Raw genomic sequence first — 115,343 nt, 5'->3', positions numbered from 1 at the left:
CCTGTTTCCCTGGAAGAATTGTCCTTCCATGTCAATGTGATCAGCGTATCGTTCACCATTCTCGCAGACAGGCTCGAGGGAGTAAAATGATACGCGATAATATGCCGCTGATCCGCGCTGATAAACGATCCGTCCTTAAAATATGCCTTTGCGTCTAATTCATGAATGCTCGCCTCCGGAAGTGTATCGGTTTGCCATACAAATTGGTAGGGGGGTGCAGTGAATATCTTGACGGTAGATCCGTCGATCGTCAATACAACGTTGTTAAGGGGTTGGTTCGATGTCACCTGAATCTGGATCGTTATGCTCTCGAGAGCCGCTGCACTGTCTTTGGGCTCGACGAAAGAGATCGTTCCTTTGGATTCCGGAGGGGCGGTCGGCGTTTCCTTGCGGCATGACAAATTCGCTAACAGTGCGAACGAAAGAACTGCTATTATAGAGGATTTCATTTTTTCGTGACTTAATATTGCCACCGTCTAACGTACCGCGGTTTAGCTGTCTACGACTCTGCGAGTCATAGACTCATCGAGCGGCGACGGGCAGCCAGTTCGGTTATTTCAAAAGCAAAAGTTTCTTTGCCTCGATATATGTTCCAGCCTGCAAACGATAAAAGTAAACCCCGCTTGCCAGGTTCGCCGCATTCCATCGCCGCGTGTAACTTCCTGCCGGCATTTCTTCGGAGACAATCGTTGAAACCTCTCTGCCTAAGAGGTCAAATACCCTGAGTGAGACCAATCCTTTCGAAGGCAAATCAAATGAAAAGGATGTCGAAGGGTTAAAAGGGTTTGGATAATTCTGCTCTAAGCTAAATGCGATTGGAATCCGACTCTTTTCGCTAACTTCTGTCAGCGGAATGGCATTCCCCGAAACTTTAATTGTATCAGGCGAATTTATCGCGTTACTTTGGACGATAATCAATGACGAATCTGCCCCAACCGCTGTCGGCGCATAGCGTAAGGTATCCAATATTGATTGTCCTGGAGCTATATTTAGTGAAGTGCTTATGACAGTAAATGAAACACGCGAAGAAACGATACTGATTACGCTGAGCGTATCATTACCCGTATTGGTGATCGTTATAGTTGTATCCTCATGTTGTCCTGTTTTTACGCTGCCAAAATTTATGCTCTGTATGTTGAACTCCAATTGGATGGGAGCAAGTATCTTTGAGAATTGTTCTTTCCATATCTCAAAACTGCCTCCGCCAAAAACGTAAATGCTGTCAGAGGCAAGCGAGCGAATATCGATGCTTGTATTCCCCTTACTAACGTCGGTCCACGCTCTTTTTCTTCTGTTAAACAGATAGATACCATCTCCGCCGGCAATAACGTTTGTATCCTTTACCTCAAAAGCAAAGATAAATGAATTCGATAAGCCATCGTTGATTGAAGTCCAATTTCTATTGTTGTTTGAACACATGAAAACTCCGGCTCCGGGAGCGCTAGCAAACAAAATGGTGTCACTGGCACAGAGAGCGGCAGCTTCAATATTAGGTGGGCCTGAGTTAATGGCCATCCAGCTCTTTCCTTTATCATTGGTCGTGAACACGCCCGCGTTCGTTGCAGCAAAAAGACTACTATCTTTGACAGCGAGAGCGGTAACAGCCGTATCCATGAGGGTGGAGTCGATGACGTTCCAGTTTGCTCCGTTGTCGGTCGATATAAAGATTCCGCCATCCAAAGACGCTGCATAAATATCAGTTTGATTAATGGCGATAGATGTTATATCACTCTTCATCAACCCATTATTCATGGCGTTCCAGTTTGTTCCGTTGTCAGTGGATAGGAAGATGCCTCCGCCCGAAGTTCCTGCGAAGAAATTTGATCCTTTGAAAGCAAGAGCTGAAACGTTGGTGTTCGTTAATCCTTTATTGGCCTCAGTCCAGCTTGTTCCGCTGTCCGTAGAGTGGAATATGCCGCCGATAGTTGCAACGAAGAGGTTGCCATTGCTTGCTGCGAGAGCTTGAAGAGCCGTATTCGTAAGATTTGTGTTTATAGCTTTCCAACTTGCCCCATTATTGACGGATAAAAAGATACCTCCAAAAGTGCCTGCGAAAAGGTTCGTGTCGACTACTGCGAGAGAGAATGTAGCTGCACCCGTCATACCATTGTTTACTTCCGTCCAAGACGTGCCTTCGTTTGTAGAAAGATAGACGCCCTCAGGCGTTCCCACAAAGAGGTTTGACCCCTTAATTGCTAGCGAAATGAATTTGGTATTTGCCGTCAAACTGTTCACTGCGGACCAGCTTTCCCCTTTATTAACAGAGAGAAAAGTCCTTTCATCATCCGTTCCAGCAAACAGAATCGTGTCGTTACCCGCAAGATAAATGATTTCTGTGGAGGGCAATCCATTACTGACGGAATTCCAGCTTGATCCGTTGTCCGACGAACGATAGACACCGCCTGAAAAACTTCCAACGAATAGGTTCGAATTGCCCACAACAAGAGAGGAGACCGTACCCAAGCCACCACCAATTTCAGTCCAGCTTGTACCTGTATCAGAGGAAATAGAAAGACCGCTGTTAACCGCATAGAGATTTGTCTCTCTCCCGCCAAGTAGGATCCAGGCAGCATTACCATTGGTTGAACCATTCTTGACCAGCGTCCAGCTTGTTCCATTGTCAGTAGAGCGGTAAATGTCACCGCTTGTGTTAGCAGAAAAGAGATTTGTACCAATCGTTGCAAGCGACCGTACTTGAAGTTTTGTCAAGCCAGTATTCACAGCGGACCAGGTAGTACCGTCATCGGTTGAACGAAAGACTCCGAGACCCATGCTCCCTGCAAACACATTCCCGTTTGTATTAGCGAAAGATCGAACGTATCCACTTTGTGGGAAATTCGTTTGTATCCATTGTGCGTGTGATGTGATGGTGTAAGTCGCGACCACTGTCGCAAAAAGGAAGGTTTTCTTTATACACATCATAACTCTTATCTCAGGAAAGATGCCGAGCAATGTTAATTGATATGTGTTTGTCAAGTATAGCTGAATCACGCGTTCCAACGTACCACGGCCAAAGCCGTTACTTCAACAACATCAGTTTCTTTGTCTGAACAAAGATTCCGGCACTAAGTCTATAAAAATACACCCCGCTCGATAAATTGCTTGCATTGAAAATAACCGAGTGTGTGCCAGCAGTCTGATTATCACTGACTAATGTTCCTACCTGCCGTCCAAGTTCATCATACACTCTCAATGTCACAAGACTATTTACAGGCGATTGATAAGTGATCACTGTCGATGGATTGAAGGGGTTTGGGTAGTTCTGATTTAATACGTAGCTGGCTGGTCTTTGATCTTTCGATTCTTGAACAGCAGTGACCATGTGAGATAGCGGATATTGGAATAATGAGCCATGATCGGTTCCGGCATAATAGCTCGACTCATCCTTTACCGTGAGGTTTTTCTCCATTTGTGAAGTGACCGATGTACCGACCGTTGCCGCCGTAATATTGTTGTCTAAGCTGTCCGGAAGCCTATCCCATGCTCCTTCTTCGTTAAGCCGAAAAACCCAGTTCCCTCTGGTAATGAAAATTTTCGCATCGATAATCGACAATGAAGAAATATTCCCCAGCCCGTCTGAAGGTGTTGTATCACTTGCGATGAAATTCCAGGTGCGGCCTTCGTCAGTAGATTTTAGAATGTCTGCCACGGGATAACCATTGCTTGAGAGCAGATATAAAGCCGTATCTGTGCCCGTGACCTGACCCACCGCGGCATTGAAGCTGCTGTCGAATGTCCAGGTATTGCCATGGTCCCTTGATATCCCCAATAAATCGACGGTGTTTTCATTTCCCAGTGCAAAAATGCATGAGTCATCGGCAAACAAATACTCAATAACGTGTAAATCAGAATGGCGGTTCGAAAAAACCTGCCAACTTTTTCCCGTATCAACGCTTGTATAGATTATAGCGCTGTTGAAATCTCCGGCGTACAGAGTAGAATCGTGTACGCATAAGGTGAGATAAAGGGCATTAGGCGCAATTCCGATATTTGATGGTGTCCAAGTGAATCCGCTGTCCGCAGAAAGGTAAATGCCGCTGCCGTCAACGCTAGCGAACAGTGCATTGTCGTAGTAAACAAGCGATACTATTTTTGAGCCCATGGATGGCAAGGGGGAAGGCAGGTGCGTCCATTGTGCATTTGCTGGTACTAAGATTAAAAGATAGACAGCTGCCAAAAAACATGCCTTCATGATGAATTCCTTTCAACGACAAAGGAGCTAATTGCGTTCTATTGCAGGGGCCGAACTCAAAAAACAATCCATCTGTTCTAACGTACCGTGGTTAATCTGAGGCAACGTGCAGCCAGTTCCATGTAGAATGTTGCGCGGCAGAGACGGACATTCGTTTGATTTTGCTTTCCTTCCCACGGCGCATTCGCCAACCGCTGGTTCCGTCAGCTTGAAAACCACCACATTGTCTAGCCGTTTCCAACAGGAACGGCCGGACGGATCTGGCGTTATGAATGTATTAGATTCTGACCTTACTATTGCACAGACAACTTTGAGCAATTTGTTTGTGACGTTGCTCTGCACGGGTCGCTTTGGCTTTTCCTCAGCTTCAGGGCGTGAGTAGAATCGTCGAAAAGCGGATCATGGGTGCTAATTAAAAGATACTGGGCTTTCCCACTGATTTTCGAGTTGATATTCCGATAATCCAGATGGCCCAGCAAGTATGAAGCGTCCATTGGGCAAACACAAAATCGAACTATAATCACTCTTAAGAATAGTAGAACTGACAACAATCCAGCCATCAACCTTTATTACAATTGGTACATATTCACCTAGAACAACTAAAAATTTGTTGTCAGGTGTTAAGTCTAACGAACTGATGAAATATGGAAAAGAGATTTCAGTGTTTGAGCCCCCCTCCACAAAAATATTAGCTGTCCCCCCGCACACAATCCGGATTCCGTCATTGAAAAACCTAAGCTGATAAGTTACCGCCGGCCAAAGATCTCCTCTAAGAGAGCCATTCAACGGATTCCACTCAAAAAACCCTACTCCTCCAGTTGCAATAGCTGCATGGTTTGATGAGAACGCGATCACATTATTCCCATATACTGTGCTGATAACGGAATCCTTTTTGATATCTGTTATACTTACAGATCCAGGAAGGTCAGGAATTGGTGGAACATGAACGGTTGCCCCCGAATATCCATCTGCCGCAATAAGCGAGCCGTCCGGACTAAACCGGACCGCATCGACGGGGTTAGATCTCTCCCATTCTCTATACAAAGATCCGTCGTTAAATCGGAAGATTTTTATGGAGCCTGTGTTCTGAGTAAGATCCATAAATCCTGCAGCCACGTATTGGTTTGACGTGCTGATATCAACGGACATCGCTGTTAGATTCGCATTGTGAAACTGCTTAAGGGTCTGCAAATCCGCATAATTAATGATAGTGATGTCTCCACCATTGTAATCAGTGAGGGCTATAAGCGAGTAATCCGTGGAAACAGCCATCTTACCGTAGTTGCCCGCAATTCCACGAACATAAATGGGCGTCGGCCAGAATCCAAGGTCAACTGAATTTGATGGATCGCTTATCTTAGTCCCTGCAAACAACCTTACGCGATAAACATATTCCTTCGTCGTGTCAGGCGAAATGTCCGTATATGAATGCAAAGTCGATGGCATCCGACCGATCTCGATGAATGAGCCATTTTTCTCGGCTCGTTCGATGATGAATCCATCGCCGAAGGCCACGTTATTAGTTAACGACAGAGATACAGATGTGCTGTTGACTGCAGGAGCGCTCGCTAACGAAGGTGCGACGATCGGAACGTAGACCGAAGCGCTGTCATAAGCGCTGTATACTCCATTTTCGAAAACAGCACGTATTCTATAATAGACCGTATCACCTTCGTATGTTATGGTTGTATCAATAAACGATACACTATGAGCTGGAGATGTTGCGATCAAAGCGAAGCTGTCAACTGCGCTTATCTTTCTTTCAATCGCAAAATATGATTCAGATTTTGAGTTGTCGCTCCATTGAAGTCGGCAGGAGGTCCGATTGACAAGCGCGGCTGTTAATTGGGATGGAGTGGGAGAAGAGATCCTTGTTCCAACAAAGGCAGATGGATCGCTAGAGTTCGATCCGGAGATCGTCCGAACGCACAAATATGCAGCACCGGTACCCGGGATGAGCTCGAATATTCTGGAAATTGTCGCTGATGAGGCCAACCCCTTAACTGTGTCAATCGGATAAATTGGTTGGACAGAACCATAAATGTCAACGTAATATCCTTCGCGATTGTATGAGATAACAGTCTGCATGTAAGGGATTTGGTTTTGCCCTGACACCGAGAAGTTATTCCTCCAACTTAATGAAATAAACGTATCGTTTACAGAATCTATTTTCAATTCGCTTGGAGGCGGAATCGTTACCCCGTGTTCGAATGGATTACGATATTCCACCGGTATGTCACATGACAAAGGGAATGCGGCACATATAAACAGGGTCATCAATTGCAGAGTTATCGATCGATGACTGAAGTTCATGTGATATTTTACGTATTTCGTAATCATTGTAATATCATTGTGCTAAGTTAAGTCCGAATAACCCAAACACCACAGAACACAACGCGACAGCACTTTTTGTGATCTTAAATTTATCCCCAAAAAGGCATTAATAAGAAAGTTCGAATGACCAGGAAACCGCAAAGCAGCCCAACGCTGCGAATGTACTGCCGGATGATATTTTATAGTATCGGCGATTTCTATCTGTTTGGTCATGCTTATCATGTGCCACATCCGAAGAAATTGCTTCATTATATTCATCCTCGTATTTCTTAACTCTAGTATAGAAATAATAAGAAGTAATGCCTGCAACAATGGAAATTCCTGCACTTATCCACATATATGATCTCCATTGCTCGCGTTTGTACCGTAGATACGCTAATGAAATCATCCCGATAGAAATACTATCATCATTTTTAATAAACCTGACTTTGTCAGCCAAATCTTTAAATCCTTCTTTGTGCAAAATCAGAACATAATCACCAAAAGACATTTGCATTGAAAGAGGAGCTTTCCAAATCCCCAGCGTATCAAGTTCAATCGGCCGAGTATCAAAGACCTCAAATGGATAAACTTTCGTCCTGCTCTTCTGAATGAGCATAATAGAAGCATCACTTGCTTCTGCTGGTCTGACTATGATATTAATCCTTCCTGAATCCATGCTAACAATGCCAGAGGATTGATTGCTATTCTTGATCATGCCTTTCGCACTTATAGAAAGCGAATCGTAAGCTTTGGTTGTATCCGCTTGAATTGCGTTTTGCGTAACGGCTTTTTGATTTGTGGGATTCATTGACGATGAGGTCTCGGCGAGGAGACATAAAAATAGCAGGTATATTTTCATTTTTCTTTTCCGGTTGAATAATGTTTCCGCCGCCTGTCGATCCAGAGCGCCCGCGAATCACGAAGTTTGAAACGATCCCTTCGGGAAATGCCTTTGGCAGGAGCGGAGGCAACTGAGCTGCTCACGACTGTGCGAGCCATGGACTCGCGGAGCGGCATCATGCAGCCAGTTCCATCTAGAATGTTGCGCGGAAGTGACGTTCATTTGTTTAAATTTGCCATCCTTACCACGGCGCATTCGCCAACGGCTGATTCCGTTAGTCCCGAAGGGATCCCGTCGGGAATTGAGCCGCCGGTGTCAATTCAATGGGTTGATTTTTATCCGCTCTTCGATCCCTTAACGCCAAGTGTCAAAAAGACAAATCGGGTGAAGGTACGATGTTGGGCCTTGACCGTGAAGCCGGCCTCACGAAAGAGTTGACTTGTCGCTGCAGGGCTCTTCACCGTGGAGTGTCGGAAAAGTGCGGCGAGCCAAGCCGGCATGGATATGTCTGCCAGGCAGAAGCAGCCTCCTGTGCGAAGGACGCGATGTACCTCTCGGAGAGCTGCAGGTTTGTCACTCCAATGATGAAATGAGATGCTGCTGAGAACGACGTCTACGGAAGAATCTGCCAGCGGCAGCGACTCTGCCGCGGCCAAATGAATCGTGGCAGATGGCAGCCGGCCCCGTGCGAGTTCGACCATACCTTCTGCCGGGTCAACGCCTAACAGCTGCGCTGACGGCCAAAGCGCGCTCGCCTTGTGCAGCAACTTCCCCGTTCCGCATCCCACGTCAAGAACGGCATTCGGTGCAGCGATTTCGTTGGCAACGGCCCCGAGCATTTCTGGGTGGAATCGGTCTGTGTATCGCTGAACCCATGAGGTATCGTAAGTTCGAGACCAGCGGTTGAAATGTTCAATATCCTTTGCATTGTCGTTTGTAGTCATTAATGAAGCCCTTCACTATTTAGTGGGCAGATGAAGATCAACGTCTCGGCCGCCTGACGTTCCGCGGCTAAGCTCTCTACGACCCTGCGAGTCATAGACTCGTAGAGCGGCAACGTGCAGCCAGTTCCGTGTAGAATGTTGCGCGGACGAGACGGTGTTCATTTTAATTTCTTTTATCTTTGCGCGGCCCATTCGCCGACAGCTGTTCTCGTTAGTCACGAAGGGATGCCGTTGTGACGTGAGCCTCTTCTTAAGCGGGCACACTTAAAAGTAAGCGTTGAGGCCGAACGCCACCCCTTGACCGCTGAACGTCCACCCGGTGGTAGAGCCCGCATTACTTGACCGAGTATTGATAGCGTTGGGGTAGGTGGCGCTGCTGCTCTGGCCGCTGGAGTTCGAGCCCCAATGGTATTGGATCCCTTCGGTATAGTCAGCATGGAGTGAGAGCCAAGAAAGAGCGGGCCATTCAACGCCGGCGGCTATCGCCACACCCGCTCCCCATTGAGTGGAACTGGAATTGTAGCTCGTTGTTGACCAATAGCCTATTGTGCTCCCGGTGTCGTAGTAACTGTAGAGGTTGTTGTATAGTTGCGACGATCGTGAATATGAGTAGGAGAGGTACGGACCCGTGCCACCGTAAAACACAAGAGGCCCTCCCGGGCGCCCGTACCAGAGATACTGGATGACAAAAGAAATATTTACAGACTTTGAGGAACTGTTTCCGGGCATGTTCGAGGCACTGGTGTCGTGCACGGCTCCGGCGTATAGACTTGTGCCGTCGCTTGTGCTGCCGCTCAGAGTGATTCCGCCGCGGACGGCATTTGCCTCTGAGATGCGATACAGGAGGCCGACCGTTGATCCCTGAAATGAAGTCAGAGTGAAGTTGCTCCCGATCCCGAGCTGGAAGGCCCAAGACCTGCTATGCGAGTTTGTCGAATCAGCAGATTGAGCATCGACGGTTTTGGGAATAGTCATAGATATGAGGAAGAAAGCGAGAATGCAACGCCTGGATATTTTCATTGTGAATCTCCGTAGTATGATCATTATGCCGGCCTCATGTGCCGCGGCGATTTCCCTCGGCCTGAGCTGCCCACTGGTCGGAACGCGCTCTTGGAATCAACAGATGGAGTTACGCTTTATTGAGAAAGACGAGCATTGCGATCATACCAAGTATATTGAGCGAACAATGCGTGACAATGCCGATGACAATATTGCGCTTCCACCATACGACATACACAAGAGGCAGAAGAGCTAATATTCTCGTTGCATTTTGCCAAGGAGAAAATAAGTGGTAAAGGGAAAAAAGGACAACGTTCAATAGTGGAGCCCACCGGCCCGTTTGTCCTAATCTGGGCAATAAGTAACCCCTAAAATACAATTCTTCAACAATCGGACCGACAAGTCCATTAAATACAAAGCCCAAGATTATAGTGAGTATGAGAACGGTTTTTGAGTATTGGCCCGCATTCTGTGTAAAACCATTAGCGAAGAACCACTTTGGAAGCCATGTAAAAAAATTATCGATAAAGAAATGGTCTATCTTCGGCGAAATTACAGCAAAACAAAAAATAGTCCAGAGAAGGAGAAGCGGAATAAACACAAAGAACTGCCAGAGAGGGATCTTCTCGTGAAACAGGATGATTCCTTTTAATGAGAACCGGCCGTTGAGTTTCTTGCCTAAGAGGAGGAGATATCCAAGCTCGAAGGGGACAAGGACGAGAGCGATCGCGGCAAAGAGGACAAGAGTCGACGAAAGACCAAATTGATTCGCAAGCGGAGCGAACAGTATAAGAAATAATAGTATGAGAATACCTGGAATGAGCGAAAGAACGATAGTGCGGAGGAGGGAATGATGGTCCACAGGGCCTACGGTTTCCATATGAAATTCCTTTTGTCGAAGCCTGATTTTCATGTTTCGATTGCGAGTGTGTATTTCTGGACCCGGGGGATTTGGTGGTATCAAGGATTGTCCGGCAGGGCCCCCTCGCGGAATATTCGGTGCAAAACTACTGCTAATCGGTTGCAAATGCAAACTGGGTCTTTACTTCAATAGTATCAGCTTTTTCGTCTGAACAAAACTTCCGGCGCTAAGTCTGTAGAAATATGCTCCGCTCGCTAACGTGCCTGCATCAAAAATAACTGAATGAGAACCTGCAGTCTGACGTTCGTTGACTAATGTTCGGACGACCCGGCCCAGTTCGTCGTACACTTTCAATGTCACAAGAGTATTCACAGGTAATTGGTAACTGATCACGGTCGAAGGATTGAAGGGGTTCGGATAGTTCTGTCCGAGGTAAAACTCTTTTGGAACAACATCTTTTCCATTTTGGACAAAAACGCCTTCTGCGAGAGGACGGGCCCACAGCCCCCCTTTTGTTGCCGCGATGAGAAATAGATCGTTGCCGAGCACTGTAAGAGATTGAATATTCAAAGCGTCGCCGCTTAAGCCATAGCTGGCGGATGACCAACTTGCCCCCAGGTTTGTCGACGAAAATATGCCGCTTGTTGTTCCGGCAAGCAGTTCACTATTGTTTGTTATCAAGCTTATTGCATTTCCACCGCTATCGATCGGCAAACCATTATTGACGGATGACCAACTGCTGCCATGATTACTTGACCAGTAAATCCCGTTCAATGTGCAAGCGAACAGGTTGTTTCGAACTGTATTGAAGCCGTAGACTTCTAACGATGAGGGTAAGCCCGAATCAATCGCAGCCCAACTCAAACCCGAATTTGTCGATCGGAAAGCCCCATGCAGACCTCCTGCAAAAAGATCATTGCCAATTTTCGCCAGAGCGAAAACCGCGGTGTCTTTATTCCAGATTCCTTTCCATGAGGCTCCGTTATTTGCCGAGAGAGCAATTCCTCCAAATTCGCCAACTGAAAAGCGATTGTCTCCCCAGCCGACAAATAATGTGTCGTCATCTTTTATGAGAGTATTCGGGGATATTAGATTTGAATCAGGTTCACTCCAATTAGTGCCGTCGTTTGAGGAGAAAAACAGGCTGTTTCCCAGCGCATAGACAGAGTCGCCATACGATTCTAAAGAAAAGATATTTCCAGAACTCAAAACGGAGTCCAGAACCCAGGAGCTTCCTGTATTGTATGATCGATAAATATTATAAATCGTTCCGTTGTAATAGTTGCTTGCTGCACCGATAAAGAGATTATTTCCATTCGAAGCTACTAACCCTACGTTGACTGTCCCAGGAAATTCGGTGAAAAGAGGTACCCATGCTATCGGATCCTCAGATGAAGAATAATATATGCCCGAAGAAAAAACAGCCGCGAATAAGATGCCCCCAGTACTTCTGATCGAAGTAACATAAGCTTCAGCCGGCATACCTGCGTTGACATGAGTCCAAGGACCCCCGTTACCTGGCATGCGATAGATGCCGTCGTTTTCAGTCCCAGCATAAATATAAGTTCCGACCTTCGCGAGCGAACAGATAGGGAAAAAATTTCCATTGTTCATTTTATTCAAACCTGCTGTATCAGGCAGCCACGTGCTTCCATTATCTGAGGATTGATAGACACCCAAACCGGCGATTCCGGCATAGATATTTTCTCCGTCAACAAGTAATTTGTTGACCTGAAGAACGTAACCGGTCGGATTTGCGGGCATCCCATTATTGATCGCGCTCCAACTATTCCCATGGTCTGTTGAAAGATAGACACCTTTGCCTGAAGTCCCCGCAAACAACAAACCATTCGAAACTGCTAAAGAATAAACAGGCCAATATGCAGAGTCGCCGGTCGACGGATACCACTGATCGCCGCCGTTCGAGGACCGGTAGACGCCAAAATCCGTCGCGGCGAAGAGAAAATTGCCAGACTGAACCATCGAATAGACATTCATCCAGGATGCAATAGGCAGTCCATTATTTTTTACTGCCCAAGATACTCCCATATCCGTCGAACGGAAAATGCCCTCCTCGGCCATTGCGAAAATAGTATCTCCGGCGGTCAGAAAATCATAGGTGCAATAGAGATACGAAATTCCAGAATCACTTCTTGCCCAATTCACGCCGTTATTTGTTGAACGATAGATCGTGCCGCGGTACATTCCAGCCCACAGGGTATCTCCTATTGCTAAAAGTGCATTCGGTGAGAGCGGGATTTGTATCTGAGGAGGAACTAATTGTGTCCATTGTGCTGACACCGATTCTACGAGGCACAGAGCCAATATAACTATGACGAAAACTCTCGCTTTCATTGTACCCTCCGCGCTTGGCAACAAAATACAAAAACCCTCATCATCGCCGTCGCGAATCCGAGGGTTTAGGTCTGATATTATTTTCTGCCCCGTTTTCCCCCGGGTAAGCTTAATGCGCAAAAGTACACTTATTCAGTGGGACAATCAAGGTAAAAAAAAGAGACGTCGCCGGCTCGTTCATGTTCTAATAGATCCCAACCGACCGAATTACGTTTTCGTGATGAAGAGACTCAACTCGATCGCTCTGGCCTCTTCGGCACCGAATCCGACGGAGGGACATAATGGCGCGGCGCGTCAGACGATGCTTCTACTCTGGTAAAACCGGTGAGACAGGAAAAAACCAAGGATCGGTCTCACCACGGAACAACGCGGCCGAGATAATCAAGGTATTGCAGCCCAGGCTTGCCGTGCTGGGCGTTAATTGTTGCCACCAAATTCGGTATGCTCTCGCCGATGCTCAATCGGGCCTCGGGCCCGCCCATATCCGTTCGTACCCAACCTGGCGCCATCGCAAGCAGAGCGCGGCGGTCGTTGGCATGACGCGCGGCAAAACTCCGCATGAACATGTTCAAGGCCGCTTTGCTCCCTCGATAGACTTCGTAGTTTCCGTTGGTGTTGTTCGTGACGCTTCCTTGTCCCGAAGACATGACGCCGATAGTCCCTGTCGGACTTACCAAGACGTGCAGAGTTTCGATCGTCCGCATCGGGCTCAAAGCGTTGGTCACCATCACCCGGATGAATTCGTCGGTCGAAACATCGGCGATCGTCTCGGCGTCGTTGTTCTTGACCCCCGCGTTGACGAACAAAAGGTCGAACATTCTCTCCGCTAAACGATCTCGCAGCGCGATGACCTGAGAGGGGACGTTGATGTCGACGGTTTCAATTTCCAGACGGTCTCCTGCCGATTCAGCCAGCCTATGCAACGGCGTACCGGATCGCGTCCGGGTCGTCGCGACGACGCTCCAGCCCAGCTTTATGTATTCCTCAGCCATCGCGCAGCCAAGGCCTCTAGATGCGCCGATGAGGAGCAAGCTCTTTTCTTCAAGGGAAGGTTTCAAAGCAGTCACCTTTTCTCATGTCGATCTGTGTAGGGATTCTTTGTCGCTGCATTCTCAAAATTCTGTTCGATTATTTCTATTTTTCATACTCTGATTGTCCGGGATGACCATCAAGCAGGAGAAGTCAGATGATCTTTCACGAAATGGGCGCATTTTATCGTTCCCATATCTCTCTCATTAAGTATAAATAGAAACTATTCTTGAGTATGGTATGAATCAACCGGCGCTCGCGATGAAAGAAGGTTATCGATGCCGCCTGTGGAATACCTTCACCTGCGAGAAGTCCGCCCGGTTGAACCGCTGAACGCACAGCAAAAAGAAGAGCATTCCTATCAGAACGACCAATGTCAGTGCGATATGCGGCGTCACGATGAAGCCGCCGATATCGAATGCAATGCCGTTATGCAGCATCGCTGCTTCTGTCATTCCGTCCGTTTCCAGCGCGATAGAACGGAATGCCGACGTGGTGTAGGTGAGCGGATTAAGATAGATGAGGGGAAGGAGAAAGCTCGGCAGCACCGTGGTTGGTATGTACGCTCCGGAGAGAAATGTCAACGGCATGGCGATGACCGAGATCATTACCTGAAACGTTGAGGAATTCTTCGACAACGTCGCCAGGTACAATCCGATCGATGCAAAGGTGACGCCGACAACCGCCATCACGGCTCCCATCTGGACAAAATGGAATAGGTCGAGCTTCAGTCCTATAAAAAGGCCGATGATAACGATGAGCATTCCCTGCAGGACGGAAATCACCGTTGCAGACGCGATCTGTCCCAAAGAGATCTGCCATCGCGCAATAGGCGCGACCATAATTTCCTTCATAAAACCGCTGGCAACATCTTCAATAATATTCATGGAATTATTCAGGGCCGACTGAAAGACCGTCATGATAATGATGCCCGAGATGAGATAATTCATCGGAGCGGCGATACCGGTTGCCGCCGCTTTCATGACAAACGAAAAAATGAAGAGGAAGAATCCGGACATAAAGAGCGTAAAGAAGAACCGCATTTTGTCCCGGCTGAATGCCGTCAGATTTCGGAGGAGGATCGCTTTAATGGCGCGCATTATTTCCGGATCTCCTTTCCGGTGATGGCGATGAAGACGTCATTCAATGTTCCTTTGTGGACTTCAAAATCAATGATGGAATCCTTCCGCTGTGAAAGCATCTCCAGCGTCATGGCGATACTCCCGGACCGCACCATGAAAAGATTCTCCTTCTCGCTGTACGGGATCTCATTTTTTCCGAGATATTCCCGCAGCCCGACAGCGTCCGACGTTTTGATTTTCACGACGTCCGATGTATGCATGTGCTTTAACTGCGACGGCGTGTTGAAGGCGACGATTTTTCCATGGTCAATGATGGCAACTTTGTCGCAGATCTCCGCCTCGTCCATATAGTGCGTCGTCATGAAGATGGTCATGTTCTTCTGCTTCTGCACCGTGCAGATGTAGTCCCATATATTTGCGCGCGTCTGCGGGTCAAGTCCGGTTGTCGGTTCATCCAGAAAAAGCACTTTGGGGAAATGCACCAACCCCCGCGCAATTTCCACCCGCCGCTTCATGCCGCCGGAAAGGCTCTTCACCATCGCCTTTTGCCAATCCAGAAGACCGACCAGGTCAAGAGCAAAACCGATGCGCTCCCGGATCTCCGCTTCGGGGACCATGTAGAATTCACAGTGCAGAGCCAGGTTTTCTTGCACCGTCAGGTTATTATCGAGGATCGATTCCTGAAAGACAATGCCGATGTCCCTGCGGACCTTTGCCTGATCGGCATTGACATCGTGTCCGGCAATTTTCAGCACACCGCTTGTTTTCTCCAGAATGGTGCACAGCGTGCTGATGGTCGTCGTTTTTCCCGCCCCGTTCGGTCCCAGAAAAGCAAAGACGGATCCTTCGTCCACATCGAAGGAGATATTGTCGACCGCCACTTGATCGCCGTAGGTTTTTGTGAAATTGTGGACTTCAATGATTTTTGACACGATGCCCGTTTCTCCGATTTTTATTTGCGGGGGTGTAGATCATTTGATGCGAACACTGCGTCGAAGGATGCCGCGGTCTTGACAGGATAAAAGAACGCTTTTGAACCGGTGTGAATTGAAGACACTTTTTCCGCTCTAGTGATTTGCGGTCCGCCGGAATGTCATGCCCGTAGACGTTTTTACCCTCGGAATATTGTAATGATAACGAGAATCAATACAGGAAAGGCGCTGCGACCAATTGCGGGAAAGCGGGGGCAATAGGATTTTCATGGCTTTGTCCGTTGGTGAATGCTGGTCGGGCGCAACTGCTTCATTTAATCATCATCAGTTTCCTTGTTTGAACCATCCCGCCGGCAGCGAGCCTGCAGAAATACACTCCACAGGACAGCTTTGATGCGTCAAATGTCACCTGATATGTTCCGGCTTGTTTCTGTCCATTTGCCAGGGTTGCTACTTCTTTGCCAAGAATATCATAGACCCTTAAGTTCACGAGCCCGCTTCGCGCAACCTGGTAGCTGATCGTCGTGGACGGATTGAACGGGTTCGGATAATTTTGATAAAGCGCAAACTGCGCAGGGATGTGGGAAGAATGCTCATTCACAGAAGTAGCAATAGTGGAAACGGGAATCCGCCATACGCCTCCTTGTGTACCGGCAAAGAGATATTTTTTGTTTGCAGCTATGGCGCTTATGCCGGTATTTCCCAAGCCAGTGCCGTCAACCAGAGTCCAGAGCTGCCCGAAATCGGAGGTCACGTAAACTGTTCCATCAATGGCGCCGGCATGAAGAAAGAGTAGCTTGTCTGTCGACGCAAAAAAAATCCATTCCAGATTAGCCCCCCATACCGGAAGTCCGTTGCTACGCGCCAGCCATGTTGTGTCTTTTCCGCTGTACATAAAGATACCGTCCGATCCCCCCGCGAAGACTGAGGTATCAAATAGAGTCAAGGCGCTCGCAACGAGGAAATGGGTCTCAAGCCCGATATATTTCCATGTTGAATCTCCGAAGCGCATCGCGTACGCTCCCCCAAGATAGTCCTGTGTAGAAAAAAGACCGGAAGGCGCGGACACTATTCCAATGACAGGTGCTACCACGTCCGAGATGGTGCTGAGCCCATTGTTGTCTGAAATCCATGTGGCGCCGAAATCCGTGCTCCGATAAACTCCTGATTGGTTGGCCGCATACAGAACGGTGTCAACGGTTGCAAACTGATTGATAGCTCCTCCGCCCCACGCAAAACCGTTATTTGCAGTCACCCAGGTGCTCCCGCTGTCTGAGGAGCGGCAAATGCCGTCGTTCGTGCCGGCAAAAATATATTTCCCGGCAGAGGTGAGCGAGAGGATTGTATCGGCCGGAATTTGGCCGGCGGTGTTGACCCATGTCTCACCGCCATCGGTTGAGCGATACAGGGAATGAAAGTAGCCCCCCACAAACAGCGTGCTGTCCGACATCACAAGAAACGATGAAACCTGAATGTTTTGCATCTGTGGAATCGCATACCATTGTGCAGCAGTACTGTTCGTGGTCATAACAAATGCAGGTATCAAGAATACTCCGAAAATAAATAATGTTCTCATTTCATCCTCCAAAAGTCATTCTTCGCCATACTTTGGATCATGCCGTCGCCCGAGGGGCCGGTTGTTTGGACCCATTGTGCGTACAAATTGCTTGCGAGAGCCAATTGACAGATCGAAATGATCGAGAATCGGAAAAAGTTTTTCATCTAACACACCTCGGCAGGGAAGGAGTTACTGAATAGAGTATCTGCAGGGATCGATCATCTGTTGAAGATCACAGCCGGAGTCTCGCGTGAAATGCTGCCATTTCTGAAGGTGTCGACCGGTAAAGCTCCCTCGCGGAATCTCCGATGCAGAACTACTGTCCCTCAGTTGGGAAGCCCTATTTCAAAAGAACCATCTGTTTCGTCTGTGTGTACCCTTCATAGAGGAGGCGGTAGAAATACATCCCCGAAGCTTTCGCGCGCGAATTCCAAACAGCAACATGATCCCCGGCAAGCGCATAGCCGTCGACTAAAACATCGACGACCGATCCTCGGACGTCGAAGATCTCTATCTTCACATTACCGGCCTTCGGAATGTAATACTGAATCGAGGTGGAAGGGTTGAAGGGGTTTGGAAAATTCTGGGAGATATGAAAGACATCGGGTCTGTCGGGTTTCTTAGAGGCGACAACGGTCGCACCGGAGTAGTCGTACGGTTCATTGACCATATGATACTGAGCTTCGCCGGCTTTCTGCAGATACAGCGTCCTGATCGGTGTGCGCGGAAAATCGTTCAACGGCGTCAAGGTCGCCGAACCGTCCAGCTTCCATTCGTACAAAGGAATGGCGCTTGGATCGAGATATTTTGACAGCCCGCGCTCGACGGCGATGTGGAAGAACCCGAAATTGCCCGGCTCATGACCTGCAAGATATGTCCCGATGGCGTCGACGTGCCGCGCGTTCTTTCCAAAGATCACAACGTTCGTCATGATGTCGCGGCCATAACCGTTGTTATCGGCAGGTCCCGAGACAAAGGGACCCTCTCTTCCGTACACCCCTTCGATAATGTTGATGAGCGGCTGCAACACCGAGTTATTGTCCAGGCACCGCGCCGTATGCGTCTCCATCCAGAGTCCGCCGCTCGCGGTACCTGGGAGATCCCAGCGGGGAATACCCGCCGCTACGTGCCGGTCATAATTGGATTTGATGGCTGTGAACGCATCGGGGACAACGTGAATCGGGTCCACTCCCGCCATCGCGGTTCCCCATGCAGTACAATGAGCGACATACGGACGAGCGTTCGTGCCTTGGATATTTTTCGAGCAAAGCGTCATCCCCATGGAATGAGATTTGAACTTCGCGATATTCACCAGGCAGGAACCAAGAGTATTGACCGGGGAGAGATAGGGGATCTTATTGTACCATACTCCGTTCGGAACATCGACCCACTGAAGGTCTGCGGGGGGGAGGTTCTGCACTGTATCGAAAACTTTCAGGTCGATTCCGGTTCGTACGGCAAGGTCGCTGTACCACTTTCCGTCGACACGTGAACTGTCATAATTGGCTTCGCGGATGAATAAATTTTTACCGGTAGCGCCAAGATGCGTAAGACTGTTGATCATTCCCTCGACGAAGTAAGGGTCCGTTTGTATCCCCATTGTTTGTTCGATGGGCGGAATATCCCACGCCCATGCTGTGATATTCGGCTTAATAAGGATGTCTGTCGTAATGGGGAATGCATCGGAAGGGTCGGGCGTGCTCACAAAAAGCGTTGAACCCAGTTTCTGGCCGACATCGAAGAGGGCGGACGTATCGGTTTTCTCGTCGACGTTCGTCTTCAGGATGAAAACTGCATCAGGATGGGTTTGGACAAAATCATTGAGGGCAAAAAATTCCGAGGTCGAAGGATGCCCCCAGCTTTTGTGGATATTAAGGAATACAGCGCCCCCGGCCAAAGCAGATGTCCTGATAAAATCGCGCCGCGATATCATGCAGTCTCCTCCTCCAGCAGACCGGTAGGACGGCGTGTCGAATTCCCATTGAACCATTCGGAATAATGTGACTGAGCGAGATATGCCGAAGAGGTCTGCCGACAGGCTAGGTACGGAGTTTTTGAGACAATTTCAACCATGAGGAAATGATTGCATTGCTTCATAAAAAGAATAGGATTGCTATCTGATGAAATTGTCCTCCCGAGCTGTGGGTTGTACGGGATGCTGAAAATGGTCCGTGGACGACCACAGGATTTGAATTCGACGCACCCTCGACCCTCAGCGGAACTATCTGCGAAAAAGAATACGTCAATCCAATCCCCCCGATCTTCCCTGTGAGGCCTCCGCTGAGGATCATCCCGTCAATTTCACGGTAGGGGAAAGCCATTGTCTGCAGGTCTTTTTCTCCGATCGAGAGGAACATTGTCTGCCATGTCTCCATGTGCAGATTTGGAGTAAGCTCAACAACGTTCACGCCAATTCCCATACGGAGATTCTCCAGGACGGAAAAAGTCGCGCCTGCATGTTCCTGCAGCATCCGGATATTTCCGCTGCCGTCAAATCGTCCTTGCGATAACGACGATTGCGTAATGCTGACGAACGGCCAACTCTCGGCGAAACCTGTTGCCGCTCCGCTGATCACCGACCACTTGATATCCGAAAGCAGTTCGATTGAACCCGCTGCATATCGCACGCCCGTCTGGAAAAAATCATCCTCGAACAAGAAAGAATTCAGCGCCCCGTACGACGATGCCTGGCTGTAAAAATTTCCGCTCGCTTCAACTGCTTCCATTCCGTACGAGCAAAGCGCGCTCATGTGTTGTGAAAGATCGAGGAGGACTGAGACGGCCAAACCCCGGGTATTTCCGTCGGGCGTAAAGTGAGAATCGCTGCTCCGCGTGAATTCAGAAAGGGGGGAGAGGTAGTCATAGTGGCCGTTGATGAGAAACGACATATTTCCGACCGGCGCACTAAAATCAACCTCGCCCCCTTTTTGCACGTAGTCGAGAGGAAGAATTCCGCCGATTCCCGCAATGTTGAGAGCAAGGAACTGCAGCCGGGGGAGATCCTTCACCGTCACTGTTACAAGACCGTCGGAATTCTGATACGAGAATCCCAGCTCGTAACCGGGAGCAACACTGTTCTCTTGCGTATTCTTTTGCACGCCGACGTCGCAATCGACTGCGTCGCTGAGCGGAATGACCGCACCAACTGCAGCATAGTCATTCTTTCCGTCATACGAAGCCTGATCCTTTGGATCGACGTCGAACGACCCCGACATTTTTGCGGATTGGTAATCCACATGGAGGATCGGGGACTTCGTTTCCCCCGACAACGGGACCTGCACTCTCACGCGCTCGACATTGCGCTGCAGATTTTGGTCATTGCCATCTGCACGCGTTTCGCGGTAAATGTTGTCGATCCAGGAATCGATCTGAGCAGCGGGGGCCGCCTCACCGCTGACGCGGCGGGATGATGCAACGTCATTCGATTTCAATGGAGCAAACGGATCTCCCCCGCTAATGCTCGACGCGGCAGTTCTGTCGAAAAAAAGGCCAAGAAGATCCTGCGCGTTTACTTCGGACCGAATGATAAGGAAGATCGCCGCCGCACAGGCGCGTATTTGCGAGCGCATCTGATCTTACCCGGAAATGACGATGCTCGGCATCCAGGTCGCGGCGTTGATCCCGAAAAGTTGCTTCAGCTCCGCATCGGTCATGCCGGGAAGGAAGCCGTTGAGCGTCGGGTCCGGAAAAATCCAGTTGTCGAACGACGACGCCTGCCACGTTAGCACGGCATCATACGTCCCGGAAGAGTTTGGCCTGGATGACGCCGTATACGGAGGGATCTTCGTTTTCAGGTCGGTCATTGGATTATCGAACAGGTTGACGAGGTTGAACGTCACTCCCCCTTCAGCGCGCGGACCCGAAAAGAGTGCGGTCAGGGTGTCCATCGATTGTATCGCCGATAGAAATTCACTCTGGTCCTGCGGATTGTAAACGATCAGATCCGTTTGGGTGTGGGATGGTTCGTTCATCAGGAATGTCAGACCGCTCGTTATGCTTGAAGCCATTCCCAGATAATATGCGCGGGTGTCTTTCATCCGTTGGGCGCCGTTGGACCGGAGGGCGAGAAACGGCGACGAGGGCTGCCATGCCTGAGTGACCGACGCAGCGGAGGCGGCATTGTAGTCTATATTATATGCGACGAAGAGGGAGGCATCAGCGTCAAAAAACTGAAATAGCGCGAGCAGGAGATATATTTCCGTAAGATCGATGCGGTACGTCGGTCCGTTATCGACTCCCATCATCTGGGGAGTAATAAGAAATTGGTAGCTGGAATTTTGAGTTACTTGCTTGAGCTGGAGGATCGCGTCTGCAAGGACCGGCAGGATTTTCGTTTCCGCGACGTTCTGGTAATAACTCGGGAGTTGACCCGCCTGCGATTTTGCGAGGAGAGCATGTGCGGTGAGAGACGGCTTCATCACCGATCGTATCCTGTTCAATACACTTGAAGAAATCGGGCTCGTGAATTCTTGAACTCCGCCGCTCTTCATGATCGTGAGCATGGGTTTTGCTGAAAAGCTGACCTCGCCCGATTTTTGAAGGCTTGCTATCGTCGGATCGGAAAACAGCGTCAAGACCTCGGTCAACGCCGCGCCGAAATGCGCGTCGAGATTATCCGGGTCGTCTGTCAGCGCCTCATTGTAGAGACTATTTGCCGACGACAGATCAAATGCCGCGGTGTCCAAAGGATACGTTCCGATCAAGGCGATATGAGGAATGAGTATCTGATTTGCATCGTTGACGAGCGCCGCTGCTTTCGCCGGGTCTTTTGGAGCGCTGCTCGTTACGCTGTTGGATTTGCATCCTGATAATAATGTAAAGACACATACGGCCGCCGTTATTATTGCAAAGCTGTACATTTTCATTTCAACCTCCTTTGACAAGAAAAAACTACCAGAATCCATGTCAATGCAGTTATGAATTTCCTCGCTGGTGCAGTGTCATGGATCCTTCCAACGGAATGCCCAGGACATTTGTCTGCACATTCTGCGTGGGAACTATTTTTGAGATAGCTTGTTGCCAACGCAAATGTGGCCACCAGATGAACCGGTGTTTCGCTCCCCGTCGGGGAGGTCGTTCCTCCTCCATAAAACTCAAAAACCCCCGTCTTCGCGAACGCGAATCCGAGGGTTATCCTCATTCAGTATATTCTCCCAGTTCCCCCGGGTAGGCTTCAAGCGAAAAGGTACCGCTAATCGAAGGGAGAGTCAAGAATAAAAAAAAGCGTTGCGGATCTGGAAGCGCCTGTTCTTTTGTTTCTTCACCGGCCGTGAGTTCATCTCGCGTTAACACCAGTTCGGCTCGAAATTATAATACCGCAGATGTGCTGACCGGAATGAGTTTGTCGATTAAGCTTTTCCCTCGACCAATGCGCCGATCCCCTTCTCTCTGACGCCGGCATTTATTAAGTCAATGACATCTCCCAATCTGAGGTCGAAGTGCGGATGTGATGTCGCCAGCATAGTGATCACCAGATCGTCGCCGACAGCGGCTTTCTTGAAAAAAATGACGTCATCCTTGCTTATCTTTGAAGAAGCATCGGCGATACCGGCGCTCCCCGCGGCTGATTGCGCCTGCAGGCGGGCAGAATATCCTGCGGCTGCCAAGAGGACCGCGAGGATGATTTTGTCAATCCCATCCGGGTTGCCGACGAATGTGAGAGCAGGGGAGCCATACGGGCAATGATCAAGCGTAAGAACTCTTAGGGGAGCGAAGGACTTGTCCGTTCAACGAATGATCGAGAACCCGGAAATTTATGAAAGTGGATTTTCATTGTAACCTTGCGGTTTTTTTGCCGTATGGATGGTGAAAACACGGATAGTGTGAATCTCCCTAAAACCATTATATTTTCCGCGATACTCCTCAGGTTCTCGGGCTACTTTGCCGCCGAAGCCGCCGAACTCTCAGTGAACCAAAAGAAGTTCGCGGTTGCCGCTGTCAAGATTCAGAACGACATTGACCTGACCGGCAGACTTTCGGACCCGCATTGGTCGTTGGCGCCGACCGTCGAATGCCCGTACGAAGTTCAGCCGGGGGAGAACACTCCCGCAACGCAGCGTACCTATGTGAAGATCCTCTACAACCCCCGGTTCATTTATTTCGCATTCATCTGTTCCGACAGCGCGCCGTCCGCCATCCGCGCCCACATTTCTGACAGGGATAATGTCTGGGCGGACGATTTTGTCTTCGTCGCGATCGACACGTACGAGGACAACCAGCGGGCGTACGAGTTCGTCGCAAACCCCTTCGGCATCCAGGGGGACCTGATGAGGACGGGAAACAACGAAGATGCGAGCTGGGACGCTGTCTGGTACTCGAAGGGGACCGTCAACGATACTGGATACGTCGTTGAAATTGCCGTTCCTTTCAAGAGCATTCACTTCCCGTCGGCACAGCGGCAGGACTGGACGATCGCACTCATCAGAAACTTTCCGCGAGCCAGCCGACAGCAGTTTTCCTGGACGCCGTTCGACAGGAACGACCCCTGCTCCATTTGCCAGGGGGGATCGCTTCTTGGATTGCAGGACCTTGAATCGACCGGCACGCTGGAGCTGCTTCCGTATGCCATGGGGTTCGAGGCTGGGAATTTGAACAACACCGACGACCCGACTTCGCAGTTCTCGAACGGGAAAGTGAGCGGTAGGGTCGGCGGCGGGATCAAATTCTCCCCCAACCCGAGTTTGTTTGCAGAAGCCGTCATCAACCCGGATTTCAGCCAGGTGGAATCCGATGCCACGCAGATCAGCGTGAACTCGTCGTACGCCATCTACTATCCGGAGAAGCGCCCGTTCTTCCTGGACGGCGCCGATATCTTCAATACGCAGCTGACGGATTTCTATTCGAGGATGATCAACAATCCGCTCGGCGCCGCAAAGCTCATCGAAAAATCGGACGGGCTGACGATCGCGTACCTTTCGGCGCTGGACCGGAATTCACCGTTCACGATCGCCGGGGAAGAGGGGAGCTCGTCTGTGGAAACTTCGCTGCAGTCGTACTCGAACATCCTGCGGGCGAAGTACGATTTCGGAAAGCAGTCGTTCATCGGCGCTTTAGGCACTGCGAGGAATTTTTCGGACGCGCACGGCTACACCGGCGGTGTGGACTGGAATTTGTATTTCGACCCAAACTATTCCATCCGCGGACAGATCCTCGCATCGAACACGAAAGAGGTGAACGACTCCACGATCTTCACCGACGACAGTTATTTCGGCAGCACGAAGTACACGCCGACCTTCGATGGGCAGACCTACAGCGGCACGGCATTATATACGCAATTCCGCCGTGACGCGCGCGACTACAACGTGTACCTAACGTATCAGGACATCTCGCCGACGTTTCAGGCGGAGAACGGTTTTATCACCGGCAACGACCTGCGCACACTCGACCTTCAGAACATGTATAATTTTTATCCCCTTCATTCCATCATCGATCAGGGACAGCTCTGGATGGAGAACAACCTGCAGTTCGATTACGACAACGCGCGGAAGCAGCGCTGGACAGTGGCCGGGATTTATCTCCAGTTCAAGAGCCAGACGAACATCAATCTTCTCTACGTACCCTACAACGAGGAATTGTATCACAGCGTCCGGTTCAATAAGATCAACCGGGGGGAGATCCAGATCAACTCTAACCCTTCAACGTACCTTTCTCTTTCCACCGACATCGCGCTCGGCAAGTTCATCGACCGCGATTCGGCAATGACCGGCCACGGCCACAATATATCGGTTTCCGCTACCGTTAAGCCGACGTCGCAGCTCGAACTTGATCTGTCGTATTCCCGCTCGCGCTTGTCTGACGTCGTGACGCAAGAGCTTTTCTACGACGGGTACATTGCGCGGTTCACGGGAATCTACCAATTCAGCTCCGACGTCTTCTTCCGCCTGATCGGACAATACGACGAGTTCAGCAAAGCGGTGGAGATCGACCCGCTCCTGAGCTACAAGCTGAATCCGTTCACCATTTGTTATGCCGGCTCCACGCACGACCTGAGCGATTTTGGAAGTCCGTACGGCTTCGAGCAGACTCAGCGCCAGTTTTTCATCAAGGTGCAATACCTCTGGAGGGAATGACGATCCAGAGATCGGCCGGATGAGGCTTTTTTCGATCGAATCCCCAACAAAAAAGCCCGGCGTCAACGCTCGATGCCGGGCTTTTTGCGTTCTTGTCGGAGCTACTTGATCAGTAACAGCTTCTTTGATGCCACAAAGTTTCCAGCTTGTATTCGATACAGGTATGTCCCGGATGCTAGCTTCGATGCGTCAAAAACAACTTCGTATGAGCCCGCTTCTTTGTCGCCGTTCACCAATTCCGCGACCATTTGGCCTACTATGCTGAAGACCTCGAGAACGACGTGCGAACGAGCTGCGACTGAATAACGGATCGTCGTCGCCGGGTTGAAGGGGTTCGGATAATTCTGGTCCAGCGAATACGCTGAAGGCATTTCCGGATTCTTTGGTGTGAGGGAGATAGGGTCTACGCCGTTGTACTTCAAAATTGTGCCGGCCAGGCCGACTGCCCATGCTGTCGTAGAATCGAAGGCAGCTGCGGAATTCAGCGTTGTTGAAGCACCGGAACTTTGGAAGCTCCAGTTCACTCCGCCGTTGGACGTATAAAGAATGGTTCCGTATGCCCCCACTGCCCACCCATGATTGCTGTCGCTGAACGTTACGGCGTTCAGGTCCCCATACGATATGCCGGATTGCGTCTGCCACGTGTGCCCTCCGTCTGTCGTGTTAAGCATGAGACCCGAAGCTCCGACAATCCACCCGCTGTTCGGCGAAGTGAAGAAGACAGAATTCAGAGCAAGGTTCGTTGTCCTCACCGGTCCGTACCAATGGACTCCGCCGTCCGTTGTGTGCAGGATCGTCCCCTCGTTTCCGACAGCCCATCCGTTAAGCGTATCGACGAAGTTCACGCTGACGAGCCATGAGGTAGTGCCGCTTGACTGCGAATTCCAATGTTCTCCGCCGTCGGTTGATTTGAGAATCGTCCCCTCGTTGCCTGCGCACCAGCCGACCTGAGCGTTGACAAAATCGATTGCGCCGATCCAATTATTTGTTCCGCTCGAACAGGGATGCCAGTGCGTTCCGCCGTCCGTCGTTTTGACGATGGTGCCGTTGTTCCCGCATGCCCACGCGTTTCCGTTATCCCTATAAAGGACACCCCAAAGGTCTGCCGTCGTTCCGGTTTCAACCGGATTCCAGCTCGTACCTCCGTCAGTCGTTGATAGAATTGTACCCCCGGCTCCGGCAGCTAAACCATTATGAGCGTCGGCAAAGCTCACAGAAGAAAAATTTATTACGCCTGGTAATGCCGATTGGGGGTTCCATGTGCTCCCGCCGTCAGTCGTTTTCATGAGATGCCCGCCGGGATCCGACACCCATCCGGTGGTCATGTCGATGAATGATGACAGACTGAGCCAATACGGAATTGGAATCTCCATCGATGTCCACGTACTCCCGCCGTTAGTGGTTTTCAAAACCGTCCCTCCCCTCCCAGCTGTCCAGCCTGAATTGTTCGGGAAGAGTTGCAGAATGAACAGTGCCGGAAGACTCATTTGCCCGGCAGTCCATGTGGCTCCGCCATCCGTTGTCGTGAAAGAACTGCCGAAGCTGTAGCTGGGGTCGCTTGCAACGACACAGCCGTGCATCGAATCTCCAAAAGCCATCCACCAAAGAATTAGTGTCGAGTCGACGATCTTCGTACTCCAGGTGGTTCCCCCGTTCGTTGTCCGGAGTAAAACTCCGTTGTAGCCGGAAGCCCAACCGTTTTGGATCGAAGTGAAAGAAACCGAATTGAGAGTGGAAGTGATTTGAGTCGCTTGTCTTGACCACGACGCACCTCCATTTGTCGTTCCGAGCACGACCCCGCTGTCGCAGACGATCCAACCGTAGAGAGAATCGATGAACTGCATTGCACGGCAAAGACGCTGCGTGCCGGATTGCTGCTTCAGCCAAGAAGCCCCGCCGTTCGTCGTGTTGAGAATGACTCCGCCGCGGCCGCAACTCCAGCCGCGCGATGTGTCAACGAAGAAGACGCCGGTCAATTCGTCTGCAACTCCCGAGGACTGATCGAACCAATGGACGCCTCCGTCGGTTGTCTTACGGATCAACCCATTTTGTCCGACAATCCATCCGGTCGAAGGATTAACAAATTGCATCCAGTCGAATGGGTTCGCACCAACGGAAGGTCCGGCCGGGGACCATTGGGAGTAAGCATCAAAATGAATAAGGAAAAGTAACAGGGGGAAGAATGAAAGAGTCGATTTCATGGTCATCTCCTTGGGAAAGAGAGAGGCTTCTCAACTGTGGAAGGGGATGCAGCCCCGCGAACCGGCCGAAATCTCGGGTGATGAGATGAGTGTCGTTGGGCGGGACGGTGTTGATGCTAAGGTTTCACTAACGAAACCAACCCCCTTTTTGCGTCTTGAAGAAACTCGGTTCCGAACCGTTGTTGCTGAAGGTCTTTCGCCGTAAAGATACTACGGAAAGGGTTGAATCGCAAGCGGGGGTCTGCGCATTTTCGATATTGAATGCTCTTTTTTGCCCCATGGAGTTTCTTTCAAACAACTATCCTTTTGCGCAGGCGCGGATGTTCGGAAGGATCGGTCGCGGGTCTTTTGTTCTAAATGGCATGCGATGAAAATGTTCCCCCCTGATCCCGCCAAAAAGCGGCGGGACGCCACGTTCACCGTTTGCTCCAGCGAGGTTTTTTGCGGATAGGATGAGCCGCCGCGGCGGAGTCGAAGGGCTACAGCGTGTTTGTCTTCTCAATCCCTCCATCTATTCAAAAGCCCCCGTTACAGAAGCTCCTTTTCGTTGTGCAATTTCAAAAAATCTTTGTATATTTGGGCACGAAAGAACCTGATCAGATGGAAACATCACTCAAAAAAAAGATCATCCTCGTCGGCGATAAAGTGCTGATCGCTCCGGAAAAAGACCAGGAAAAAACCTCGCATGGATTGTATCTTCCCCCGGGCGTGAAAGAGAAAGAAAAAGTCCAGAGCGGCTACATCGTCAAGGTCGGCCCAGGGTATCCCGTCGTCAACCCGAACTTTATCGATCAGGAGCCGTGGTCGACAACTCCGAAGGATCCGGTAAAATACATCCCGCTCCAGGCGGAAGAAGGGGACTATGCGATCTTTCTCCGGGACTCGGCGATCGAGATCGAGTATGAAGGAGAGCAGTACCTCATCGTTCAGCAGTCGTCGTTGTTGATGATCATCCGGCGGAGTTCGTTCTCCGAGATCGGACCATGAGCGCCGAGGACGATCCTTGCATTTTCAGTGAAGCAAACATTCATAGACAATTGCAGACAGCTCCGTTCACTCAGGGATTTTACACGCTTCGGTTCTACACCGAAAACGGGAAACCAGCCTCACATACCACCCAGACAATTTCCGAGTTCTATCTTTGTCCGTCCGGCGGAACGCTGCGCGACAGTACGTTCAACCTCGTCTTTTACGATTCACAGTTCGACACCTACAGGGGATTCAAGCCGCCGCACCTCAATGACAAAGGAAAAATTAAAAAGTAAAATGGAAAAATGAAGGGCAAAAGATTTTCCGTCCACCATGTATGATCATTTTTTATCTGCAGTGTTGATTTTTCCAATGTGACAGTTGATATTCTCAAACGAGACCTACACCATCAAGTGACAATATGGAGCCTCAGGAAATATTAGAAAGCATCAGTGGAGGGTTTTTCGCCCTCGATACGAATTTCACCTTCACGTACTGGAATCGCGCCGCCGAAGAGGGGACGGGATATTCCCGCGATGAAGTGCTGGGCAAGCATGTCTTCGAAATTTTTCCGAACGCGGAGGCGGCCGAGCTCGGCGACCGCTACCGCACCGCGATGGAGACCAAGACGTTTCAGTCGTTCGAGACGAGCTACCGGGACGATCATTTTGAAGCGTGGTACAATATCCGTATCTATCCGAATGAGAACGGTCTCTCGGTCTTTTTCCAGGATATCACCCAGCAGAAGCAGCAGGAACGCCAGCGCGAAACACAGCTGGAGATCTCGCACGTTATCAACACGAGCAACCAGCTGGACGACCTCTGCGCACAGGTGGTACATATCATCGCCGCCCGCTACGACCTCCCTTTCCACCACGTGCTGATGTATGTGTTCCGGGCCCAGGATGAGAAGCTTCTGCTTGTCGCCCCCGAGCTCCCTTCCCTTGAGTGGGAAAAGGCGCTGATGGCCCGTTCTGTGAGCGAACACTCTCCGGTCGCCAGCGTTGATGCGGTGATCACGGGGGATCCGATCATCACTTCCGACGTCTCACGCAGTTCATACTATGCCGTCGCCCCCGAGATCGTTATTGATTCCGGGCCGAAAACGGTTCTCGGCATACCGCTGAAAGTAGAGGGGGAGATCGTGGGCGTGATCGAAATGCTGATGAACTCGGAGCGTGCCGCAGTGGAGCGGGAAGAGTCGTTTCTCGTGCTTATTGCGAACGAGCTTGCCGTCGGCATCAGCCGCCGCGGCCTGATCGACGAATTGCGCGTGAAGAACGTCGACCTCGAGATTCAGCGCGCACAAACGCTCGATGCCCACGAGACATTGAAAAAGTTTCTCGCCTTCTTCAGCCACGAGCTTCGCTCGCCGTTGAATTCCATCATCGGCTTTTCAGAATTGATCCAGATCGATCTGCCGAAGCTGGATACCGCAACGGTGTCGTCGTACATCGGTTCGATCAATCAGAGCGGAAAGCATCTTCTGCAATTGATCAACGACATCCTCGACCTTTCCAAGCTCGAAGCGGGAAGGCTCGAGCTTCATTATATGAGCATCCCCATCCGCCAGTTCATCGAAGCGCTGACAAAATCCGTCCAGCCGCAGATGGAGGCAAAAAGACTCTCGTTCGATATTCAGATCTCCGACGAGCTCGACGACATCGTTGCCGATGATGTCCGGCTCAAGCAGATTCTGCTGAACCTGATCACGAACGCGATAAAGTTCAGCCACGTGGAAAGCAAAATCACGGTAAAGGTCGTGCGCGTCGACAACTCGGTCGAGTTCGGCGTGACGGATGAAGGGATCGGGATTCGCCCCGATGAACTGCCGCGGCTCTTCATGCCGTTCCAGCAGACATCGGCCGGAAAGAGAAAACAGGAAGGGACCGGCCTCGGACTTTCGATCACCAAAAAACTCGTCGAGCTTCACGGCGGAACGGTCACGGCGGTCAGCGAATGGGGAAAAGGGAGTACGTTCATCGTCCGCATGCCGATGATGATCAATTCGAAGGGAGAAGAGGGGGAAATAGCGGGGAGCATCGCCGGAATCTTGACTCCGTCGGCCGAACCGCAGCGTGTGCTGATCGTCGAGGACAAACCCCATGCGCGCCAGATCCTTCAGTCCTATCTCTCCGAAGCCGGCTACGTCATCGAAACGGCGGCGAATGGCGTCGAAGCACTCGAGAAGGCAAAGCTGTGGAAGCCGGACGTCATCACGCTCGACATTCTTCTTCCCATCAAGGATGGCTGGCAGGTGCTCCGCGAATTGAAACAGCATCCGCTCTGCAAGAACATTCCGGTGATCATCGTTTCGATGCTCGACGAACGGAATGTCGGCTTCGGCCTCGGTGCGGTCGATTATTTTGTAAAGCCGGTCCAGAAGGACGCCCTTCTCGAATCGCTCCGTAAGGTGACCTCGAGTCTGCGCCAAAAACAATCGGCGAAGATTTTGGTGATCGACGATGACCGTTCCGTGATCGACCTCGTGCAGGTAATTCTGGAAGCCGAAGGCTGCACCGTGATCAAGGCGCTCGATGGAAGAGAAGGACTCCGCCTGGCACAAGAGGAACATCCCGACCTGATCATTCTCGACCTCGTGATGCCAGAAATATCCGGATTCAACGTCGCGTACCAGCTGAAGCACAATCCGATGACGCAGACGATCCCGGTCATCGTCATGACGAGCATGGAGATCGACGATGAAACGCGAGAGCAGCTGCGCGGGTTTGTCGTCAGTTTGATGAAAAAATCGGGGTTCACCAAAAAGGATTTGCTGCAGGAGATCTCAGCGATAGAAACCAAGCGGCAGTAGGACACACATTTCCCATTTGCTACATCTCGATCCCAACGGGACGCCGGGAACGAGATGATGAGAAAAACAGCGTATTGTTTTCCCCGCCTCTATTCCGTATATTTCCATCGTGGAACCGGTCGTAGATTAATTCGTTCAGAGGTGTAGCTCCCTCCAAAAAACGGAGGGCAAGCAGTCCGCCAAAAAGACGGGGACTTCGCTATTACCAGTACCAAGAATTCATACCGGGGTGTAGCTCAGCCTGGCTAGAGCGCTTGCTTTGGGAGCAAGAAGTCGTAGGTTCGAATCCTATCACCCCGACAATCTCACTGATGTCGTCCCCCTTTGGGGGATCACCCCGACAAACTAACTACTGTCGTCCCCCTTTGGGGGATCACCCCGACAATCTCACTGATGTCGTCCCCTTCGGGGGATCACCCGGAAAACTAATCTGCGTAATCTGGAATCTGCGTCCAATCTGCGAAATCTGAGTAATCAAAATAGTTCTTGACATCATGAAACATTTATCGTAATTTTACGATAGATAACTATGGGCCTCTCAAAGACTGACGAGTTTTCGACGAAACAGAACCGGATTGCAGTCATTGCAAAAGCGCTGGCACATCCTGCGCGGGTTGCCATCGTCGAATATCTCGCCAAATCGAATCAGTGTATGTGCGGCGATATCGTCGACGTCCTCCCTCTGTCGCAGTCGACTGTTTCCCAGCATCTGCGTGAACTCAAGGACGCCCGACTCATCAAGGGAGAAGTTGAAGGGACGAGCGTTTGTTATTGTATCAATGAAGAGGGGTGGACCGAGGCCAAAGAGATGTTCAATTTATTTCTTACCAATGTCCAGAAGTGCTGCTAGCCTATTTTTTTGCCCATATTAATCGTAATTTTACGATAAAAGAAGGAGTTTATTATGCCAACTGACCAGGACCTCAAAGAGATGGTAAAGGAGAGATACGGAGTTATAGCGAATCAGTCCAAACAACGGAACCAATCATCGTGCTGCGGCAGCACCTGCGGATGTTCGGACGCCGAATATTCGGACATGGCCGAGGACTATTCCAAGCTGCCCGGATACGTTCGCGAAGCGGATTTGGGTTTAGGGTGCGGCTTGCCGACAGAATTTGCACAGATGAAACCCGGAGATGTCGTCGTTGACCTTGGCTCCGGTGCCGGCAACGACTGTTTTGTTGCCAGGTCGATCGTCGGCGAGAAGGGGAGAGTTATCGGCATTGACATGACAGAGGCCATGATCGAAAAGGCCACGGACACCGCGAAGAAACTCGGTTTTACCAACGTCGAATTCCGCCTCGGCGACATTGAAAACCTCCCGGTTGCCGACGGCACGGCGGACGTCGTGGTCAGCAATTGCGTTATGAACCTCGTCCCCGACAAAAACAAGGCGTTCGGCGAGACCTTCCGGATTCTTAGATCGGGCGGCCATTTCAGCATCGCGGATATCGTCCTTGATGGAGAACTTCCGGATAATCTAAGAAGAGAAGCAGCCCTTTACGCCGGGTGTGTCTCCGGCGCCGTCAAACGAAGCGAGTATTTGGATGTCATCAGGAACGCGGGCTTCAGGAACATCACGGTCCAGAAAGAAAGGAAGACCGAGATTCCTGATGAGATCCTGACTCAAGCGATGACGGAGCCCCAGCTGCAGGAATTCAAGCAGAATCAGATCGGCATATTCAGTATCACCGTATACGCCGATAAACCCTAACCACCACGATGGAGGCTTCATGGCGAAGGAAAAAGTCCTTTTTGTATGCATTCATAACAGCGCGCGAAGTCAGATGGCTGAGGCAATTTTGAATCACCTTGCCGGAGACCGGTTCGAGGCAGAGAGCGCCGGTCTTGAACCCGGAACGTTGAACCCTTTCGCCGTGGAGGCAATGAAAGAAATAGGAATCGACATCTCGCACAAGTCGACTCAAAGCGCATTTGACCTCTACAGGAAGGGGAAGATGTTCAAGTACGTGATCACTGTCTGCGATGAGGCGAGCGCGGAGCGTTGTCCGATTTTTCCCAGCATTGAAAAAACGATGCATTGGTCTTTTCCGGATCCTTCCCAACTGCAAGGAACGCATGACGCGAAACTCCGTGAAACGATTAAAATTCGGGATCAGATCAAGGCGCGCATCAAAAGCTGGCTGGGTGAGTTGGCGGTGGCGAGCAAGAGCTGAACCATGATGACCCAAATGGAACGGCTTTCTGTCTTTGAGCGATATCTGTCGCTGTGGGTGGTCCTGTGTATGGCTATTGGGATACTCTTCGGCGGTTTCCTTCCGCGGATCACCGAGTCGCTGCGCGCCATTGAGTTCGGAAGCGGCAGCCACATCAACGTCCCGATCGCCGTTTTGATCTGGCTGATGATCTACCCGATGATGTTGAAAGTCGATTTTACAAGCATCCGAAATGTCGGAAAGCGGCCGAAAGGCCTGATCGTTACCTTGATAGTGAATTGGTTGATAAAACCGTTTTCAATGGCGTTCCTGGGATGGCTGTTCTTCAAGATCTTCTTCCTTAATTGGATAGGCCCCGAACTGGCGGATCAGTATGTCGCCGGTGTTATCATCTTGGCCGCAGCGCCGTGCACCGCAATGGTCTTTGTTTGGTCCTATCTAACCAACGGAGATCCGGCGTACACTCTCGTGCAGGTATCGGTAAATGATCTGATCATGCTCGTGCTCTTTGCTCCGATCGTCACGTTTCTTGTCAGCGGAGCCAGCGGCTTGACTGTTCCGTTTATGGTCCTTCTCTATAGTGTGGTCATTTTTATCGTGATTCCCCTCGGCTTGGGGGCACTCAGCCGCTATGCACTCATTCGGAAGATGGGCTCTGAGTGGTTCGAAAAGAATTTCATATCGTTCTTCCATCCGGTCACGATTTTAGCGCTCCTTGTGACCCTGGTCATGATCTTTGCCTTTCAGTCTGATAACATCACCGAACGCTACTTCCATGTCGTTCTCATTGCGATACCAATTCTTATTCAGGTATACTTCAATTCATCGTTGGCTTATGGGTTGATGAAACTCTTCAACGTCCCGCACTCGATCGCGGCTCCCGGCGCTTTGATCGGGGCGAGCAATTTCTTCGAGCTTGCGGTCGCAACGGCCATCGCGCTTTACGGCCCCGGTTCGGGCGCTGCCTTGGCTACTGTCGTGGGAGTGCTTGTCGAAGTTCCTGTGATGCTCTCTGTTTGTTCTTTCTGCAATCGCACGAGGGGCTGGTTTCCGTAGTGCGTCAGCCATCGTCGATTGAAGTGTCCGTGTGCGGTCTCGTCTTGAATTCCTGGATGATGATGTTTATCTTGGATGGAAGTTCGTGAGTTGAGATCCGGCAAGATTCCGAAATCCGTGCGGTCTTGGATTTTTATCAGATCATCCGCCGCAATTCACGGCAGCCCGATTACAACTTCATACATTTCATGGTCGATATTGTTGAAGCGGCTTCGGCAGAGCAGCTCGCAATCGTTGGGGACCTTCTGGTAGAGTACGCCCGCTCCCTGAACGTGAGCCTCTGCTTTGAGAATCTTGATAAGGAAGTGGCGGGACTCCCGGGTCCGTACGCTCGCCCTTCCGGCCGACTATTGCTGGCGGCTGAAGCGGGACGCATTGCCGGTTGCGGCGCGTTGAAGCGGGTTGACGACAATGTTTGTGAGATGAAGCGGCTTTTCCTTCGTCCCGAATTTCGCGGGAAGGGAGCAGGCAAAGCGATGACGCTTCGCTTGCTTGACGAAGCACGGAGTATCGGCTACAAGGAGTTGCGATTGGATACACTTCCTTCAATGAAAGAAGCGATCGCTCTTTACCGCTCGCTCGGCTTTAAGGAAATTTCCCCCTTCCGAGACCTCCCGGCCCCCGGAACATTGTTTATGACCATATCCCTTTAAGAAATCTGTTCCATTTTACTAATTTCATCTGCGTAAACTTCTACTCTGGACAATCTTCTCGTCATCGCGATCTTCTAATTTGCGTAATCTTCTAATCTGTCCAGTCCTCCAATCTGTCCGGTCCTCCAATCTGTGCAGTCCTCCAATCTGTGCAGTCCTCTAATCTGTGCAGTCCTCTAACCTGTGCAGTCCTCTAATCTGCGCAATCTGTAATCTGCGTGCAATCTGCGCAATCAGAGTAATCAAAAGTCTGCCCCTTTTAAGCTCCCAAACCTCTTTGAGCCGGAATCGGTGAAATCCGCTCATCCCCCTTTTAAGCGCTTTTCAGCCCAAACCGCGCTCGCCGGGCTCCGCTTTCCTTGATTATCTTGCCTATTTTCACTATAATTTTTACGGTGATACAACACTCAATTCCGGCTTAGCACGTTCTCAGGCTCACCGTCAATTCAATCCCGTATCCATGAAGCAATCGGCAGTGAAGTCCAAAACCTCGTCGCGTAAAAAGGATCATGTGCTGCTTACCGTGAGCCGCGACGTTGCGTTCCGCGGCAAAACGACGGGGTTTGAGAATTGGGAATTCGTGCACAACGCCCTTCCGGAGATCGATTTCTCGGAGATCTCTACTGACACGATTTTTCTTTCGAAGCGGCTCTCCTTTCCGTTCATGATCTCCAGCATGACCGGCGGGTATGCCGATGCGAAGCGCATCAACAAAAACCTCGCCGAGGTGTGCGAGGAACATTCTGTGGCGATGGGAGTGGGTAGCCAGCGGCAGGCGCTCGAAGATTCGACCTATCATTCATCCTTCAGCATTGCCCGCGAGGCGGCGCCGACGATTCCCATCGTCGGCAATATCGGGGGGGCGGAAGTGGCAAAACTCGCCGACCCCTCGCCCGTGCAGCGTCTTGCGGATTTGATCCGCGCGGACGCGTTCGCCGTCCATCTCAATCCGCTTCAGGAATTCCTTCAGCCGGAAGGGAATCCGAGTTTCCGCGGCGTTCTGAGGGGGATCGAAAAATTGGTCCGCGGTCTTTCTATACCTGTGATCGTCAAAGAGATCGGCGCCGGTATTTCAAAGGATGTCGCCCAGCGACTCGTGAACGCCGGCGTCACGATCATCGACGTGGCAGGAGCGGGTGGGACGAGCTGGGCGGGAGTGGAAATTCTTCGCCGGAAGAACGGAGAAGCGGATGATCTTTTTTGGGATTGGGGGATCCCGACGTCGGAGGCCCTTCGGCAGGTGGCCGCCCTTAAGGGAACACCTTCGCGTTTCACCGTGATCGCGTCGGGGGGAATCACGAACGGCCTCGAAGCGGCGAAAGCGGTCGCTCTCGGCGCCGACCTTGTCGCTTCCGCACGGCCGATGCTGAAGGTCTTGATGGCGTCCGGCAAAAAAGGATTATCACGATCCCTGGAAAAATGGATCAAAGATTTTAAGGGGACAATGTTTCTCACAGGGGCGCCGACGCTGCAGCAGCTTCGCAGCGCCCCTCTCGTTCATGCATAACGTTATTCTTTCTTTCGGCTCATCATCGAAATGAGATCATTTAGTTCGCAGTATCAGCGTTACAAGGCGTCCGTCGACCGTCAGCTCCGATCGTGCATCAAGAAAAGCGAACCCCGTTCTCTCTACGAGCCGGTTCGCTATATCCTTTCGGGAGGGGGAAAGCGAATTCGCCCGCTTCTCGTTCTCCTCGCGAGCGAGGCTGTCGGAGGCACGGCGCGGCAGGCAGAGCACGCAGCCGTTGCGATAGAGATCCTTCATAATTTTACGCTCGTCCATGACGATATCATGGACAATGCTTCATCCCGGCGCGGCCGCGCAACGGTGCATACAAAATGGGACACGAATATTGCGATCCTGGTCGGCGACGAGCTGGTGGCATTGGCATACCGAGAGCTGCTGAAGACCCGTTCGCCGCGCATCGCGCGCATCGCGGATATTTTCACCGAAGGCGTTGTCGAGGTCTGCGAAGGGCAGGCCTACGACAAGGAGTATGAGACGCGGAAACATGTTTCCGTGGACGAATATCTTCTGATGATCGGCAAAAAGACGGGGAAGATGGTCTCCGTCGCATCCGAAATTGGGGCGGTGATCGGCGGCGGATCGGCGGATGAAATTCGCGCGCTGAGATCGTACGGCGCTTCGATCGGCAGAGCGTTCCAGATCCAGGACGATCTTCTGGATATCATGGCCGATGAAAAGGAATTCGGCAAGCCGATCGGCGGCGATATCGTGGAAGGGAAAAAAACGTTCCTCCTGATCGAGGCGTTCGCCCGTTCGCGCGGAGCCGACAAACGGCTGCTGCGGAGCGTCATCAACCGCGGGGGAACGTCGCGCAAAAATATCCCCGCCGTCCGGGAGATCTATGAGCGCTGCGGCGTGATCCAGATGGCAAAGCAGACCATCGCCAAAAATATCGACGGAGCGAATAAACAGCTCTCGCTCCTGGCGAAAAGCAACGCCCGCGACATGCTCTATTGGTTCTCGCACATGCTGTTGAACAGAAACTTTTGAGGTGCCCATTTTTCTCTTGAGTCATTCCGGCCGCCATATCATGCGCTTCCCCTTATGATTGAGAGGGACATCGTGATCAAGAATAGGGCGGGTTTGCATACGCGCCCGGCGGCCTCGCTTGTGAAGCTTGCAGCGAAGTTCAAGGCGGAATTTTTTATCATCAAAGACGGCTCCGAAATAAACGGGAAAAGCATCATCGGAGTCATGACGCTGGCCGCGGAGCAGGGGTCGACGCTGACCCTGAGATTTGACGGCGAAGACGAAGCGGAGGCGTGCGCGGCGATTGTTGGATTGTTTGAACGAGGATTCGACGAGCCATAACGATGGCGACAACGAACGAAATTACGCTTCACGGCATAGCGGCGGCGCCCGGCATCGTCATGGGAAAAGTGTTCGTCTACACGAAGCACGTTCCCCATATCGACGAGAAAACGATCCCCCTTGAGGATGCTGAAAAGGAAGTTGAACGTCTGCGCGGCGCGGTAGCCCGCTCGGAGAAAGAGCTTCAGAAGATCCTCTCGTTTGCCGAACAGAAGATCGGGAACAGCAAGGCGAAGATCTTCGAAGCACAGATCATGATCCTGAGCGACACTATCCTCTTCGATTCGATCTACAAGCGCATCCGAAAAGAGCGGAAGAATGCGGAATTCATCGTCCACGGAGAAATCAACAAATACCAGCAGCTGATGCTGAAATCCTCGGACGAGTACATGCGCGAGCGCGCGCACGACGTTGAGGACGTGAAGAACCGCATCATCCGCAATATCCAGGAGCAGAAGCTGATCTCCCGGTTCGAAGGGGGATCGATCGTCGTCTCGCAGTCGCTCACGCCCGCCGACACGATTTTATTCAGCCGCAACGAAATTCTCGGATACGCCACCGACATGGGAGGAGTCACGTCCCATGCCGCGCTCCTTTCGCGCTCGTTGAAGATCCCCGCCGTGGTCGGTCTGAAGGAGGTCACATCGAGCGTGCAGACCGATGCCTCGATGATCCTCGACGGTTACAGCGGTGTCGTGATCATCAATCCCTCCGAACAGACGATCGCGCAGTACAAACGACGAAGCAGGGAAATGTCGAAATTCGAGCACGGGTTGAACGACCTGCGCGATCTTCCCGCTCAGACGACGGACGGCAAGCAGGTGGAACTCGTCTCGAACATCGAATTTGCCGAGGAGATACGCTTTTCTAAGTCCCAGGGTTCCCGCGGCGTCGGGCTCTACCGCACCGAAGGACTGTTGATGGGAAAGGATACCTTCCCGTCCGAGGAAGAACAGTACCGCGAGTACAAATCGATCGCCGACAAGGTTTTTCCGAATAAGGTCATCATGCGGACCTTCGACATCGGGGGAGATAAGGTCATCGCCCAATCGCACGAGGAAGAGAATCCGTTCCTCGGCTGGCGGGGCATCCGCGTGGCGCTCGACCGGCCGGAAACGTTCATCGTCCAGATCCGCGCGATGCTCCGCGCAAGCACGAAGAAGAATGTTTGGGTGATGTTCCCGATGGTCTCGAGCTTGAAGGAAATTCGCCGGGCGAAAGCCCTGGTCGCACAGGCGAAGGAATCTCTACGCGCGGAAAAAGCATCGTTTGACGACGCGATGAAGATCGGCGTGATGATCGAAGTTCCTTCGGCGGCAGTGGTCGCAGGGGACATTGCGCGCGAGGTGGACTTCCTCAGCATCGGCACGAACGACCTGATTCAGTACCTGCTTGCGGTCGACCGGGGGAACGATACCGTGTCGCAATTGTACCAGGAATTCGAGCCTGCGGTGATCCTCACGATCCGGCATATCATCAAAGAGGCGCACAAAAATAAAATTCCGGTCAGCATGTGCGGAGAAATGGCCGGCGATCCGGTCGCAACGCTCCTGCTCCTCGGCCTCGGGCTTGACGAATTCAGCGTGATACCGTACGTCCTTCCGGAAATCAAAAAGATCATCCGCTCCGTGCCGCTCAGAGAGGCCCAAAAGATCGCCGTCAAAGCGATGAAGTTCTCCACGGTCGAAGAGGTGAAAGAATTTCTAGTCGGACATGTCAGGCGCATCGCCCCCGACATTCCATTGCCCGAATAATTATCCCCCAAGAAAGAGAGACTATGACTCCCGAAAGAATTGCACAGTACGACCCGTCCGGCATGCGCTCGCTCATCCTCGGATTTCCGCGTCAGGTAGAAGAAGCGGTCGCCATCGGCAATGCCGCAACCGTTAACGTTCCGATATCGAAGATCAATAATATTGTCGTCAGCGGCCTCGGCGGCTCTGCGATCGGCGGCGACCTGCTCCGTTCGTACCTTGCCGGCGAGATCGGCGTACCGATCGCGGTCAGCCGGAATTACTCCCTCCCCGCATACGTCGGTGAACGCTCTCTCGTCATCATCTCGAGCTATTCCGGGAACACCGAAGAGACCATCGCCTCGCATCACGACGCGGTGAAGCGAAAGGCAAAAGTGCTCTGCATTACCTCCGGCGGAGCGGTCAAACAATTCGCGGCAAAGAAGAAACATCCGGTGATCGAGATTCCGGGCGGTCTTCCCCCGCGGGCGGCTCTCGGATACTCATTTTTTCCGACGCTCATCGTTCTTTCCAAGCTCGGCTTTTTCAGATCAAAGAAGAAGGAGATCGATGAGACGATCGCATTACTGAAGGAAAAAGCGAGATCGTACGGCGACATCGGATCGCAGAACAATCTGGCATTGCAGATCGCCGAGAGGGTCTACGGAAAGCTCCCGGTGGTCTATTCTTCGGTGGACAGGTTCGACACGGTGAACGTGCGGTGGCGCGGGCAGTTCTCGGAAAACGCCAAGACGCTCGCGTACGGACACGTCTTTCCGGAATTGAATCATAACGAGATCGTCGGGTGGGAAGTGTTGAAGGATTCCATGAAAAAGATCCACGTGGTGATCCTGCGCGATCGCGAAGACAATCCGCGCGTCCAGCTTCGGATGGATATTACCAAAGGGATCATCCGTGACTTTGCCGACGGCATCACCGAGGTGCACAGCGAGGGGAAGAGCCTGCTGGCAAGAGTATTCTCGCTTCTCTGCCTCGGGGATTGGGTCAGCTTTTATCTTGCGATCCTGAACGGCGTTGACCCGACCCCGGTGAAGAAGATCGACCTTCTGAAAAATGAGCTTGCGAAAGTACCCGCAGGCAAGTAAGGATACTTTTTACAGCGGCATCGCACCGTCAAAGGGCGAAAAAACCGTTTTTTGGCCGGCTTGACTTTCATCACAACACCATGTATATTCTCGGCATATTAACAACCTCTGACTCCCTTCTATTCAGCACACCAGTCGGGATGAACTAATGCTTGAAGAAGTTAATTTCCTTCGCAATGTACCGATCTTTAATGAGCTGAGCGATCAGGAACTTGAAAAAATTGCCGCTCTCGGCGTCCGGAAGAAGTATAAAAAAGGCAGCATCATTCTTTTGGAAGAGGAGACCGGCGCCGCGCTCTTCGTCATTATCTCGGGCAAGGTCAAGATCGTGCGGATGGACGACGACGGCCGCGAGGTCATCCTGTCCATCCTCGGCGGAAGCGATTTTTTCGGGGAGATGGCGATCCTCGACGGCTTGACCCGCTCTGCAAGCGTGGTTGCGACGTCAAAGTCCGAGCTCTTCATGATTCATCGGAGAGACTTTTTGAAATTGATGACCGACTTTCCGATGGTTGCCATTGCGCTGCTGCGCGAGTTGACGGGGCGGCTCCGCAAAGCGGACGCTCAGATCAAAAGTCTATCGCTGAAAGACGCAGCGGGCAGAGTGGCGAATGTCGTCCTTCAACTTGCGGATGAGATCGGCATGTTCCGCAAGGGACGTGTCGAGATCGACGAACTTCCGCTCCAGCAGGACCTGGCGAATATGGCCGGAACGTCGCGCGAAACGATCTCCCGCATGATCCATAAGTTCATCAAGAAGGGCTACCTGCAGCTCCAGGGGAATAGGCTCATCATCAACGATTACGAAAGCTTCAAGAATCTTCATGTCTAACGCTGCGCACACCATCATCCATCTTCAATAAGGACCGGGCACCCCTGAATTGTGGACGGCTTCGGTTTCTGGAGCCTCGCGAAGCAAGGTAGAGTACGAGATTATGGGCGCTAAAGCCGACCTCCATACGCACACAATTTGTTCCGATGGTGCACTTTCCCCGTATGAGCTTGTCAAAAAAGCAAAGGCCGGAGGGCTGTCCGCGATCAGCATCACAGACCACGACAGCGTTGCCGCCATCCCCGATGCGCTCGAGTTCGGGAAGGAATTCGGCGTTGAGATAATTTCCGGCGTGGAACTGAGCGCGACCTTCGAGGACAAGGAAGTTCACATCCTCGGATATTTTGTCGACTACAAGAGCCAGCGGCTGCTCGACTATCTTACCTTCTTCCGGCACGAGAGGATCAAACGCGCCGAGCGGATCGTCGCGAAGTTGAACAATCTGCAGGTCCCCCTGAGTATCGAATCCGTGATGGAACATGCCGGCACCGGCTCGGTGGGACGGCCTCATATCGCGGCCGCGCTGGTGGACGAAGGGATCACAAAATCGTATCAGGAATCGTTCGACCGCTACATCGGCAACGGCGGCCCGGCGTACGAAAGGAAATTTCAATTCTCTCCGGCGGAAGCGGTGCAGCTCGTCGCGTCGTCGGGAGGCCTGTCGTTCCTCGCTCATCCCGGCCGGTATACGACCGACGGCATGCTGCAGCATTTGATCAAGGCCGGAATCGACGGCATCGAGGTCATTCACCCGTCCCACACGCAGGAGCATATGCTCCATTATCGCGGTGTGGTCAGCGAGTATTACCTGCTTGAAAGCGGCGGTTCGGATTTTCACGGCGGGAAGAAGAACGATGAGGCGGTATTCGGAAATTATTTTGTCGATGGCAACAAAGTCGATGCCATGAAGCGCCGCCTGTTCTTGCAGCGGTCGGCGTGAGGTCTTCTTTTTACAGCAGGTGACAAGTATGCCGAGTGTTTTTGAAGGCGACGTTTCAGGAGAAGGAAGGAAATTTGCTATCGTCGTCAGCCGGTTCAATCGTACAATTACCGACCGGTTGCTCGAAGGCGCGGTCGAGTGTTTCCGGAAGCACGGCTCGGATGTAGAACGGGATGTGGAGGTTTTTTACTGTCCCGGCGCTTTCGAAATTCCGGCGGTCGCGGCAAAGATCACGCTCACGGGGAAGTACGATGCGGTGGTCTGCCTTGGAGCCGTCGTCCGGGGGGAGACGCCTCACTTCGAGTACATCGCGCGTGAATGCGCACGCGGCGTGAGCTTCCTCGCGCGGGAACGGAATATTCCGCTCCTCTTCGGCGTACTGACGACCGATACGTTCGAGCAGGCGATGGAGCGCGCCGGAGGATCGGCGGGGAATAAGGGATGGGATGCTGCACTGGGGGCGATCAGCATGGCAAGTTTATACGCACAACTCGACAATAAATCGGCGAGGAGTAAGCAGGCATAGATTGCTACAGAAGGCACCAATGCTTATGAACGTCCCGTCGGCAATAAGATAACGGAGTTGTGTATGAAAAAGATCATTTCTTCCCCGCTGTTGATCGTGTGGGTTGGAACGATAGGCTTCTCGACAATGATGAAAGCAGGAATCGGCGACTGGAAAAATTACACCGACATGACGAACGTCGTCGGTCTCGCCGCTGCCCGCAGCGCAGTGTGGATCGGAACGAGCGGGGGGATCCTTCGGTACACTCAGGCCGATTCCTCATTTCAGAAGTTCACGAATTCCGAGGGACTGACGGGGAACGATGTCTCCGCTGTCGGAATCGATTCATACGGATCCGTCTGGGTCGGCGAAACCTCCGGTGAGATCGACGTCTATTCCCCCTCTTCCAACACGTGGAAGAATATCAGCGACATCGCCCTTTCACTGCAAACCCAAAAAGCCGTCAATGCTTTTGCCGCCTCCGGCGACACAATGTATCTTTGCACCGCGTTTGGGGTCAGCGTCTTTTCAGTGTCGAAGTTTGAATTCGGCGACACGTACGGAAATTTCGGCGTTTTGTCTCATCCGAACGTGACATGCCTGACGGCCGTTGGGGGGACGATCTACGTCGGGACATCAAACGGGATCGCTGTTTCAAAGCCCGGCGCCCGGAATCTTGCCGATCCGCAATCGTGGACTTCGTATACTTCATTGTCGGGAATCACTGCGATCGCCTCATTTCACGGGAACGTGTATGCGGCGTCCGGCGCCGGCGTTTATGAATTTGAAAACGGCGGATGGCAGTCTGTTCCCGGGACGCCGCAGCCCGCCGAGGCGTTAGTGACAATCGATTCGTCGTTGTACGCTGCCGGTTCCGGCAATGTGGTGGTGTTATCTCCTTCGAATGCCGTAACGGCTGTTGTCAACGCCGCTCCGGCAGCGATCACTTGCGCTATCGCCGATTCGGCAAAACGTTTCATCGCCGGATTTCAGGAGGCCGGCATCGGCATTCTGAGCATCGGAACTGCTCAATGGGCCCAGCTGATCGTCAACAGTCCCGCCTCCAATCTCTTCAATTCCATTGCCGTGGACGACAACGGAACTGTGTGGGGCGCGTCGGCGGGACCCGGAGGTACGAACGGAAAAGGCTTTTTCTCCTTCGACGGGACTCGTTGGAGAAACTATAATCTTGGAACGATGCCGCAGTTGGAGACCAACCAATTTTTTTCGGTTTCCATCGGTCCTCATAACTCAAAATGGTTGGGTTCCTGGGGGGGAAGTCTCGCGGTGATGGACGATGCCGGCAACCTTGTCCGTGTTTTTGATAATCGGAACCCGGGTTTTGTCGGAGTTGATCCCCAACATCCCGGCTATATCGTCATGGGGAGCGCGGGATATGATAATGCGGGTTCTATGTGGTTGCCCGATTATTTGACATTGGACGGCAACGTTCTCTGGGAGATGAAAACCGATTCTTCATGGGTATCCGTTCGGGCCCCGCAGAGCACGTCATTCAACCACGCTTTAGGGGTGTTCATCGACAGGAACGGAACAAAATGGGTCAAGAACAGCCTTCTCGGGTTTGAGCCGCTTCCTTCCCACTGTATCTACTACAATGAATCGGGGGGAATTGCAGGTTTGGCGAGCGATGGATGGGGGGAAGTCAGCGTGTCCGACGGTTTAGCGAGTGCGGAAGTGACCTGCGTCGTCGAGGACAAGGAAGGAAGCTTGTGGCTCGGCTCGAATCTCGGCATCAGCGTCATCGGAGACCCTGCGTATCCGACATCGCAGATCAGCATTCTCTATTTGGGCGCTGTCGAAGGGCAATTCATCAATACCATTGCAGTAGATGCGCTGAACAATAAATGGGTCGCGATGCAATCCGGTGTTGCGGTTCTTTCTCCGGACGGCTCGTCGCTCATTACGCAGTACAGTGTTGCAAACACCAACGGAAAGCTTGTCGACAACAACGTTCTGTCGATTGCCTTCGACGATAAACGGGGCATAGTCTATTTTGGAACGAACAAAGGGTTGTCGAGCCTTGAAATTCCGTCGATCGGGACCGTGGAAAAAATGTCCTCGCTCCAGGTTGGACCCAATCCTTTTATCCTGCCGGACCATCCCACGGTGACCATTAAGGGGCTTGCCGATAACACGACGATAAAAATTCTCAATGTCACAGGGGCGCTAGTCAAGGAATTTCCTGCGCAGGGAGGGGGAAGAGCGTTCTGGGACGGCACGGATTCCCGGGGGAACAATGTTGGAAGCGGAGTCTACATCATTGTCGCATACGCCGACAACGGCAACCAGGTGTCCACCGCCAAGGTCGCTCTTCTAAGGAAATAGAAAAACAGCATGGTTAATTTGTTCATCTAATCGTACCCGGAAGTCAACTGTGAATTAGAAAAACCATCATTTCCACGCAAAAGGAGGTTCTTGAATTGGAAAATTCAACCTATAAGGATGAGATCTTCACGAAACGCGTGCGGGCAGGAAAACGTACGTATTTTTTCGACGTCAAGGCAACGAAATCGGAGAAGGATTTTTATATCACGATCACGGAAAGCAAAAGGGTTGGAGAAGAGGAATACGAGAAGCACAAGATCTTCTTGTACAAAGAGGATTTTGACAAGTTTGCAGACGCCCTGATGGAGACGGTCGACTACGTTCAGGATGAACTTCTGGTCGCGCCTCCGGCGCCAGCCCAGCCCGCAGTGGAAGAAAAAGTCTGAGGGTTCCTCTCAGAACCTTCGGGTTCTTTGGAGATCTTCGCGTTACCGCAGGGCCTCTTCCATCGCGGTATGCGCGTCGGTCCGTGAATCCCGGTATTTGACGATCAACGGTGTGTAGAGGCTGAGACCGTGAGCCCGTCCAAAATCCGTCGTCATCGCACGCGAACCTGCGACCACGACGGCGTTCTCAGGAATGATGAGCGATCCCGAGTCTGATTTCCTGATCGTAACTTTGTTGACGCAGTCGTAGACCGGCGTCGATCCGGTGAGCAGGACCCCGGCGCCGATCACGGCCCTCTCTTTGACGATCGTCCCTTCGTAAATTCCGCAATTGCCCCCTACCATGACCTCGTCCTCGATAATGACCGGCATGGCATTCACCGGTTCGAGCACTCCTCCGATCTGTGCCGCGGCACTGATGTGATTCCGTTCCCCGATCTGCGCGCACGAGCCCACGAGGGCGTGTGAATCGATCATCGTCCCTTTTCCGACGTACGCACCGACGTTGACGTAGGACGGAGGCATCATGATCACTCCCGGCGCAAGGTACGCGCCGCGCCGGACCGTCGTGCCGCCGGGAACGATGCGCACATTGCTTTCTGCCGACAATGTCTTGGTCGGATAGGTGTGTTTATCGAAGAACGAAAAAGGGTTCGGCGACGGAATTTTCTGGAGAGCGCCGATCTTGAACCCGAGCAAAATCCCTTTCTTGACCCATGCATGCACGACCCATTTTCCGCCGGCCTTTTCTGCCGCGCGGATCGTTCCGGCGTCGAGAAGCGCAATGAAAGCCTCGAAGACCTTCTCTTCGGCCTTACGGTCTTTGCCGTTCTCGGCGGATGAAAGCTCTTCGATGATCGACGGAAGGGTTTCGGCCGTGAGGTTCATCGGTGCGTTTCCATGAGGTGAAGTTCTTCGAGCGCCCGGCGGACCGCAAACCTGTGGTCGGTGGTCATCGGCGTGAGCGGAAGACGGTACGCTTCTTCGATCAATCCCATGATGGCCAACGCGCCTTTCACGGGGATCGGATTCGATTCAATAAAATTAAGGTTCATCAATTGAAGCAGCTCTTCATGAATGGCCCTGGCTTCGGAGAAATTTCCCTCGAGGCAATGCTTCACCATTGAAGAGAAGAGTCTCGGCGTTTCGTTCGCCACGACGGAGATCGCTCCATCCGCTCCCAGCGCCATCATCGGCAACGTCAGCGCATCGTCTCCCGACAGGACGGTGAAATTTGAACGTCGGTGGCGAAGGATTTCCATCACCTGTCCCATATTCCCCGAAGCCTCTTTAATGCCGGCGATGCCCGGCAGTTCAGAGATGCGCAGCGTTGTTTCCGCGTTGATGTTGCTCCCCGTCCTTCCGGGGACATTATAGACAAAGATCGGAATATCGACCGCTTCGGAGATCGCTTTGTAGTGCTGGTAGAATCCTTCCTGCGTCGGTTTGTTGTAATACGGAGCGATGGAAAGTACCGCGTTCGCCCCGATCGCCCGTGCGTGCTGCGTCAGCGAAATTGCTTCGTGCGTTGAATTGCTGCCGGCGCCGACGATGACGGGAACCCGGCCCGCCGTTTGGTCGACGACGACATCCATGACGTGATGGTGCTCGGCATGATTGAGCGTTGCGCTTTCGCCGGTAGTTCCGCAGGGAACCAGTCCGTTCACGCCGTTGGTGATCTGAAAGTCGACCAGCGCACGAAGCGCCCGTTCGTCGACCGCACCGTCAGCGAGTTGCATTGGCGTGACGAGAGCAGTGGCGACCCCTCTAAAGGAAAATTGTGATGACATGAGATCCTTTCTTGAAAAATGAATATTACGTTTTGAATAAGAAGTCTTCCATCGTAAAAATGCCGCTGCGCCCCTGCAGCCATTCAGCCGCCCAGACCGCCCCAAGGGCGAAACCGCGGCGATTGTGCGCAGTATGCGTCAGTTGTATCGCGTCGGCCGGGGATTCGAAGGTCACACTATGCGTTCCCGCAACGTCGCCGATACGGCTGCTCGAGACGAGAAGTTCGTTCGGCCGGATCTGCCGGTTGTTCAGGGCCGTGATAATTTCCGTCTTGCGCTGCACGTGCTGAAGGATCGTTTTGGCCAGCGTCAACGCTGTCCCGCTCGGCGCATCTTTTTTCATCTTGTGGTGGATCTCGTGGATGGCAATGTCATAATCGGAGAAACGGTTGATAAGCTTTGCCGTTTCGGCGGCCGCGTGGGAAAAAATGTTCGCGCCGACAGAAAAATTCGATGCGTAGAGGATCGTCCCTTTGCACTGACGGATAAATTCGAGAAGTGCCGGCAGCCGGTCGTTCCAGCCGGTGGTTCCGACGACGAGAGGAATATGAAGCGGCCCGAGCGAGCGGATATGATGCTCGGTCGCGTCCGGTGCGCTGAAGTCGATGGCGCATTCGGCGCCTTGCAGTGCAGGGGGAAGAGAACTGATGGCCGGAAGCGGGGCGTTAATGTCGTACCGCGCAACGATGCTGTGCCCTCGTTCCAGCGCTGCCTGTTCGACGTCCCGTCCCATCCGTCCGTATCCAAGCAAGATGATCTTCATTCGTTTAGCCTTCGTTTAAAAAAGAAAAAAGTAGATGAGCGCTGGACTCTCTACTTTTCTGATCGAACGAATGAGATTTTCTTCCTCCTGCCGGAGCAGTTCGCCGAACGTCTATGCAGATCGTCGTTAGCGCTCCATCCCGCCTATCGGACGGGATGACAGTTTGCAGGTTCTTCACGCTGCAACCCAAGTTGTTTGCAGAAACAATACGCACAACTTTCGGCGGCACGGTGTACTTACCCTTTCGATGAAGGTCGTCGAGCTGTTTCGCTCTCGCTTCAGCTACTCATGCGTACCGCTCCTCTAAGACAGCTGTAATTAACGCAATTATGCCGTCGTTGTCAAGACCTGATGAGAGAAACGCCGCCTCTTCGCTTACGATGCTGCCCGGAACCGGATACTGTGGAAATATTTTATATTGCTGCCGCAAAGCATGACCGGTCAGTCGCCGGCACGGAATGACAAATTATTATAGGTCCGGGGAGAGGCACGTTGACTCTCCAACGCTGACGATCTCCTCTATTCTTGACTCTCTCGTCGTTTTTGGGTATATTTAGCAGGTTTTTTTTGAGCGGCGGCTCGTTTTTTGACAATTGCGGTCGATTTTGACGGGAAATGCGGTGCGAGGTCGGATCAGGATGTTGCAATAGCAGGAGGAAAAGGTGAAGATCAACATTTCGAACCTTTCGCAGGGAACACATGAATACAAGCTGTCAAAAAGCGCTGCTGAGCTCGAGTTGCACGAGCATTTTCTCGGCGAGGTCACGTCGCATGTGACGCTCGAAAAATCATCCAGGCAGATTCTTCTGCGGGCCGGTGTACGGTCGAGCGCCTCGTTTCAGTGCGACCGGTGCCTGGACGAATTTACGAAAGAGATTTCTCCTTCCTTTCAGATCGTCTACGTGTGGGATGGCGAAGAGCGCTCGGCTGATCGGGAAGAGGACATCCGGATATTGCGGGCGGACACCAATATCATCGATATCTCCGACGCCGTCCGCGACACGCTGCTTGTTGCGGTACCGCTGAAGCTGTTATGCAAGGAAAACTGCGCCGGGCTTTGCCCGAGGTGCGGAAAGAATTTGAATCACGCTGCCGGCGGCAGCTGTGATTGTGCTCCCGACAAAAGCGATTCCCGGTGGAACAAGCTCGCGGAGCTCGTTGAAGTTTCAATGTCAAAGAAGAAGAACTAAATTTACTATAAGGAATTACCGCAATGCCAAACCCGAAACGCCGCCACTCAAAAACTCGCGGCCGGAAGCGTCGCACGCATTACAAGGCAACGACGCCGTCGTTAGCGGAATGCCCGAACTGCCGGGAGCCGAAACTCCTGCATCGTGCCTGTCCGAACTGCGGCTACTACAACGGCCGTTCGATTATCATCCCGAAAGAAGCGTAGCATCGCGCAAGCGGATGCCCGTAAACAACTGACGTCGAAACATTCAGCCATAGTCCTGGTGGAAATGCTTTGAACCACGCAGAGGGAAAACTGCGGATCGCTGTCGACGCGATGGGGGGAGATTTTGCCCCTTCTCACGAAGTGCGGGGAGCCGTGGACATTCTGCGCCGGACCGGAAACAGGTTCGACGTTGTGCTGGTGGGAAAAGAAAAGGAAATTGCGGCCGAGCTAGCCAAAACAAAAGCCGACGGCCTTTCGCTTTCCGTCGTCCCGGCGAACGATGTGATCGCTATGCACGATTCTCCGGTCGTGGCGCTGAAGCAGAAGCCCGGTTCGTCGCTCGTCGTCGGCATGGTGATGCACAAGGAAAAGAAGGTTGATGCGTTCGTCAGCGCAGGGAACACGGGGGCGGTGACCGCAGCATCCACGCTCCTCCTCGGCAGGATCCCCGGCGTCAGCCGCCCGGCGGTGGCAGCGATTTTTCCTTCCGAAACCGGACCGACCCTCATCGTCGATGCCGGCGCGGTGACCGACAGCAAACCGCATTTTCTGTTCGAGTTCGGCGCCATGGGGAGCATTTATGCGGAGTACATCTTCAAGAAGAAGAACCCGCGGGTCGGCTTGCTCAACGTCGGCGAGGAAGAATCGAAGGGGGATGACCTTGCAAAAGAGGCCTATGCGAAGTTTGCAGCCGCGAAAGGGAAATTGAATTTCATCGGCAACGTGGAGGGGCGCGATATCCTCCGCGGGAAAGCCGACGTCGTTGTCTGCGACGGCTTTGTCGGCAATGTTCTTCTGAAGTTTGCCGAAAGCGTTCCGTCGTTCTTGAAGGTAAAATTCAAGGACTACGCCGAACAGGGAACAGTACAGAAGGTGTTGATGGGACTTCTCCGGAATCCGTTGAGGAAGATCTTCAAAGATTTCGATTATCAGGAATTCGGCGGCGTCCCCCTTCTGGGAGTGAACGGCGTGACGATCATCGGGCACGGCAGTTCAACGCCGAAAGCGATCTCGAACATGATCCTCCGCGCTGAAGAGATGGTGAACAAGAAAATCAATTTTCATATCGAACAATCATTACGCGAAAACAGCTCCGAAGGAATGAATGGGTAGAATACGAGCAATGATCACGGCCGTCGGCCATTACGCTCCGGAAAAGGTTCTCACGAACCACGACCTCGAAAAAATGGTCAACACGAACGACGAGTGGATCCGGACTCGAACTGGAATCCGCGAACGCCGCATTCTTGCAGAAGGAGGAACGTCCGATTTAGGTTCCAACGCTGTGAAAAATATGCTGGCCCGCCGCGGCATGGACGCATCAGAGATCGAAGTGATCATCGTCGCTACGGTAACGCCGGATATGTTCTTCCCCGCAACCGCGTGCATCATCCAGGAGAAGATCGGGGCGAAGAAAGCGTGGGGCTTTGACCTCAACGCCGCTTGTTCAGGGTTTGTCTATGCGATCACGATCGGTTCTCAGCTGGTCGAAACAGGAGCGTATAAGAACGTCGTGGTCGTGGGCGCCGACAAAATGAGTTCCATCGTCGATTATACAGACCGGAACACATGCATTCTTTTTGGCGATGCCGGAGCGGCGGTTCTGCTTGAGCCGACCTCCGACGATACCGTCGGCATTCTTGATCATAAACTCTATACGGACGGTTCCGGCGGGTTCGCGCTTCACATGTCAGCAGGCGGAAGTCTTCGTCCATCCACCCATGAAACCGTCGATAAGAAGATGCACTATATTTATCAGGACGGAAAGGCGGTCTTCAAGGTGGCGGTGATCGGCATGGCGGAGGTTTCCGCCGAGATCATGAAGCGGAACAACCTCACCGGCAAAGATGTCGATTGGCTGGTGCCGCACCAGGCGAACCTGCGCATCATCGACGCATGTGCGGAGCGGATGGAGATCGACAAATCCAAGGTGATGATCAACATCGACCGCTACGGAAACACCACCGCTGCGACCATTCCCCTCTGCCTGTCCGAATGGTGGGAAGCGGGAAAAATCAAGAAAGGGCACAACCTGGTACTTTCGAGTTTCGGCGCAGGGTATACCTGGGGAGCAGTGCTGGTGAAGTGGGGAATTGACGGGCCGAAGTCGGTTTAAGGATCGGATCGCAGCGGAACATGGGTACAACGGCATATATTTTTCCGGGACAAGGCTCGCAATACGTCGGGATGGGAAAGGATCTGTGCGCCGAATTTGATGCGGCCAAAGCTCTGTTCGCGAAAGCCGACAAGGTCCTCGGTTTTTCCCTGTCGAAGATCTGTTTTGACGGGCCCGAAGAAGAGCTCAAACAGACCAGAAATACCCAGCCGGCGATTTTTCTCCACAGCATTGCCGTCTGGAATATTCTCAAACCCGGCGACCCCGCGATGACCGCCGGCCACTCCCTCGGAGAATATTCGGCACTTGTCGCCGCCGGGGCGATCGCCTTTGAGGAAGCGTTGAAGCTCGTTCGTCTGCGCGGAGAGCTGATGCAGAAGGCGGGAGAAGAGAATCCTGGGACGATGGCGGCGGTCGTCGGACTTGAAGCACAAACGATCGAGGAAGTTTGCCGCGCGGCATCGAGCGACGGAATTGTGCAGGCCGCTAATTTTAATTCTCCGGGACAGATCGTCATCTCGGGATCGGTCGCCGGAGTTCGCAAGGCGATGGAATTGGCTAAACAGCGCGGCGCAAAATTGGTGAAGGAACTCGTCGTCAGCGGCGCCTTTCATTCCCCGTTGATGCGATCGGCGAAGGATGGATTGAAATCGGCTCTGGACAGAACGGCCATTCGGGATGCACAGATCCCGGTCTATGCAAACGTGTCGGCGAAACCGGTGCGGAAGGCTGGCGAGATCCGAACCCTTTTGTTCGAGCAAGTGACCAGCCCGGTCAGGTGGGAAGAAACGATCAGGAATATGTCTACGGATGGGGCTTCGACCTTCGTCGAGACCGGCCCCGGAAAAGTTCTTCAGGGACTCGTCAAGAGAATCGCGCCGGAAGCTGCGATCGCCGGCTTTGACACCGCAGCAACTGTTGCAGCGGCGAAAAATTAATGGGACGGAACGGAGAGGCGATGCGCGTTGGGAAGTACGAGGTCGACCCGATCCTTTTTGAAAAGGGATTTTCAAAAGGGTGCGGACCGTTTGCGTGCGAATCGACCTGCTGCGAAGCAGGAGTGTACATCGACCTCAAGGAGAAAGAATTGATCCTTTCCCATAAAGAGACGGTCAAGAAATACATGGACGAGACGCAAACGACCGACGACTCCCGGTGGTTCGACAACGAGGTGCTGGATGACGGAGATTTTCCCTCCGGCAAAACTTTGGGAACCGAAGTGGTGAATGATAAATGCGTCTTCCTCAATAAAAGAGGAATGTGCAGTCTGCAAATAGCCGGGACGGAGGAGAAGCTTGGCCGATGGGCCCTGAAGCCGTTTTACTGTGTGGCGTTCCCGATCTCCGTCGATGACGGAGTAGTGACGTTCGACGATTTTTTGCACGAAAAGACAACATGCTGTTCGTTCATCGACAACCGGGAAACGACCCTGGTCGAAGCGTGCAGGGAAGAACTGGAGTTTGTCCTTGGAAAGGACGGCTATACAGAACTGACGGCACTACAAAAAGCGTATGGTGCCGCTCAACAACAATGACCAACTGAACTCAAACGACCATCATGCAATTACAGAATAAGATCGCGCTCGTGACGGGAGGGACAAGGGGGATCGGCAAAGCGATCGTCGTTGCTCTTGCCGAAGCCGGAGCGAACGTTGCGTTCACCTACCGCAGCTCAAAAGAATCGGCCGATGCCATTGCGGCCGATCTCCAGGCGAAGGGAAAACGGGCGGTCGGCTATCAATCGGACGCCTCTGATTTTAACCAGGCGAATGAGATCGTACAGAAGGTGATCCAGGAATTCGGAAGGATCGATATTCTCGTCAACAACGCCGGCATTACGAAGGACGGATTGCTGATGCGGATGTCGGAGAGTGACTGGGATGCGGTGATCACGACCAATCTGAAAAGCGTTTTCAGCTTCACAAAGGCGGCGTGCCGCCAAATGATGAGCCAACAGGCGGGAAAGATCATTAACATCTCCTCCATTGTCGGCATCACCGGCAACGCCGGGCAGGCCAATTATGCATCGTCGAAAGCGGGGGTTATCGGGTTCACCAAATCCATCGCAAAAGAGCTTGCATCCCGCAATATTCAGGCGAATGTGGTCGCTCCCGGATTCATCGAAACGGATATGACCGGGAAGTTGAATGAGAAACAAAAAGAAGCTATCTTAGCCATGATTCCGTTAAAACGGATCGCAAAACCGGAAGAAGTTGCTGGGGTGGTTCGTTTCCTTGCATCACCGGACGCGGACTATATCACCGGTCAGGTCCTCTGTGTTGATGGCGGCATGGTCATGTAATTGTCAATGTTCTAAAGCAGTATAATCACTTAACAGAAGGAGATACCCGTATGGCTGATGTATCCGCAAAAGTAAAAGAGATCATTGTGAACAAACTTGGCGTTGACGAGGCACAGATTACCCCGGAAGCATCGTTTACGAATGATCTCGGCGCTGATTCATTAGACACCGTCGAGCTGGTGATGGAATTTGAAAAAGCATTCAACCTTCAAATTCCCGATGAGGATGCGGAGAAGATTGCGACGGTTGGAGATGCGATCAAATACTTGTCGGGAAAAGTTTCCTGACATCTATACGGGGAATGCTCGATGAAGTTCAAGCGTGATGCCGGCGAATGTCCGGCATCACGTTCTTACAACGGATTGACAAGCAGCAAAGGAACAAGCTATGTCGTTTAACGGGAAAGCGCGTCGTGTTGTCGTCACCGGAATGGGCGCCGTTACGCCGATCGGCCTGACGGTCTCGGATTTCTGGAAGAACGCCCTTGCCGGCATCAGCGGCGCAGCCCCGATCACCTATTTCGATACAACGCAGTACGACACGAAGTTTGCCGCGGAGCTGAAGGCCTTCGACCCGCTGAATTATATGGACCGGAAAACGGTGCAGCGCGTCGACCCGTTCACCCAGTACGCTTTTGCCGCAGCCGACGAGGCGGTGAAAGACGCGGCGGTCGACTTTTCCAAAATTTCCGGCGACCGTGCCGGCATCATCTTCGGTTCGGGCATCGGCGGGATGCTCACCTTCCAGCGGCAGCACGAAACGCTCGTCGAAACCAAGGGACCGCACCGTATCAGCCCGTTCTTCATCCCGATGATGATCGCGGATATTGCCGCCGGAAGAATTTCGATGAAGTACGGCCTCAAAGGACCGAACTACGCGACGACCTCTGCGTGCGCGACGGCCTCCCACGCGATCGGTGATGCTTTTATTCTGATCCAGCGCGGCGACGCTGACCTGATGCTGAGCGGAGGTTCGGAGGCGGGGATATGCCCGATGGGGATCGGCGGGTTCAACGCCTTGCGGGCCCTTTCCACGCGCAACGATGCGCCGCAGAAGGCCAGCCGTCCCTTTGATAAGGACCGCGACGGGTTCGTCATGGGGGAAGGAGGAGGCGTCCTCATCCTCGAAGAACTTGAACATGCGAAACGCCGCGGGGCGAAAATTTATGCCGAGATCTCAGGCGTCGGGTTTACGGCAGACGCTCATCACATCACCGACCCTGCTCCCGGCGGCGAAGGGGCGGTCCGTTCGATGAAAGCCGCAATCCGGGATGCGGGAGTTTCGCCGGACGACGTTGATTACGTGAATGCCCACGGCACGTCGACGCCGGCGAACGACAAGAACGAAACCGCCGCGATGAAGACGGTCTTCGGCGAGCATGCGAAGAAGCTTGCCGTGAATTCGACCAAATCGCTGGTCGGACACTTGCTCGGCGCTTCGGGGGCGGTCGGCTCGATCGCCACCGTCATGTCCATTGTGGAGAACAAGATCCACCCCACCATCAATTATGAGACGCCCGATCCGGATTGCGATCTGTTCTACGTCCCAAATGCTTCCATCGAGAAGGAAGTGAACATCGCACTCTGCAACACGTTCGGGTTCGGCGGTCACAACGCTACGCTGCTCTTCAGAAAATATCAGGAGAACTAAGAGGACAAGTACCGGTGTGAGCAGTTTACGTCAATGGGTCCGAAATCTATTCCGCACCGCGCCTTCACCATCAGCGCACTCTTTTTCCGAACTCAATTCCAAGGTTGACTTCAAGCGATTCGAGCACGCTCTCCAGTACCGCATCCGGTCGAAGCGCATTTTTCTTCAGGCAGTTCTCCACAGGTCGTACCTGCAGTTTGCCGAAGTGTCGGAAATCCATTCGAACGAACGACTCGAATTTCTCGGCGATTCAATACTGAATATGGTGGTCGCCGAGCGCCTGTTCCGGCTTTATCCCGAATCGGAAGAAGGGGACCTGACCATCATGAGGGCCAGGCTGGTGAACCGGAAAGCGCTGGTGCACTATGCAAAGGAAATTCACCTGCGCGATTTTCTCCTTCTCAGCAACAGCGCAGCTCAGACGGTCGAAAAAGGGGCAGAGACGATTCTTGCCGATGCGTACGAAGCGGTGATCGGCGCCGTCTACCTTGACGGCGGGCTAGAAGAAGCAAAACGATTCGTCGAGCGGCAGTTGAAGAAGATGCTGGCCGAAGGGAGCCTCCAGGAAGCGAACGAGAACTATAAAAGCGCGCTGCTTGAATACGCGCAGGCAAACGGCCTCCCCCTTCCGCATTACACGATCACAAAAGAAGAGGGGCCCGACCATGACCGGACATTCACCGTTGAGGTTTCGGCCGGTGAAGGGAAAACGGGGGTCGGGGTGGGAAAAAATAAAAAAGAAGCTGAACAAGCTGCGGCGCACAATGTGCTTTCGCTGTTGGCGCAGCACCCGGAGGTGAAGGAGCCTTTACCCTCCTGAAGACCAACCGATGATCTTAACAGTATTGAAATGAACAATCCGATCTTGCAAGAAGATAAATTCCAATCCCGCCATCTCGGCCCCGCGAGCGAAGACCTCGGAGCGATGCTTCAAACGATCGGGACCGATTCCCTCGATACGCTGGTCGATGAAACGATTCCTTCCAGCATAAAAATGCAGGAGCCGCTGAACCTTCCCCCGCCTGTCAGCGAATATGCTTTCATCGGGGAAATGAGGAAGACCGCCGCCAGGAACAAGGTCCTTAAATCGATGCTCGGGCAAGGCTACTATAATTGCATAACGCCGGCAGTGATTCAAAGAAATATCTTTGAAAATCCCGGCTGGTACACCCAGTATACGCCGTACCAGCCCGAGATTTCTCAGGGGAGATTGGAAGCCCTCCTCAATTTCCAGACCATGGTGATCGATATGACGGGGATGCAGGTGGCGAACGCCTCCCTGCTCGACGAGGGGACGGCTGCGGCCGAAGCAATGGCGATGGTCTACGGCATCGTCAATAAGAACCTGAACGGCGTGCCGCGGAATCGTTTTTTTGTCTCGGAAAAATGTTTTGCCCAAACTATCGATGTCATTAAGACCCGGGCGCGATGTATCGGTATCGAACTTGTCGTTGGCGATCATGAGAAGACGAAATTTGACGGTTCGTATTTTGGCGCGATCGTCCAATATCCTGACGAGCAAGGGGCGGTGGTCGATTATCGGCAGTTCATCGCCGGCGTGCATGAACAGGGGGGCTTAGCCCTTGTTGCAGCCGATCTGCTGAGCCTGGCATTGCTGACGCCGCCGGGTGAATTTGGCGCCGATGTCGTCGTCGGATCGACCCAGCGGTTCGGAGTCCCCATGGGCTATGGCGGGCCGCACGCAGCGTATTTTGCGACGAAGAGCGAGTTCATTCGCCATATGCCCGGTAGGATCATCGGGGTTTCCGTCGATGCGCAGAGCAATAAAGCATACCGCATGACGCTGCAAACCCGCGAGCAGCATATTCGCCGTGAAAAGGCGACGTCGAATATTTGCACCGCCCAGGCGCTTCTTGCGATCATGGCTGGGATGTATGCGGCCTATCACGGTCCGGGGGGCATAAGGAATATCGCGTCCCGGATCCACCTTCTCTCGGAGATCCTGAACAAAGAATTGACGGACCTCGGCTACAGGCAGCTGAACCGCGTCTGGTTTGACACGCTGGCGATCGGGGCGGGGAAACACACCGACGCGATCATGAGCGCGGGAGTCGCCGCCGGTTACAATTTCCGCCGCATCGATGCAACGCATATCGGCATCTCGTTGGACGAGACCACACTGCTCGAAGACGTTGCGGCGGTAAAAGAACTGTTTGCCCACGCCAATCATGCGCCTCATTCGCATGGCGATATCGGCAAAAAGTATTCTTCACTGGAAATCGAGTATCCTGAACCTTTTGCCCGGACAACTCCGTATCTCCTGCATCCGATTTTTTCAATGCACCACTCCGAGTCGGAGATGATGCGGTACATCAAGGGTCTCGAGAACAAGGATCTCTCGCTTACACATTCGATGATTCCCCTCGGCTCGTGCACGATGAAACTCAACGCGGCGACGGAGCTCATGCCGGTGAGCTGGCCGGAGTTCGCAGGGCTTCATCCGTTTGCCCCGCTCAATCAAGCGGAGGGATATCAGCAGATTTTCAAAGAACTTGAATCGGCCCTGTGCACGATCACGGGATTGTCGTCGGCTTCGCTCCAGCCGAATTCCGGAGCGCAGGGAGAGTTTACCGGGCTCCTCGTCATTCGTGCATACCATGCCGAGCGGGGAGAAGGAGGCAGGAACATCGCACTGATTCCCTCGTCGGCCCACGGCACGAATCCTGCCAGCGCCGCTATGGCGGGACTGAAAGTCGTTGTTGTAGGATGCGATGATGCCGGGAACGTTGAAGTCGCCGACCTGCGCGCCAAGGCAGTCCAATACAAAGAGACGCTTGCCGCGCTGATGCTGACCTATCCGTCAACGCATGGTGTCTTTGAGGAACGGGTGAAGGAAATTTGCAGCATCGTCCATGAGAACGGCGGTCAGGTGTACATGGACGGCGCTAACCTCAATGCACAAGTCGGCGTGACGAGTCCGGCGGCGATCGGAGCGGACGTGTGCCACATCAACCTCCATAAGACCTTCAGCATTCCGCACGGCGGCGGCGGGCCGGGAATGGGACCGATTTGCGTTGCAAAGCATCTCGCTCCGTTCCTGCCGGGGCATCCCGTGGTAAGGACTGGCGGAGAGAAAGCGCTTCATGCAGTGTCGTCGGCGCCATGGTCGAGTGCAAGCATCCTGCTCATTTCGTACGCCTATATCAAAATGCTCGGAGCCGAAGGAGTACGGGAAGCAACACGGTACGCGATCCTCAACGCAAATTATCTGAAAGCCAAGCTTGAGCCGCACTTCCGCATTCTCTACCAGGGGAGCCGCGGGAGAGTCGCTCACGAGTTCATCATCGACATGAAAGAGTTCAAGGAGAAATGCCGCATCGACGTGGAAGATATTTCAAAGAGGCTGATGGATTACGGCTTCCACGCTCCGACCGTTTCCTTTCCCGTCCACGATACGCTGATGGTCGAACCGACCGAGAGCGAGTCGAAGGCGGAGCTTGACAGGTTTGCCGATGCGCTTATCGCCATCAAGAAGGAGATCGAGGAGGTCGCCGCCGGCACCGCGGACCAGGGAGACAATGTCCTGAAGAACGCTCCGCACACGGCGCTGGAGGCCACGAAGACCGAGTGGCGTCATCCATACTCACGTGAGAAGGCAGTCTATCCTGCCGCAGAACTCCGTCACCATAAGTTCTGGCCGAGCGTCGGGAGAATTAACAACACCTACGGCGACAAGAATATCGTTTGCACTTGTCCGCCGATCGAATCGTACGCAGAAGAGCAGGCGCAATGATCACGGATGACACAGGGATCAAATCGATCTTGACATCGGCAAAGACCATCGCCGTCGTCGGCGCCTCCCCGAAACCGTGGCGCGACAGCGGGTCGATCGCGCAGTTTCTCTCGGAGAAGCATTACACCGTCTATCCGGTGAACCCGAAGTACCAAGAGGTGCTCGGCATGAAATGTTACCCGGACCTCACGGCGCTGCCGGAGAAGATCGACATCGTCGATATCTTTCGCGCTTCCAGCGAGGTCGAGCTGGTTGTTGACGAGGCGATTCTTGTCGGCGCAAAATGCGTGTGGATGCAGCTTGGCGTCGTTAACGAACGGGCGGCAGCGAAGGCGGAATCGGCGGGGATCACGGTGATCATGGACCGCTGCATCGCGATCGAATATCGCGCCTTGATGCGCTGATTTTTTTGTCGTATGTTGAAAGTAGACTTGAGAACGCCGCTGTTTCAAGTCTATTTTTTTATCGCCGGTACCTGAATGAAATTCCCCGTTTTGCTTCTTACCGTCATTGCCTGGTTACCGTTCATCGGCCTCGCGCAGGATTCGACGCTAACGGCGCAGGAAGATTTTCCCGATTCGGCTCTTCGCGTCTCGAGCGTGGTCATCGGAGGGAACGAACTCACGAAGGATTTCATCATCGAGCGCGAAATGTCCCTCAAGGTCGGTTCCCTCGTGACGCACGAAGCGGTGGCCTACGACATCAACCGCATCTACAGCCTCGAACTCTTCAATAAAGTCGACATTCACGTCGTCCCGGATTCCACGACGGCAACGCTGATCGTGTACGTCAGCGAACGATGGTATTTTTATCCGTTTCCGATCGCCGGGTTCAAGGATCATGAGTGGACGCATTTTTACTACGGCGCGGGGGTCGTCCATACGAATTTCCGCGGGCGGAACGAGCTTGTGAATACCCAGTTTGCGCTCGGCTACGACCCGTATGTTTCCCTGCAGTATGTCGACCACTCATTCGACCCCGACGATAATCTCTACCTCTCGACCAAGGCCTCGTACTCGATCCAAAAGAACCTCAGCCTCGTGTCTCTCGATTCGGGGCCGAACTTCGATGAAAAATTGATCGACGGACAGGTGGCGTTCGGCAAGCGATTTTCACTTTATACAACGGCTACGATCACGATCGAATATACCAACCTGAGCGTCTCCGACAATCGGGCCGGGCGGACACTCTCTCCAACAGGCACGGACAATTTTTTTTCCTTGCATGCCGACTACGTTTACGATACCCGGGACCTGGGCGAGTACTCGCGGCTCGGCACCCTGGCGACATTCGATATTTCGAAATACGGCGTCGGCAATCAATACGTCGACTACCAGCGATACACCGCTGATGTTCGGCGGTACATACCGGTCTATTATAATTCGTCGTTCGCCTTCCGCCTTTTCGGCAGCATGGTGCAGGGAGGGGACGACCCGAATTACGGACATGTGTTTTTCGGGTACGGCGAGAGGATCCGCGGAAGATTTCAGACGATTGTTGAAGGAGACGACATTCTGGGCGCGAAGGCGGAACTCCGTATCCCGGTTGTTTCTCCCGCCTATCTGCGCGTGGACGAAATTCCGATCGAGCAGTTCCGGGATATTCGGTATGCTCTTTACTTCACAATCTTCGGAGATGCAGGAACGGTGTGGTACAGGAATCAACCGGTGGCGGTGGACAATTTCCTCTCGGGCTTCGGCGCGGGATTGAATTTGCTCTTCTCGTACAGTTTTGTCGGGCGCGTCGAATACGCCTTCGGCGGTCCGGGTTTTCACAACGGACAAGTCATTCTCGATCTCGGCGCCTCTTTGTGAAACAGCCGGAATACTCGTTATTGAAACTATTGTCGCACTAAAAAGGGACAGCTCGTCGTGGCCAAAGAATTTTTTTATACGGAGCCGGCAAACATAGGGGAACACTACCTCACGATCGAAGGAGAAGAATCGAAGCACATCGTCAGAGTGCTGAGAAAGTCCGAGGGCGAATTGCTGTGGGTTGTGGACGGCGTCGACCGGGCCTATGAGGCTGTCATTCGTTCCATTCATCAGCTTTCGATCGAGTGCGAGATCCTCTCGGTCCATGAACGGCTCAACGAACCGGGAATCGAGGTGACGCTGGCCGTTGCCGTTCTTAAAAATCCTTCGCGGATGGAATGGCTGGTTGAAAAGGGGACCGAACTCGGCATCCGCAGGTTCATTCCGGTCTCGACCTCGCGCACCGTCGCCCATTCTTCCAGGGAAGATCGGTGGAAGAAGATCGCGCTGGCGGCCATGAAGCAATCGGGGCGCAGTTACCTTCCGCAAATGTACCCCCTCACGGATATGGAATCCGTCCTTCGTCATGCAAGCGTGTTCGATCTGAAGATCATTCCGTACGAGCAGACCGACGAGGTTCTCTTTATTACGGAAGCTCTTCGCCACAGGCCGAAGCCGACGTCGGCCCTGATCGTGATCGGTCCCGAAGGAGGCTTTACGGAGGAAGAGATTCACTTGGCAGAACATGCGGGTTTCGTCCAGGTCTCGCTCGGCAAGCGCCGGCTGCGGACAGAGACCGCCGCCATTGCTGCGGCGACGTGGGTGATCGGGAACTATTGAGGCGTACCTGCCCGAGGGTGCAACCGGGTCCCTCAAAACCCCATGGCCACCCCTGCCGTAATGCCGGTATCATACGGCAACATCGTCGACCTGAATAATTTCATTTCAAAGAACCCGATTTCCAGATACCCCTGCTTATCGAATGAAAAACCGACGGTCTCGCGTAGAATCGGCCCGAAGAAGAACGAGGTTTCCATTCCATTGGCGTTGTGGACCGTTTCGTCGCCGCCTGTCAAGGCTGCGGTCCCGCCGACGAACGGAGATACCGGCCGGTCGCTAGTAAGCCACCTGAACCCGATATGGCCTCCAAAGGTGACCATGGTCCCGTTGATGTTGTTGTCGGTATTGTTGATGCGAAGCACTTCGAAATGGGCGCCATAGCCGAGCATGACCGCCGAGCTCTCTTTCAGACCGAACGAATTGTATGCGAAGCGGTACCCCGCTTGAATTTTCCCGCCGCGGAAATACATGAAATCAATGTCCTGACAAACCTCCGTCTTCGATTTGTTATCCTCTCCGATGACGTTCTCTCCAGCATTCGGACGTTGAAGGGCACTCTTTGTAGCAGCGTTCGCTGAATCACGAGGAACGGCGCTCCACGGGTAATCCAAGATTTTAGCCCCAGCCGAAAGATCGCGGCTGCAATCGACAATTCCTTTGTAGATCAGCAGTTCAAGGAACTTCGTCACATCATCCCCGGTCCTGACTGTTTCATAAACCCTTACAGTGACGGATTCGGCGGATTCTCTGATGAACCTCCCCTTGAAAATGATCTTTGCATCAAAAATGCCGACGTCAAAATATTGAGAATTATCCTCTCTTACTTCCATGGAGTCGATGAACACCTCGACCGGAACGTTGGCATTCGAAGGGGACGCCGGAAGGAGGGAATCGAGCGCCGCTTTGACGAATTCAGCCACTGGAATAGTGACGCGGTAGGGCACCGTCGTGTTAAAGAGGCCTGTCTCCGCGCTACCGATGGTGTAGGGGTCGACAGCCCGGCGGTCGACGACGGAGGTGACCTTCACGTCCGAGCCGATGATCTTGTTCGATACCAGCTCTTGTCTGGAATAATCCGGGTCGAGGAGAACCTGGCTTTCTCCGCAGCCAATAACCGTGAGCGCGCAGGCGACTGCAACAATGGAAAGAGAATGTTCTCTGATAGTCATCGACGAACTCCTCTGCATTCTTGGGGAGCAAAACCTAACAGAAAATTCGTCGGGAAGCAAACGATTTCTTGCCACCGATATGCGGCGATGGATGAGGCGTCGTCCGAACAGGATGACCGCGGAGAGAAATGAAAAAGGGGGACAAGACAACAAAGCCGATCTCGTTGTCGAGATCGGCCTCTTGTTATGCGGCAGAATTATCGCTTAGGCGGATTTCCGTTCCTCGAAAAGATACTCAGGATCTTTCTTCTTCGCGATCGTATCTTTTGTGATGATGCACTTTGTGATTTCCGGCCGCGAAGGGAGGTAGTACATGATATCGACCATCATCTCTTCGATCACCGCCCTCAACGCCCGGGCGCCGGTTCCGCGCGCCATTGCTTTCTGAACGATCGCTCTCAGCGCCCCTTCCTCGAATTCCAGCTCTACTCCTTCATACTTGAACAGCTTCTGGAACTGCTTCACCAGCGCGTTCTTCGGCTCGACGAGGATGTTCATCAACGCATCTTCCGAGAGAGAATGGAGGGACGAGATCACCGGAAGCCTGCCGATGAACTCGGGAATGAGACCGTACTTCAGCAGGTCGTCCGGCTCGACTTGCTTCAAATATTCGTCGGTGCTGTAATCTTTTTTCCCCCTCAGGTCGGCGTCGAAACCCATCGGATTCTGGCTGACGCGTTTCGCGATGATCTTATCGAGTCCTTCAAACGCGCCGCCGCAGATGAAGAGAATATTCTTCGTGTTGACGTTGATGAGGCTCTGTTCGGGATGCTTGCGTCCCCCTTTCGGCGGTACGCCGGCAATGGTTCCCTCGAGGATCTTCAGCAGCGCCTGCTGCACTCCCTCGCCCGAAACATCCCGGGTGATCGACGCGCTGTCGCTCTTCCGCGAGATCTTGTCGATCTCGTCGATGTAGACGATGCCCCGTTCGGCGCGCTCGACATTGTATTCGGCATTTTGCAAAAGATAGACAAGAATGGTCTCGACGTCGTCGCCGACATATCCCGCTTCGGTCAAGGTCGTCGCATCGGCGATGGCAAACGGAACATCGAGAATTCGTGCTAACGTCTGCGCCAGAAGCGTCTTACCGGTTCCTGTCGGACCGATCAGGAGAATGTTGCTCTTCTCAATTTCGACATCGTCGAGGGCCTGAAGGTGGTCTTGTGAATCGATCCGCTTGTAATGGTTGTACACGGCGACCGAAAGAGTTTTCTTCGCCTGGTCCTGGCCGATGACGTATTGGTCGAGCGCCTCTTTCAGCTGCTCGGGGGTCAGCCCGGACTTTCCTTTTCCCTTCTTCTTCGGGAAAGCGGCCATGTTGTTCCGGATGATGTCCACCGAGCTCGAAACGCAATGGTCGCAGATATAGACATCCGGACCGGCGATGATGCTGGAAACTTCCTCAGGCCCGCGTCCGCAGAACGAACAGCGGATCTTTTCGTCTCCTTTTGGTTTTTGACTCATCGAACTATCCCGAAAATGACGCTGTGAGAATTATTTTTCTTTCTTCGGCTCGGCCGTCCGCTTCGTCAGCACGGCGTCGATGATGCCGTAGGCCTTTGCTTCTTCGGCCGAGAGGTACTTGTCCCGGTCGGTGTCGCGGTTCACGTCTTCGATCGACTTTCCCGAATGATGAGAGATGATCTCGTTCAACCGGATCTTCGTCGCAAGAATTTCGTCCACCTGAATGCTGATGTCCGACGCCGTTCCCTGCACGCCTCCCCACGGCTGATGGATCATGATCCGCGAGTTGGGAAGGGCCTTCCGTTTCCCCTTCGTGCCGGCGAGCAGAAGCACGGCCCCCATGCTTGCGGCCATGCCGACGCACATCGTCGAGACATCCGGACGAACATACTGCATCGTATCGTAAATTGCAAGTCCGGCGGTAACGCTCCCTCCGGGGCTGTTGATGTAGAGGTGAATGTCCTTTTCCGGATCCTCGGCTTCCAGGAAGATCATCTGGGCAACGATCAAACTTGCCACAGCGTCGTCAATGGCGCTTCCGACGAAGATGATCCGTTCCTTGAGCAGTCGGGAGAAAATATCGAACGCGCGCTCGCCGCGGCTGGTCTGTTCGACGACCATCGGAACGAGCTGGTTATAGACATCATGCGGTCCTTGAGAATAGAGCATTTCGCAAAAAATCCTTTCTGGATAAATGAGCGGAGTTATGACAATAGCTTTGTTGTGTCGTCTGTAACAGTTTCCTTGACCGCAGAGTTCTGCTTCAGGAAGGCGATCAGCTTATCGTTGAGGATACGGTCGCCGGCCGTTTCAGACGTCTTGTAAAAATTCATGAGTCGCTCTTTGTCGATGTTCAGCTTTTTCGATTCTTCTTCGGCAAGGGTCTCGACATCGGCGTCTTCGACCTTGATATTCTCCTTCGCGAGGATCTGCTCGCGGATCAGCGCCCACTTTGCCTGCCAGACCGCCGTCGGCCGCGCCGCTTCGCGGTATTTCTGTTCGTCGAACCCGCGCGGCAGCTGTTTGCTCTTCTGCTGGTTCTTCAATTCGTCGATGTAGGAATCGGTGAAGCTCTTGACCAGCGCCTCGGGGACCGCAAATTCGTGTCTGCGGACGATCTCGTTCGTCAGGTCGTCGACCATCCGTTTGTCCGTCCGGTCGTTCCAATACCGCTCAAGGTCCGCCCTCAGTTCCTTGCGGAATTCCGCAGCGTTCGAATATTTTTCTTTCGTAATCTTTTTGACGAGCTCGTCGTTGAAGTCGGGATGGATCACCTTCTCGACCTTTTTCACGGTCATCTGCATGTGCACTTTGTGCGTGTGGTCATCATGCTTATGTTCGAAGCTCACCTTATACACGCCGCCGACCTCCGCCGATCTCAGGGCGTCCTTTATCTCCTGCTCGGTCGAAGGCTCGTTCAGGTAGATCCGCATCCCGTCCCGCTTTTGTCCGATGAGCGGCGTTCCGGTTTCATCCGTGTCCTGAAGGTCCGCGGTCACGACGTATTCCGGGCCGTCCACCTTTTTCGCTTCTTCAAAGGTCGCGTTGATGTGCTGCAGCCGTTTTATTTCCGACTCTACTTCCTCGTCCTTGACCGGATGGACGTACTTCTCGACAGGAATGCTCTTATAATCCTTTAGAGTAATAGACGGTTTAACCTCGTATTTTATTGTAAATGAAAAGGGCTCTCCCCGCTTGTATTTCATGTCGACTATCGTCGGCGTGCCGATCGGCTGGATCTTCTTCTCCTCGATCGTCTTTTTGAACGATTCGTTTGCGATATCGTCCAGCGCATCGGCCTCGACGCTTTCTCCGTAGTATTTTTTGATGAGGGAAATTGGGACCTTCCCTTTGCGGAACCCCTTGATCTCGATCGACGGCGCCGCTTTTTTATATGCCGCCTCGAAATGAGGGGCAAGTTCTTCCGGCGAAAGGCTGATGGCGATTTCCTGGTCGCATTCTGTCACTGTTTTTAATGATACTTCCACTCAAATACTCCTTTGCTGTAGGGAATCGAACTTCTCCGTTCCCGATAATTCGCGATAATTTTACTTAAAATACGAAACATTGCCCGGAAAATCAATAAAAGGATTGGGGGGCAGTGTTGCAGTTCCACGGTAGGAGCGTTTGGCAAGGGTTCTTCCGTTCCCAATCTCCCACTGGGAACGGGGTGAAACCACCAGCCGAAAGACATGGCGCCGGTGCCGCTCCCAAACTCAGGATGGGAGCGAGAGGGGAGATTCTCGAACCGCATCACCGCCGATTGCGACTCATATTTATGAAATTTCAAAAAATGTTCTTACATTAATCACTCAAAAAGCCTCATCGGTTTAACAGCACTATCGACCACATCAGGATAGAGATGAACCCGGAAGTAAGCAGATTCGCACAGGCCCTTTTTGATTCCTATGAAAGCTACAGCGTCAACGAAATTACGTCGAAACGGCTGAAGCATGGTGCACTGATCCCCCTTCTCAATTCGCTCCGGGCGCCGATGCAAGGGATTCTTGCGATCGATCAGATCGGAAAATCTTCCGAAGGGAGATCGATCAACCTGCTGACCATCGGTTCCGGCAAAAAGAAAATTTTCATGTGGTCGCAAATGCATGGCGATGAGCCGACGGCGACGGTGGGGATTCTCGATATGCTGTCGTACATAGGCAGGAATAAAAACTCCGCGGAAGTCAAAAAGATACTGGAAGAGACGACGCTCCTTATTATTCCGATGCTGAACCCCGACGGGGCCGAGCGTTTCCAGCGACGGAGCGTCCACGGCATCGACATCAACCGGGATGCGCTGCAGCTGCAGACGGCTGAGGCGAGGCTTTTAAAACAGATGCGCGATAAATATTCCCCCGAATTCGGGTTCAATCTTCACGACCAGGAACCGCGCTATACCGTCGGCTCGACCGGAAAAGTCGCCACCATCGCCCTTCTCGCTCCGACATACGATCATGCCAAAAGCGAGAATGCAGTACGGATCCGGGCGAAAAAGGTCGCGGCGCGTCTGACGGATATTTTTTCCCGTTTTATCGACGGGCACGTATCGCGCTACGATGATTCATTCGAGCCGCGCGCGTTCGGCGATAATATCCAAAAATGGGGGACGAGCACCGTGCTGATCGAATCGGGAGGGGCAAAGGGAGACCCTGAAAAAATGTCCATCAGAAAATTGAACTGCGTCGCCCTTCTCGCGATATGTTATTCCATCGCAAGCGGTGAGTACGAGCAGGCCGACGTTGCTCATTACGAAGAACTCCCCGAGAACACGAAAAGTCTTTGCGACACGATCATCAGCGGAATTACACTGACATTCGGAGAGGGTATCGCCTCCGTTATCGTCGACATCGGCGTGAACACGGAAGAATCTGCGGGACAGGACGGCGTCGTACGTCAGAAGCACAAGGTCGTCGACATCGGCGACCTGAGCAACTATTCGTCGTTTCGGCTGATCGATGCCAAAGGGAGGTCGATCAAGGGGAGTGAAGTCGCTATGGACAGGGAAGTGGATCTGGAAAAACTGCTCAGAGAATTTGACCGCGTGTACTGATGTCGCCGCGCAGGCGAAAGGTCACAATGGGGATGATGGTTGTTCAGGAAATTTTCCGGGGGAGACGAACGGAAAGAGTTTTCCAGATCTCATCCTGAACGATCTCTGCGGGGAGCGAGCCGTCGATCAGCTGGATGCGCTTCGGCTCTTCTTTTGCAAGCTCGAGATACCCCTGGCGGATCTTTTCATAAAATTCCCTCCCGCTGCTTTCCATCCTGTCGATCGCAACCCCGCTCTTGTGCCGCCGTTCGATGATTTCGTCGATCGGAACGTCGATCAGGAAGGTGATCTCCGGGAGCAGTCCGAAGGTCGCCACCGCGTTGATCGTTTTGACCGCTCCGAGTCTCAGACCTCTTCCGTACCCCTGATACGCCGTCGTCGAATCCACGTAGCGGTCGCAGATCACGATCTTTCCGTCGAGAAGAGCGGGCTTGATCACCTGGTTGACAAGCTGCGCGCGGGCCGCCGAAAAGAGGAAGAGTTCGGTGATCTGGCTCATGCCGAGATTTTTCTTATCTAATAGGATTTCCCGGATGCGCTCCGAGATCTCGGTCCCCCCGGGCTCCCGGAAAAATTCGACGATATAGCTCTGGCTCCGCAGCTTGTCAACAAGAAGCGCCGCCTGCGTCGTTTTCCCCGAACCGTCTAATCCTTCAAACGAGATGAACATTCAATGACCTTGCGTTGGCTGAACCATGGTACTTAATTTAGGCCGATTTTGCAAGGAAGGAAAGCATGCGTCTAGCCGGCCCGGCGTTGACACTGCGATGCATATTTAGTATACTTGTCCCCAAGGAATCCCCAGCCAAGGTTTAATTACCTAGTTTTGAATCCTACGAATCGGAGGAAGTATGGATGAAATGAATACGACGCCCGCTGCACAAAAAGAGAGTTCGGAGATGTCACATTCCGATAAAGTGATGAATGTTTTTTCCGCCCCCGGCGAATTGTTCGACTATGTTGCAAAAAGCGAGAAACAAACATCGAACTGGTCGCTCCCTTTCATTTTTACGGTCATCGTCAGTATTATCTTTGTCTTGGTGGCGTTCTCCCAAGCGCCGATCCAAGATCAGATGCGCGATCAGCAGGACAAGGCGTTTCAGAAACGGGTCGAGAGCGGCAAGATGACGCAGGAGCAGGTTGATCAGGCCATGACGATGGTCCCGAAACCCGGGTCGCCGTTATTTATGATCACCGGCTCGGTCGGTGCAGCATTCATCATGGCGTTCATGTTGTTCGGTTTATCTCTGGTCTTTTGGTTGACGGGAAAATGGGTGTTCAAATCATCGGCGACGTACGCAAAAACTCTCGAGGTCACCGGTCTCTCGATGTATATTTTTGTGCTCGGGTCGATTATAACATTGCTCCTCGCGGTCGCAATGGGATCGCTCTATGCCACGCCGAGCCTGGCGCTGGCAGTTTCTCAATACGATCCGTCGAATACCGTCCATAAGCTGTTGAGCGCGATCAGTGTGTTCAATTTTTGGTTCCTGTTTGTCGTAGCGGTCGGGCTGGGGAAATTGTTCTCCGTGTCGACGGGGAAGGCTCTTGGGGCGGTGGGAGTGCTGTGGGGGATCTGGACGGCGGCGACCGTGCTGGTCAATTTCGGAGGATGAGCAATTACATGATTCCCTGCGGATCGACGTCGACGGTAAATTGAACCGTCCGTCGGATTTCCGCCGACGATGAGATTTCCTGAACGACCCGGGTGACGGCATTCCTGATGGAGGCCCCTCCCGGGTCGTTTGCTTTGACGGCCTTTGCAAGGATCTGCCAGCGGTAGTTGTTCTTTATTTTTGAGATGACCGCAGCTGCCGGACCTAAAATGATCCCGTTGCGGGAACGCTGGCTCAAGCGTCTCGAAAATGTTTCGGCGGCACGCTGAACATTCCTTTCGTCGGTTCCTTTGCATTCGATAAGGATCAGCCGGGCAAACGGCGGGTACACCGCCGACTGGCGGTAGTGCAGTTCCTCTCTATAAAATCCGTCATAGTTATGGTCGAGCACATATTTCAGGCCGTAATGGCCCGTCTGATAACTTTGGATGACGACCTCACCCTTCAACGAACTCCGCCCGGCTCTGCCTGCAACTTGGGTGAGCAACTGGAATGTTCGTTCCGCTGAGCGAAAATCGGGGAGCATCATTTGCGTGTCCGCAGAAATAACGCCGACGAGCGTGACCCGCGGGAAGTCCAGCCCCTTCGCGACCATCTGTGTTCCCAAAAGAATATCTGCCTCCCCCCGTCCGAATTCCTGGAGAATTTTGTCGTGCGCCCCTCTCCGCGTCGTCGTATCCAGGTCCATCCGCAGCACTTTTGCCTGCGGAAATAATGCTGCCAGATCCTGTTCGACTCTTTGCGTTCCGAAGCCCTGGAGTTTCAATTGAGTTCCTCGGCACTCCGGACAGTCGGCCGGCATCGGTCTTACGGAACCGCAATAGTGGCAGCGGAGATGCTTCTTGGCAAGGTGGTAGGTGAGCGTCACGTCGCACCGGTCGCACCGCTCCACGTGTCCGCAGTCGAGGCATTCCATGAACGGAGCGAATCCGCGGCGGTTCTGAAGCAGGATCATCCCTTCACCTTTGCGTAGCCTGTCCCGGATCTTCTCTTCCAGCAGGGAGGAGATTGAGTGGAATCCCTTTTCGAACGCTTTTTTGCCGAGATGCTTTGCCTCGTTCTTCATCTCTGCATACCGGAGTTTCCTGTCCTCCGCCATATTGACCAGGGTGATGGAAGGAAGCACGGCATCGTCGATCCGCTCGGGGAGTTCGAGGAGCGTATATTTTTTTGTCTGCGCATTGTAAAACGACTCCACGGAAGGCGTCGCCGAGCCGAGCACGACGGCCGCGCCGATCTGACTCCCCCGTATGACGGCGACGTCGCGTGCATTGTACCGGGGGGTTGAGTCGAATTGTTTGTACGACGCTTCATGTTCTTCATCGACGACGATAAGGCCGAGGTTTGCGAGCGGGGCGAAGATCGCCGAACGCGGACCGATGACAATGCTGTATTTTCCGCTCTTGCAAAACCGCCAGGCATCGTACCGCTCGCCGTCCGACATGCGGCTGTGCATCACCGCAACGGAGTTCCCGAAGTGCAGTCTGAATCTTCTGACCATCTGGGGCGTCAACGAAATTTCGGGAACGAGAACGATAGCGGTCTTCCCCCTCGCCATCGCCTCGCGTATCGCCTCGATGTATACCTGCGTTTTCCCGCTTCCGGTGATGCCGTGAAGTAAGAAGGTCTTTGCGGTTCCTTCCTTCATCGAGGCGCCGATCTCGTGAAGAGCCCGTGATTGATAAGGGGTGAGCTGCTCGGTCCTGACGGGAGAAATAGTCTCATCGGGAAGATACTCTACGAACCGCTCAACTTCACGCGGAACGATATCGACGATATTCTTCTTCACCAGTCCTTTTACTGAAGACAGCGAGGCCCCCGTTTCTTTGAGGAGCGATCGGAGCGGAAACGGTTCGCTTGTCAAACGGCCAATTCGCGACAGAAGTTTCTGCTGCAGTGTGCCGTGCGGCAGGAAGCCTTCAGGAATATTTTTTTTGAGAACAAACTTTTCGATTTTGGCTTTTGCCCTCGGCTCAGGGATCTCGTCGATGATCTCGATGATGCCGGCTTCGGACAACCCCGACACCGCGGAGTAAATGCCCTTGATCTTGGTCCTTTTTTGAAGCTGAGCGATGGAAAGCGGTGTTCCTGCCGCGAGGGCGCCGGCGACCTTCGCCTGCTGCGGCGCGGCTTTCTCCAGCCGGGCGAGTTCCTCGGAAGCGAGCGGGCGCTTCAACGAGACCAGCCTCCGGTTTTCTACAGCAATTCCCTGAGGAAGGAATGCTTTGAACACTTCTCCGATCGGGGCGGCATAATAGTCGGCGATCCATCGCCCGAGGTCTAATAATTCGGGAGAAAGTGCAGGGCTTCCATCGAGGAGGTCGTGGATCGGTTTGAGAGGGGCGACAGTTGTCGTCGGCGGGAATCCTACAACGATCCCGGAGATTGTCTTCGAGCCGAACGGTACAAGCACCCGGCTCCCCGCACCGACGTGCGGCGCAAATTCGCGCGGTACGAGATACGTGAACGTCTGATAGAGCGGAACGGGAAGGGCAACGTCGGCAAGAATTTGTTTCATGGCGCCACAATGGAAGGAAGATCGACGCCTACGAAAGCTCAGCTTCGATTTGTTTATAGACCTCGAGCAGAGGGATCTTTTTCTCGAGCGCGATCCGTTTGCATTCCTCGAATTCAGGGGAGAGCCGTTCTGAACCGTCGACGCGGATGACCTTCACGCTCACCTCTCCGAAGGAGGTCTTCACGCTCTTGGCGGAACGCTGAAGCTTGCGCCGCTCGACCGGCTGGATCCGGACGCCGAGGGTGGTCGTTTCTGCGAAGATCACTTTTAAGACGGCGTCGAGTTTCCCCCTGTTGACCAGGGCGGAGAGAAGAATTCCGGGCCTCCCTTTTTTCATCACAACCGGGATCAAGTACGCATCGTGTGCCCCGTCGGCAAGGAGCCGCTCAAGAACGAACGGGAAAATTTCGGGGTTCATATTGTCGATGTTCGTTTCGACCGTTACCAGTTCATCATGGTCGTGCCCACCGGCAAGTTCGCCGACAAAGACGCGGAGCAAGTTGGGAATTTGGGGAATGTCGCGCGTTCCGGTCCCGTAGCCGATGGATCGGACGTTGAATTGTTCCATCGACAGCACCCCGCTCGACAGCGCTTTGATGATGCCAGCTCCCGTGGGAGTTGTCAGCTCGAAAGGAACATCGGTCAAGACCGTCGGATAGTCTTTGAGGATCTCGATCGTCGCCGGGGTCGGGTTGGGCATTTTCCCATGCTGGGTATCGACGAATCCGCCGCTCCCGAGCTTGACCGGAGAAGAATAGACCGCGTCAATACCGAAATATTCGAGGCAGATCGCGGCGCCCACGATATCGACGATGGAATCGACCGCCCCGACCTCATGAAAATGTATTTTCTCGACCGTCGTGCCGTGGATCCTGGCTTCGGCTTCCCCGATGATGGTAAAAATCCTTGACGCCCGTTCTTTGATCCTCGGAGCCAGGGCTGATTTTTCGATGAGCGAGAGAATGTCCTTTAAGCTCCGTGAATGGTGCGTGTGCGCATGCTCCTCGCGATGATGAGAATGCGCATCGCCGGCGTGATGGTGATGATGCGCGTGAGCTTCGGGCTCGGCATCCTCCCCCTGAAGAAGGACATTCAGTTTTACCGCGGTGATCGCATTTCGCTGCATCGTCTCTTGTCCGAGCGAATATCCGTCGACCGGGAGCTTCAGCAATTCCTTACGTAGAATGTCGAGCGGGAATCCTGCGTGGATGAAGGCGCCGAGCGTCATATCTCCGCTGATGCCGCCAATAATATCAAAGTAAGCGATGTTCATGGACTCGCCGAAGTGTTCGATGCTTTCAATTAATATAATAATTTTTTTGATGAAGGCGAACTGCCGGCGGGGGAAGCGCCCGATTCTTTGTTATCTACCTTGGAGGGAGCAGAGGGAGAAGGTACTTCAGAAACCGATCGGTCGCGCCGAGATTTTCCTCGACCAATTGCCGCGCTTTTTTCCCGCTTTCTTTTCTATCCGCTTCATTGTCCAGCAGGGTTCGGAGAGTGCGGTACAGGTCTTTTTCATCTCCGACAACAAATCCTCCTCCTTGTTCGGCAAGCGCAACGGCTTCCTGCGAATTGGTATGCCTCGGCCCGTAAATAACCGGGAGTGAGAATGCCGCCGGCTCGAGCACGTTGTGCACGCCCTGGCGGAAGCTTCCGCCGACATACGCCACATGGCCGTATTTATAGAGAGGAACGAGGATCCCCACGCTGTCGACCAGAATGACCTTTTCCCCCGCGTATTGATTCATCGCCGAAAACCGGATGAAGGATGTCTTACCTTCCAGATGGTATTCGACCTGCTCGAGGTGTTCCACCGTCGGTTCGTGAGGGACGATGATCGTGAGGAGATTTGGCATCCTCTTTTGGATTTTGAAAAGAACGGGAATGACCACGCTGTCGTCGGCTTCCCAGCTTTGACCGACGATGAATATCCGTTTTCCCCTGGTTATCTTATTGGGCAGGATTTGTTTTTTGGCTGCGTCGTCTCTCCGGATCTTCACCTGGTCAAAACGGGTATCCCCGATCGTCTCGATCACCGGTTTCGTCAGATGGAAGTCGGCGAACGAAGCTTTGTCGGAATCGGAAACGGTGAGGATGGATGAAAAGGAGTCGTATAAGGCTCTGTGAAACTGCCGCAGAAAAAGGATCTTGCGCGGCGAATCCTTTTTCATTGTCGCATTGGCGATCATGATCGGGATTTTTCGCTCGCGCAGGGCCCAGGTGAGGTTCGGCCAGACGTCGTAGCGGACCATGATCACCGCTGCCGGCCGGATGACGTCGACGAAGTCGTTGACCTGCCGCTCCGAATCGAAGGGGAGATACGAAATGATATCTGCGAGTTTGTAGGATTGAGAATGCTCGTAGCCGGAAGGGGAAAAAAAGGTCGCGACGATGCTGATGTCGGGGCGCAATCGCTTGATCGCCGCAATGATAGGCTTGGCCTGCTCGAACTCTCCGAGCGAAGACGAATGGAACCACAGCCGATGGCGCGCGGGAGCACTGTCAATTCTTTCCCGTACTTTGCCGACGAGCCCTTGTCGTCCTTCAATCCCTCTGCGGATCTTTTTGTTGAAGAATCCGGCGGCCTGGAAGAAGCACCACATCAACGGGACGATGAACGCATTATAGAATAATTTCCAAGCCATACTCATCATGGACACTGAAGAATTGCAGGTCAAATATAGTTAGGTGGTCTTACTAGTGCAACGAAAAACCGGCGGAATAATTTTGGCGGCCGTTGGTTGATTCTCGCAGGGGAGTTCGGTATATTATATTTCCTAATGAATACACTGGAATGCGCGCTATTATACCTGTCGCAGGCGTCGGAAGCCGGCTGCGGCCCCATACATACACGATACCGAAGGTCCTGCTCAATGTGGCGGGAAAGCCGATCATCGGCCACATCATGGACAAGATCATTGCCGGCGGGTTCGATTCCGCGACGGTGATCGTCGGGTATCTTGGTGACAAGGTCAAAGAGTACATCACCGAAAACTATTCGATCAGCGTCGATTTTGTCGAACAGGAAGAACGGTTAGGATTGGGGCATGCGATCTATCTTTCCCGCCACACGATCTCAAAAGACCCGATCCTGATCATTCTCGGTGATACGGTGTTCGATGTCAATCTTTTGGCGATGACCAAAGGAGAATATTCGACCATCGGTGTGAAGGAGGTCCAGGACCCCCGGAGGTTCGGCGTCGCCGAAACGGCAAACGGATTTATTACCAAGCTCATTGAAAAACCCGAGCACCCGACGAGCAATCTTGCCATCGTCGGTCTCTACTTCATCCGGCATCCCGACGTTTTGCTCGACTGCCTCAAGAAGATGATCAAAGGGGATATCCGGACGAAAGGGGAGTACCAGCTCACCGACGGGCTCCAGCTCATGATCGAACGCGGCGAAAAGATCAAAACCTTCACGATCGACGGGTGGTATGATTGCGGAAAACCGGAAACGCTCCTCGAAACCAACAGACATTTATTGCATCAAAATTCGACCAAGACGATCCCGCGGGACGTCGTTGTGATCCCCCCGGTCTTTATTTCGCCGAGATCGACGGTGAAAAATTCTGTCATCGGTCCGAACACGACGATCGCCGCCGGGGCGACGGTTGAAAATTCCGTGGTGAGGAATTCCATCATCAGCGAGGATGCGAATGTTCAAAGCGCGCTGCTCGAGGAGTCGATCATCGGCAGCAATGCGATCGTCAAGGGAGGGTACAAGAAGATCAATATCGGGGATTCATCCGAACTCGAGTTCTATTAAAAGCCATCCATTTATCTGCCACCCATTGTAAGGAGCAAAAAATCGATGAGGTACCTTTTTACGTCCGAATCCGTTTCCGAAGGACATCCGGATAAGGTCTGTGACGCGATCTCCGATGCCGTCCTGGATGCGTTATTGAGACAGGACAAATATTCGCGTGTGGCGTGCGAATGTTTTGTGACGACCGGCCTTGTGATGATCGGAGGCGAGATAACGACGAACGCGTATGTTGATTTCCAGACCGTGGCGCGCGAAACCGTGCGCGAGATCGGCTACACGAAGGCGGAGTATAAATTCGATGCGGACTCCTGCTCCGTCATCTCGAGCATTCATTCGCAGTCGGCGGACATCGCACGCGGCGTGAACACCGGCGGCGCCGGCGACCAGGGAATGATGTTCGGCTACGCCAACAATGAGACCCCCGAGTTCATGCCGATGCCGATCATGTTCGCCCACAAGCTCGTCCACCGTCTTGCCGAAATCCGAAAGAAAAATCTCCGCCTGATGCCGTACCTCCGCCCCGACGCAAAGTCGCAGGTGACGATAGAATACAACGGCGGTACCCCGGTTCGCGTCGACACCGTGGTCATCTCGACCCAGCACGATGCCGACGCTTCGCAGAAACGGATCCGCGAAGACGTCATCCATCACGTCGTCGAAAAAGTGATCCCCGAGCATCTCCTTGACAAGAAAACGAAATACTACGTCAACCCGACCGGGCGGTTTGAGATCGGCGGACCGCACGGCGACAGCGGACTGACGGGGAGAAAAATCATCGTCGACACGTACGGCGGACGCGCACCTCACGGCGGCGGAGCGTTCTCCGGAAAGGATCCATCCAAGGTCGACAGAAGCGCTGCCTATGCGGCGCGGCATCTCGCAAAGAATATCGTTGCCGCAGGGCTGGCGTCCGAATGCCAGATCCAGGTTGCGTACGCCATCGGCGTCGCGGAACCGGTGTCGATCTACGTGAACACGTTCGGCACGGGGAAGATCCCTGACACCGAAATCTCGCGCATCCTGAAAAATGAAATCGACATGACCCCCAGAGGGATCATCGACCGGCTTAATCTTCTCCGCCCGATCTACAGAAAGACCGCCTCATACGGTCATTTCGGGCGCAGCGAAAAGGAATTCAGCTGGGAAGCGACCGACCTCGTCCCCATGCTGAAACGCTCCGTAAAATAATCAGTCAATTGAACGATCAACTACATTCCAGGATTTTGGAGAACGAATGAACGAGAAAAAAGGACAGTATAAAGTCAGGGATCTGAAACTTGCGGCAGAAGGGCACAAGCTCATCGAATGGGCCGAATCACGCATGCCGGTGCTGATGGCGCTGCGCGAAAAATACAAAGCGTCGAAGCCGCTGAAAGGATTCCGCATTGCGGGATGCCTCCATGTCACCAAAGAGACGGCAGTGCTCGTGAAAACATTTGTCGAAGCCGGCGCTCGCGTGAGCTGGAGCGGCTGCAACCCGCTTTCGACCAACGATGCCGTTGCCGCCGCACTCGCGGATGACGGCGTCTCGATCTTTGCCTGGCACGGAATGAACGTAAAGGAATTTTATTGGTGCATCGACGAGACGTTGAAATTCAGGCCGAACCTGACGCTCGACGACGGCGCCGATCTGATCTTTACTGTCCACAACAAGCATCAGGAATTGATTCCCGACATTATCGGCGGGACGGAAGAAACGACGACCGGCGTTCACCGGCTGCGGGCGATGGCGAAAGACGGGGCGCTCAAATATCCGGTGATCGCGGTGAACGACGCCGAAACAAAATGGGACTTCGACAACGTCTACGGAACCGGTCAGTCGACGATCGACGGCGTCATCCGGGCAACGAGTGTGCTCATCGCCGGGAAGAACGTCGTCATTGCCGGGTACGGACACTGCGGGCGGGGTGTTGCGATGCGCGCGAAGGGGCTGGGAGCGAACGTGATCGTCACCGAGGTGAAGGCGACCGCAGCCCTCAAGGCAACGCTCGAAGGATTCCGCGTCATGACGATGGACCAGGCGGCGAAGATCGGCGATGTGTTCATTACCGCGACCGGAGTGAAGGACATCATCGTTGACCGTCATTTCAAACTGCTCAAGGACGGCGCGATCATCTGCAACACCGGACATTATGACTGCGAGATCAATCTGGTCGATCTGAAAAAGCAGACGAAGAGCGTCCGTGAGATCCGGCCGAACAATGAAGAGTATGTCACCAAGGACGGCCGCCGCATTTATGTGCTCGCCCAAGGCCGGCTCGTGAACCTGGCGGCAGCCGAAGGACATCCTTCCGAAGTGATGGATATGTCCTTTGCCAATCAGTTCATGTCGCAGCTCAGGCTCGCCGAGGTTTTCAAGAAAGGAAAGAAATACGAGAACAAGGTCTACGACATCTCCGTTGAACAGGATCAGGAAATCGCCGGGGTGAAGCTGTCAACCCAGGGGATCAAAATCGACGCACTGACGCCGGACCAGAAACGTTATATGGACGACTACAGCGCCGGAACGTAAGCCGATCGATCGTTCTCAAGAACAGGGTTTCATCAGGATTGGTGAAACCCTGTTCGTTTTATGGAACGTACTCTTCCCCTTCTTCGTTATTCTATTGCCCCCTCACAACAAGAAAGGAATGCTGATCCATGAAGAAGAAATTTCTGTTGCCGGTCGTGATGATCTTGGCTGCGGCGAGTTTTTGTTTTTCACAAGAGGCTCCGACGGAGGCGAACACTATGAAAAGCGACACAAGCGTCTACAATTTTAGGATGAAGACGATCGACGGGAAGGATAAATCTCTTTCCGATTACAAAGGGGATGTTCTGTTGATCGTCAATGTCGCCTCCTTCTGCGGGAATACCCCTCAGTACAAGAACCTTGAAAGCCTTTACGAGTCCTACAAAGACAAGGGATTCAAAATTCTTGCTTTTCCTGCCAACAACTTCGGCGCTCAGGAACCCGGAACGAACGACGAAATCAAGACCTTCTGCGACAATACCTATCATGTGACGTTCGACCTCTTCTCAAAGATCAGCGTAAAGGGAGACGACCAGCATCCGTTATACCATTATCTGACGACGGGCACCGACTTCAAAGGGGATATCGGATGGAACTTTGCGAAATTCCTCGTCGACCGCCATGGCAAAGTGGTAGCCCGTTACGCCCCGAAGAAGATCCCCACCGACGACGACGTCGTTTCGATGATCAAGGAATTGATCGCTCAAAAATAAATTGCAGGACCCGCCGGAGCCGGAAGGGCTCCGGCGGGTCTCACGATCAAACCCCGCCGATGCCGCAGTCCGTTGCCAACATCCTAATCTCATTTGCCGTGAATCCGGAAGCCATCTCAAACCCTCGTCCGTTTCGTTGATTGTCGTTCCATTTATCGCTATATTTTTTCAGAAATTTATTTTTGAAAAATATGGTACGGCTGGTCGATCTTCGTTCATCACGCAAAAATGTCCGGTTTCAGCGCACAGCTTCCCGCGATTCCTCGGCAAATGTTGAGACAACGGTAAACGCCATCATTCGCCGGGTGCAGCGTCGGGGAGATGCTGCGCTCCGTTTTTATTCGAAGAAATTCGAGGGTGCAGAGTTGCGCTCATTCTCTGTCTCCGAAAGGGAAATTCTTAAAGCCCGCAAAAACGCCGATCCCAAATTTGTTCGGCTTCTTGCCGAGGCCGAAGAGAAGATCCGTAAATTCCATCTTCGCCAGCGCCGTGCATCGTGGAAAATCGATGAGAAGTTCGGATCCGACCTTCGGCAGCGCTACCTTCCCGTTGACCGGGTCGGCGTGTATGTCCCCGGAGGGAAGGCCGCGTATCCTTCCACGGTGCTGATGAACGTGATCCCGGCGCAGGTCGCTGGCGTGGAAGATATCATCCTCGTCTCCCCTCCGGACGGCAGCGGGAACGTCAATGCCGATGTCCTGACAGCAGCCGCTATTCTCGGCGTCAAAAAGATCTTCCGCGTCGGCGGCGCACAGGCGATCGCCGCTCTTGCGTACGGCACCGAGACTATCCCGGCCGTTGACGTCATTGTCGGCCCCGGGAATATTTTTGTCGCGACGGCAAAAAAAATGCTCTTTGGACAGGTGGGCATCGACAGCATCGCCGGTCCCAGCGAAATTGTCGTTCTTGCTGACGACGGCGCATCCGGCGAATTCGTCGCCGCGGATATGGCAGCCCAGGCGGAACACGACGAATCTGCTTCTTCAATTCTTGTGACAACAAGCCCCCGCCTCGCCGGAGAGGTACAAAAGGCGTTGAAGGACCTTTTGCTCATCCTCCCGAGAAAAGGGGTCATTGCCCCGTCGTTGAACGACCATGGAGCGATTTTCCTTGTCCGGGATCTGCGGCAGGGGGCAGAAGTCGTCAACCGGCTCGCCCCCGAACACCTGGAGATCATTACGAAAAGCAACGAGGCGGTCCTGAAACAAATACGGAATGCCGGCTCCATCTTCCTTGGAAATTATTCTCCCGTCGCTCTCGGCGATTATTTTGCAGGGCCGAATCATGTCCTTCCGACAAGCGGCACGGCTCGTTTCTTTTCCCCTCTTTCGGTCGATACATTTATGAAGAGATCGAGCGTCATCAAGTACTCCCGCCGCGCAATGGAATCTGCCAGCGAAAAAATAGCGCGCTTCGCCGAGCATGAGGGATTGACGGCGCATGCCCTGTCGGTCCGTCTGCGTGCAAGGAGCAAAGGACGATGAGTTTTATCGACAACATTAAACGAAGCGTCCGAGCGCTCGAGACATATACGGTGAAGGGAAAGGCGCCGCAGCCCGGGCTGATCAAGCTCAATCAGAATGAAAATCCGTTCGACGTTCCCGTTGACATCAAGCGCGAGCTTGTCGATGAGTTCCTGAAAAATCCGTGGAACCGCTATCCCGAGGTTTTTCCCGGCGAGCTGCTGCAGGCATTGTCGTCCCACGCTGGACATCCGATGGAAGGAATTATTGCCGGCAACGGGTCGAACGAGCTGATGTATACCGTCCTGATGGCGACCGTCACGCGGGGCACCAAAGTGCTGATCCCATCCCCTTCGTTCTTTCTATATGAAAAGGCGGTCAAGGTGTTTGACGGCGAGGTCATTCCTGTGATGATGAACGGCGACTTGTCGTTCAACGCCGAAAAAATTCTACACGTTGCGAAGAAAGAACAACCGGCGGTCATCGTCCTCGTGTCGCCGAACAGCCCGACCGGCCAGTCTGTCCCGATCGATGACGTGGAAAAAATCTTGGCCGGCACCGCTTCTCTCGTCCTCGTCGACGAAGCGTACATAGAATTTTCGGACAAGGGGAGCGTTCAATCGCTGATCAACAAATACGACCGGCTGATCGTCCTCAGGACGTTCTCAAAAGCGTTCAGCATGGCGGGGCTTCGCATCGGCTACCTTCTTGCGCAGCCGCCTCTTTGTGCCGAATTGCTCAAGCCAAAAATTCCGTTTACCGTCAATGCTTTTTCGGCGTCGGTTGCGATCAGGCTCATGGGGAGAAAATGCGTGATCGATGAGCGGATCGCTTTCATCAAGAATCAGAAGCGGATTTTATTCGATGCGCTTCGGTCGTTAAAAGGGGTCGAGGCGTTTCCGTCGGACACGAATTTTCTTATCTTTAGGACACCGCACGATGCCGGCACACTGTTCCAACAGCTCCTTCAGCGCAACATTCTTGTCCGCGATGTCAGTTCGTATCCGATGTTGGAACGGACTCTTCGTGTCAATGCCGGTACAGAAAGTGAAAACAGGTCGTTTCTTTCCGTTCTCAATGAACTTCTGTAACTACTTCTCATAGCCATGAAAATTTTAGCCTTCGTTAACCACGTCCCCGATACCGAGACGAAAGTCAACATCGCCGGCGATGGAAAGAGCATCGATCACGCCGGGGTGAACTTCATGCTCAATCCGTACGACGAATATGCGGTGGAGGAAGCGTTGAAGCTGCGTGAAAAATTCACGGGGGAAGTTGTCGTCGTTTCTGTCGGCGGCGACGCGCACAAAGAGGCGCTCCGCAAATCGCTCGCGATGGGCTGCGATAAGGCGGTCCTGTTGAAGGATGTGTCGGTGCGCGATTCGTTCGGCGTAGCGCGCGCTCTTGCTGATTATGCGAAAGAATATTCGCCGGATCTTATCGTGTGCGGAAAGCAATCGATCGATTACGACGATGCGCAGGTCGGGGGTATTGTCGCCGAGATGCTCGGGATGCCGTCGGTTTCGGTCGTGGTGAAGTTGGAGATCGCAGGGAATATTGTAACGGTTGAACGGGAGATCGAAGGAGGACTCGAAGTCGTCCAGGCGAAACTCCCGCTCGTTGTGACTGCCCAAAAAGGATTGAACCAGCCCCGCTATCCTTCATTGAAAGGTATTATGGAGGCGAAGCGGAAGCAGATCGAGGAGCGAACGGTCAGCCCCGTCGATCCGAAGGTCGAGGTTCTCGGAATGAAAAAGCCGGCGGCAAAAGCCCCGGGGAAAATCGTTGGGACGGACGCATCGGCAGTTCCGGAGCTGGTAAGGCTCCTGCACGAAGAAGCAAAGGTCATTTGACGGATTGACAAGGGAAAAAAATGAAGATCATAGCATTTGCAGAACAGCGGGGCAACCGTTTCAAGAAGACAGCGTTTGAAGTCGTTGGCGCCGCCAGAACTGCCGCGGACCGGCTTTCGGCAGAGGTCGTAGCCCTCGTTGTCGGCGGAAACGTGGCCCCGATCGCGGGCGAAGTCGGAAGTTACGGCGCGGCGAAAGCGATCGTCGTTGAAGATCGCCGCCTTGAGAATTATTCCGTTACGGCGTACGCAAAGATCGCTGCCGAAATCGTCCGCCAGGAATCGGCGGAGATAGTTTTTTTTCCGGCAAGCGCCCTTGGCAAGGATCTCGCTCCCCGTGTCTCGGTAAAATTGGATGCAGGACTGGCGTCGGAATGCACGGCGCTCCGCGTTGAGGGCGGCGATCTCGTCGCCACCCGTCCCGTCTATGCCGGCAAGGGCATGGTCGAGGTCCGCGTGAAATCACCGGTCAAATTATTCTCGCTCCGGCCGAACGTCTTTTCTGCCGGAACCCCGTCGGGGGCGTCCGCTGTCGTCGAGAAGAGGACCGTCCCTCTTTCGGACGATGACTTTGGTGCCGTCGTCAAAGAGGTCAAAACGGTAAGCGGAAAAAAAGATGTCGCGGAAGCCGACATCATCGTGTCGGGGGGACGCGGCTTGAAGGGTCCGGAGAATTTTTCCATGATCGAAGAACTTGCGTCGACGCTGAACGCGGCGGTTGGCGCTTCCCGCGCCGTTGTCGATGCGGGATGGCGTCCGCATGACGAACAGGTCGGCCAGACCGGCAAGACGGTGGCTCCCTCGCTCTATGTCGCGGTCGGAATTTCGGGAGCCGTGCAGCATCTCGCGGGAATGTCGTCGTCGAAGTATATCGTTGCGATCAACAAGGACAAAGACGCGCCGATCTTTTCGATCGCGGACTACGGCATTGTCGGCGATGCCTTCGAAATTGTTCCAGCACTTATCACAGAACTGAAAAAAGGGAAAGAAAAATAAGAGGCAAATGTGACGCAGCGAGTTGCTATTCAAAAGGTTTTTTTATATACTCGCTTTAGGAAGAGAAATTTTTTCAGCAGAGGATGTACCGTGGAGAAAGTTCAGGTTGACATTCTGGGATTATCGACGAGCCCGTCCAGCGGCGGAGCATATGCGTTGATCCTGAAAGAGATGAACGGCAACAGGCGTTTGCCGATCATCATCGGGGCGTTCGAAGCGCAATCGATTGCGCTGGAGATGGAAGGGATCAAGCCGCCGCGGCCGCTGACGCACGACCTGATGAAGAACATCATCGATACGTTCGGGGTGTCGCTGCAGGATGTCACGATCAATGAATTGCGGGACGGAACGTTCTACGCAAAGATCACCATCGAAGGGGTCAGCGACAGCCAGGAGGTCGATTCCCGCCCGAGTGATGCCATTGCTCTCGCCGTGCGGTACGGTGTGCCGATCTTTGTCGCTGAAGAAGTGCTGAACGAGGCGGGCATTGTTGCCGAAGGGGAAGAAGAGGAGGCGGGCGCCGAACCGAAGGCCGAGCCCCCCGCGGCCATCAAGAAACACACCTCAAAACTGGAGCAACTCCAGACCTCGCTCCATGAAGCGATCGAGAAAGAAGAGTACGAAAAAGCGGCCAAGCTTCGGGACGATATCCGGAAGCTGACGATGGGAGATTGACCCCCGGCTTTCATCGACCGACGACAAGTTCCCTCATTTCCCTTACCGCACGTTCCAATCCGACAAACATCGAGCGCGAAATGATCGCGTGTCCGATGCTCATTTCATCGATGGAGGGAATGGCGGCGACCGGCTGCACGTTCACGTAATTCAAGCCGTGGCCGGCGTTGACGCCTAAATCCAATGTCTTCCCGTACTCGGCGATCTCTCTCACTTTTTGCAAAAGTTTGTCCTGAACCGCCGCCGAGCGGGCTTCGGCGTATTCCCCGGTATGGATCTCGATCATGTCAGCGCCGAGTTCCTTCGACGCATCGACCTGTTTTTTGACCGGGTCGACGAACAGGCTGACGAGGATCTTCTTTTCGTGCATCCTCCGGATCGTCTTGCCTATCTTCGCCTTATGGCGGACAACATCCAGCCCCCCTTCGGTGGTCAGCTCCTGCCGCTTTTCGGGGACAAGGGTCACAAGGTCGGGAACAATTTTGAGGGCGATGGCAATGATCTCTTCCGTTGCGGCCATCTCCAGGTCTAATTTTGTCCTGAGTGACTTTCGCAGCCGAACGACGTCGCCGTCGTTGATATGGCGCCGGTCTTCGCGCAAATGGCAGACGATGCCGTCCGCGCCGGCAAGCTCGCACACGGCCGCCGCGTCGACGGGGTCCGGTTCCTTCCCGCCGCGCGCTTCACGGACGGTTGCGATATGGTCGATATTGATCGAAAGCTTCATTGTCCCTTTTAGTTGATTGAAGTTACTAAGAAAATAAACGAAATTCACTGACGAATCACAAGGGATGAGGGTGCAGATGAAAGGGATACTTTGAACCGGCATGTGCTGGTTTGAAGGGGCACATAAGATTCCCTCATAAATGTCATTCGTGGTCGCAAGGAACGCTTCTTCTGGATGGCACTGACTCACTTTCAGTCCCTGTCATTCTGAGGAGCGAAGCGACGAAGAATCTATGACGCTACGGCCCGGTAACCCGCAGCTTCTTCTGAAAGCACTTTCTGCCATAACGATAGTGCAGTGTCATAGATCCTTCGACTCGTCCTGAGAAGCGGATTCGCTCAGGATGACACGGACTCGGCTTCCGTTCTTGTCCCCCTGACCGCCGAGGTCGTTAAGAACTCTCGCTGGCACATGAGGACACTCCCCGCCGAATCGCAACTTTTTGAGAGGCATTCCGTATCCCATAGCGAAGCATTCCGGCATATTCCTGATGAGGTGCCCATGAAAAGACTCTTACCGTTTCTTGCCATCTTCCTGTTATCCCCTGCTTTATCGATCGCCCAAACGGACCACCGGTCCTATCTCTTTGCGAAAGACGCCATGGACAGTCTGTCCAATGACGACCGCATCGGCTCGTTTGTCGACGACCTGCTCCAGAAAATTGAATCCGACGTTCAGGCCATGGTCCGCGACCGGGACAGGGAGCGCGATGACGGGAATGATTCTGCGGCGGTCTACCGCCGCTATCGTTCAATGGAGAGCGCAGTGACCTTCTCCGGCAACACGAGCATCGATCCGAGCGATACGATCGACGGAAACGTGGTGGTGAAAGGAGGGACGCTTACCGTCTACGGACTTATTCACGGCGACGCGCTGGCCATCAACGGCGATGTTATCGTCAAGGACGGCGGCAGGATCACGGGGAACGTCCGCTCGATCAACGGCACAGTAACGAAAGAAGGAAAAGGAGTCGTGGAAGGTTACAGCGAAGAGACCTCGTCGGCGCGCGACGCTGTGTACATGCGGCCGGGATATGAACCGAGCCGCTCGCACAAATTCAATCAGCTCTGGCTCGACGAAAATCAATTCCCCGATCATTTTCTTTTTCGTTATGACAGGGTGGATGGGTTGTTCCTCGGACTGGGAAGCGAGAAGAAATTTTATTGGGATGGCAGCAAAGTCATTTCCGGATTTGGTTCTGCCGGTTATGCCTTCAAAATTCACCGGTGGCGTCTTAATTTAGGACTGGACAGGCAGTTTGCGGCAGAGAATGCACTCTATGAAGTCGGCGCCGAAGGGCACAGCATCACCGACACAAAAGATGAATGGATCATGAAACTTTGGGAGAACAACATCACTTCCATTCTCTGGCATGAAGACTACCGCGATTATTTTACGCGCGAAGGATTCTCGGTAAACGCGGCGCGGTATACCAAGACCGAGGACATCTCCTCGCAGCTCCGCGTCGAGTACCGTGTTGACGACTATTCTTCGCTTTCGAAAGAAACGGACTGGTCCGTCTTCAGACCGAGTCATAGTTTTCGCGACAATCCGGCGGTTGCCGAGGGAACAATGCACAGTATTCTCGGCACTGCAGGACTAAGTACGCTTGAGGGGCATGGCCGCAGGATGTCCGGCTGGAATATTTTTGCAAGCCTGGAACGCGCCGGCGATCAGTTCGGCGGCGACTTTATGTTCACGGAAGCGGTCGTCGACGTCCGCCGTTTTCAGCCCCTTTCGGAGTACGACAAGATCAACGTGCGGGTCCGCGCCGGTTCGCTGGAAGGAGATTACCTTCCTCAAAAGTCGTTTGAGATCGGAGGAGCGAACACGCTTCCGGCATACAGCTTCAAGGAATTTGCCGGCAACAGAATGCTGCTGGGGAACTTCGAATACGTGTTGAGCGGCAGGCTGATGGAGGATGAATTCTTCTGGCCGGCGAGCCTGAACATCATCGCTTTTGCCGATGCAGGAGCAGCCTCGCTGGTCCCGACAACGAAGTCAATCGCCGACGGTTTTTCTACCATCAATGAAACGACGATCAAATCTGACCTTGGGTTCGGGTTAGGCTGGCACGACGAGAGCTGGCGGCTGGGGTTTGCATGGCGCACCGACGTCAAAGCTCCTGTCAGCGTTTTTCTCCGCCTGAACAGCCCATTCTGAGAAGCAGCGGCAGTTGGTCGGACAAAAAAACTCAGCCCCGCCGGCTGAGTTTTTTATTTTCTCACGACGTATTGCAGGAGCTCCGGATCCTGTTGAACGATCTTGATGTTTTTCGGTGTGGTAACAGTGGGACGAAGCGAGCCGGTCGTATCCAGCAGAATGGATTTGTAGTCGATGTACGATGAAAAATCCTTTTGCTCCACCGCTGCGATCTCTTCAATTCCCCCCCGCACGATGATGTCGATCTTCGGAGGGATGAGGACGACCACGCGGTTGCCGGGGACGTCGTTCACTTCGACGGGGATTCCCTTAAAGCTCTTCTCGGCGATCGGCTGCACGTCGATCTGAATATTGACGGTGGAGGGGGAGGGGACGATGCTGAATGCCAGCGTGTCCGAAACTCCGACCCGGGCGTTGACACCGTTCTTCAGGTCCGCGAACGTCAATTGGTCGGTTCGCCACCGGTCGATCTTATCGAGAAGGCCTTTGGCGCCAGAGAGGGAGACGCTGTCGGGGCTGGATTTAATTTCCCCAACGATTCCATATCCTTCATGAAAACTCATTGCCACGACCGGCTCGACGGGGACAACCTTTTTGATCTTTTCGTCAAGCAGCACGGCGATGGTATCGGGCTTGACTTCAAGCGTGCGCACTCTCTGAGGCATTTTCAGCCGGACGATCAGATCCTTATTCGTCACAAAGTTGTATTTATTCGAGATGTCGGAGACGTCGAGCACATAACGTACGTCCGGGACAAAGTACATTCCGGCGAGCTGCCAGCCCGTGGCGCGAACCTTGACGCTGACAAAAGAGGGGACCGGTTTTGCGAGCGCTTTGTTCGGCTTGATATTTTCCAGAATGAGGGGGACGGAAACGACGGTCTGGTATTCATACCCCATATTCACCGAAAGCCAGAGCGCTGCCGCAAACAGTGTGGAAAAAAATGCAATATGAAAGTTCTTGTTCTTCATTAAGGAGGCAGCAGAAATAAAAAATCCATCTTCGACGAGCGGCAGCATGAAGATGGAGCAAGATCGGCACCTTATACGGCGTTATTAATCACGAAACTTCGCCTTCATCAAATGGTCAAGTAGCTGTTCTTTGTTTGCCATGGAGATCTCTCTTCCGTAGATCGGCAAACCCTTGAAGCTTCGGGCATAGGAGCGAAGCTCGTGGACGGTCATGGCTTTGAGCTCGGCGAGATAGGCTTCCCGTTCGGTCGACTGAGGGGGAGAAAAGGCAACGTCCTCATCCTCCTCAACAAGCGGTTGTTCTGAAGGCACAGAAGGGGGAGCCTCGCCGTGGAGCAAAAGGGCGATTTCTTCTTCGGTGAGAATGGATTTAGCGAACACCAATGATTCCACCCCGTCGGCAGGACGGGGAATTACATGAGAAGAGATCAGCTGTCCGACGCGCTTTGCAGCCTCTGCCCCCGCCTCTACCGCAGACCGGACTGCCGCGGTGTCGCCGATAATTTTAATTGTGATCATGGCAGGGTCGGTTCGTTCCTTTCCCAGCAGGCGTACATTCGAAGTCTTAACCATTGCGTCCGCCGCTTCGATCGCCGCCACAAGGCCTTTCGTTTCCACCATGCCGAAAGCAAAGTCCATCATCTGCGTACTCGACTCTAATCGGAAAAGAACCGCTATTTTACTGCCGGTCGTTTAGGAAGGATCATTTCAACATCGCTGTGCGGCCGCGGAATGACATGTACCGAAACCAGCTCGCCGACCCTCTGCGCTGCCGCTGCTCCGGCATCGGTTGCGGCTTTCACTGCTCCCACATCGCCCCGGACCATGACGGTAACATATCCTCCGCCGATTTGCTCCTTGCCGATCAGTGTAACCTTGGCTGCTTTCACCATTGCATCCGCCGCTTCAATCGATCCGACAAGTCCTTTTGTTTCAACCATTCCGAGGGCATCGAGTGAATTGTCTGACATGTACGTCTCCTGCTATTGTAGTTGAACTGTTGATTGCCTAGCAAAGTGGGGGAAATATAAATAAGAATGAAGTGAGAGTCAAACCGATCGCAGCGTGTGCTCCCGGTCTGCAGGGGAGCAAAAGGCGAATCGTTAGATTGGCTTTTTCGTTGCAAGGGCGATAATTGATAGTCCGAAAGGCAAGGTCGCTGTTCGCAAGAGGAATCGCTCGAAGCCGAAGATTTCCTTCAGGAGGAAGTTGATCGGGCCAGGAGGGATGTCGAGGGTAACATCGTTCTTAGCCTTGAAGAACCTTTCTGCTCCTCGGCCGACAAGCGCTGTGGGGAACAAAAGCGTATTATAGTATGAAATGCGTTTGATCGTGAAACCGCTTCCTTCCAAGACATTTCGCAGCTGCGATTTGACATAACGGCGTTTGTGGTGATTCAGATCGTCATGGCTGCTCCAAAGAAATTGGTAGGCAGGAACGGTCACTAGGATGTTCCCCTCTGGTTTGATCAGCTCATGTGCCTGCTTCAACACCCCTTTATCATCGTCGATATGTTCGATGACATCCAGGAGTGTGACCAGGTCGAACCGGAGGTCGCGGCGGGGAAAAGTGTCGAGCGTGCAGCAGAAGGCGTTTGCAAGCCCCCGCTTATGGCAGAAGTCGATTGCGAGGGGGGACATGTCGGTTCCGTAAGCATCGCATTGTGCTTGGAACATCGCGAGGATCGCTCCCGTACCACAGCCGACATCGAGCACTCTTGAATGTGAAGAAAGAGGCACATTGCGCCGGACAATGTCGGAGACAATACTCTGACGGGCTGTAAACCACCAGTGCGTTGTCTCAACTTCAAAGAATTTTTTATAGAGTTGATCTTCCATCGATAAGTACCTTCAATCTGCTACGCCGGAAGTGCGATGAATGAGAAGATCACTGGCTTTCCTGCCTCAGCGTGCCATGTGAAGTGGATGATCACCGATGATTCTTTGATGCCGTATGACCGTGATATCCATCCTTGTTCGGTTGTCAAGTGTACGCTGGGTGGGAAGAGGCAGTGAGCGATCGTCCGATTATTCAAAACGATGTCAGCGTTCCCCTCTTTTGCTGATACTGTTATTCCGTGCTCAAGATGAAAATATGAATGAACTTCAGGAACATTCTTTGTAAAGCTTTCTTCGACGGCAAAAAGATGATGGTCCGGCTCATACCGGATACTACGCTTATAGAGGTCGGCAAACGGTCCATCGAAGCCGCATTCGACCCGAATCTCTTTCCGGGTTTGCATGGATCCTATAATCCTGCCGTTCAGACTTCTTTTCCACCCAAACCAGCGCTTTGACTCGAAAAAATCCGAGGCCGGCGAGATTGTGACATTGTGGGCTCTCGCCGACCGGAGGTAATCACGCTCCTGATCGTTTCCAACGTAAATGGAGGTTCCTGTTTCTGCTATTATAGAACATCCATTCAAATAAATGACCGGAGAAAATAAATCATTATGGCTGTGTGATGAAAAGCCATTCCCCCCCATTCCAAATTCACCCGCACGGAAGAAACAATACTCTCCGTAATGTTGATTTTTGATGACGACGTGACCGCTCCGAGGGAATATCGTTCCCGATTCCGACGGTACGACCGAACGATTCTTTCCTTTTCCCTCCCATTCGGAGGAGGAAAGCAGCCAATAGGCTTCTTCGTTGAAAAAGGATTCGTCGGAAAATGCTTCGTTTTTGAAGAGCGCGCCACCAGCAGCGATCAATCCGCGTACGTCCCAAAAATTTACTGAGGGTGAAAGGGAGAATCCCCTTCCGTTGTCGAAGTCGCCGTATCGGGGGAGAAGGGAATCGGGTGTACGTATCGCGAAAAGATAGCCGATCATTTTTTCGAGCCGCCCCTTATAGTCTTCCGAAAAGGGATGGCCCGATCTTACAGCTCGAATGAACGACAGCAAAAAGAAGTCGACATTGAAGCGGTGGTATGATGACGATTCTTCTTTTGATATTCCGTCATCAAAGACCTGACGGAGAATTTCTTCTTCAAGGATCCTTTGTGCTCTATGCCCCCATCGGTCGGACTCGTCGAAACGAAACGAGCATGCGGCAATAAACAGCCCGGCGGCTTCTCCGATCAGATGATTCGTGGGGACTATTTTGTCCAGCGACAAATGGTACGAGAGGAATGTCAATTGCTCCCAGACACTATTGAGTATTGTCGTTCGGACAGTTTTCGGCAGATGATCTTCAATAAATTGGAAAGCCAACGTCCACGAGATCAATCGAACGCCGATTTCAAGCGGACTCGCCCAATTGATGCCGATGGTACAGGGGTTTTCCTCGATCCAGTTCAGCCACTGGGCAACCAACTCGTCCAGATATGCCCGGTCGCCTGAAAGATAGAACGCCTGCCCCAACGTAACAAAATATTGATGGCGGCTCAATTCCCACACAAGCTTAACGTCTCCCGGAGCCCCCTCAGAGTATATCGAGATCTCTCTGTAAACTCTTTTCTCCCACTCTTTCATCGAATCCGGGTCCCGGTGCCAATTCACATTTCGGTCAAACCGGATTGACCGTCCCAGGAACTCGAATTGGCGGGCCCGATAGGATTGAGCCGCGGCAAGGAGAGACGCAAACGCGCCTGGAAAGGCCGACCTGAACCGGGCTCCGGCTTCTTGTTCCAGAGGAAGCGTTCCGTTGAATGAAATTGAAGCGAGGGATTGTTTGCAGCCGAGGCGCAGCGTTTTGTTGCGGTGTCGTTCCGCAGCCGCCCGATATGCCTTCAATGCAACGATGGAGAGGAATCGAACAGGCCCAGCCGTTCGAATTCCAAGAGTGCAGAATTTTATGATATTCACCGCAATATCGCGCAGGGAGGATTGGGAAAAAGTTTGTCCGCCATAGCCCGCATGGGAGGGTTATGACCGCAGCATCAATTTCTTCATCGTGGTCAGGCCGTCGGTCAGAGAGCGGGCCGGTGTCCAGCCGGTCTCTGAACGGATCTTTCCGATGTCAAGGACATTATACGGGACGTCGAACGTCCGCTCATTGTCATACGCAACCCGGCAGGAGACCGCAAACGTTGTTTGAATCAAATTGACAATTTCGTTCAAAGAAGTTCCGGTGCCTGTTCCGACGTTGAACACTCCCCGCATCGAGGTTTTTTTCACCGCGGCTGCAACCGCGGCGGCCAGGTCCTCTTCATACAAATAATCCCTGACAGCTGATCCGTTTCCCCAAATAGTGATCTCTTCTCCTTTTAACGCTTTGTTCAAAAAAACGCCGACGGCTCCTTGGGGACGGAGCGGATGCTGGCTCGGTCCGTACGGGTTAGCGAACCGGAGGATCACGTAGGGAAGGGCGTAGTTGAACGAGAACAATTTGATAAATTTTTCGACGGTCAATTTTGAGATTCCGTACGCCGAGATCGGCTCCGTTGGAGCGTCTTCAGAAATCGGTCGATGCGCTGCGGAAGCGCCGTACACCGTTCCCCCGGACGACGCGAAAATGATCCTAGTCGACTTATTCTCTTTAAGCAATTCGAGCAAACGGACGGTCGGGAGGACGTTTGTCTCGACATCGTACTTGATGTCGTTCATCGATGTTTGCGGAATCGTGGTACCGATGAAATGAAGGACTGTCGTAGCTCCTTCGAGCGCCTGCTTCAAATCGCCGAGGTTGGAAAAATCGCCGAATTGCAGGTCGATCTTATCGATGACGGACCTGATGCGGTAGGTGTCCTGTCCCTCTTTATCGAAGACTCGGACATCCATTCCTTCTTCGACCAGCCGTCGCGTAACGACGGATCCGAGGAAGCCGCAACCCCCCAGGACCAGGGCAATATTATTTCTTTTTGGCGGCACCGCGAGTGGTCCCTTTTTTGGTTTCGCGAATAATAAATTTGGGGGAACTGTTGGAGTTCATCAGGATTCTCCCGGTGTATTCGCCGATGAGCCCGAGAAAAACGATCTGCATTCCGCCGATCACCAGTACCACGACCATGAGCGATGTCCATCCTTGCACAGGAATATTGTACATGATCTTTTGAGCTACGACGATCGCTGCTCCTATCAAACCGGCAAGAGCGCTGACTAGCCCGAGCATGGAGGCGATCTGAAGGGGCTTGATCGAAAAATTGACGAGAAGGTTGAGGCCGTGATTGATCAACCGAAGGACCGTATAGTGCGATTGAAAGTCGGACCGGTCGTTTCTGACGGTCACCCCGCCGATGTTCGTCGTCGTCCAGCTGATGAGTCCGTCGATGTAGGTATACGACGAATTGTATTTGACTATTTCATCCGCAACCCATTTCTTCATCACGCGGAAACTGCTGAAATTGCCGTTCAGCGCCGTCGTGAGGATCTTTCGGGAAATCCATTTGCTGAAGTCCGAGGTCATGTTCCGGAATAGGTTGTGTGCGCGCTCTTCCGGGAGCCCGTAGACAACGTCGAAACCTTCGTCAAGTTTCTTGATCATGCCGGGGATCTCTTCTGGAGGATTCTGCAGATCCTGGTCCAGGGTAACCACAATGTCGCCATGGGCGCACGAAAGTCCCGCCAGCGTTGCATTGTGCTGGCCGAAGTTCCGGCTGAGCTGGACGGCGCAGATGTTCCGATCCCGCGTCTGAAGTTTGGTGAGGACGGAGAAACTGTTGTCCGTGCTTCCATCATCGACAAAGATTATTTCATAATGGCCGAGCGACGATGCAACGGGAAGCAGCCGTTGATACAGACGCTCAACCATGAGGGCGCCGTTGTAGACAGGGATGACAAACGTAGTCATGAGCATTCTGGGAAAGGAATAAAGATAAGGAACGGTACCAAGATAGCGAAGATGCATGTGTGATTCAACTGGAGGGCCTCCTACCAATGCAGATGATAGACGCGCAATTTTCCGTAGCAATTTTCGGGAAGCTCTGCGACCAGCGTTCCGCGCTGCTTGACGATCTCTTCTGCCTGGTCGCGGACGGATCTCCAAAAATCCTTTCCCCACGTTTCCGCGTCTCCAGTAATCATATACTCCGGCTTGAATCTTTCGACCTCCCGCAAATAGGTATACTGGCAGCGGAACGGCTGGTGCTGGAACCCGAACCAGAAGGTGATTGACCCCCACACGCGCGCATTCTGCGGGATCGCGGATTGAAGACGTCCGATCGTTTCGGAATATGAGCAAGATCTATGCTGCCACAACAAGCTTGCGTCGCCGGCGAGCTGGTTCAGAGAGAGAATGATGAAAAGCGCCCCTGCGAGCGATTCCTTCCAATACCGCGAACGGAAAACCCGTCGGAATCTTCCCGGAAGCGCTTGCAGTTCCCCAAGGTTCTCATCGATGCCTCCTGCCGCGATGATACACAGCAGGGGCAGAACCGAGGTTGAATAAAGCACCGTTTTGCTTGAGATGAAAAAGAAAGAGCACAACGCTTCAACGCCGAGAACGATGGCAAGAGTACGTAACGGTTTTTTTCTGGACAACATAGCATACCCCCATCCGGCGGCGAAGGCCAGGACGATCGGAGCTCTGTACGGAAATCGCATATATTCGAGGACGCGTCCCCATTCGCCGGCAAGGCTGTTGGATAGCCAATGGGATTGTCCAAGCGCTCCGGTTCGGTTGTCGAGCTGAAGGTAAAATGTTGCAAATGAATTTTGTGCATCGTTGACGGCCACGTACGCAAGATAAGGAAAAACGCCGGCAGCAACGCCTGCGGCAACAAACCAGGCGCCTCGCGAGGTGAACGTGCGCGCTCTGTACGTCAGAAGCAGAACGACGGAGAGTGCGATCAAATGAAGGAGCGCGTTAGGGTGGGTCCAGAGAGCGATGCCGGAGAGCAACCCCGACCAGAAGAAATTCCTCGATCGTCCGGTTTCAATGCCGGAAAAAAAGAAGAGGAGCGAAAACAGTTCGAGGGTGGCAAGATAGATTTCGGGACGGATGGTTCGATACACGAAGAACATCATCGTTTCGATCAGCGTGAACCACACCGCCACTAGCGCCGCCCGTTGTGAAAAGAATTTTTTCGTGAAGAGATATACCCCGGCGATCAACAATGCCCCGCAGGCAACGGACACGACTCTCCCCTGCGCCGGTCCAACGCCGAAGAGAGCGTAGGAGGGGGCCAGGGCAAGGCTCAAGAAGAGGCGCGGCTGAAGCAAAATCTTGTCGAACGCGATGTAGTTCTCAAGGACCGGATTGTACATCTTTCCCTCATGGATAAGCGTCGATGCGGTGATCGATTCCCACGGCTCATCGACCCATACGCGCGGATAGTTATCCAGCATGAATGTCGAGAGCAGAACATAGAACACCATAAGGAGGAGAAACGATCTGTGTTCCGCCGCATTCGCTTTGAGCGTCGCAAGAAGGCTATTCGACATCGAAAACTCTCATCCACATTTCGAGGTTGAGGATCTGCCACAATACGGGGTAGGCAATCGACGGCGGATCGCTGTGAAGCCGTTTCTGGAGTCCGGGCTGATCGAAGAATCGCCGTGAGCGAAGGGGCTCGTCCCTAAGGAAGGAGCGAATTGCGGGGAGCAGGCCCACCATCCATTCGTTTTGCGGGGTCACGAAGCCCATTTTATCTTTGCGCCACTGAATTTCTTTCGGCAATATCCCTTCCCCGGCGGATCTCAGCGGATACTTCGACCAGCCGTTGTGAATTTTGTACGAAACGGGAATGCTCATCCCGTATTCGACAACGCGGTAGTCGACGAAGGGGACGCGCGCTTCGATCGAAAATGCCATTGAGTTCCGGTCCTCGTAATGAAGGAGCTGCTGGAGGTTGAAAGCTGTTTCTTCCTGGAGCAGGCGCGCCTGAAGATTGTCATTCCGTTTTTCGACCACCGTTGATTTCTTTCCGTGGATGGATGAGAATTCCGGATCCATCAGGGCGATACCGGGGACGATCTGTTGATATGCCGACAAAGGAAGAAAATCCCTGCCGGTCTTCCCAAGCAATGCAACGAGTTGCCGATATACCGGCAGATTTGTGACGGACCTAGTTCCGGCCAATTCGTTTAGAAGAGCGCCGAGACGGGCGCGGCGAAGGAGCTGTGAGTGGTAGATCGGTGTGTGCCATGCATAACCGCCGAGCAGCTCGTCCCCCCCCTGGCCGTCCAACAACACCGTCACCTTGTGCTCCGACGCAAGGCGCATCACGTTCCACTGCGCGTAGACGGACGTCGAATTGAACGGTTCATCCTGATGGTAGACGACCTTTCGCAGTTCTTCCCACAGCAGCTTCCCATCCGGCCGGACGAAATGCGGTTCGGCGTTTGTGCGGGCGATGACTCGGTCGACAAACGGCTTCTCGCTCAATGCGGCATTGTCGTAGACTGCCGTGAACGTTTTCTGGTGTTCGCCGATGAGCGACCGGTCGATAACACCGTTCTTGAACATCAGTTCGTTCGCGATGCAGACAATAGTGGAAGAATCGAGCCCACCGCTCAGGCAGCTTCCCAGCGGCACATCGGTGCGCAGCCGGAGCTTGATTGAATCATACAGCAGCTCCTTGAATTGTTCCGCAAATTTTTTATTGTGCGATTCGTCGTAACTGCCGGGCTCGTCATTGCACGCCAACGTATAATACCGGTTGACCGTAAATCGACCCGAGGCATCGGCGATGAGATAGTGGGAGGGGGGGAGCTGCTTGATGGCGGAGAAGAATGTCTCGTCCGTATGGTCAATGACGGCGTACGCCAGATAATCATAGACGATCTGATCGTTGGTCCTGCGTGCAACGCCGGGGTGAATCAGCAGGGCTTTGATCTCGGAGGCGAAAGCAAACGTGTTATCGTTTTTGAAATAATACAACGGCTTGACGCCGAATCTGTCCCGTGCGCAGAACAAGGTTTTCTTTCGGTTATCCCACAGCGCGAATCCCCACATCCCGTTGAAGCGGGAGAGGCATTCGGTTCCCCATTCCTCATACGCATGGATGATGACTTCTGAATCAGTCTTCGTCCTGAACCGATATCCCTTCACGGCAAGCTGTTCCCGGAGTTCAATGTAATTATAGATCTCTCCGTTAAAGATCAGCCACACGGTACCATCAGCATTCGACATCGGCTGGTGTCCGGAAGGGGAAGGGTCGATGATGCTTAAGCGGCGCCAGCCGAGTCCGAGGGAAAAGGAGTCCGGCGACGAAGCAGAGATAGAGTGATGGAGTTCCTTGGCGGCAGAAACGGAGCCGGTTCCCGCCCGCTGCTCGCACTTGCCGGAGGCCATGTCAACCAGAAGGTACCCCTCATCGTCCGGACCGCGGTGGCGGATGCTGTTCGTCATGGAGAGGAGTGTTGCGGGGTCGATCTGCCCGCCTTGCCGCGACAGTATTCCTGTAATGCCGCACATTTATTGTCCTATTTCAGCGTGCGATGATTGTACTATGGCTGTTTCATTCTTTTCCCAATAATTGTAGATCTCACCGGCTGAGCAGCCCCAGGCATTTCGATGATGGGCTTCTTCAATCAGCGTTTTGTAGACTTGCCACCACATTTCATTTACAATGTTGTGTGGATGCCAGCTCAAAGTTAAACACCCTCCCACAGCTTCAACTTCGTCCATCAATTGGATCGAGTGCTTTATCGCAAGGTCAGCGTCATATTCTAAAGCATTATTAGTAAATAAACCCCCGTCCATAATATGTTGAGGAATTTCAAGTATTGACAATGGCTGTTCTTCTGCGTGGTTCCAGCAGGTGTAAGGAAAGCTGGTTGCCGCCCGAAAGCCTATTGATCTGTTGAATCCTTGAGTTGAATCAGTTTTGAAACCGACGCGTTCTTGAAGGTTCGGTGTCAGGCGAACATCGTAATGCAAATAATGCTGGCGTGTGCTGATGATAGCTTTTCCAGTAGCGTCCTCTATTTCTGCCTTTTGCGCGGAAAGTAATTTTTCATTCAACGCCGAATGATAACTTCCATGCAACCCTATTTCCCAACCCGCCTTGTCAATTTCATGAATCATTTCCTGCACTGACATTTTTTTACGGCCGTAAACAATACTATCTGATAACTGGTATGAGCAATCCCATTCGTGAACGTGCGAACCCGGCGCAGGAAAAAAATAAAAGGTCGAATGGAAACCGTAAGAATTTTCTAATTCAAGCCACTGCTCGAATTTCCATAGTGGATCATTTTTCCCCCTCCTAAGCAGAGGCTGCAGCATGAATTGGCCAAGAAGCCGGACCACATTTGTCGATTTCTTGAGTGGCGTAATTTTCGCACGCCTCATGCCGTTGAGAGCTTGCCATGCGGCTTTCCGGCTCAATGCAATTTGAGAGACAAAGTCCACGTCATGAGTCAGGCAAACGGCAAATTTCTTACCATTAGGCCATCGAGGATAAGGCAATTGTTTTTTCAACTGCTTTTGTAACTTAGAAATCTTCTTGTCGAGCGTTGGCTGATACAATGTCCCATTCCTTTGTGCGTCCGCATACTGCCAATCCCAATTACCCCATGTGTCCCGAATCGGTTTTTCAATTTCTTCCAGTCGCGCGATCTCACGGAAAGTGTCCGACAAAATCGAGGGATCGATTTCATTAATAGGCACAATGCCGTTGAGAACACGTAGAATGAATCGATACGAGTGCTGATCTCTCGTACTGTGTTTGGTTTCAGGCATTTGCTCCTCTTTTCCATTCATTTCGAACCATTTCCCTTTTCCACCGTGGCGGAAGAACTAGTTCGTGGATTGTTGTGTAGATAAAACTGCGAACCGAGCTGACCATTAGCGACGGGTTGTTTGTTTTAACCGATTTAGTAACCTGTGATAATCGCATCCGGAGGGGGTTGGTTGATACAGCCGCCCACGATCGAGGAGTGGATAAAAAATCATTTGGAATCAACTCGCGATCGATAGAAAACGAGATGACACAATCCATGATGTCGCTGGTGAAATGAGCATCGGCCCCTGCGACCATTGGTTTGTCCAAACGCCGGGCTAGTTCGAGTGACCGCGCATTTTGCTCTGACCCGCACCGGGAGTTGAAAACTTCGATGACATCCACTGCGTTTAATATCTCGTCGTTCAATGTATGACTTTGAAAAGGATGAGGAAGGACGGAAATTCCACCTTGTCCCTTGATCATTCGAATGACCTCTATTGATTTTCTGGATGTAATCTCCTCTTGCAAAAACAATCCAATGATATCTCCGATTTCGGTATGATACTCGGCACCAATAATTACCTGAATTCCATATTCTTTGGCAAGTTTTGCCACCTGGATTGAACCTTGGATTGTATCGTGGTCAGTGACACATATCGATTGAATCTTATGATCCCGACAATAGTGCAGGACCGTAGCCGGAGAAGCAAAACAGTCGTAAGAAGCAGATGTGTGTATATGAAACGCGAGAGTACGCATATTAGTCATCGAGTATTACTTCATTCCAGAATATACGCCATTAGAGAAATTAACGTAATCTGAATATTACAAGTATGGAGTCCCTTAACAATTTGAGACACCGAATGATCAGGACGAAAGGGTCATCAATGCCTAAAAAATCCTTATGGACTCTAGGATTGAACGCGGTCATTATTATGAAGGGGATGGCCGATGGTCGTTTGAGGCCATGCAAAAAATCTCCTGATAGTAACCATTGATACGTCGTCATTTTGTATTCACTTGTGTAATCAAGTTCTTGGCCGGTAGCGATTTTTACATAATCGGCCGGAAAGTCGGCGCCGGCTGCTAATGCTAATTCCAGTGAACCCCAAAATTTTGCATTAACCTCAATCAATGAGTAATCATGTTTGCTCTCATCGTATCGAAATTCAGCCATTGCAACCCCGTTCCAATGCAGAGCGTCCAGAAGTTTTCGTCCGTAGAGCTCAAGATGAGGATCGTTGAATGAGCATGCGCAACAACTCACCCCTCCTGTTGGCGGATATTCGCGTATGCGCCGATGCATAAATATCCTCTTGCACTCTCCCTGTTCGTATATTGCAAAAAATCCGCACCCCCAGCCGTGAATGAATTCCTGCACAATAGGGTAATCGTCCTGCGCCAGATCGTATTTCTCGACGAGAGAATAGAATTGATGAAAAGCCTCTACTTTGCTATTCGCCGTCGCAACAATTCCTTTCCCGCTTTCCCGCCTTCCTTTTATGATTATTGGAAGTCCAACTTCTTTTATAGCATCGGCAATATCTTCAGTATTTTTGATAAGAAACGTTTTGGGTGTTGGCACCCCCACATTCATGGCGATCTTTTGAATGTTGAACTTATCGCAAGCGATCTCTTCTGATTCGATGTTAGGCACGACAATCTTGGCATATTGGCTGATTTCGATCTGGTGCTTTGCAACGAAATGAGTGACGGGAAATCCGATAGGGACTAACACATCGAATGTATATTTCTCCAAAAGGCGAAAAATATCTTTCACGAACGCCTCTTCGTCCTCCTGGTGCACATTATATACTTGCCGACAATATCTGCTATACTTTGACAGAGGTTGTTTTTCTCCCGGATTTATGAGGCCATACACCGCGTGTCCTTGACGAGCTAACGACCGCATCATTCCAATGCTATGTTTCATTCCTGATTGCGTTACCAATATATTCGCCATTGATGAATTGAGTCGTTTATTTCTGATATGAGGCGATAATCCGTAAGGAGGGATAATCCGACCTGCGAAACGCACGTACGTTAGAAACCGCAGCAAGAATAAGGAAATGGAACAACTCTAGCATAAGTCGAGCATATCGTCTGAGAGTTTTGATACCCGGCCCCCTGCCCGTTCTATTCCACTCATCACAAATGTCAATATGCATCCGCATGATACTGTTTGATTTCATGGAGACTTTCCAAAAACCTTTTGCACCTATCGTCTCGCTACAAATCATTGTATATCCTTTGTTCTGCAGCATCCGAGTCAGATTTTCGTGATCGAATTCCCACAAATGCTGGTCGAGCGAAGTCGGTAGAAAAAGGTCCGCGAAAATGGCTTTCTTTTCGAGATTGCCATCTGGGACCTCTATGAACAAAAAATGCTTTGGGAATGTCTGGATAAAAAAGTCCAAGGCGTAGAGAGGGTTGGGTAAATGCTCCATCACATGTGAGAGGGCAACAAGTGTGGGTTCAGAGTGATCATCATGAGGTAAAGGATATTGACCCATGAATCCATTGTACATGTTTACACGCAGAAACTCTCTTGCTTGAATGACAGATTCCAGATCGGGTTCAATTCCCGCCGCAAAAGAAATCCAAGGTAATCCAGACATAATCTTGACGAGCCATCCATTTCCCGCACCATACTCGACGAATCTGAATGATGGGGGGTGCGGCAATTTTGACATGGCTCGTAATATGAAGTCTCGCTGGCTTTCGGCCATTTCCTTTTGCACCTTGTCCGGGTATCGAAATGTATTGCTTGAGTAATAGTTTTCAAGTTGCTCAGCGGTGGGGATAGGATCCCTCCACACTAAACCGCACGAAGGGCATTCATAGATATATGATTCAACAGAATCAAATATTCTTTTTTTGAACCTTCTAATTGGTTGCGCCTTACAAACGATACAGGAAGGATCTATCATGGATTCTCAACTAAATGATAAGCGCACTATCCACGGCAAACATGAATGTCTTCAATTTTGCCGCGCGCTTTTAATCCAGGTAAAAAATGAGTTGGATTTCTTGATTCAAAACAGAAATAAAGGAATTTCGAACTTTGCAAAAGTTATCGGAAATTCTGAGTGACAGCAAAATTGATCGGTCATTGCCGAATGACCTGGTCCATGATTTCGAGTAACCGGGACGATCGCCTCTCGACTGAAAAATTCGTCTCAACTCTCTTCCGACCCTCACTCCCGTTCTTCATGCTCGTCATTGCTGATCTGATTGCCGAAACAGCCCCTAAGAGGTCGCCATACTGCACCAGATAGCCTGTCTCTCCAATCACTTCGGGCAATGATGTATTAAGTGTACCAACCGCGATACATTCACATGCCATCGCCTCTGCGCACGCGACGCCGAACCCTTCGTGCGCTGACAACTGAGCATAAACCTTAGCGCGCTGATAGAATACGGCCAATTCATCCTCGGAAACATAACGGGGCACAAAATTCACGTTTGTGGGGGCGGACTCCTTAAAGGATTGTCCGATTTCGTCGCCAACGTTAAATTGACCTATGATGAGAAACTGATATTCCGGCAATGCACGTGCGCATTGCAAAAAAATGTCCAGACCTTTTTGAATAACTGTAAATCGTCCGATACCATTACACACCGTGATCACCAAATTTTCCTTCTGTCCGGATGGCTTGTAACGCTTTATGTCAACACCCGGATAAAGAGTCTCTGTCCTGTTCTCGGGAGAAAATCGCAAAGTGTCGCGGCGTGAGAAATTTGAAAATGGCAGGACGCGGTCGGCGCGCTGAAGGGTGAGCCGCTGCAACCATCGCTTCCACCATGTTCCCATTTCGCCCCATGCTATTCCGGGAACATACGCAACATCAAATCCACCTGTAATGACAACGACACGTGCTCCAAACATTTTCGAGAAGGCAACGATGACCGGTGCAAGGTGCGGAACCGAGAACCACATCATAACACAAGCAATATCGCCATGGATCAACTTGGTCCAGAGGGTGCCCACAAGCCAAAGTAGTTTTGGTTTTCGCAATCGCTCTATACCCAGAATCTCAACCGAGTAGTGAGCGGAGAGTATCGAGGCATCAAGGGGCACGAAAGGAGATCTTTCAGTGTGACAAATAATTAGTATTTTATTACGCATTTTTCTAATTCTCTTGTAATGATATCAAAATCCCCCAATGGTTGAAAATTTAAGCCTAAGAATGGTCCTTGGTAGAGTTATCTTCCATTACTTGGCGTACTATGAATCTGCCAAAATCATCGAGATGAAATTGAATTGTGATCGTTCTATGCAGGAAATTGAAGCTCTTTGCTCCAAAACTAGTTGCCACATATCAAGGCGTCGTCGAGTTAAGGTTCTCAACGACTCTTGGTTGTTTAACAAGAGCCATACCCGAGCCTATTAGAGCTTTGGTATAGCATTGGCGCGAAAGGATTTCTCATTTGATGAGATGCAGCCATATAAAGCTGCCATAATAATGGCATAACGCCCCTTTGGGAACGCGGGAAAAGCGGCAAAGTCATTTCATATTCCGTAACTTTTCTTTATTAGCTCATTAAAAAATCACTGCCCGACTGCTGAGAGTGGTGAGCTCGAATCTTAGCGCAATCGGCCTAAGGAGGATGTTCATCGAATTCTTTGATTAGGCAGTTTATGACTTGCCGGACAAATTTTGCGGCATAATCGCTAGTATTTTAGTTCGAATTCGCGCATTTATACTTCGGAAATCATTACGAAATGATATGATATAATCAAGAAATTCCCGTCCGCTCAATTTAGAAATTCTCACAAACAAGATGAGAGAAAACAGAGTAGAAACACAGTAGGAAAAAGAGGAAGCAATCGCGGCACCTGGTATTCCAATTCGAGGGATCAGGGTAATGTCTAGGACAATAGTAAATACCAATGCGACCAAAGCAATGAGGGTGTTGAATCCGGGTTTTCCGACACCCGCCATATAAGAGGCGAGAACATTTGTAATGCTAAAGATTACAATTCCAGGAAGAAGGATTTGAAAAGGCAGCACAGATGCAGCAAATTTTTCACTAAATAATACGACAATGAAGTAAGGAGCGAGAAAGAACGCGAGAATTCCTCCAACCAGCGTTACGGCAAACGTTGCTGTTGCTGCTTTCGCCAAAATTTTTTTAGACTGCTGATGGTTTGAAGCTACCGTTGGGAACAGGACCGATGCCATTGATGCAGAAAGGAGCCATGGGATTTCCACCAAATTCACTGCGAGGACATAAATCCCGACGGAAAAGGTTCCCAGAAACGCATTCACAAGGAATGCGTCAAGCCTGTAATTCAGGAATTGCAATATCACTCCGGCTTGAAGTGGTAATGAGAATCGAAGTAGATTCTTGTAGTCGGTCCATGTCATCCCCACCTTGTAGCGAGTAAATATTGTCGACCGATAAGCAACAATGATCATAGTAAAAGTCACAAAATTACTCACGGAAAATAAAATTACCGCCAGAGGCACGGTAAGCATCCCGAAGACATACGACAGCAGAAGCGTCGATGCAAGCATGCCTTGACTACCAAGATATAGGTAATTGTTGAGAAAAATTTTATTTTCCCCGATAATTATACCTTGTGCGAATAGATTGAAGAAGGCGACTGGAATTATAACTAGTGAGCTTAAAATCGTAGGTGTTAACTTTTCAATTGGGAATAGATGCGCTAGAAGCCCTGTTCGATAGCTTGCATAGAGCAAGAGCAAGGAGACTAGACTTGCGCCGATTGCTAGAAGAAAAGAACCCCGCATGAGTTTTTCCAGTCCAAGACGATTGCTCGCCAGGAAGTAAGTATTTGAACCGGGAATCCCGAAATTGAGAAGCGTAGTGAGTGTAGTGATTATAAGAACAAGAAGGTTGTATTCACCACGTCCTTCCGGCCCAAGGGCTCGTGCGGTAACAATGCCAATCACTAAGCCGAACACGAGTTTAAGAATTACGTTCGTGGCTACGGTATGGAGATAATTCTTTCCGAGGACGCCCATCAAGCGTGAGAAATAGGGGGATTCTTGGTGTCGATAAGTGAAACCATATAAAAAACCCTGCTTAACATGCATAATATATCAAAAAAAGCAGAAAAAACCATTCTAAGCACGATCTTTGCAACGATTTCTTCAATTTTTCGTATATTCATGAAACGAAAACTGCCATTTCCATGAAATATTTTGACGAACATCCCCGTGTTGTCAGGATTCTGATCGGCGCGCTGGCACTGTACTTGTTCGCGTTCGGTGGAGTCGCATTCTATCGCTACGCCAGCTCGCCGACCGATGAGAATTTGTTCATGAATTCTTCGTCGACCCTCTATTTTGTCAGGAGTCTCCCGGGCGCTGTCGTCAAGAGATCCTCCTATATCGCCCTGGCAACAGTAGCGCCGCGCAACGTCGATTCAATCTGCGTTGGAGACCTTCTTGTTTCGGTGAACGATCACAGCGTCTCGGATCCTTCGGATGTTGACGGCATCGTTGCGAAGAATGCGGGTGATTCACTTGTCGTGACGGTCGACCGGTCGACCGAAACAGCCCGGATGATCCTCAAAGTCCGGAAGCGGGGGTTTTCTTCCGCTCTGGTGCGGGTCATTCCTCCGACAGCGAACGTCTGCGACGTGACCGAAGGGGGGGCGTCGGACCGCGCTGGCATGAAGGTAGGCGACCTGATCCTGAGGATCAACGGACATGGGTTCAACAATGTTCTTCAAGCTGATTCCATCATGCGGCAGGGACAGATCGGAAAGTCGATCGTCTATGAGATCCTCCGCGGCAATCAGACATTGCGGCTGAACGTCACCCTTGCCGCGTTCGGGTTTCCGATCTCGCTTCTCGTCGTCTTCCTGTCGGGAATATTGTATATGGTCACCGGAACCTTCCTGTCGCTCAAGCGCCCGGGACTGAAGGCCGCCCGGCTCCTCGGACTTTCGTTCCTCGTGTTCGGATTTTTCGTTGTCGTGACGCTCCTTCAAAGGGACGTCTACGTCGATTGGTTCGTTCTGGTGCGCGGATTTACGATGGTCTGTGCCCTCTTCTTTGGCATCGCGCTCACGTTTCACAGCAGGATCTACTTTCCTATCGAAAGGCCGGAGCTGCTCTCGCGCCCGTGGCTGCGGATCGTCATGTATGTGCTTGCCGCTTTGTCGGTGACGGCGACGATGCTGCTCAAAGGAAATACCGCCTTGCTGTGCATAGGCATTATGGTTCTGGCGATCGCCGCCGTCTCGATTTTCTTCTGGAAGCAGGCCGGCCATGAGTACAAAAAACTATCCCGCATCATCAATTGGGTTTCGGTCGTTGCGATGGTGCTTGTGATCGTGTGCGGATACCTCGTCAACACGACAAGCAGCCAGACATATTTCGGGTACATGGGAGCCTTCCTGGCCGCCATTCCATTATCGCACCTTTACTCCATCGGCCGGTACCGGCTGCTTGACCTTGACCTGCGCGTGCGGCGGAATATTCAATACTCCATTATTTCATGGGCCTGGATCTTGGCGTTGGCCGCGGCCGCGATCGAAATCCTCCTCACCCTTCCGCAGGTTAAATTAAATTTGCCCAACGTCAGGCTCACGGGGACGTCGATTGAGATTCTCAGCACGCCGTCGCTGCCGGGGCAGCAGGAGCCGTTCGAAAAAGCGGTATTGATGGCAGTGGCCGGATTGCTCACGCTCGCGATCGGACTTGTCGGAAGAAAGGGGCAGGAGTTCATCGACCGGCTGTATGACCGTGCCCGCTACGATTATCGCCGCGCCGCAAATGAACTCGCCGAGGTGATGGGGACGAGGCTGGGCATGGTGGACCTGGCCCGCGGCATCGTGGAAAAACTGAGCGAGCTGATGAAGCTGAAGCGCGCCGGCATCGTCTTCTTCCGGGACGAACACACCTGCTGCTGCACGGAGACTCAGGGTTTTGACGGCACTTCGTGGAAAAGATTCTGCCTCCTCACCGACAGACGACTGGTGGAGGCGATCCAAAAATTCAAGGGGGAATTCAGCGTCGATTATCTGCCGGTGGACATCAAAGAGAATTTTCGTCAGCAAGAATTCCAGTACGTCATCCCGATCCGGTCGAAGGAGAAGCTGATCGGCGCGGTCTTCGTCGGAGAAAAATTATCGGAGTCGACCTTCAAGCAGGAGGATCTGCAGCTCCTTTCTTCGACCGGGAAGCAGGCTTCAGTGGCTATCGAGAATGCGTTTTTGTACGAAGAACTTGCCGAGCGGGAGAGGATCAAGCACGAGCTGGACATCGCCCGCCGGATCCAGGAAGGATTGCTCCCGAAGAAAATTCCGGCGGTCAAAGGCCTTGACATGTCCGGAATTTCAATTCCCGCTATGTCGGTCGGAGGGGATTATTTTGATTACATCCAGCTGGGGGCAAAAAAAGTTCTCGTCGCCGTTGCCGATGTTTCGGGAAAGGGAATGTCGGCGGCGCTGTACATGTCGAAGATCCAGGGAATGGTGCAGCTCGCCGCCCACATGTACAAAACGCCGAAAGAAATGCTTGTCCATATCAACCGCCGGATCTTCGAGGGGATGGAGCGGAAAGCATTCATTACGATGATCCTTGCCGTCTTCGACCTGCAGAAAAAGGAAGTGCGCATCTGCCGCGCCGGGCACAATAAAGCCCTGATCGGGGTGAACGGCACGCTGCAATTCCTTGACGCACATGGCATCGGTCTGGGGTTGGAACGCGGGAAAATTTTTGAGGAGGAACTGCAGGAGATCCGCAAGCCCCTCACCAAAGACGGGATCTTTGTCTTTTACACGGACGGATTGACTGAAGCCATGGACGAGAGAAATAACCAATTCGGCGAAGAGACCGTGCACAAGGTCGTGCAATCGGGGCGGACGCTCACCGCAGCAGATCTGCAGAAATCGATTCTTACCTCGGTCCAGAAGTTTCGCGCCGGCGCTGAACCGCACGACGACCTGACGCTGGTCGTCGTCAAATCGTCCCGCTGATCAGCAGCAACGCGATTAGGAATTTATGTTCGTAGGACAGGCATTTGTCCGTTTGAAGCATCCTTCGGATACCGCCTGTCCTGAGATTCGGTCAGACAAGAATGTCTGATCTACGAAGTCGAAATTTGCCCTCTTTCCGCTGATTACCCCCTCTTCAACGCCAGCAGCATGTCGCAGACCTCCCGGACACACCCTTCCCCCCCTTTTTTCTTCGTGATGTAGTGCGCGACCTTTTTATTGTCGTCGGTTCCGTCGGCCGGCGTCGCGGCAAACCCCACGCGCTTCATCACTTCAAGGTCATTGATGTCGTCCCCGATGTATGCGACCTCATCCCACGTCAGCGAATGACGCTTCATCAGCATTTCCATCGACGCCACCTTATCGCGGGCGCCCTGCACAAGGTCGGAGATCTTCAGCTTTGCGGCGCGCCGTTCCACGATCTTCGTGTCTTCGCTCGTGACGATCGCAAGTTTGTATCCCGCGCTGCGGAGGAGCACCAGTCCCATTCCGTCACGCGTGCTGAATTTTTTCAGCTCGTCCCCCTGTTCCGAGTAATACATCCCGGAATCGGTGAGCACGCCGTCGACGTCGGTTGCGAGCATTCTGATCTTTTTGAGGCGGGGGAGAAGCGATTTATTTATCATGGGTTCTCTGTGGTGAAATTTGTCATTCAATGATTGCTTTGACAATATGATCCTGCACCTCTTCGGTCAGATACGGATGCATCGGTACGCTGAATACGGAATCGGCGGTCCGCTCGCTCACCGGAAATTGTCCCCGTTTGTATCCAAGGCCGCTGAACGCTTCCTGCAAGTGGAGCGGCTTCGGATAATAGATCGCCGTCGGAACTCCTCTGGATTTCAACTTCTGCAGCATCTCGTCCCGGTGTTCGGTCAACAGTGAATATTGAGCCCACACGCTGACGCAATCCTCGCGGACATACGGCGTTACAGCGTGTCCTTTGAGTTGTTCAGAATACCGCGCCGCGATTTTGTTTCGCAGCCCGATCTCTTCGTCAAAGATCTCCATTTTCGCCAGCAGGACGGCTGCCTGCATTGTATCAAGCCGGCCGTTGATCCCGATGCGCACATTGTTGTATTTGTCGCTTCCCTGGCCATGAACGCGAATGGAGCGGAGTTTCTCCGCCATTGCGTCGTCGTTGCAGAAGACCGCGCCGCCGTCGCCGTAGCAGCCGAGCGGCTTCGCGGGAAAGAATGAAGTAGCCGCAACATCGCCCATGCTTCCTGCTTTTCTTTTTTTGTACGTGGCCCCGAAGGATTGCGCCGCATCCTGGAGAACAAACAGGCCGTGTTTTTTTGCAACCGACCCGATCGGATCGTAGTCGGCTGTCTGCCCGAAGAGGTCGACGGGAATAATTCCCCGTGCTTTTTTTCCGGGGTTCGTTTTCACAAACTTCTGAATTTCTTCTTCCAGTTTGACCGGGTCGATGTTGTATGTTTTCGGGTCGATATCGACAAACACGGGAGTGGCGCCGAGGAGGGCCACGACTTCGGCAGTTGCAATGAACGTGAACGGAGAAGTGAAGATGACATCTCCCGGTTTGATGCCGTATGCCATAAGGGGCATAAGAAGAGCATCGGTGCCGCTCCCGCAAACGATACAATGCTTCACGCCGACATAGCGGGCGAGTTTTTCCTCGAGCTCGGCAATTTCCGGTCCCATGATATATGCGCCGTGGTCCATGACCTTGTTGATGCGGAGTTCAAGGGAAGCACGGATGCGCCGCTGCTGCGCCTTAAGGTCGATGAAGTCGATTTTTCCGATTTCTTTTGACATGGTATCTCTTCCTAAAAGAATTTGGTTTTTCTCAAATTGTTAGATCGTAGCATCAGATCCATAAGGACTCAACTATCGTCTCTGTCATCCTGAGCGGGCCCGCTTTTCAGTACAAATCGAAGGATCCGCGACATTACAGCAAGGTCACTCGCAGGTATTTCAGATGGCAGATTCTGCTGTTCCGGTAGAACAGTCATGGATGCTTCGCTGAGATCCGCATGGCATGACGCACAGTATGTCATGGTGGAGATATTGTTTCGTTTGCCCTCTATGAACTGTCCCTCACACTGTCCCAATAAATTCTTCTATCTCGCGAACCCGTTCTTCCCAGCTGTTCCGTCTTGCTTCTTCTTTTCTTGCGTGAACATGCTGTGCCGAGGTCAACGAGAATGCCTTCTCGACCGCGGCGAGGAACGACTCTTTGGTCGTTGCGTTAAGGACGATAGATTCTTCCTTCCCTTTTGGACCGACCGTCGACACGACCGGCTTCCCCGCAGCTAGATATTCATAGAATTTTAGCGGCGCCGCATAGTACGTTGAAACTTCGTCCAGTGTATACGGAAGGAGGCAGACATCGAATTGACCGATGTAACTGGGGACCTTATCAGAAGGTTTCGCCCCCAGGAAGTGAACGTTCCCCCTTCTTTTCAGTGCATCTACTTTTTCATAGTATTGCCTGTCGCTTTCGGTCACCGGGCCGACGATAACGATCGACCACTCCGGACGGGAGGAGGCGACGTACTCGAGCAGGTCGAGGTCGATGATGTGGCGTACAACTCCCGAATATCCGACGATTGGTTTTTTGATCGTTGACAACTCTTCCGGAATTTCTCCGCTGCCGAGCGCTTCCTCGAAAAGGGGGTAATCAACGCCATGATGCACCGTGGAGATTCTTTTAGCATACGGCGATTTTTCTTCCGTCAATTTTTCCGAAACGGTGATGACAGCATCGGCTTTTCTTATGAGCGTCCGTTCCAGCGAGACGACTTTGTGCCGGAGCGATGCTTGATTATACAATTTGTCGAAGGCATCATTGCAAAAGTACAGCGAAAGATGTTCGTCCATGTGTCCGACGATCGAGCTTGCATTATAGGCGAAGATGATGAGCAGCGGATCTCGGAACCCGAGACCCTTCATCTTCCGCCGCATGAAGAATCGCGCGGCAGTCCAGTTGATCCGGCTGACGATCGAACTGAATTCGCCTAACGGCAGAAATGGAATGACGGAGAGGATAAATAGATTCTTTCTTATTTCCCGGGGGGCGCGAAGAAACCGGAAGAACTTCGAGATGTCGGGATTCTTAATGAATTTTGAGAGCGAGTAAAACGCTTCGACGAAAAGGACCCGATTCCCCTGTTTAGCGAATTCATTTGCAAGGTGATGGCGGATGCGCCGCGGTCCATCCCATTCCGAAAGCGTGACGAGGACAATGTCCTTATGTTTGAGAAGATCTTTTGACCCGCTCTTCATACGCGGCGCTCACGGTTCACGGGTTGGTTTTGCACGCTTCGATCAGCGCGGCGGCGACATATTCAACCTGAGCATCGGTAAGCTCGGGGTAAAGCGGAATGCTGAGAATCTGGGGCGCGTAGCGTTCGGCGACGGGGAAGTCGCCAGTTCGATAATTCAGGTAACGGTATGCAGGCTGCTGGTGAAGAGGAATCGGATAATGGATGCCGGTGGCGATTCCCTTTTCCTTGAGATGAGCGCGGACCTTTTCGCGATTATTGACCCGCACAACATAAAGATGGTAGGCGTGAGTCGAGTTTTTCCTGACCGCCGGTATCGAGACAATATCGTGACCGCGCAGCAATCGATCAAAATGTGAAGCGTGAAGTTGCCGCCGCTTGACCCATTCACCGAGATAGCGAAGCTTGACGTTGAGGATCGCCGCCTGGAGCGTGTCGAGCCGGCTGTTGTACCCCTCTATCTTGTGCTCGTATTTTTCCAGGCGCCCGTGGTTGGCCAGCATTCTGACATGCTCGGCGAATTTCTCATCGTTCGTTGCGACGGCCCCCGCGTCGCCGTACGCTCCGAGATTTTTTCCGGGATAGAAACTAAAACAGGCCGCCTTTCCGAAATTTCCAACCTTCGTTCCGTTGTATGTCGCTCCATGCGCCTGTGCCGCGTCCTCAATGACGATGAGGTTATGCTTTTTTGCGATCTGCTGGATCGGTTCCATGTCGGCCGGCTGGCCGTAAAGATGGATGGGGATGATCGCTTTAGTCTTCGGAGTGATCTTCTCCTCGATCCTTGTCGCGTCGATCGTATATGTCGACGGATCGTTGTCGACAAAGACCGGCTTCGCGCCGGCTGCCGTGATGGCTTCGGAGGTGGCGATGAAAATATTCACCGCCGTGATGACCTCGTCGCCGCTTCCGATGCCGCAGGCCCGGAGCGCCAGGTGGATCGCGTCCGTTCCGTTGCCCACCCCGACCGCGTATTTCATCCCGCAGAATTCTGCAAACGACTTTTCAAATGACTTGATGGCGCTGCCGCCGATGAAATCGGTCTGATTAAGCACGCCTTGAATGGCATTGTCAATTTCGGTTTTGATGGAAAGGTACTGGCTCTTTAAGTCTACGAGAGGAATATTCATTGCACTTTCTTATACGGGAGATTGGATATTTTATTGATGGTCCTGGCGGGGTTCCCGGCGACGACGCTGTTCGGGGGAATATCTTTTGTGACCACCGAACCAGCGCCGACCAGAGCATTTTCCCCGATCGTCACCCCCGGGAGGAGCGTCGCATTTGCCCCGACCTTTGCGTTCTTCTTGACGATCGCTCCTTTTAACTCTTTTTTGACATTCGGAGAGAGAGGATAGAGTGCATTGGTGATGACCACATGAGGTCCAAGCCAGCATCCATCCTCGAGAATCGATGTCTCCGGCACGAAGGCGCTGGTGTGGATGCGCACGTTTGAGCCGATCGTCACGTGATGTTCGACCACCGACGAGGTTCCGATGCTGACATTGTCCCCGATACGATTCTCTTCGCGCAGCAGCACGTGATGTCCGGTCTGGAAATTATCCCCGATGGTATTTCCCGCATAGATCACCGTGTGAGAGCGGATGACCGCATTGTTCCCGATCGTCGTCGGCAGTTCCCCGGATTTCTTCCCCCGCGGAGGGACGCCGATGATGACGTAGTCTTCGATCACCGCGTTCCGGCCGATAGCGACGTTGGGATGAACCTTGTAGGTCGCAGTAGTTCTAAGCGTTTTGCGCGTAGATTTTTTCGATGATTTCAACGGTTTTCATTCCTTCGCCGCCGCCGGTGGCGATCGGCGCGTCGTTCGAGAGAACATCGATGACGTTCGCGTAGACTTTATCGTGGTTTGACATGGAGCCCTGGTAGAACCCGTATTCGTTGGCCGGAGCCCCCTGCGGGACGTCCTTGATTTCATAGCCGTCGATCGCCTGGTGTTCCAGCACGTTCAAATACTGCCCGCCGACCTTGATCGTCCCTTTTTCGCCGAAGAGGGTGATCGACCCTTCCATATTCCGCTTAAAACTATTCACCGTGTAATTGATCGTGCCGATCGCTCCGTTTGCGAATCGGACGAGAACGACTCCCGTGTCCTCGAACTGAACGGTTTTCGGATGGGCAAAATTTTTCGTTATCGCCTGGACGCTCTCTACATCCCCGACCATCCAATAGAGCAAGTCGATGAAATGGCTGAACTGCGTGTACAGCGTCCCGCCGTCCAGATTTTTTTTCCCTTTCCAATCCGACTCTTCGTAGTAGCGGTCGTTCCTGTTCCAGAAGCAATTCAATTGGACGCTGTAAATTTTCCCGAGTTTCCCATCGTCGACGGCTTTTTTCATCGCCACGATCGGAGGGTTAAAGCGGTTCTGTTTGACGATGAAGAGATTTTTTTTCGACTTCTCCGCCGCGGTGATCATGTTGCGGCAATCCGAGGTCGTCAGCGCCATCGGCTTTTCGCAGAGGACATGCTTCCCCGCATTAAGCGCCTTGATCGTGTGTTCGGCGTGGAATGCGTTCGGCGTGCAGATCGAAACGACGTCGATCGTCTTTTCTGCGGCCAGCAGATCGTCGATCTTAAAATATTGACGGCACGAATATTTTGTCCCCAGTTCCTTGGCTCTTTCTTGTTTGACGTCACAGACCGCCTTTAACTCTGCCATTTTGCTGATATGCTCGGCATGCCGCTGGGCTATCCTGCCGCAACCGATAATTCCAAAGGTGATTTTCTTCATGGTGAGCGTTTTTCCGAATCTTTGCGTTAAAAATTCCATCCAATTTATTCATTTTTCGAAGCAATTGCAAAGTTGGCGGGGGAAGGGGAGTGTTCTAGCCTCACGATTGGCCCGTTTGGGGGAAGGGTGTACTGGCTCCCATTCTCCGATTGGGAACGGAGTCAAATTCTCATACTTGCATTTAATTGCAATTAATCATACACTACTCCCCAGCACATGGGGCAAATGGGGCATTCTTTCACATCCTTACTCTTCATAAATTTCTTCCCCCAGAAGTCACCTGGTTGATTCAGCGGAGTATGACCCAGTCGGGACAACAAACCCAGGCGAAAGATTCCCCATAAAACGATCTTCCACAGCGTTGGATTTTTTCGATTTACGTATGTAATGGAGACAATTATAATTGATCCGATTCGCATATTGACACTACGGAATTTGTGACAGAGGAGGAACAACATGGAACGTGATATTATGTCATTAAGAAGAAAAATTCAGAATCATCATCCAAGCATCATCGTCATGATGCATTCATATTTTTTTTGGGTCTCTATTTTGACATTCTTGTTTGTTCTGAATGTCCAGGCTCAATTTTATCAGGTTGGAAATAAACTTGTCGGCACTGGAGCAGTGGGCGCTTCATATCAGGGGGCGTCGGTTGCCCTTTCTGGTGACGGCAATACAGCCATTGTCGGTGGGCATGAAGACAACGGAGGCGTTGGGGCGGCATGGATCTACAATCGAGTCAACGGAGTGTGGAGTCAGCAGGGAACGAAGCTCGTCGGATCGGGCGCTACGGGTGTTTCCACGCAAGGTGTGTCGGTAGCACTCTCATGGGATGGTAACACGGCAATTGTCGGCGGATACTATGACAATGGATTAGCTGGTGCAGCCTGGGTATTCACAAGGAACGGGAACGTATGGAAGCAGCAAGGGGGAAAGCTTATTGCGAACGATGCGATTGGGAGTTCGTTTTTCGGCTATTCGGTCCATCTGTCGGGTGATGGCAACACGGCTGTAATCGGTGGTCCGGTAGACAATGGCCAGCAATACGCAGCTGTAGGAGCAGCTTGGGTCTTCACTCGCAGCGACAGTATTTGGAGGCAACAAGGGAAAAAACTCGTTGGGACAGGTGCCTCAGGCCTTGCGTATCAGGGTATTTCGGTGGCAATTTCATCAGACGGAAATACGATTATTGTAGGTGGAAACAGTGACAGTGCGAACGTAGGGGCTGCGTGGATATTCACTCGAAGCGACACTGTTTGGGAACAGCAAGGGAACAAGCTCGTGGGATCTGGCGTTGTCAGTCCAGCTCAGGAAGGGGATTGCGTTTCTTTATCGAGCGATGGGAATACAGCTATTATTGGAGGAGGTTTTGACAACAGTGACAAGGGCGCAGCATGGATATTCACACGAAGCGGAGCAACATGGACGCAGCAAGGCACCAAGCTGGTTGGAATCGGTGCGGCGGGCAATGCATTGCAAGGTTCAGCCGTTTCGATTTCCGGCGACGGAAACACTGTGATCGTTGGCGGCTATAGTGACAGCAGCAATA

The 115,343-nt window shown here is 52.5% G+C and carries 98 protein-coding genes, 1 tRNA gene and 1 riboswitch (1 of these 100 running past the window's edge); of the genes, 48 read left to right on the top strand and 51 right to left on the bottom strand.

Annotated features, from left to right (window positions below; genetic code table 11):
• The 17 genes from VMF88_00495 to VMF88_00415 all read right to left on the bottom strand — a co-directional run.
• A protein-coding gene (locus VMF88_00495) for an Ig-like domain-containing protein (GenBank protein ID HTY09522.1) crosses the window boundary here: on the bottom strand, positions 1-449 show its start. Its footprint begins 1,645 nt before the window's first position; 449 of the gene's 2,094 nt are visible here — the first part of the coding sequence; the start codon lies at positions 447-449; the stop codon falls past the left edge of the window.
• Positions 450-552: 103 nt separating this feature from the next.
• A complete protein-coding gene (locus VMF88_00490) occupies positions 553-2,952 on the bottom strand; it encodes a T9SS type A sorting domain-containing protein (protein ID HTY09521.1) in 2,400 nt (799 codons plus the stop codon).
• Positions 2,953-3,019: 67 nt separating this feature from the next.
• Positions 3,020-4,192 (bottom strand): T9SS type A sorting domain-containing protein, encoded by a 1,173-nt coding sequence (locus tag VMF88_00485; GenBank protein HTY09520.1) that lies wholly within the window; start codon positions 4,190-4,192, stop codon positions 3,020-3,022.
• 408 nt (positions 4,193-4,600) lie between these two features.
• Positions 4,601-6,280 (bottom strand): hypothetical protein, encoded by a 1,680-nt coding sequence (locus VMF88_00480; protein ID HTY09519.1) that lies wholly within the window; start codon positions 6,278-6,280, stop codon positions 4,601-4,603.
• A 352-nt stretch (positions 6,281-6,632) separates the two neighbouring features.
• A complete protein-coding gene (locus tag VMF88_00475) occupies positions 6,633-7,316 on the bottom strand; it encodes a hypothetical protein (GenBank protein ID HTY09518.1) in 684 nt (227 codons plus the stop codon).
• Between the two features lie 368 nt (positions 7,317-7,684).
• Positions 7,685-8,293 carry a class I SAM-dependent methyltransferase gene (locus tag VMF88_00470; GenBank protein HTY09517.1) on the bottom strand — a complete coding sequence of 203 codons (609 nt, stop codon included), beginning with the start codon at positions 8,291-8,293 and terminating at the stop codon, positions 7,685-7,687.
• A gap of 264 nt (positions 8,294-8,557) precedes the next feature.
• Positions 8,558-9,268 (bottom strand): hypothetical protein, encoded by a 711-nt coding sequence (locus VMF88_00465; protein HTY09516.1) that lies wholly within the window; start codon positions 9,266-9,268, stop codon positions 8,558-8,560.
• A gap of 154 nt (positions 9,269-9,422) precedes the next feature.
• Complete coding sequence (locus VMF88_00460) at positions 9,423-10,172, bottom strand: CPBP family intramembrane glutamic endopeptidase (protein HTY09515.1); 750 nt, start codon at positions 10,170-10,172, stop codon at positions 9,423-9,425.
• 162 nt (positions 10,173-10,334) lie between these two features.
• Positions 10,335-12,509 carry a T9SS type A sorting domain-containing protein gene (locus VMF88_00455; GenBank protein ID HTY09514.1) on the bottom strand — a complete coding sequence of 725 codons (2,175 nt, stop codon included), beginning with the start codon at positions 12,507-12,509 and terminating at the stop codon, positions 10,335-10,337.
• 353 nt (positions 12,510-12,862) lie between these two features.
• Complete coding sequence (locus VMF88_00450; protein ID HTY09513.1) at positions 12,863-13,567, bottom strand: SDR family NAD(P)-dependent oxidoreductase; 705 nt, start codon at positions 13,565-13,567, stop codon at positions 12,863-12,865.
• A gap of 243 nt (positions 13,568-13,810) precedes the next feature.
• Positions 13,811-14,638 carry an ABC transporter permease gene (locus VMF88_00445; protein HTY09512.1) on the bottom strand — a complete coding sequence of 276 codons (828 nt, stop codon included), beginning with the start codon at positions 14,636-14,638 and terminating at the stop codon, positions 13,811-13,813.
• Positions 14,638-15,552, bottom strand: coding sequence for an ATP-binding cassette domain-containing protein (locus VMF88_00440; protein ID HTY09511.1), 915 nt, complete (start codon positions 15,550-15,552; stop codon positions 14,638-14,640). The genes VMF88_00445 and VMF88_00440 overlap by 1 nt, the downstream gene beginning before the upstream one ends.
• 310 nt (positions 15,553-15,862) lie before the next feature.
• A complete protein-coding gene (locus tag VMF88_00435) occupies positions 15,863-17,128 on the bottom strand; it encodes a T9SS type A sorting domain-containing protein (GenBank protein ID HTY09510.1) in 1,266 nt (421 codons plus the stop codon).
• A gap of 322 nt (positions 17,129-17,450) precedes the next feature.
• Positions 17,451-19,043 carry a DUF362 domain-containing protein gene (locus VMF88_00430; protein ID HTY09509.1) on the bottom strand — a complete coding sequence of 531 codons (1,593 nt, stop codon included), beginning with the start codon at positions 19,041-19,043 and terminating at the stop codon, positions 17,451-17,453.
• Positions 19,044-19,203: 160 nt separating this feature from the next.
• Complete coding sequence (locus VMF88_00425) at positions 19,204-20,679, bottom strand: hypothetical protein (protein ID HTY09508.1); 1,476 nt, start codon at positions 20,677-20,679, stop codon at positions 19,204-19,206.
• 6 nt (positions 20,680-20,685) lie between these two features.
• Complete coding sequence (locus VMF88_00420) at positions 20,686-21,975, bottom strand: hypothetical protein (protein HTY09507.1); 1,290 nt, start codon at positions 21,973-21,975, stop codon at positions 20,686-20,688.
• Between the two features lie 483 nt (positions 21,976-22,458).
• Positions 22,459-22,716, bottom strand: coding sequence for a hypothetical protein (locus VMF88_00415; GenBank protein HTY09506.1), 258 nt, complete (start codon positions 22,714-22,716; stop codon positions 22,459-22,461).
• A gap of 216 nt (positions 22,717-22,932) precedes the next feature.
• Between VMF88_00415 and VMF88_00410 the strand changes: the two genes are divergently transcribed.
• On the top strand, positions 22,933-25,179 hold the full coding sequence (locus VMF88_00410) for a sugar-binding protein (GenBank protein ID HTY09505.1): 2,247 nt from the start codon (positions 22,933-22,935) through the stop codon (positions 25,177-25,179).
• A gap of 101 nt (positions 25,180-25,280) precedes the next feature.
• Here the strand turns inward: VMF88_00410 and VMF88_00405 are convergent, their stop codons facing one another.
• Positions 25,281-27,380 (bottom strand): YCF48-related protein, encoded by a 2,100-nt coding sequence (locus tag VMF88_00405; GenBank protein HTY09504.1) that lies wholly within the window; start codon positions 27,378-27,380, stop codon positions 25,281-25,283.
• A 600-nt stretch (positions 27,381-27,980) separates the two neighbouring features.
• Here VMF88_00405 and VMF88_00400 point away from each other — a divergent pair.
• From VMF88_00400 to VMF88_00310, 19 genes are all read left to right on the top strand, one after another.
• Positions 27,981-28,367 (top strand): co-chaperone GroES family protein, encoded by a 387-nt coding sequence (locus VMF88_00400; GenBank protein HTY09503.1) that lies wholly within the window; start codon positions 27,981-27,983, stop codon positions 28,365-28,367.
• Between the two features lie 50 nt (positions 28,368-28,417).
• On the top strand, positions 28,418-28,645 hold the full coding sequence (locus VMF88_00395; protein HTY09502.1) for a hypothetical protein: 228 nt from the start codon (positions 28,418-28,420) through the stop codon (positions 28,643-28,645).
• Positions 28,646-28,770: 125 nt separating this feature from the next.
• Positions 28,771-31,164: a response regulator gene (locus tag VMF88_00390; protein HTY09501.1), complete on the top strand. Its 2,394-nt coding sequence runs from the start codon at positions 28,771-28,773 to the stop codon at positions 31,162-31,164.
• Positions 31,165-31,389: 225 nt separating this feature from the next.
• Positions 31,390-31,464, top strand: a tRNA-Pro gene (locus VMF88_00385).
• A gap of 229 nt (positions 31,465-31,693) precedes the next feature.
• A complete protein-coding gene (locus VMF88_00380; protein HTY09500.1) occupies positions 31,694-32,014 on the top strand; it encodes a metalloregulator ArsR/SmtB family transcription factor in 321 nt (106 codons plus the stop codon).
• A gap of 54 nt (positions 32,015-32,068) precedes the next feature.
• The gene (locus VMF88_00375; protein HTY09499.1) at positions 32,069-32,878 is read left to right on the top strand and encodes an arsenite methyltransferase; all 810 of its coding nucleotides are present in this window, start codon (positions 32,069-32,071) and stop codon (positions 32,876-32,878) included.
• 19 nt (positions 32,879-32,897) lie between these two features.
• Positions 32,898-33,341, top strand: a complete 444-nt coding sequence (locus tag VMF88_00370) for an arsenate reductase ArsC (GenBank protein ID HTY09498.1) — start codon at positions 32,898-32,900, stop codon at positions 33,339-33,341.
• A 3-nt stretch (positions 33,342-33,344) separates the two neighbouring features.
• Entirely contained in the window at positions 33,345-34,397 is a 1,053-nt protein-coding gene (gene arsB / locus VMF88_00365; GenBank protein HTY09497.1) for an ACR3 family arsenite efflux transporter, read from the top strand.
• Positions 34,398-34,522: 125 nt separating this feature from the next.
• Positions 34,523-35,050 (top strand): GNAT family N-acetyltransferase, encoded by a 528-nt coding sequence (locus VMF88_00360; protein HTY09496.1) that lies wholly within the window; start codon positions 34,523-34,525, stop codon positions 35,048-35,050.
• Positions 35,051-35,525: 475 nt separating this feature from the next.
• A complete protein-coding gene (fni, locus tag VMF88_00355) occupies positions 35,526-36,557 on the top strand; it encodes a type 2 isopentenyl-diphosphate Delta-isomerase (protein ID HTY09495.1) in 1,032 nt (343 codons plus the stop codon).
• Between the two features lie 30 nt (positions 36,558-36,587).
• The gene (locus VMF88_00350; GenBank protein ID HTY09494.1) at positions 36,588-37,568 is read left to right on the top strand and encodes a polyprenyl synthetase family protein; all 981 of its coding nucleotides are present in this window, start codon (positions 36,588-36,590) and stop codon (positions 37,566-37,568) included.
• Between the two features lie 54 nt (positions 37,569-37,622).
• A complete protein-coding gene (locus VMF88_00345) occupies positions 37,623-37,889 on the top strand; it encodes an HPr family phosphocarrier protein (GenBank protein HTY09493.1) in 267 nt (88 codons plus the stop codon).
• A gap of 2 nt (positions 37,890-37,891) precedes the next feature.
• Positions 37,892-39,643, top strand: a complete 1,752-nt coding sequence (gene ptsP / locus VMF88_00340; GenBank protein HTY09492.1) for a phosphoenolpyruvate--protein phosphotransferase — start codon at positions 37,892-37,894, stop codon at positions 39,641-39,643.
• A gap of 23 nt (positions 39,644-39,666) precedes the next feature.
• Positions 39,667-40,728 carry a bifunctional phosphoglucose/phosphomannose isomerase gene (locus VMF88_00335; protein ID HTY09491.1) on the top strand — a complete coding sequence of 354 codons (1,062 nt, stop codon included), beginning with the start codon at positions 39,667-39,669 and terminating at the stop codon, positions 40,726-40,728.
• Positions 40,729-40,876: 148 nt separating this feature from the next.
• Entirely contained in the window at positions 40,877-41,560 is a 684-nt protein-coding gene (locus tag VMF88_00330) for a Crp/Fnr family transcriptional regulator (protein ID HTY09490.1), read from the top strand.
• Positions 41,561-41,663: 103 nt separating this feature from the next.
• Positions 41,664-42,500 carry a PHP domain-containing protein gene (locus tag VMF88_00325; GenBank protein ID HTY09489.1) on the top strand — a complete coding sequence of 279 codons (837 nt, stop codon included), beginning with the start codon at positions 41,664-41,666 and terminating at the stop codon, positions 42,498-42,500.
• 28 nt (positions 42,501-42,528) lie between these two features.
• The gene (gene ribH, locus VMF88_00320) at positions 42,529-43,026 is read left to right on the top strand and encodes a 6,7-dimethyl-8-ribityllumazine synthase (GenBank protein ID HTY09488.1); all 498 of its coding nucleotides are present in this window, start codon (positions 42,529-42,531) and stop codon (positions 43,024-43,026) included.
• Positions 43,027-43,089: 63 nt separating this feature from the next.
• Entirely contained in the window at positions 43,090-45,351 is a 2,262-nt protein-coding gene (locus VMF88_00315) for a two-component regulator propeller domain-containing protein (protein HTY09487.1), read from the top strand.
• Between the two features lie 95 nt (positions 45,352-45,446).
• Positions 45,447-45,737 (top strand): DUF3276 family protein, encoded by a 291-nt coding sequence (locus VMF88_00310; GenBank protein ID HTY09486.1) that lies wholly within the window; start codon positions 45,447-45,449, stop codon positions 45,735-45,737.
• A gap of 42 nt (positions 45,738-45,779) precedes the next feature.
• Here the strand turns inward: VMF88_00310 and VMF88_00305 are convergent, their stop codons facing one another.
• Genes VMF88_00305 through dapB form a run of 3 tightly spaced genes read right to left on the bottom strand, consistent with a single transcriptional unit; the run spans position 45,780 to position 48,290 of the window.
• Positions 45,780-46,625 (bottom strand): 2,3,4,5-tetrahydropyridine-2,6-dicarboxylate N-succinyltransferase, encoded by an 846-nt coding sequence (locus tag VMF88_00305; protein ID HTY09485.1) that lies wholly within the window; start codon positions 46,623-46,625, stop codon positions 45,780-45,782.
• Positions 46,622-47,527 (bottom strand): 4-hydroxy-tetrahydrodipicolinate synthase, encoded by a 906-nt coding sequence (dapA, locus tag VMF88_00300; protein HTY09484.1) that lies wholly within the window; start codon positions 47,525-47,527, stop codon positions 46,622-46,624. Before dapA ends, VMF88_00305 begins: the two co-directional genes overlap by 4 nt.
• 25 nt (positions 47,528-47,552) lie before the next feature.
• Positions 47,553-48,290 carry a 4-hydroxy-tetrahydrodipicolinate reductase gene (dapB, locus tag VMF88_00295; protein HTY09483.1) on the bottom strand — a complete coding sequence of 246 codons (738 nt, stop codon included), beginning with the start codon at positions 48,288-48,290 and terminating at the stop codon, positions 47,553-47,555.
• 119 nt (positions 48,291-48,409) lie between these two features.
• Positions 48,410-48,604: riboswitch (Lysine riboswitch) on the bottom strand.
• A gap of 348 nt (positions 48,605-48,952) precedes the next feature.
• On the opposite strand from dapB, the gene VMF88_00290 reads away from it, so the two are divergent.
• The 14 genes from VMF88_00290 (at position 48,953) to VMF88_00225 (ending at position 62,101) form a co-directional block, all read left to right on the top strand.
• On the top strand, positions 48,953-49,480 hold the full coding sequence (locus VMF88_00290) for a DUF177 domain-containing protein (GenBank protein HTY09482.1): 528 nt from the start codon (positions 48,953-48,955) through the stop codon (positions 49,478-49,480).
• A 23-nt stretch (positions 49,481-49,503) separates the two neighbouring features.
• Complete coding sequence (rpmF, locus tag VMF88_00285; protein HTY09481.1) at positions 49,504-49,686, top strand: 50S ribosomal protein L32; 183 nt, start codon at positions 49,504-49,506, stop codon at positions 49,684-49,686.
• A 69-nt stretch (positions 49,687-49,755) separates the two neighbouring features.
• Positions 49,756-50,799 (top strand): phosphate acyltransferase PlsX, encoded by a 1,044-nt coding sequence (plsX, locus tag VMF88_00280; protein HTY09480.1) that lies wholly within the window; start codon positions 49,756-49,758, stop codon positions 50,797-50,799.
• Positions 50,792-51,802: a beta-ketoacyl-ACP synthase III gene (locus tag VMF88_00275; protein ID HTY09479.1), complete on the top strand. Its 1,011-nt coding sequence runs from the start codon at positions 50,792-50,794 to the stop codon at positions 51,800-51,802. The genes plsX and VMF88_00275 overlap by 8 nt, the downstream gene beginning before the upstream one ends.
• Before the next feature lie 20 nt (positions 51,803-51,822).
• The gene (gene fabD, locus VMF88_00270; GenBank protein ID HTY09478.1) at positions 51,823-52,740 is read left to right on the top strand and encodes an ACP S-malonyltransferase; all 918 of its coding nucleotides are present in this window, start codon (positions 51,823-51,825) and stop codon (positions 52,738-52,740) included.
• On the top strand, positions 52,740-53,336 hold the full coding sequence (locus VMF88_00265) for a DUF3109 family protein (protein HTY09477.1): 597 nt from the start codon (positions 52,740-52,742) through the stop codon (positions 53,334-53,336). The genes fabD and VMF88_00265 overlap by 1 nt, the downstream gene beginning before the upstream one ends.
• A 20-nt stretch (positions 53,337-53,356) precedes the next feature.
• Positions 53,357-54,103: a 3-oxoacyl-[acyl-carrier-protein] reductase gene (gene fabG, locus VMF88_00260; GenBank protein ID HTY09476.1), complete on the top strand. Its 747-nt coding sequence runs from the start codon at positions 53,357-53,359 to the stop codon at positions 54,101-54,103.
• A gap of 50 nt (positions 54,104-54,153) precedes the next feature.
• Positions 54,154-54,390, top strand: coding sequence for an acyl carrier protein (locus VMF88_00255; GenBank protein HTY09475.1), 237 nt, complete (start codon positions 54,154-54,156; stop codon positions 54,388-54,390).
• A 100-nt stretch (positions 54,391-54,490) separates the two neighbouring features.
• Positions 54,491-55,753, top strand: coding sequence for a beta-ketoacyl-ACP synthase II (fabF, locus tag VMF88_00250; GenBank protein HTY09474.1), 1,263 nt, complete (start codon positions 54,491-54,493; stop codon positions 55,751-55,753).
• Positions 55,754-55,769: 16 nt separating this feature from the next.
• The gene (rnc, locus tag VMF88_00245; protein HTY09473.1) at positions 55,770-56,573 is read left to right on the top strand and encodes a ribonuclease III; all 804 of its coding nucleotides are present in this window, start codon (positions 55,770-55,772) and stop codon (positions 56,571-56,573) included.
• A gap of 30 nt (positions 56,574-56,603) precedes the next feature.
• Complete coding sequence (gcvP, locus tag VMF88_00240) at positions 56,604-59,507, top strand: aminomethyl-transferring glycine dehydrogenase (protein ID HTY09472.1); 2,904 nt, start codon at positions 56,604-56,606, stop codon at positions 59,505-59,507.
• The gene (locus tag VMF88_00235; GenBank protein HTY09471.1) at positions 59,504-59,911 is read left to right on the top strand and encodes a CoA-binding protein; all 408 of its coding nucleotides are present in this window, start codon (positions 59,504-59,506) and stop codon (positions 59,909-59,911) included. The genes gcvP and VMF88_00235 overlap by 4 nt, the downstream gene beginning before the upstream one ends.
• A 75-nt stretch (positions 59,912-59,986) precedes the next feature.
• Positions 59,987-61,321: a BamA/TamA family outer membrane protein gene (locus tag VMF88_00230; protein HTY09470.1), complete on the top strand. Its 1,335-nt coding sequence runs from the start codon at positions 59,987-59,989 to the stop codon at positions 61,319-61,321.
• 57 nt (positions 61,322-61,378) lie between these two features.
• The gene (locus VMF88_00225; GenBank protein ID HTY09469.1) at positions 61,379-62,101 is read left to right on the top strand and encodes an RsmE family RNA methyltransferase; all 723 of its coding nucleotides are present in this window, start codon (positions 61,379-61,381) and stop codon (positions 62,099-62,101) included.
• A 32-nt stretch (positions 62,102-62,133) separates the two neighbouring features.
• Here VMF88_00225 and VMF88_00220 read toward each other — a convergent pair whose 3' ends face one another.
• From VMF88_00220 to tig, 4 genes are all read right to left on the bottom strand, one after another.
• Entirely contained in the window at positions 62,134-63,270 is a 1,137-nt protein-coding gene (locus VMF88_00220) for a hypothetical protein (protein HTY09468.1), read from the bottom strand.
• A 204-nt stretch (positions 63,271-63,474) separates the two neighbouring features.
• Positions 63,475-64,734 (bottom strand): ATP-dependent Clp protease ATP-binding subunit ClpX, encoded by a 1,260-nt coding sequence (gene clpX, locus VMF88_00215; protein HTY09467.1) that lies wholly within the window; start codon positions 64,732-64,734, stop codon positions 63,475-63,477.
• A 30-nt stretch (positions 64,735-64,764) separates the two neighbouring features.
• Positions 64,765-65,403, bottom strand: coding sequence for an ATP-dependent Clp endopeptidase proteolytic subunit ClpP (gene clpP / locus VMF88_00210; GenBank protein ID HTY09466.1), 639 nt, complete (start codon positions 65,401-65,403; stop codon positions 64,765-64,767).
• 35 nt (positions 65,404-65,438) lie between these two features.
• Positions 65,439-66,722, bottom strand: a complete 1,284-nt coding sequence (gene tig / locus VMF88_00205) for a trigger factor (GenBank protein HTY09465.1) — start codon at positions 66,720-66,722, stop codon at positions 65,439-65,441.
• A gap of 374 nt (positions 66,723-67,096) precedes the next feature.
• On the opposite strand from tig, the gene VMF88_00200 reads away from it, so the two are divergent.
• Positions 67,097-68,284: a M14 family zinc carboxypeptidase gene (locus VMF88_00200; protein HTY09464.1), complete on the top strand. Its 1,188-nt coding sequence runs from the start codon at positions 67,097-67,099 to the stop codon at positions 68,282-68,284.
• 43 nt (positions 68,285-68,327) lie between these two features.
• Here VMF88_00200 and tmk read toward each other — a convergent pair whose 3' ends face one another.
• Positions 68,328-68,954 carry a dTMP kinase gene (tmk, locus tag VMF88_00195; protein ID HTY09463.1) on the bottom strand — a complete coding sequence of 209 codons (627 nt, stop codon included), beginning with the start codon at positions 68,952-68,954 and terminating at the stop codon, positions 68,328-68,330.
• 181 nt (positions 68,955-69,135) lie between these two features.
• On the opposite strand from tmk, the gene VMF88_00190 reads away from it, so the two are divergent.
• The gene (locus VMF88_00190) at positions 69,136-69,900 is read left to right on the top strand and encodes a YIP1 family protein (GenBank protein HTY09462.1); all 765 of its coding nucleotides are present in this window, start codon (positions 69,136-69,138) and stop codon (positions 69,898-69,900) included.
• Between the two features lie 4 nt (positions 69,901-69,904).
• Here VMF88_00190 and priA read toward each other — a convergent pair whose 3' ends face one another.
• The 3 genes from priA to VMF88_00175 form a co-directional block, all read right to left on the bottom strand.
• Complete coding sequence (gene priA, locus VMF88_00185; protein HTY09461.1) at positions 69,905-72,418, bottom strand: primosomal protein N'; 2,514 nt, start codon at positions 72,416-72,418, stop codon at positions 69,905-69,907.
• Between the two features lie 28 nt (positions 72,419-72,446).
• Complete coding sequence (gene larC / locus VMF88_00180) at positions 72,447-73,691, bottom strand: nickel pincer cofactor biosynthesis protein LarC (protein HTY09460.1); 1,245 nt, start codon at positions 73,689-73,691, stop codon at positions 72,447-72,449.
• A gap of 94 nt (positions 73,692-73,785) precedes the next feature.
• Entirely contained in the window at positions 73,786-75,066 is a 1,281-nt protein-coding gene (locus tag VMF88_00175) for a glycosyltransferase N-terminal domain-containing protein (protein HTY09459.1), read from the bottom strand.
• A 149-nt stretch (positions 75,067-75,215) separates the two neighbouring features.
• Between VMF88_00175 and VMF88_00170 the strand changes: the two genes are divergently transcribed.
• From VMF88_00170 to VMF88_00130, 9 genes are all read left to right on the top strand, one after another.
• Entirely contained in the window at positions 75,216-76,190 is a 975-nt protein-coding gene (locus VMF88_00170) for a sugar phosphate nucleotidyltransferase (GenBank protein ID HTY09458.1), read from the top strand.
• 45 nt (positions 76,191-76,235) lie between these two features.
• Positions 76,236-77,378: a methionine adenosyltransferase gene (gene metK / locus VMF88_00165; GenBank protein HTY09457.1), complete on the top strand. Its 1,143-nt coding sequence runs from the start codon at positions 76,236-76,238 to the stop codon at positions 77,376-77,378.
• A 46-nt stretch (positions 77,379-77,424) separates the two neighbouring features.
• Positions 77,425-78,702, top strand: coding sequence for an adenosylhomocysteinase (locus tag VMF88_00160; GenBank protein ID HTY09456.1), 1,278 nt, complete (start codon positions 77,425-77,427; stop codon positions 78,700-78,702).
• A gap of 128 nt (positions 78,703-78,830) precedes the next feature.
• Positions 78,831-79,415, top strand: a complete 585-nt coding sequence (locus tag VMF88_00155; GenBank protein HTY09455.1) for a glutathione peroxidase — start codon at positions 78,831-78,833, stop codon at positions 79,413-79,415.
• Between the two features lie 191 nt (positions 79,416-79,606).
• A complete protein-coding gene (gene hisD / locus VMF88_00150) occupies positions 79,607-80,899 on the top strand; it encodes a histidinol dehydrogenase (protein ID HTY09454.1) in 1,293 nt (430 codons plus the stop codon).
• Positions 80,896-81,969 (top strand): histidinol-phosphate transaminase, encoded by a 1,074-nt coding sequence (gene hisC / locus VMF88_00145; protein ID HTY09453.1) that lies wholly within the window; start codon positions 80,896-80,898, stop codon positions 81,967-81,969. The genes hisD and hisC overlap by 4 nt, the downstream gene beginning before the upstream one ends.
• Positions 81,970-81,984: 15 nt before the next feature.
• Positions 81,985-82,731 (top strand): electron transfer flavoprotein subunit beta/FixA family protein, encoded by a 747-nt coding sequence (locus VMF88_00140; protein ID HTY09452.1) that lies wholly within the window; start codon positions 81,985-81,987, stop codon positions 82,729-82,731.
• A 20-nt stretch (positions 82,732-82,751) separates the two neighbouring features.
• Positions 82,752-83,726: an electron transfer flavoprotein subunit alpha/FixB family protein gene (locus tag VMF88_00135; GenBank protein HTY09451.1), complete on the top strand. Its 975-nt coding sequence runs from the start codon at positions 82,752-82,754 to the stop codon at positions 83,724-83,726.
• Between the two features lie 90 nt (positions 83,727-83,816).
• Positions 83,817-84,401, top strand: a complete 585-nt coding sequence (locus tag VMF88_00130) for a bifunctional nuclease family protein (GenBank protein HTY09450.1) — start codon at positions 83,817-83,819, stop codon at positions 84,399-84,401.
• Positions 84,402-84,411: 10 nt separating this feature from the next.
• Here VMF88_00130 and VMF88_00125 read toward each other — a convergent pair whose 3' ends face one another.
• Complete coding sequence (locus VMF88_00125) at positions 84,412-85,128, bottom strand: pyridoxine 5'-phosphate synthase (GenBank protein ID HTY09449.1); 717 nt, start codon at positions 85,126-85,128, stop codon at positions 84,412-84,414.
• Between the two features lie 501 nt (positions 85,129-85,629).
• On the opposite strand from VMF88_00125, the gene VMF88_00120 reads away from it, so the two are divergent.
• A complete protein-coding gene (locus VMF88_00120; GenBank protein HTY09448.1) occupies positions 85,630-87,291 on the top strand; it encodes a hypothetical protein in 1,662 nt (553 codons plus the stop codon).
• A gap of 53 nt (positions 87,292-87,344) precedes the next feature.
• On the opposite strand, the gene VMF88_00115 is transcribed toward VMF88_00120, so the two are convergent.
• From VMF88_00115 to VMF88_00045, 15 genes are all read right to left on the bottom strand, one after another.
• Entirely contained in the window at positions 87,345-88,310 is a 966-nt protein-coding gene (locus VMF88_00115; protein ID HTY09447.1) for a CdaR family protein, read from the bottom strand.
• A 36-nt stretch (positions 88,311-88,346) separates the two neighbouring features.
• Positions 88,347-88,904: a BMC domain-containing protein gene (locus VMF88_00110; protein ID HTY09446.1), complete on the bottom strand. Its 558-nt coding sequence runs from the start codon at positions 88,902-88,904 to the stop codon at positions 88,347-88,349.
• A 32-nt stretch (positions 88,905-88,936) separates the two neighbouring features.
• Positions 88,937-89,233, bottom strand: a complete 297-nt coding sequence (gene eutM, locus VMF88_00105) for an ethanolamine utilization microcompartment protein EutM (protein ID HTY09445.1) — start codon at positions 89,231-89,233, stop codon at positions 88,937-88,939.
• 132 nt (positions 89,234-89,365) lie between these two features.
• Positions 89,366-90,100, bottom strand: coding sequence for a class I SAM-dependent methyltransferase (locus VMF88_00100; GenBank protein ID HTY09444.1), 735 nt, complete (start codon positions 90,098-90,100; stop codon positions 89,366-89,368).
• Positions 90,101-90,120: 20 nt separating this feature from the next.
• Positions 90,121-92,070 (bottom strand): heparinase II/III family protein, encoded by a 1,950-nt coding sequence (locus tag VMF88_00095; GenBank protein ID HTY09443.1) that lies wholly within the window; start codon positions 92,068-92,070, stop codon positions 90,121-90,123.
• A gap of 60 nt (positions 92,071-92,130) precedes the next feature.
• Positions 92,131-93,075: an NAD-dependent epimerase/dehydratase family protein gene (locus VMF88_00090; GenBank protein ID HTY09442.1), complete on the bottom strand. Its 945-nt coding sequence runs from the start codon at positions 93,073-93,075 to the stop codon at positions 92,131-92,133.
• Entirely contained in the window at positions 93,056-93,994 is a 939-nt protein-coding gene (locus VMF88_00085) for a glycosyltransferase family 2 protein (GenBank protein ID HTY09441.1), read from the bottom strand. Before VMF88_00085 ends, VMF88_00090 begins: the two co-directional genes overlap by 20 nt.
• An 80-nt stretch (positions 93,995-94,074) precedes the next feature.
• The gene (locus VMF88_00080; protein HTY09440.1) at positions 94,075-95,586 is read right to left on the bottom strand and encodes a glycosyltransferase family 39 protein; all 1,512 of its coding nucleotides are present in this window, start codon (positions 95,584-95,586) and stop codon (positions 94,075-94,077) included.
• Positions 95,576-97,561, bottom strand: a complete 1,986-nt coding sequence (gene asnB / locus VMF88_00075) for an asparagine synthase (glutamine-hydrolyzing) (GenBank protein HTY09439.1) — start codon at positions 97,559-97,561, stop codon at positions 95,576-95,578. The genes VMF88_00080 and asnB overlap by 11 nt, the downstream gene beginning before the upstream one ends.
• Positions 97,562-98,830: a polysaccharide deacetylase family protein gene (locus tag VMF88_00070; GenBank protein HTY09438.1), complete on the bottom strand. Its 1,269-nt coding sequence runs from the start codon at positions 98,828-98,830 to the stop codon at positions 97,562-97,564.
• On the bottom strand, positions 98,823-99,572 hold the full coding sequence (locus tag VMF88_00065; GenBank protein HTY09437.1) for a PHP domain-containing protein: 750 nt from the start codon (positions 99,570-99,572) through the stop codon (positions 98,823-98,825). Before VMF88_00065 ends, VMF88_00070 begins: the two co-directional genes overlap by 8 nt.
• Before the next feature lie 49 nt (positions 99,573-99,621).
• Entirely contained in the window at positions 99,622-100,593 is a 972-nt protein-coding gene (locus VMF88_00060) for a hypothetical protein (GenBank protein HTY09436.1), read from the bottom strand.
• A 199-nt stretch (positions 100,594-100,792) separates the two neighbouring features.
• Positions 100,793-101,542 (bottom strand): methyltransferase domain-containing protein, encoded by a 750-nt coding sequence (locus VMF88_00055; protein ID HTY09435.1) that lies wholly within the window; start codon positions 101,540-101,542, stop codon positions 100,793-100,795.
• Positions 101,543-101,922: 380 nt separating this feature from the next.
• Positions 101,923-102,942 carry a glycosyltransferase gene (locus tag VMF88_00050; protein ID HTY09434.1) on the bottom strand — a complete coding sequence of 340 codons (1,020 nt, stop codon included), beginning with the start codon at positions 102,940-102,942 and terminating at the stop codon, positions 101,923-101,925.
• Between the two features lie 511 nt (positions 102,943-103,453).
• Complete coding sequence (locus tag VMF88_00045) at positions 103,454-104,878, bottom strand: polysaccharide biosynthesis C-terminal domain-containing protein (protein HTY09433.1); 1,425 nt, start codon at positions 104,876-104,878, stop codon at positions 103,454-103,456.
• A 98-nt stretch (positions 104,879-104,976) separates the two neighbouring features.
• Between VMF88_00045 and VMF88_00040 the strand changes: the two genes are divergently transcribed.
• Entirely contained in the window at positions 104,977-107,772 is a 2,796-nt protein-coding gene (locus tag VMF88_00040; GenBank protein ID HTY09432.1) for a SpoIIE family protein phosphatase, read from the top strand.
• Between the two features lie 143 nt (positions 107,773-107,915).
• Here the strand turns inward: VMF88_00040 and VMF88_00035 are convergent, their stop codons facing one another.
• From VMF88_00035 to VMF88_00010, 6 genes are all read right to left on the bottom strand, one after another.
• Positions 107,916-108,416, bottom strand: coding sequence for an HAD-IIIA family hydrolase (locus tag VMF88_00035; GenBank protein ID HTY09431.1), 501 nt, complete (start codon positions 108,414-108,416; stop codon positions 107,916-107,918).
• 22 nt (positions 108,417-108,438) lie between these two features.
• Positions 108,439-109,569, bottom strand: coding sequence for a DegT/DnrJ/EryC1/StrS family aminotransferase (locus tag VMF88_00030; GenBank protein HTY09430.1), 1,131 nt, complete (start codon positions 109,567-109,569; stop codon positions 108,439-108,441).
• Between the two features lie 282 nt (positions 109,570-109,851).
• On the bottom strand, positions 109,852-111,039 hold the full coding sequence (locus VMF88_00025) for a glycosyltransferase (protein HTY09429.1): 1,188 nt from the start codon (positions 111,037-111,039) through the stop codon (positions 109,852-109,854).
• Between the two features lie 16 nt (positions 111,040-111,055).
• The gene (locus tag VMF88_00020) at positions 111,056-112,168 is read right to left on the bottom strand and encodes a DegT/DnrJ/EryC1/StrS family aminotransferase (GenBank protein ID HTY09428.1); all 1,113 of its coding nucleotides are present in this window, start codon (positions 112,166-112,168) and stop codon (positions 111,056-111,058) included.
• Positions 112,165-112,821, bottom strand: a complete 657-nt coding sequence (locus tag VMF88_00015; protein HTY09427.1) for a DapH/DapD/GlmU-related protein — start codon at positions 112,819-112,821, stop codon at positions 112,165-112,167. Before VMF88_00015 ends, VMF88_00020 begins: the two co-directional genes overlap by 4 nt.
• Positions 112,784-113,791 (bottom strand): Gfo/Idh/MocA family oxidoreductase, encoded by a 1,008-nt coding sequence (locus tag VMF88_00010; GenBank protein ID HTY09426.1) that lies wholly within the window; start codon positions 113,789-113,791, stop codon positions 112,784-112,786. Before VMF88_00010 ends, VMF88_00015 begins: the two co-directional genes overlap by 38 nt.
• A 456-nt stretch (positions 113,792-114,247) precedes the next feature.
• Here VMF88_00010 and VMF88_00005 point away from each other — a divergent pair.
• On the top strand, positions 114,248-115,343 hold a 1,096-nt coding region (locus tag VMF88_00005), incomplete at its 3' end, for an FG-GAP repeat protein (GenBank protein HTY09425.1).

This window comes from Bacteroidota bacterium, from assembly GCA_035506275.1.
Classification (GTDB): domain Bacteria; phylum Bacteroidota; class Ignavibacteria; order UBA10030; family UBA8401; genus JAGVPT01.
Note: the sequence above shows the minus strand (reverse complement) of the source record. Positions and strands in the feature narration are given on the sequence as shown.

Excerpts from the sequence above, each read along its gene's own strand:
- tmk (HTY09463.1), bottom strand. The coding sequence starts at position 68,954 with ATGTTCATCTCGTTTGAAGGATTAGACGGTTCGGGGAAAACGACGCAG.
- arsB (HTY09497.1), top strand. The coding sequence starts at position 33,345 with ATGATGACCCAAATGGAACGGCTTTCTGTCTTTGAGCGATATCTGTCG.
- VMF88_00305 (HTY09485.1), bottom strand. The coding sequence starts at position 46,625 with ATGAACCTCACGGCCGAAACCCTTCCGTCGATCATCGAAGAGCTTTCA.
- VMF88_00120 (HTY09448.1), top strand. The coding sequence starts at position 85,630 with ATGAAAAGACTCTTACCGTTTCTTGCCATCTTCCTGTTATCCCCTGCT.
- ribH (HTY09488.1), top strand. The coding sequence starts at position 42,529 with ATGCCGAGTGTTTTTGAAGGCGACGTTTCAGGAGAAGGAAGGAAATTT.
- VMF88_00010 (HTY09426.1), bottom strand. The coding sequence starts at position 113,791 with ATGAAGAAAATCACCTTTGGAATTATCGGTTGCGGCAGGATAGCCCAG.
- VMF88_00110 (HTY09446.1), bottom strand. The coding sequence starts at position 88,904 with ATGATGGACTTTGCTTTCGGCATGGTGGAAACGAAAGGCCTTGTGGCG.
- VMF88_00030 (HTY09430.1), bottom strand. The coding sequence starts at position 109,569 with ATGTCAAAAGAAATCGGAAAAATCGACTTCATCGACCTTAAGGCGCAG.
- VMF88_00460 (HTY09515.1), bottom strand. The coding sequence starts at position 10,172 with ATGGAAACCGTAGGCCCTGTGGACCATCATTCCCTCCTCCGCACTATC.
- VMF88_00435 (HTY09510.1), bottom strand. The coding sequence starts at position 17,128 with ATGAGAACATTATTTATTTTCGGAGTATTCTTGATACCTGCATTTGTT.
- VMF88_00400 (HTY09503.1), top strand. The coding sequence starts at position 27,981 with ATGGAAACATCACTCAAAAAAAAGATCATCCTCGTCGGCGATAAAGTG.
- VMF88_00330 (HTY09490.1), top strand. The coding sequence starts at position 40,877 with ATGCTTGAAGAAGTTAATTTCCTTCGCAATGTACCGATCTTTAATGAG.
- larC (HTY09460.1), bottom strand. The coding sequence starts at position 73,691 with ATGAACATCGCTTACTTTGATATTATTGGCGGCATCAGCGGAGATATG.
- clpP (HTY09466.1), bottom strand. The coding sequence starts at position 65,403 with ATGCTCTATTCTCAAGGACCGCATGATGTCTATAACCAGCTCGTTCCG.
- VMF88_00470 (HTY09517.1), bottom strand. The coding sequence starts at position 8,293 with ATGACTACAAACGACAATGCAAAGGATATTGAACATTTCAACCGCTGG.
- VMF88_00255 (HTY09475.1), top strand. The coding sequence starts at position 54,154 with ATGGCTGATGTATCCGCAAAAGTAAAAGAGATCATTGTGAACAAACTT.
- VMF88_00455 (HTY09514.1), bottom strand. The coding sequence starts at position 12,509 with ATGAAAGCGAGAGTTTTCGTCATAGTTATATTGGCTCTGTGCCTCGTA.
- VMF88_00065 (HTY09437.1), bottom strand. The coding sequence starts at position 99,572 with ATGCGTACTCTCGCGTTTCATATACACACATCTGCTTCTTACGACTGT.
- VMF88_00465 (HTY09516.1), bottom strand. The coding sequence starts at position 9,268 with ATGACTATTCCCAAAACCGTCGATGCTCAATCTGCTGATTCGACAAAC.
- eutM (HTY09445.1), bottom strand. The coding sequence starts at position 89,233 with ATGTCAGACAATTCACTCGATGCCCTCGGAATGGTTGAAACAAAAGGA.
- VMF88_00160 (HTY09456.1), top strand. The coding sequence starts at position 77,425 with ATGAACGAGAAAAAAGGACAGTATAAAGTCAGGGATCTGAAACTTGCG.
- metK (HTY09457.1), top strand. The coding sequence starts at position 76,236 with ATGAGGTACCTTTTTACGTCCGAATCCGTTTCCGAAGGACATCCGGAT.
- VMF88_00230 (HTY09470.1), top strand. The coding sequence starts at position 59,987 with ATGAAATTCCCCGTTTTGCTTCTTACCGTCATTGCCTGGTTACCGTTC.
- VMF88_00485 (HTY09520.1), bottom strand. The coding sequence starts at position 4,192 with ATGAAGGCATGTTTTTTGGCAGCTGTCTATCTTTTAATCTTAGTACCA.
- VMF88_00475 (HTY09518.1), bottom strand. The coding sequence starts at position 7,316 with ATGAATCCCACAAATCAAAAAGCCGTTACGCAAAACGCAATTCAAGCG.
- VMF88_00140 (HTY09452.1), top strand. The coding sequence starts at position 81,985 with ATGAAAATTTTAGCCTTCGTTAACCACGTCCCCGATACCGAGACGAAA.
- VMF88_00045 (HTY09433.1), bottom strand. The coding sequence starts at position 104,878 with ATGCATGTTAAGCAGGGTTTTTTATATGGTTTCACTTATCGACACCAA.
- VMF88_00155 (HTY09455.1), top strand. The coding sequence starts at position 78,831 with ATGAAGAAGAAATTTCTGTTGCCGGTCGTGATGATCTTGGCTGCGGCG.
- VMF88_00265 (HTY09477.1), top strand. The coding sequence starts at position 52,740 with ATGGGACGGAACGGAGAGGCGATGCGCGTTGGGAAGTACGAGGTCGAC.
- VMF88_00125 (HTY09449.1), bottom strand. The coding sequence starts at position 85,128 with ATGAAGCTTTCGATCAATATCGACCATATCGCAACCGTCCGTGAAGCG.
- clpX (HTY09467.1), bottom strand. The coding sequence starts at position 64,734 with ATGAGTCAAAAACCAAAAGGAGACGAAAAGATCCGCTGTTCGTTCTGC.
- VMF88_00315 (HTY09487.1), top strand. The coding sequence starts at position 43,090 with ATGAAAAAGATCATTTCTTCCCCGCTGTTGATCGTGTGGGTTGGAACG.
- VMF88_00350 (HTY09494.1), top strand. The coding sequence starts at position 36,588 with ATGAGATCATTTAGTTCGCAGTATCAGCGTTACAAGGCGTCCGTCGAC.
- VMF88_00325 (HTY09489.1), top strand. The coding sequence starts at position 41,664 with ATGGGCGCTAAAGCCGACCTCCATACGCACACAATTTGTTCCGATGGT.
- VMF88_00025 (HTY09429.1), bottom strand. The coding sequence starts at position 111,039 with ATGAAGAGCGGGTCAAAAGATCTTCTCAAACATAAGGACATTGTCCTC.
- rpmF (HTY09481.1), top strand. The coding sequence starts at position 49,504 with ATGCCAAACCCGAAACGCCGCCACTCAAAAACTCGCGGCCGGAAGCGT.
- dapA (HTY09484.1), bottom strand. The coding sequence starts at position 47,527 with ATGTCATCACAATTTTCCTTTAGAGGGGTCGCCACTGCTCTCGTCACG.
- VMF88_00235 (HTY09471.1), top strand. The coding sequence starts at position 59,504 with ATGATCACGGATGACACAGGGATCAAATCGATCTTGACATCGGCAAAG.
- VMF88_00420 (HTY09507.1), bottom strand. The coding sequence starts at position 21,975 with ATGAAAATGTACAGCTTTGCAATAATAACGGCGGCCGTATGTGTCTTT.
- ptsP (HTY09492.1), top strand. The coding sequence starts at position 37,892 with ATGGCGACAACGAACGAAATTACGCTTCACGGCATAGCGGCGGCGCCC.
- VMF88_00115 (HTY09447.1), bottom strand. The coding sequence starts at position 88,310 with ATGCTGCCGCTCGTCGAAGATGGATTTTTTATTTCTGCTGCCTCCTTA.
- fabD (HTY09478.1), top strand. The coding sequence starts at position 51,823 with ATGGGTACAACGGCATATATTTTTCCGGGACAAGGCTCGCAATACGTC.
- VMF88_00275 (HTY09479.1), top strand. The coding sequence starts at position 50,792 with ATGGGTAGAATACGAGCAATGATCACGGCCGTCGGCCATTACGCTCCG.
- VMF88_00170 (HTY09458.1), top strand. The coding sequence starts at position 75,216 with ATGCGCGCTATTATACCTGTCGCAGGCGTCGGAAGCCGGCTGCGGCCC.
- fabF (HTY09474.1), top strand. The coding sequence starts at position 54,491 with ATGTCGTTTAACGGGAAAGCGCGTCGTGTTGTCGTCACCGGAATGGGC.
- VMF88_00040 (HTY09432.1), top strand. The coding sequence starts at position 104,977 with ATGAAATATTTTGACGAACATCCCCGTGTTGTCAGGATTCTGATCGGC.
- priA (HTY09461.1), bottom strand. The coding sequence starts at position 72,418 with ATGAAACAAATTCTTGCCGACGTTGCCCTTCCCGTTCCGCTCTATCAG.
- VMF88_00050 (HTY09434.1), bottom strand. The coding sequence starts at position 102,942 with ATGCGTAATAAAATACTAATTATTTGTCACACTGAAAGATCTCCTTTC.
- dapB (HTY09483.1), bottom strand. The coding sequence starts at position 48,290 with ATGAAGATCATCTTGCTTGGATACGGACGGATGGGACGGGACGTCGAA.
- VMF88_00445 (HTY09512.1), bottom strand. The coding sequence starts at position 14,638 with ATGCGCGCCATTAAAGCGATCCTCCTCCGAAATCTGACGGCATTCAGC.
- VMF88_00405 (HTY09504.1), bottom strand. The coding sequence starts at position 27,380 with ATGAAATCGACTCTTTCATTCTTCCCCCTGTTACTTTTCCTTATTCAT.
- VMF88_00070 (HTY09438.1), bottom strand. The coding sequence starts at position 98,830 with ATGCCTGAAACCAAACACAGTACGAGAGATCAGCACTCGTATCGATTC.
- VMF88_00480 (HTY09519.1), bottom strand. The coding sequence starts at position 6,280 with ATGCAGACTGTTATCTCATACAATCGCGAAGGATATTACGTTGACATT.
- VMF88_00100 (HTY09444.1), bottom strand. The coding sequence starts at position 90,100 with ATGGAAGATCAACTCTATAAAAAATTCTTTGAAGTTGAGACAACGCAC.
- VMF88_00055 (HTY09435.1), bottom strand. The coding sequence starts at position 101,542 with ATGGCCGAAAGCCAGCGAGACTTCATATTACGAGCCATGTCAAAATTG.
- VMF88_00390 (HTY09501.1), top strand. The coding sequence starts at position 28,771 with ATGGAGCCTCAGGAAATATTAGAAAGCATCAGTGGAGGGTTTTTCGCC.
- VMF88_00345 (HTY09493.1), top strand. The coding sequence starts at position 37,623 with ATGATTGAGAGGGACATCGTGATCAAGAATAGGGCGGGTTTGCATACG.
- VMF88_00200 (HTY09464.1), top strand. The coding sequence starts at position 67,097 with ATGAACCCGGAAGTAAGCAGATTCGCACAGGCCCTTTTTGATTCCTAT.
- hisD (HTY09454.1), top strand. The coding sequence starts at position 79,607 with ATGGTACGGCTGGTCGATCTTCGTTCATCACGCAAAAATGTCCGGTTT.
- VMF88_00335 (HTY09491.1), top strand. The coding sequence starts at position 39,667 with ATGACTCCCGAAAGAATTGCACAGTACGACCCGTCCGGCATGCGCTCG.
- VMF88_00375 (HTY09499.1), top strand. The coding sequence starts at position 32,069 with ATGCCAACTGACCAGGACCTCAAAGAGATGGTAAAGGAGAGATACGGA.
- VMF88_00135 (HTY09451.1), top strand. The coding sequence starts at position 82,752 with ATGAAGATCATAGCATTTGCAGAACAGCGGGGCAACCGTTTCAAGAAG.
- VMF88_00085 (HTY09441.1), bottom strand. The coding sequence starts at position 93,994 with ATGACTACGTTTGTCATCCCTGTCTACAACGGCGCCCTCATGGTTGAG.
- gcvP (HTY09472.1), top strand. The coding sequence starts at position 56,604 with ATGAACAATCCGATCTTGCAAGAAGATAAATTCCAATCCCGCCATCTC.
- hisC (HTY09453.1), top strand. The coding sequence starts at position 80,896 with ATGAGTTTTATCGACAACATTAAACGAAGCGTCCGAGCGCTCGAGACA.
- VMF88_00430 (HTY09509.1), bottom strand. The coding sequence starts at position 19,043 with ATGATATCGCGGCGCGATTTTATCAGGACATCTGCTTTGGCCGGGGGC.
- VMF88_00425 (HTY09508.1), bottom strand. The coding sequence starts at position 20,679 with ATGCGCTCGCAAATACGCGCCTGTGCGGCGGCGATCTTCCTTATCATT.
- VMF88_00190 (HTY09462.1), top strand. The coding sequence starts at position 69,136 with ATGGATGAAATGAATACGACGCCCGCTGCACAAAAAGAGAGTTCGGAG.
- VMF88_00370 (HTY09498.1), top strand. The coding sequence starts at position 32,898 with ATGGCGAAGGAAAAAGTCCTTTTTGTATGCATTCATAACAGCGCGCGA.
- VMF88_00020 (HTY09428.1), bottom strand. The coding sequence starts at position 112,168 with ATGAATATTCCTCTCGTAGACTTAAAGAGCCAGTACCTTTCCATCAAA.
- VMF88_00035 (HTY09431.1), bottom strand. The coding sequence starts at position 108,416 with ATGATAAATAAATCGCTTCTCCCCCGCCTCAAAAAGATCAGAATGCTC.
- VMF88_00175 (HTY09459.1), bottom strand. The coding sequence starts at position 75,066 with ATGGCTTGGAAATTATTCTATAATGCGTTCATCGTCCCGTTGATGTGG.
- VMF88_00380 (HTY09500.1), top strand. The coding sequence starts at position 31,694 with ATGGGCCTCTCAAAGACTGACGAGTTTTCGACGAAACAGAACCGGATT.
- VMF88_00220 (HTY09468.1), bottom strand. The coding sequence starts at position 63,270 with ATGACTATCAGAGAACATTCTCTTTCCATTGTTGCAGTCGCCTGCGCG.
- VMF88_00080 (HTY09440.1), bottom strand. The coding sequence starts at position 95,586 with ATGTCGAATAGCCTTCTTGCGACGCTCAAAGCGAATGCGGCGGAACAC.
- asnB (HTY09439.1), bottom strand. The coding sequence starts at position 97,561 with ATGTGCGGCATTACAGGAATACTGTCGCGGCAAGGCGGGCAGATCGAC.